Here is a 115,343-nt window from a genome sequence, read left to right as displayed (position 1 = left end):
TAAAAATAGATAATAAGACAGCCAAGTTTATAAATTACACAAAAGTAACGCCACCTGTGGGGACTGTTTTTGCCACGTATGGTAAAAGCCCAGGATTAAACAGACATGTGCCTGCAATTCATTTATCGAACTCTAAAGACAACTTTTTAAATGATGTTACTGTTTTACAAACAGGAGGAATGGGATTAATTGCTGAACGATGTGAAAACATTTCATTAGACAAATTTATAGTTACTTCTAGAGTAGGTAGAACAATTGCTACTAGAGCAGATGCTACACACTTTTTAGGTTGTAAAGGATCCATTACCTTAGAAAATTGTTTGTTTGAACATATGCTAGATGATGGTATAAATGTGCATGGAGCTTATGTAAAAGTAGAAAAATATGTAGGAAATAATACTTTTTTATGTGAAACAAGCCACCCACAACAATGGGGCTTTACTTTTGGCGAAAAAGGAGATGAAATTATGATAATTTCTAGAGAAACCATTCTCCCTATTTTTAAAACTGAAATTACAGAAGTAAAGGTTTTAAATGAAAGAAGAACATTAATTACGGTTGCAGAATTGCCAACGGTAATGCCAGAAGGGAAATTATCTTTAGAGAACCTTACTTGGTATCCTGATGTATACATGAATAAAAATATTATCAGAGAAAATAGAGCAAGAAGTGCACTGATTACCACAAAAGGAAAAGTACTTGTAGAAAATAACTATTTTTCTTCTCAAATGCACGGTATTCTTATTGAAGGAGATAATAACAAATGGTATGAATCTGGTGGGGTACAAGATATTACCATCAGAAATAATACTTTTGAAAATATAGGTTACGGAAGTGGTGATTCTTACCCGTTATTGGCTTCACCTCTATTTACTTCAGAACAAAAATTTGGGAATCAAAAATTTCATCAGAATATTAATTTCATTAATAATGTTATTAAAAGTTTTAATGGTCAATTGGTACACGCAATGTCTGTAAAAGGATTAAATGTTTCTGGAAATAGCATTGAAATAAGTACAGATTATCCTACAGGGGCAAAATTACCAGCTATAGATTTAGAGTATTGTGAAGATGTAATTATCGAAAAAAATCAATTTAAAAAGTTTGATTTCCCTATAAAAGCAACAGTGAAAGACAATAATAGCAAGGTTAAGATTAAAAAGAATAAAGGATTGTTGAAATAAATGAATCAATAATAAAAATAAATATGTGCTCATGAAAGTATCAAAAAACAGCTTTTTATTTTGGTTTTACCTCTTTTTTGCAAGTGTTGTGTTTGCACAAAACCCTATGGACAGAGTACTTCCTGCGGATAGTTATTTTTACACTCCAACCATCAATACAGCAAATCAAATGAGTTTTCCCGATGGAGATAATTCTTCATCTGCTTTACAAAGTATGATACATAGTTTGGCTAGTTCTGGAGGTGGTGTTTTAAACATAAAAGCAGGGACGTATACCATAGACAAACTTATTCATATAAAATCTAATGTTCATATTCGTGTGAATCCTGGAGTGGTTTTTAAAACTACAGTGGCTAGAGGCGCTATTTTTCAAGCAGGATATGAGGCAAATTATACATTGGCAGAAAATTGGAGTATTCAAAGTACAACTGGAGAGAAATTTACCTTTGATTTTGAAGGATTATTACCAGGTGATAACATTAGAGCAGTACAATTAGGATACGCTACTAATTTTAAAATTGCAGATTTTGTTGTTTTAGATAATTATACAAAATTTAATGCAATTTCTTCTGGAGCTGTTGGTGATGACGTTACTCAAGGATCCGCAAAATTTAGTTCATTCGGCATTATTGAAAACCTAGATATAAAGAAAGCACATTATGGATATGGCTTAATTCAATGTCAGGTTGGGCAAGATTTATTGTTTAGAAATTTATCTGGTGAAGGTGGTGTTACTCTTAGGTTTGAGTCAGGTTTTAGTGGTTTGGCAGATAGGTATGTTACAGACAAAACGCCCATTATAAACAATGTGTATGGTAGAAATATTTCTTGTATAGATGGTGCACATGCAGTGATGTTGTCTCCACATACCATTACACAAGGTATTGCAGATGTTAGAGATATTACAGGCATTAGTTGTGAAGCAGTAGTGTCTATAAATTTTGGATTTATGTCTGCAAGCAAAGGGCAAGAAGCACCAAATCATAGTTCAGGAACTTTTTCAGAAGCCTCAGTTATTGCAAACGTATCTGCAACGTATGGTGTAAATGCACAAGTAAGAGCAGCACGTTTAAGGCACGTGCCTTGTGCTTTAAGAAATTACATCAGTTTAGATGAAATAAACCCAGATGATGAATCCTATAAAGGACCTTCGTTAGCACCTGTTTATTATTTAGCATTAGAAGATTATGAATCTTTTGAAAGTCCGGATGGAAGGTATAAAATTGTTTTAGAAAATGTAACTCATACTGGTTTTTCATCAGAAATAAGAGCAGACGGTTTAATTACTGATGGGGGAGAAAATGATTTTGAAGGTTGTGATATTGATCGTGCTCCTATTTGGATTAAAGGCGAAGACAAAAACACTCCAAATCCGTTGCAAACCTCTACAGTAGCAATAGTTTTAGACGTTAATGATTTTATAAAAGACTCGAATATTGTTATTTATCAACAAGAAAATGTAAGAAATTTAATAATTAAGAGCCCTTTTCATGGAGGTCTTAAAATTTACAATGTATTGGGAGAATTGGTAAATGAAGTGCCTTTTTTTAAGAACAATACTACTGTAGATGTTTCTAAAATGACCAAAGGTGTGTACATCATTCTTATGGAATCTGACAAGAAAATAATCACCAAGAAAATAATCATCAAATAATTTTATAATGCATAGATTCAATAATCAAAAAAGTATATTCTTTTTGCTCCTTTTTATAATAACAGCTTTTTCTTGTAAAAGTAAAGTGGTTAAAAAAGATTCATTAACAACAACACATAAAAAGCCAAACATTGTTTTATTATTTGTTGATGATTGGGGTTGGGCGGATGTTGGTTTTAGAAATCCTCTTTTTGAAACGCCAAACATAGATCAATTAAAAAAAGAAAGTTTAAATTTTAATAGAGCCTATATTCCAACGCCTACTTGTAGCCCAAGTAGAGCTTCTATTTTAACTGGTAAAGAAGCGGTTCGTTTAGAAATGGTGCGTCATATTTCTGGAGATCCAGAGAAAGAAAAATATAGTTATTGGCCATCAGATCCAGTACAAATGCCTTCTATTAATTATTTACCTTTAGAAGAAGTTACTTATGCAGAAAGACTAAAAGAATATGGCTATTACAATGCATTTATAGGGAAATGGCACTTAGGACACACGGCACATTATCCAGAAAAACAGGGGTTTGATGAAGTGTATGGAACTACCAATGCTGGACATCCAAAAAATTATTATTTTCCGTTTTTTAAGCCAGAAGAAGATCCTAAAGGATTTTTACAGTCTGGTGTAAAAAAAGGAGATTATTTAACGGAAGTTTTAACCAAGCATGCCACTGATTTTATTCATAATTACGATAAAAAGGATCCTTTTATGTTGTCTTTTTCGTATTACACAGTACATGGACCTTCTATTGGTAGAAAAGATTTATTAAAAAAATACGAAGCCAAAGGAATGAAAGGAAAATATGCCCAACATGGCGCAATGGTAGAAGTTTTAGACAATTCTGTAGGACAAGTAAGAAAGGCTTTAAAAGAGAAAGGAATTGCAGACAATACAATTATTATTTTAATTTCCGATCAAGGAGGTGCTTACACAAACGCTCCTTTAAGTGGTGGTAAAAAAGGAGGAAATACTTTAGGAGAAGGAGGTTCTAGAGTTTTGTTAACCATAGATTATCCTGGAGTTACAAAACCAGGTACAGAAACATCAATCCCTGTACAATCCATAGATTTATACCCAACAATACTTGAAATTGCTTCTGGCAAAAAAGGAGAAGACAATTGGATTCAAGGAAAAAGTTTAATGCCTATACTACAAGGAAAAGAATTTGCAAAAAGACAATTGTATTTCTTTAGAAGTTACGAAGATCAATATGCGTCTGTAATTGATGGCGATTGGAAACTAGTAAAATATCACTCAGGAAAATTTCAATTATTTAATGTTACTAAAGATATTAGTGAACAGAATGATTTAATAGGAACTGGATTAGAAATTGAAGCAACTTTAAAAAAGAATCTCGAAAACTGGGAGAAAGAAGCTGTTCCTGCTTTTTAGAAACGGTTTTCTATTATTCAGAATATAAGGAAGGTAGTAACTTTAGGTTGCTACCTTTTGTTGTTTTAGAGCTTTTCTCTATTCAATACTCCTTATAAAAGTGTCGTTTTAAGGAATTAACATAAATTTAAATGAAAAAATTAGTTTTATTTAGTTTGTTGTTTATCAGCTTGTTATATGTGATTTGTGTTTGAATTTACTATGAGACACATTTAATTTACTAAAATCTACAAAGAAACTTAACAAAAACATCAACTTTATAGTAGTCAAAATAAAAGGGCTCATAAATTCACAATTCAAAAAAAAATACAGCTTAAAATTATGAATACAGAATACATTTAAAGTACCCAAAATCCCAAAACTTAATTTGAATATAAACGAATAAAAATCAACCAATGAAATTAAAATTTTTATTAAAAAACAAGATTTTAGCATACAGCCTACTAAGTTTACTTGCTGTGTTGTTCTGTAGTTTTGATGCTAATGCACAAAGAATTACAGTAAAAGGAATTGTTACAGACGGCATAGATAACTCTCCTATACCAGGAGTTTCTGTTGTTGTAAAAGGAACAAAAAGAGGAACAACTTCTGATTTTGATGGTAATTATGCTATTAAAGCAGAAATAGGAGAAACACTTGTATTTGCATATTTAGGTATGAAAAATAGAAATGTTAAAGTTGCAAGAGCAAAGCACAATGTAAAAATGACTTCTAGCACAGAAGAATTAGAAGAAATTGTGGTAATTGGTTATGGAGCTGTTAAAAAGAAAGAAATAACAGGTTCTGTATCTCAAGTAAAATCAGAAGATATTAAACAATTTGTAACACCAGATATTGCTTCTGCAATGCAAGGTCAAGTTGCCGGTGTAAATATTACTTCTAATTCTGGAGAACCAGGAGAACAATCTAATATTCAAATTAGAGGGATTACTTCTTTATCGGGTAGTAATACGCCATTATTTGTCGTTGATGGTATTCCGCAAGAAGGAGATCCTAGATTGGCAAGTAATGAAATAGAAACTATTGATGTACTTAAAGATGCAGCATCAGCAGCAATTTATGGTACACGTGGAGCAGCAGGAGTTATCTTAATTACAACAAAGAGAGGTAAAGAAGGTAAAATGGTAGTTGGTTTCGATTACTCTTCTGGGATACAATCTCTTGGTAGTGGAACTCCTTTAATGAATACAGAAGAGCAACTTTATTTTGAGACAGCAAAAGCAGACTATAAATATTCATTAGGTTTAGGGTATTATACGCCTGGGCCTAATAGAGCAGCTTGGTTAGAAAACGACAATGTGTTTTCTGATTTAGTATTAGTAGATGCTGCCAAAAGCAATTCTTACAGTATAAGAGTTTCTGGTGGTCAAAAAGGCTTTACGTATAGTGTAACAGGTGGTTACCAAGATATTGATGGTGCACTTTTGGGTTCTAGTTTTAAAAGATATAATGGTAGAGCATCTACTACGTATGATACTAAAAACTGGAAAATAAACACGAGTATTGGTTTTACTTTAGAAGATAGAGATCGTTCTACGAGTCAGTTAATTACACTAGCAACACGTTACAAACCTTATTATCCATTAATTGATTTATCTTCTGATAGATTTATATCAGAATCTGGTAATTCTGGGTTAACAACTCCATTAAATGGTCTTGCACAAGCACTAAAAAGAACAGATAATCAAAGAAACGATAAGTTAAATTTAAGTTTAAGTGCAACAAGAAAGTTGACAAAAGATTTAGATTTTACAACAAGAATAGGAACAAATGTAGATAATGGTACTCGTAATATCTTTAGATCTAAGTTTGAGTTATTTGATGAAGAAACCGGTATTGCAGAATCTGATCCATTATTTAGTGGGGCTTCAGCATTTGCATCTCGTTTAAATGTTTTTAGTGTTGATGGATTTTTTACCTACAAGAAAAAAATAGGTCAGCATAGTTTTAATCTTTTAGGTAGTGTTTCTGCAGATGAGCGTACTTATCAATCTTTTACAGCCTCTAGAAATGGTGTTTTAGACAATTCAATTACTGTATTAAATGGTTCTAGTCAAGATCCTTTAGCAGATTCCGGAGTTAATTATGTGAGAAAAAATGTTGGTTTCTTAGCGAGAGCGCAATACAATTATAAAGGGAAATATTTACTTTCTGCTTTTGTAAGAAGAGATGGGTCTAGTAAATTTGGTGAAAATTCTAAATGGGGAACTTTTCCTTCTGTTTCTTTAGCATGGAATGTTTCTAGCGAGAAATTTTGGAAACCATTAAAAGGAACCATTAATAACTTTAAACTTAGATTAAGTAGAGGTACTGCAGGTAATGATAGTTTTAATGATTATCAATTTGCATCAACAATTACAAGAGAATTAGATTATATTTTTAGTGAAACAGATCAATCACAAACATTGGGTTCTGCAGTAACGTCTTTTGCAAACCCTCTTGTAAAATGGGAAACTTCTGTTTCTAGTAATGTTGGAGTAGATTTAAGTTTTTTAAGAAATAAATTTAGTGTGACGGCAGATTATTATTTAACAGAAAAGTCAGATATGCTTTTTCCTGTTAGATTACCAGGTTCTGCAGGTGTTATTAGAAATAGTGGTTCTCAAAATCAAATTAGAAATATTGGGGATATGACTAATAAAGGTTTGGAAGTTGCTTTAAACTATAGAGGAAGCATTGGAGAGGGGAAAATCAATTTAGGTTTAAACTTTACAAAAAACGAAAACGAGATTACTAAAATGGCCAATGGAATAGATATTATTTACAATTCTAATTCACAAGTTTTAGGCTCTCCAGTAACTGTCTTTAAAGTGGGGAGAGAAGCTGGGGCTTTTTGGTTAAAACCAACGGATGGAATATTATCTAACCATACGCCAGAAAAAGCAGCAGAATTGTTAGAATACCAAAATAATGTAGATAGCAACGCAAATGCTGGAGATTTAAAATATATAGACAAATTAACGGTAGATACAGATAATGATGGTATACCAGATGCTGGTGATGGTGTTATTAATGATGAAGATAGAGAGTATGGAGGTAGTGGACTACCTGATTTTGAAATCGGTTTTAATACCAATTTTTCATATAAAAACTTCGATTTAACAATGAACTGGTATGGTTCTGTTGGAGCAGAAATTATTAACGTTACAAAGGCAGATGCTTTTTCTAGAACAAGGCATAAAGATTTAGTGAATATGTGGACGCCACAAAATCCAACTTCTCAAATTCCTTTTTGGGTAGAAAGAGATGGTAGACACCCAAATTATAATGGTGATTCTGATTTGTGGGTAGAAAACGGAGATTACTTAAGACTTAAATTAGTGTCTTTAGGATATACCTTACCAAAAGAGGTTGCAGAAAAAATAGGAGCGTCTAAATTTAGGTTATTCTTATCTGCTCAAAACCCTATTACAATTACTGGGTACGATGGTTTTGATCCAGAAGTTGGTGGTAATGTTACAAGAAGAGGTATCGATTCTGCAAGATTCCCTATCACATCTTTATATTCATTAGGGTTTAATTTAGAATTTTAAAACATAGAAATTATGAAAAAATATATATACACATTTGCCGCAGTATTCTTATTAGGAATCATGCAATCTTGTTCAAGCTATTTAGAAGAATCGAATCCTAATGAATTATCAACAGATACTTATTGGAAAAATTTAGAAGATTCAGAATCTAACTTAACATCAGTATATTCTGCAATGTTACATACGTATGTACTTTCTATTGCAGAAGAATTTAACAGAACAGACTTGGCGTATCCAGGTAGAAGAACCAGACCTACTGGTCAATATTTAGCATGGTATCAACAAAGAGTAACTTCTGATAATAGAGAGTTAGGTGATGCTTGGGATGCAAAATACCAAGTTATTTGGAGAGCAAACCAAGTAATAGAAGGTTTAGAAAGTATGGATGCAGAATTTAAAGCAGATCCTATTTGGACGAGACAAATGGCAGAAGCAAGATTTTTTAGAGGCTTAATGCATTTTTATTTACATGCTAATTTTAATGAAGGTAAAATAGTTATTAGAGATGCTGTACCTGTTGCCCCAGAAGATTTTACAAAACCAACCTCTTCTTCAGAAGAAGTTATCAAATTCTTTAGAGAAGACTTAGAATTTGCGTATGCAAATTTACCAGCACAAGGAAAAACGATTGCTAGAGTAGATGCTGCAGTAGCTGCAACCATTTTAGGAACCAGTTATTTATATGAAGGTAAACCAACAGAGGCAATTCCTTATTTTAAAGATGTGATTACAAACAGTGCATACGGCCTTTCTTTAGAGCAAGATCCTGGAAAAGTATTTCCTAGTGGAGGAGATTTTAGTTCAGAGTCTATTTTTGAAATTAATTATGCAGATAATTTTAGACCAGAAGATACTTTCTTTAATGAAGCTTCTTTTCAAAACAGATTGGCTAGAAGAACAGGACCTACTGGTAAGAATACAGAAGCTAATATAAATTTTGGGGGAGCTGCATGGGTGGTACCTTCTGCTTGGTTAACTTACCAATATATGCAAGAGCATTTAGAGATGGATCCTTCTGATGCTAGAAATTATGTAGACAACGACATAACAAAACCTTTGAAAAATAATTCTTTAAGGGCTTCTCATAGTATAGCCTTAGTAAATGATGAAACTTCTGTTTATTATGGATACACAGCACCTCAATCTTTTGCGTTTGGAGGCACATTATTTTCATTATTCAAAAAATATACCAATCATTTAAATGGTAATACAGCGGAAGATGATACCAATACTTCTGGTTGGAAATCGGGTAGAAATGTTGTAGTAAACAGATTAAGTGGTGTGTATTTAATGTATGCAGAATGTTTAGCAAGTACAGATATCCCAAAAGCGGTAGGTTTGGTAAATGAAATTAGAAAACGTTGGGGATTAATTCCTTTAGATGCAGGTACTTTTAACGAAACTACTTTTATGGATCAGTTAATGTATCATGAATATCCTTTAGAATTATCTTTAGAAGGTTTCTCTACAAGATCTATCGATTTAAGAAGATGGGGAGTTGCACAACAAAGATTTCAAGATTTAAGCACTCAGGTATATGGTCTTGCAGATTATACATACACAAGAACCAACGGAAAAACAGCAAAACGTAAAAAGAGTTTGTTAGAATTAGGTTCTGGAGCTACTCCTTTTTCTGAGTATACAGAAGCTGCTGATGCTTGGGCAAGTGGTTATAATGGGTATTTACCATTACCTCAAAGTGAAACTTTAAACAATCAAAACGCTAATTAAAAAATAGAATTATGAAAAATAGATATAAATTATTTGCATTGTTCTTTATTGTAGCAATGATATTTACTGGTTGCGAAGATGAAAATGATTATGTACCTCCCTTTAATGATGTTTCTTCGTTAACTTGGTGGACATCTCCAGGGTTAAGAACAGATATTACTTCTGATGAACCACTTCATTCTATCGCAGAAAAAACAATTGATCTAGATAAGTATATTGCATTTTTAGATCTTTCTCGTGGTGTGGTTTCTCATGAATGGAAAATACCTGTTAGTGCAAAATTATTGGAGCAAAACATTCCAGAAACAGATACTATTTATGCAAAATATATTTTGCCAAATGCGGGTTTAGTAACTACAGAGAAACAAGCAAATGTGCTATTTACAGAAGTAGGAGTACATGAAGTGTTTTTAGTTAATACCTTTAAAGATTCTGTCGCAGAATCTGTGAACGACAATGGCCTTTGGAAAGTAAATAAAAAGTTTACAATAACAGTAGAGTAATAAAAAAACATTCTCACCATTATTAGGTGAGAATGTTTTCTGATTTTAAGATGTTTATATAACTAGAAAACAATTAAATTTAATATAGGATAATGAAAATAGTTAATTTAAAAATTTTATTAGCTTTTACGCTAGTTTTTGCAATTGGATGTAAGAATACTCCAAAAAAAATAGTAGCAAAAAAGACCGAACAGAAACCTAATATTGTTGTTATTTATTTAGATGATTTAGGATATGGAGACATCAGTTCTTACGGGGCAACAGAATTACAAACACCCAATATTGATGCTTTAGCAAATGGTGGAATTAAATTCACAAACGGTTATGCTTCATCGGCAACGTGTACACCAAGTAGATATGCTTTATTAACAGGGGTGTATCCTTGGCGTAATAAAGATGCAAAAATATTACCAGGAACAGCACCTTTATTAATTAGTACCACACAACAAACATTACCAAAGGTTTTAAAGAAACAAGGATATCAAACTTCTATTGTAGGGAAATGGCATTTAGGTTTAGGAACCGGACATGTAAATTGGAATGAAAAAATTACACCAGGACCCAACGAAGTCGGTTTTGACGAATCTTACATTTTTGCTGCTACGCAGGATAGAGTTCCTACAGTATACATAGATAATGGTACTGTGGTAGGTTTAGACAAAAACGATCCTATAAAAGTAGATTATAAAACTAATTTTGAAGGAGAGCCAACAGCAATTACAAATCCAGAGATGACAACAATGAAATGGCATCATGGGCATAACAACAGTATTGTAAACGGTATCCCTAGAATAGGATTTATGAAAGGTGGAGATGCTGCTAAATGGAGTGATATAGATATTGCTGATAATTTCTTGGTAAGAGCTCAAAATTATGTAAAAACGCATAAGCAAAAACCATTCTTTTTATATTATGCAATGAATCAACCCCACGTGCCAAGAACTCCACATCCTAGATTTGTAGGTAAATCTGGAATGGGACCAAGAGGGGATGTTATTTTAGAAGCAGATTGGTGTATTGGTGAATTTATGAAAACACTAAAAGAAGAAGGGATTTTAGAAAACACATTAGTTGTTTTTTCTAGTGATAATGGCCCTGTTTTAAATGATGGTTATTATGATGATGCCGTAGAAAAATTAGGTAACCACGATCCTAAAGGAGGATTAAGAGGAGGTAAATACAGTATTTTTGAAGCAGGTACAAGAGTTCCTTTTATCACGTATTGGAAAGGAACCATTAAACCAGCGGTGTCAGATGCAATTGTTTGTCAGATGGATTTATTAGCGTCGTTAGCTACTTTAACAGGAACAACAGATACAACTACAGATAGTAAAGATTTATTAAATACCTTGTTAGGTAAATCAGACAAAGGTAGAGACAATTTAGTTCTTGAGGCTACTGGTAAAACAGCTTTAAGAAGTGGAGATTTTGTATACATCCCAGCGTATAAAGGAAAAAACTTAAGAGAAAAAGTAGGTATTGAAGTGGGTAACTTCCCTTATGAGCAATTGTATAATGTAAAAGAAGATAAGAAGCAACAAAATAACTTGGCTGAATCTAATCCTAAAAAACTTTTAGAAATGAAAACTATTTTCGGAAAGTTAAGAGGTGTAGATTATACAACAGGAGTGAAAGAAGTTCAATTTAGATAAAAGTAAAATTTCTAATAAATTTAAGTCATGAAGAATAAATTAATGCTACTTGTTGCTTTCGTTTCTACGATACTCATTTCTTGTGCACAAGAGAAAGCCAAAAAGGAAACTGTAGTAGCTAAAAAGAAACCTAATATCATATACATTTTAGCAGATGATATGGGTATTGGAGATTTAGGTGTCTATGGACAAACAAAAATTCATACACCTAATTTAGATGCTTTGGCAGCAAGGGGAATGACATTTTCGCAACATTATAGTGGATCTGCAGTTTGTGCACCATCTCGTTCTACTTTAATGACTGGGCAACACACAGGGCACACGCCAATTAGAGGAAATAGGCAATTGGTAGAAGACCAAGAAGGTCAGGTCCCATTGCCTAAAAATTCAGTAACTATTGCAGAGATTTTAAAAGCAGATGGTTATGCCACAGGTATGTTTGGTAAATGGGGTTTAGGTTTTGGCGAAGGAGATCCTAATAACCAAGGTTTTGATGAGTTTTATGGGTATAATGATCAAAAATTAGCACATAGATATTATCCACCTTATTTAAATCACAACCAAACACTAGACTCTTTAGAAGGGAATGATTATACAAATAAAGTTACCTATTCTCCGGATAAAATTAGAGATCATAGACTAAAATTTATAGAAGATAACAAAGACAAACCATTCTTTGCCTACATTCCTTTGGTATTGCCACATGCAGAAATAATTTCTCCGAATGATTCTATTTTTAAAATGTATGATGGTAAATTTAAGGAAACACCTTTTACGGCAGAGAATAAATATACGTCTGATTATGGACCAAATATTGTGCCTCATGAGTACGCACCTTGCGATAAACCATTGGCAACTTATGCTTCTATGATTACAAGAATTGATGCCTATGTTGGTGAAGTGGTGGCTAAAATTGAAGAATTAGGCCTTACAGAAAACACAATTATTATGTTTGCGAGTGATAATGGTCCTTCTCCTGAAGGAGGAACAAATCCTGATTTTTTTGACAGCAATAGTAAATTTAGAGGCTACAAAAGAGATTTATATGAAGGCGGAATTAGAGCGCCATTTATAGCGGTTTGGCCAAATAAAATTGCAGAAGGTAGCGTAACTGATCATGTTTCTACTTTTTGGGATGTATTACCAACTATAACAGAAATAACAAGTACAAAAAATCCTGAGAATATTGATGGTATTTCTTTTTTACCCACTTTATTAAATAAAGAAGGTCAAGGAAATCACGAGCATTTATATTGGGAATTTAATATAAGAGGTGGAAGAAAAGCCGTTAGAAAAGGAAACTGGAAAGCTGTTTGGAATAAAATGAATTTGAAGGGTGATAAACAAGGGACTCTTGAATTGTATGATTTATCTAAGGATGTTGGAGAAACAAACAATGTTGCTAATGTACACCCAGAAATTGCATCAGAATTAAAAGTATTGATGACAAGCTCTAGAGTTGAATCAGAATTTTTTCCATTTAAATAATTTTTATTGTTCTTTTTAAAAAAGAATCACTTAAACCCTAAAAATGATGTTTGCAAAAAAAATGGTTTTTTTAGTTTTATTTTTAGGGTTTTTTCAAACTTCGTTTGGACAACTAGAACAAACAGCCTTCACTAAAATTAATGAATTAAAACAACGAATTGCCCAAGCAGAAGATGCCAATTTAGATGTTTTAAAAGAAAAAATGACGGTGCGTACTGCAGAAGTGTTTCTAGAATTTGCAAATTGGGATGAAAACAATATTGCAGAAAACACAAGTTATTACGAACTCGTTTCTATTTATAAAGACAATGCCGCTCAAATGGCTGCAGATCTTCCAAATTATGAAAGAAACGAGGTTATTATTATGTTGGATGAAGCTATTGCAACTATCAACAAAGTAATTGATGGAAGCATCATTCGTAAACCATCACCAAGAATAGATTGGACCAATATTTCTGTCCGTGATAATGAGGTTTTACACAATAATAAACCGGTATTCTTATCAGATTATACTTGGAGACCTTCTACAGCCAACTTAAATGAATTTTATGGTAATAAAGATGGTTTTTATTTAACGTCTTCTTACGTTGTAGATGCACAAGGTACTATTAAATCAAACATATTAAACGAGTTACAAACTAAACCTAGTGGTACTTTTGGAAGCATTTTTTTAAATCATAAAAACCCTCCACAATGGGCTAAAGAGACCTATGATAATTTTACAACAGGCGGAACTTTATACACAGAATATGATATAGATAACCCTGGTGCTAGAGAGATGCAAGGCTTTTTGTTAGACGTCACTGTTCCTTTAATGGCAGGTAAAAATTATTCTAAAATGGGGTATTTGTTAACAAATGAACCACATTGGAATTCAATAGAAAATACTTGGCAAGCACATGCTGTATCAGCGTATACAAAAGCAAAATTTAGAACTTGGTTATCTCAGAAGCATACTTCAATTGCTGATTTAAACGCTTTATGGAATACCAATTTTGCAAGTTTCGATACTGTTACAATTCAATTACCGATTCATCAAAATTTACAAGGAACGCCTATTTGGTATGATTGGATGACCTTTAATATGTTTAGAGTAACAGATTGGTTTACTTTTTTGAAGATTAAAATTCAAGAAAATGACCCATCAGCAAAAACACATATTAAAATAATGCCACATTTGTGGTCAGACAATAAAAAAGATAGTGGTATCGATTTAGAAGCGCTTACCAGACTGACAGAAATTATTGGGAATGATGCTAAAAGTTGGAATTCTTATCTGTTTGGCAATACAGAAGATTGGGAAGAAAAATATTCTTTTCATTGGCGAGAGTTAAGCATGTCTTATGATTTTATGAAATCTGTGAGTCCTAATAAAATTATTTATAACTCAGAATCTCATTATTTATCAACAGGTAAATTTAGAGATTTGTACTTAAAACCAGCCTATGCTAGAGCAACTTATTGGTTGGCATATGTATCTGGAATGAATATTTCTCAGACTTGGTTTTGGGCAAGAGAAGCAGATGGTTCTATCAGAAATAATGCAGGAAAAGGATATGCAGGTTCTAATAACCAACAAACAGCCAAGAATTATAAACGAAGTAGAAGCAACCGTATTAGATTTAAATGCAAATGCAGATGATATGTATGCTTTTCAGAAATTAAAAAAACCAATTCGTATTTTTTATTCTAAGACTTCTGCAATCAATAAAACAAATCATTTAGATGACGTTTTTAATTTATATGAAGCCATGTATTTTGATGGAACTCCTATTGGCTTTGCCACAAAAGGGATTATAGAAGAACAAGATAATAATGATTGGAGTGCAGTTTTAGTGTATCAAACGGAGTTTGTAACAACGGATGAATTAAATACGCTACAAACGTATTTAGACAATGGTGGAACTGTTATTTTAGATGCAACAAGTCTAAAGAAAAATGAATATGGTGTAAACCATACAATCTCTTTAAATACTAGTAACGGAACAATAATAGCCGCAGCATCAATTGCAAGTTTTAAAGATAAAGCATTTAGTTTATTGTCTGATAACAATGAATTACCAGCGTTAAAATTAGAAGAAACAAATCCTCTAAATATAAAAGGTTGTTTCTCTAGAACCATTTCTAAACAAAACGGAACAGAAGTGATGACCATTGTAAATATGGGAAAATCGGACACAGAAGTTCAGTTATCTTATAGAAATGGTAAAACAATCAGTTCTATTACAAATTTATTAACAGGGCAAAATGTACCTGCTACTTTTACAATGACACGAGATGCTGTTTTATTGTTAGAGGTAAAACAAAGTACGCTTTCTGTTGAAGAAGTTATAGATGATGTATTTAATTACTATCCAAATCCAACCACAGGGTTTGTCAATTTTAAAGCGAATAAAATAATAGAGAATATCAGTATTCACAATGTTTTAGGTCAAGAAGTACTAAACTTAAAAACACAAGAAAAGATTTTAAAAATAGATTTTAAAGAGTTTTCAAAAGGGGTTTATTTAGTAAAAATGATGATGGAAGGAGAAACAAAAGTAGTATCAGTAATAAAAAAATAAATAGAACCCAAGAACGTATTTAAAATTAAACTGAAACTATAATAAATACCTTTATGTTCTTAAAATTAAACCTTTTCAATTTTGAGTAGTCTAAAAAATATGTTTTCAACCAAAATTAATGTCAAAATAGTAGTTTTTTCATTGCTACTGTATTGTTTTTCTATAAGTATTTACGGGCAATCATCAGGTATAAAAGGTGTTATTACAGACGAAACAAACGTTCCTTTAGAAATGGTTTCTGTAGCGCTGTTAAGTGTTAAAGACAATGCTTTTTTAAGTTATACAACCACAGATGAAAAAGGAATGTTTCTATTAAATGATGTACCAAAAGATACCATTATTTTACAATTAGATTTGTTGGGTTTTAAAACATTCTCTCAGAAAATAATTTATAAAAAAGAGCTAATTGATTTAAATACGATTGTTTTAAAAGAAGATATTGGTCAGTTAGATGAAGTTGTGATTACTGCAGTGGTTCCTGTTCAGATAAAAAAAGATACAGTTAGTTTTAATGCAAATTCCTTTAAAGTAAATTTTGATGATAATATTGAAGGTTTACTAAACAAGCTTCCGGGTATTGAAATGGAAGAAGGGAAAATTGTAGCGCAAGGAACTACGGTTACAAAGATATTTGTAGACGGAAAAGAGTTTTTTGGAGGAGATCCATCTATCGTTTTAAAAAATATTTCTGCAGATGCAATTGCAAAAATTGAGGTAATTGATAAAAATAGTGATGAAGCAGAGTTAACGGGAGTTAATGATGGTAACAAAGAAGTTGTTATTAATTTTACCTTAAAAAAATCGAAAAAGAACAGAGGTTTTGGTAAGGTTGCTGGTGGTGTAGGTTTAGATAACCGATATTTTAGTAACCTGAATTACAATCAATTTAATTCTAAATCGCAATTGTCTGTGATTGGTAAATTTAATAATATTAATATTACCGGTTCTAATATTCAAGGGTTTTTAAAAAATGCAGATGGTATTGCAGATGATTCAGATGATGATGCTGATGAGGGAGATTTTTCTAAGCCTCAAAAAAGTTTAAGTGGTTTTTTAAAAACAGGTGTTGCAGGGATTAATTACGGAAGAGAAATTAAGAAAAAAGAATCTTTTAATATGGATTATTTTTACAATCTTTCAGAAAACAGTGGTGTTTCAGATACCAAAAGAGTGTTTTTTTCTAATAAGAATAATTTTAATTATAAGTCTAACAACGAGTATTTAAACACTTCTGATAATCATAATTTAAATTTTAATTATGAAAACAAATCAAGTAAAACTAGTAGTTTAAGAGTTAAGGGACGTTTTTATGCTGATGATAGAAAATCGGACTTAACTAGAGAAGGTTTGTTTTTTGATACAAGTGATGTTTTGGTCACTAAAAACACCAATAAATCATCAAACTCAAATTTAAAGAAATACGGAAATATCAACGTAAACTATTATCATAAATTACCAAAAGAGGGAAGAAGCTTTAGCACTAGTTTTAATGCGATTGTTAATAATTATCAGAAATATAACAACCAGAATACTTTTATAGAAAGAAACTTAGATAAAAACCCTTCTACAACTAATTTAGAGATACTTAGAGATGAAGACTTAAATTCGGCTAAGTTATCAGTAAGGTTTAAGTACACGGAACCACTTGGTGGAAATCATTATTTTAATACAGAAGCATCTTCAGATATTTTATCGGGTACAGAAAATACAAATCAGAATAGAAAAACAATAAAAAATACCATTGTAGAAGATTTTATAGACTATAATTATAAATATTTAGAGAATAGTTTTAAAACGAAGTTTTCTCATAGTTATAGTATAGCTACTTTAAATGTTTCTACAGGGGTAGAACTACAAACATTAAATAGAAGCTTTGGTGAGGTAGATGAGTCTCAATTTAATAGAGAAGAGCAGTATTTAAATCCGTATTTATTTTTTCAGTACAAACCTAAAAGAGGGCAGAAGTTTAGATTTACGTATAAAAAACAGATAAAAGCACCAAGAGCCAATCAAACAAATCCTTTTTATAATGATATAAATCCGTACGCAATTTCTACAGGGAATCCAGATTTAAAAACAGAGAAAATAAATTCCTTTTTATTGATGGCCAATGTGTATGATTTTAACTCATCCGTAAGTTTTAATGGTAAGTTGCAATATTCTAATGCTGCAGATGCTATTATTAGAAATGTAACCGTAGATGATGATTTTATTAGAACTATAAGTTATCAAAATAGCGGAACTAAAACGCGTTTTAATGCGTTGACAAATATTACCAAAAAAGTGAATAGTTGGGGAGTACGATTTAGTTTAAAAAACAGGTTTTCTTACAATGCTGCAAATTCAATTGTAGATTTCGAACTAAACAATGTTGCTTCTAAAGATTATTTAACCAGTTTATTAATTCAGAATAATAGTAAGCGGAAAGTAGATTTAAAAGCTGGGGCAACCTACATTATAAATAACACTAGTTTTTCTATTGAAAATAATTTAGATAGAAAGTTTACTACTCAAAAGTATTTTGGAATGGTAGATTTTGATATTTCTAAGCGATTAAATTTCAATACTCAATTTGATTATCTAGTATATACAGATAATAAGTTTTTAATAAGACAAGAAATTCCTATTTGGAATGCAGCCATGTCTTATTCGTTATCCCAAAATAACAGCATTGTTAAATTGGTGTTTATAGATTTGTTAGATAAAAACGTTGATGTTTATAGAAGAAGTACTTTAAATTATTTTGAAGAAACAAACTTACAAAGTTTAGGACGCTATGTGGTTTTAAGTTACACCTATAAACTGAATACAGGTAACAAAAAGCCTAAGAAGCGAAAAAGTTAGTTTACTTCACTTTAATTTACTCATAAATACATTTTCTGCATCTGTAAAAACATATGTTACGGTCTTTTTATTCAATTTTACTTAAAATTAAAAGAGATTACTTCAACATATAAAAACAGGTTTATGAAATTATCAAATGGCATTCTACTAGTACTTTTAAGTTTACTTGCATTTACAAGCTGTAATAAATCAGCAAGTGAAAATAAAGCGATTGTTCACAAAGAAATTTACAAAGGAAAAAAACCAAATATTGTTTTTCTTTTAGCGGATGATATGGGCTATGGAGAATTAGGTTCTTTCGGTCAAAAAGAAATTAGAACTCCTTTTTTAGATTCTTTAGCTTCTGTAGGAAAACGTTTTACAGATTTTTATGCGGGTACTTCAGTTTGTTCCCCATCTAGAGCCGTTTTAATGACTGGTTTACATACAGGTCATGTTAATATTCGAGGAAATAAAGGAGATGTTAACGGAAAATGGGATAGAGTAGCTTTAAAAAAATCAGAAAAAACAATCGGAGAAATGTTGCAAGGTGCAGGTTACCAAACAGCCATGATTGGTAAATGGCATTTAGGTGTACCAGAAGACACTTCTACTTGGGCAAAGGGACGTGGTTTTGATTATGCAGTGCAAGAACAATGGGGAAAAGACGTAAACGGTAAAGAAATTGATGAGCGTGTACATTGGGTAAATAACAATCAAGATTCTGTTTTTTACAATTACAATAAACACAAGTGTTTAGATGAATTTAGAACCAATTTTGCATTAGATTATTTAGATACTAAATCTAATGACAAACCGTTTTTTCTATACATGTCTTATAGAACACCACATGCACACGAATTTTTCTTAAGTCATACAGATTTATATGCAGACAGAATAGAAGAATGGCCAGAAATAGAAAGAAGACATGCGGCAAGAATTACCATGTTAGATGCTCAAATTAAAAGGTTGTTTCAGAAACTAAAAGCTTCTGGTGAATTAGAAAACACCTTAATTGTTTTTACAAGTGATAATGGCCCAACAAATGAAAATCATCATAGTTATCAATTTTTTAATAGTTCTGGAGATTTAAAAGGATTTAAAAGAGATGTGTATGAAGGTGGTGTAAGAGTACCAATGATTAGTTACTGGAAAAATAAAATAGCGGAAGGAACCACAACAAATCATCCAGCTACTTTTTATGATGTAATGCCAACGTTGGCGGAAGTAGCAGGTACAGAATCGGCTAATAAAACAGACGGAATTTCATTTTTACCAGAGTTATTGAGTAAAGGAAATCAACAAAAACATGATTTTCTGTATTTCGAAATTCAGGAAGGAAGAAGTGTAAAAGGATTTAAACAAGCAACCCGTTTTGGAAATTGGAAAGCGGTTAGAATGAAAGATAATTATCACACAGAATTGTATGATTTATCTGTAGATTTATATGAACAAAATGATGTTTCTAAACAACACCCAGAATTGGTTAAAAAGGCGGATGAAATATTAAAAAGAGAAAGCGTAAAAAACATACATTTTCCGTATTCGGGAGGTGTTTTTAAATAATTTTAAAACATAAAAAAATCACATTAAATAATATACTATGAAATTAGTAAAATATATCGCTTTTAGTTTGGGTATCATACTTACCTTATTATCTTGTAAAAAGGCACCTGAAAAAGTGGCTAAAATTGAAGTCAAAAAAGAACGACCAAATATTATTTGGATCATGGCAGAAGACATGAGTACCGATTTGGAAGTTTATGGAATGCCAGATGTAAAAACACCTAATTTAAATAAAATGGCTTCTCAAGGAATCCGTTTTAACAATGCTTTTGTAACCAACCCAATTTGTTCTCCCAGTAGATCTGCTATGATGATTGGTACGCATCAGGTTAAAACAAACTCACACAATCATAGAAGTAATAGAGATGTTCCTTTAGATACACAATTTAAACCCTTTACAAAATTATTAAGAGATGCAGGTTATACCACCATTTTAGGAAACCATGCTGTAATGAAAAAAGGTAGAAAAACGGATGTGAATTTTAAAAGTAAACCAATTGGAAATTGGGATGGAAAAACCGAGTTTGGGTTGTTTGATAAATACGATACGTTTACAAAAGAAGACGAACCTTTTTTTGCGCAGATTCAATTAGTAGTTACACATAGAGGAGATTGGTGGAACGAAGTAAGAGAAAAATCAGCACATCCTGTAGATCCTAAAACGGTAACCTTGCCACCATATATGGCGGATGATGCAGCAATCCGTTTAGATTGGGCTAAGTATTTAGACCAAATTGAATATATGGACAATGAAGTTGGAATGATTTTTAAAGAATTGGAAGATAAAGGGATGGCAGATAATACTGTTGTTATTTTTATAGGTGATAATGGTCGTTGTAATATTAGAGGAAAAGGATATTTACAAGATACAGGATTAAGAATTCCGTTTATTATCTATTATCCGAAACAATTTAAGGGCGGTGAGGTAAGAAAAGATGTAGTAAGTGCCACAGATATTACGGCTTCTATTATAGATTTTGCAGGAATTGAAGTGCCAGAATATATGACAGGAAAACCAATTTTCAATAAAAATTTTAATAGAGAATTTGCGTATGGAGCAAGAGATTTATGGGATGAAATTGAAGAAAAATCAAGAGCTGTAACTTCAGGAGATTGGGCGTATATTAGAAATGATAAACCAGAAATTCCTTATGATGCACAGCAAGCATATTTAGAATTTTATAGACCTGCGGTACAAGTCATGAGAAGGTTGTATAAAGAAGGGAAGTTAAATGAGCAGCAAAAGCCATTTTTTGAACCTACAAAACCAAAAGAGGAATTGTACAACTTAAAAGAAGATCCAAACGAACTACATAATTTAGCTACCAATGAAAAGTACAAAGATGTTTTAGAAAAATTACGTGCCAAAACATTGGAGTTTGATAAAGAAATGACTCCTGTTAGCAATACATATCATCCGGTTGCAGTTCCTGGTCAGCCTTTTGTAAAATGGTTTCAAAAAGAACATACTAAAGCATATCAACAAATGAAAGCAGGTGTAGAGGTTGGATACAAAAAATATAGTAGTGAATATAAAAAATATATGAAAGGTAAATAATTTGGCAGCAATCAGTCTACCATCATTAATCAAAATTTAAAACCCAAAAACTCATGAAAATAAATTTTAAAATTTTAATAAAGTATTTCTTTTTACTTTTAATAACCTTTAGTTTAACTTCTTGTAAAGAAGAAGCCTACGAAGCAAAAATAAATTTTAATAACGGATGGAAGTTTACAAAACTGAAAGAAACAGCATCTTCTGATGAAGCTTTTAGTAAAACTGTTTTTGACACTTCGTCTTGGGAGTCTGTGCGATTGCCTCACACCACAAATATAGAGCCTCAAACGGTAAATGATCAATGGCAAGGAGTTGCGTGGTACAGAAAAAGTTTTGAGGTTGCTGTAAATCCATCACCAAAAAAGGTGTTTTTGGAATTAGAAGCAGCCATGAATTTTTCTAAAATTTGGATTAATGGCATGTTAGTTTCAGAACATCATGGAGGATATTTACCTGTAAAAGTAGATATTTCTAAATATGTAAATAAAGGAAATAATGTTGTGGCTATTCGACTTGATAATACAGATAATAAAATTACGGGTCCTAAACCATTAAAGAGATTAGACTTTAATATGTATGGTGGTTTGTACAGAAATGCTTGGTTGCATATTTCTAATAAAGTATATATTTCTGATGCAGTTTTAGCAAAAGAAGTAGCTGGTGGAGGTATTTTTATTACCTATCCAAAAGTTTCTAAAGCTGTTTCTGAAGTGGCTGTAAAAGCCAATATTGTTAATGAAGAAAAAACCGATAAAGAGATTAAAGTGTTACAAAGTGTTTTTTATGATGGAAAACTTATTAAAGAGCAATCATCAACAAAAAAACTAGCTGCACAAAGTACTATTGATGTTAAAGAATTATTCTCTTTAAATGAGGCTAATTTGTGGTCTCCAAAACATCCTAATTTATACCATTTAGAAACGAAGGTTTTTATTGGAGAAAATGAAGTAGATGCTAAAACGACTCGTTTCGGAATTAGAGAATTTACTTTTGATAAGGAACATCAATTATATGTTAATGGAGAAAAAACATTTTTAAGAGGTGTAAACCGTCATCAAGACTACCCTTTTATAGGGTATGATTTGTCTGATAATGCGCAATTTAGAGATGCTAAAAAGATAAAAGATGCAGGTTTTAATTATATCAGGTTGTCACATTACCCTCAATCTCCAGCGTTTTTAGATGCATGTGATGAGTTAGGTATTGTAGTGATTGATGCCATTATGGGATGGCAATTTTATAACGATACAGATGCTTTTAGAGCTTATTGTTACCGTTCTGCAACAGAATTAATTAGAAGAGATAGAAACAGACCGTCTGTTTTAGCTTGGGAAGTTTCTTTAAATGAAACAAAAATGCCAATCTTTTTTATGGAAGAATTAAATAGAATTGTACACGCAGAATATCCTGGTAAGAATGTATATTCTTGTGGTTGGATGAATGATGTGTATGATATTTATCTGCAAGCACGTCAGCATAGAATTTTACATCCACATGATAATGATGGAACAAAACCGTATTCTGTTTCTGAATATGGAGATTGGGAGTATCATTCTAAAAACGGAGGTTTAAATCAAGATAACTTACCAAATGATTTACGTGCAGAGTTAAGTAGTAGACAATTAAGAGCTAATGGAGAAGAAAGATTATTAAACCAAGCGTTTAATTTACAAGAATCTCATAATGACAATTTAAATACAGTTGCGTATTCAGATAGTTACTGGGTAATGTATGATTATAATAGGGGATATCACCCAGATATTGAGTCTTCTGGAATAATGGATATTTTTAGATTGCCAAAATTTGGATATTATTTTTACCAAAGTCAAAGAGATGTTAGTGCTGGAAATGTATTAGAAATTGCAAGTTATTGGAATGAAAAATCTCCATTAGATATAAAGGTATTCTCTAATGCAGATGAGGTTCAATTATTTTTGAATGATCAATTAATTGGAAATCAAAAACCAGATACAGATAAAAACTCTAACAAATTAAAACATCCTCCTTTTACGTTTAAAATTCCTTCTTTTGAAGCAGGAACACTAAAAGCAGTTGGTTTTATCGACGGAAAACAAGTTGCTGAAACGGTTGTAAAAACACCTAATAAACCAACAAAATTAAAAGTTTGGATTGATGAAAGTGGTAAGAAACCAACAACAGGTGTAAATGATGTGATTTTTTGTTACATAGCCGCAGTAGATGAAAACGGAACTATAAACCCAGAGTATTCTGAAGAAATAAATGTAACTGTTGCTGGTGATATAGAAATTATGAATCCGGATGTAATAAAAGCAGAAGCAGGTATTGCAACGGTTCTAATAAGAGTTGGAGATTCTTTAAACGGAAGTGTTTCTGCGGAAGCTAAAAACTTAGCATCAGGCAAGTTTACTTTTTAAAGGAATAAGTTTATACGTATAAAAAAAGCATCCTAAATTTAGGATGCTTTTTACTTTATAGAATTTAAGTAAACTCACTTTATCTGTTAAGATTTAATGAGTACTTAAAGCAACTGTGTTGCTTATTTTGCTGCTGCGTAACGTTTTTCAACTTCGTTCCAGTTAATTACATTAAAAAATGCATTAATATAATCTGGTCTTCTGTTTTGGTAGTTTAAGTAGTAAGCATGTTCCCAAACATCTAACCCTAAAATAGGAGTTCCTTCACAAGTTACACCTGGCATTAATGGATTGTCTTGGTTTGGAGTAGAACAAACTTCTACTTTACCTCCAGGTAAAACACATAACCAAGCCCAACCAGAACCAAATTGAGTAGCTGCTGCTTTAGAAAAAGCGGCAATAAAATCATCTTTAGTACCAAAAGCCGCTTCTATAGCATCTTTTAATTCACCAGATAAATATCCTCTATCATTTGGGTTTAAAACTGTCCAGAATAATGAATGATTGTAAAAACCACCACCATTATTTCTAACAGCTCCATTGCTCATATCTAAATTAGCAAGAATATCTTCAATAGATTTTCCTTCTAAATCTGTACCTGCAATTGCGTTGTTTAAGTTGTTTGTATATCCTTGATGATGTTTTGTATGGTGAATTTCCATAGTTCTTGCATCGATATTAGGTTCTAATGCATCGTAAGCATATCCTAATTCTGGTAATTGAAAAGCCATTTTTTTTATATTTTTAAAAGTTAGTATATTATATTGAACCGTAAAATTAACTATAAAAATATAGTTTTACAAGAAGATTACGGTGTGATAATTTATTACAGTATAAAGAAGATTTATTCTCCGTGAATCTGCATAAACTCTTCTAGTTGGTTTACCATGTTTTTGCTTCCACAAATAAAAGGGACTCTTTGATGTAACTCCGTAGGTTCTACATCCATAGTTCTTGTATAACCGTCAGAAGATTTACCGTTTGCTTGTTCTGCTATAAACGCCATTGGGTTACATTCATACAATAAACGTAATTTACCATTTGGGTTTCTAGAACCTTTTGGGTACATGTAAATTCCTCCTTTAATCATATTTCTATGAAAATCAGAAACTAAAGAACCAATATATCTACTCGTATAAGGTCTGTCTCCTTCTTCTTCCTGACAGTATTTTATGTATTTTTTTACACCTAAAGGAAAATCTAAATAATTTCCTTCATTTACAGAATACATGGTTCCGTCTTCTGGAAACTGCATGTTTGGGTGTGATAAATAAAACGAACCAATTGCTGGGTTTAATGTAAAACCATTAACACCATTTCCGGTTGTATAAACAAGCATTGTAGAGGTTCCGTAAACAACGTAACCTGCAGCCACTTGAGCACTACCTTTTTGTAAAAAATCTTCTAATTGAACCGGAGTACCTGTTGGTGTAACACGTCTATAAATAGAAAAAATGGTTCCTACAGAAACATTTACGTCAATATTAGACGAACCATCTAAAGGGTCAATTAAAACTACATATTTGTTTTGGTGGTTTTCATCGATACTGTTAATCGAAATAAAACTATCTTCTTCTTCACTGGCAATTCCACAAACGATGTTTCTTCTAGTTAGCGTCTGAATAAACTTATCATTAGCATACACATCTAATTTTTGTTGATCTTCACCTTGAATATTTGTATCTCCAGCTGCACCAATAATATCTACTAAACCAGCTTTGTTTACTTCGTGGTTTACCACTTTTGCTGCTAATCTAATTGAATTTAAAAGACTTGAAAGCTCTCCAGAGCTATATTTAAAAGCATGTTGATTCTCAATAATAAATTCACCTAAAGTTTGTTTTTTTACTGCCATGTTGCTAATAATGTTATTTTTTAACAAATATCTATTTTTTTTAACAAATATCTGCTCTTTTATATCTGTTTTTAGATAATACCCCATTTTTATTTGAAATTTTTAAACAAATCAAAAAAAGTTGTGTAAAATATTTAAATATTTTTGACGGGTATGAAAAAAACTATCTTTGATTAAAATTTGTAAAAAATGGATTTTATTATAAGACTTGGAGTAGAAAATGATATGGAGTCTGTACTTGGTTTAATTACAGAGTTAGCCGTTTTTGAAAAAGAACCAGATGCCGTAGAAATTACTGTAGAAGATTTAAAAAAAGATGGTTTTTCTGAGAATCCTAAGTTTAAAATTTTTGTTGCAGAACAAGAAAATAAAATTATTGGTATTGCTTTGTTTTATGAACGTTATTCTACATGGAAAGGTAGATCTATTCATTTAGAAGATTTAATAGTTACAAAAAGTAAGCAGAAAATAGGGGCAGGTAAAGCATTATATACTGCTGTTTTAAAATATGCGTACGACAATAATTTTAATAGAGTTGCTTGGGAGGTTATCGATTGGAATACCAATGCAGTAGAATTTTATAAAAGTACAGGAGCCACTTACTTAAATGATTGGTCTGTGGTACAAATGAACAAAGAAAACTTATCAAAATTTATTCAAAATAATTAAAATGAAAATTTTTAAATTTGGTGGAGCGTCAGTAAAAGATGCAGCTAGTGTAAAAAATGTAACTGAAATTTTACAAAGCGAAGGAACAGAAAGTACATTAGTTGTAATTTCTGCAATGGGTAAAATAACCAATGCTTTTGAAGAGGTTATAGACGCATATTATAATAAGACGGATAAATTATCTGAAAACTTAGGTGTTATAGAAGATTTTCATAAAAACTTAATGAATGAATTATTTGATAAAAATGATGAAATTTATAAAGAAATAGATATCCTTTTAGGGGAGTTAAGTTGGTTTTTAGCAAGAAATACTTCACAAAGATATAATTATGTATATGATCAAATTATTTGTTTTGGAGAGCTTTTATCAACCAAAATAGTAAGTGCTTATTTAACAAAAATTGGTGTAGAAAATAACTGGTTTGATGTTAGAAATTACATAAAAACAGATAGTAATTATAGAGATGCTAAAGTAGATTGGGATTTAACCCAAGGTATTATTAGTAATAAATTAGATGCCTCTAAATTAAATATTACACAAGGTTTTATTGCTGCCAATGATACAGAGAATACCACCACTTTGGGTAGGGAAGGGTCTGACTATACCGCAGGTATTTTTGCCTACTGTTTAGATGCAGAAAATGTAACTATTTGGAAAGACGTTCCGGGTGTTTTAAATGCAGATCCAAGAGTATTTACAGATACTACTTTATTAGAACAGATTTCTTATGAAGAAGCAATAGAGATGGCATTTTACGGAGCCTCTGTAATTCATCCTAAAACTTTACAACCCTTAGAAAGAAAAGACATTCCGTTGTTGGTTCGATCTTTTATCAACCCAAAAGAAAAAGGAACAAGAGTTTCTAAAGGAACTAGGTTAGTACCATATATACCGTGTTTTATTGTAAAGAAAGATCAAATTTTAGTATCTATTTCTGCGGTAGATTTCTCTTTTATGGTAGAAGATAATATTAGTTATATTTTTAAAAAATTACACGAATATCAATTAAAAGTAAACTTAATTCAGAATTCGGCTATTAGTTTTTCTGTTTGTATCGATAATAAGTTTAATAAGTTCGATGCTTTTTATGAAGAGTTAAAAACTCAGTTTAAAATTGATGTTCAAAAAGGAGTAGATTTATTTACGGTTCGTCATTTTGATGATAAAGCAATTACAAGTATTGAAGAAAAAGGAGTATCTTTATTGACGCAAGTGAATAAGGAAACAATTCAAATTGTTTTAGCTGCAAATTAATAATGTAATAATTCTTTTTTAGTATGTTTGCAGTTCCGTCTAATTATAATTTATGGCATTAGTAACATCTAAAGAAATTGCACAAGTAATTGGTTTACATAAACTTGGGTTTTTGGGAACTTTTATTGGGTGGATTCTGTTAAGAATACTCCGCATCTCTGCGATCAATAGAATATACGAAAAAAACAAAAATAAGACTGATTTAGATTTTTTAAACGGTATTTTAGATGATTGCAATATCAATTTTGAAATTCCTGAAGAAGATTTAAAAAGAATTCCTAAAGAAGGACCTTTTATTACCGTCTCTAATCACCCTTTGGGTGGTATAGACGGTGTTTTACTGTTAAAATTACTGATAGAAAAAAGAGATGACTATAAAATAATAGCCAACTTTTTATTGCATAGAGTAGCGCCTTTAAAGCCTTATGTAATGCCTGTAAACCCTTTTGAAAATAGAAAAGATGTAAAGTCTAGTGTTTCGGGAATTAAAAGTGCATTGTTACATTTAAGAGAAGGAAATCCTTTAGGTATTTTTCCTGCAGGAGAAGTTTCTACCTATAAAGACGGAAAGTTAAATGTAGACAAACCTTGGGAGGAAGGCGCTGTAAAATTTATTAAAAATGCAAATGTACCTGTAATTCCTATTTACTTTCACGCAAAAAATAGCCGTCTTTTTTACTTTTTGTCAAAAATATCAGACACGTTAAGAACCGCAAAATTACCATCAGAAGTTATCTCGCAAGGAGGTAGAGTTATTAAAGTAAGAATAGGAAAACCAATTTCTGTAAAAGACCAAGAAGAGTATAAAGATATTTCTGCTTACTCTGAGTTTTTAAGAAAGAAAACCTACATGTTGGCAAATCCTTTTGAGAAAGCCAGTAAATTAATTTCTACGCAAAACATCAAAATAAAAAAATCAGCTAAAAAAATTACACCCCAAAAAAGTACAGATCTATTTGTAAAAGAAGTAGCTGCTTTAAGAGAAGGAGATGGTAGGCTGTTAGAAAGTAAAAACTACGAAGTGTTTTTTGCAAGTGCAAAAGAAATTCCTAATTTATTACATGAAATTGGTAGGTTAAGAGAAATTACTTTTAGAGATGTAGGCGAAGGAACAAATAAAGCAATAGATTTAGATAAATTCGATAAATATTATCACCATTTATTATTATGGGACCGAGAAGCAAAATGTTTAGCTGGTGCTTATAGAATGGGTCTTGGTAAAGATATTTATAAGAAATTTGGTATTAATGGTTTCTATATTCAAACCTTGTTTAGAATAGAACCAGAGCTTTTTCAGATGATGGAAAACACCATAGAAATGGGGCGTGCATTTATTATAGGCGAATATCAACAGAAACCAATGCCATTATTTTTATTATGGAAAGGAATTGTACATGTTACATTGCGTTATCCAGAATATAAATTTTTAATGGGTGGTGTATCTATTAGTAACCAGTTTTCAGATTTTTCTAAATCGTTAATGATAGAGTTTATGAAATCTCATTATTACGACCCATATATTGCCCAATATATTTATCCGAAGAAAGAATTTAAGGTAAAATTAAAAGATGCCGATAAAGATTTTGTGTTCGATTCTACAAAAGCAGACATGCAAAAGTTCGATAAAATTATCGACGAAATAGAACCAGGAGCATTAAGAATTCCGGTGTTAATTAAAAAATACGTAAAACAAAATGCACGCTTGGTGGCCTTTAATGTAGACCCTAAATTTAATAACGCAGTAGATGGCCTAATGTATATTAAAGTGGCCGACATACCAGATAGCACTGTAAAACCTGTTATGGAAGAATTTCAGGCAGAGTTAGAGCGCAAGGCTACAGAAATGCAGAACAAGTAATAAAACTAATTTTTATTTGGGCGTTCCCCAAAAAGGGTCGGGCTTTACGTTACAAGTCCTCGGTCGTTCCTCCCTGTGGGCTTTTCACTGCAATCCCTAACGCGAGCTTGTTTATATAAATAAGTTTTCTAATTATTTTTATAAACTTCTGATTTCCCTTTTATTAAATAGGGAAATCAAAAGTGAACATAGTTCATAAAATATCTTATACACGTACGTTACCATCTCCAATAATATAATATTTATTGGTCACTAATTTTTTTAACCCTAACGGACCTCTGTGATGCAACTTGTCTGTACTAATAGCTAATTCTGCGCCAACACCTAACTGACCTCCATCTGTAAACCTTGTAGATGAATTTTTATACACAGCAGCACAATCTACTTGTTCCATAAAACTTTCTGCACTTTCATCATTTGTGGTCATTATGGCTGCAGAATGTCCTCCGGAATATTTATTAATCTTTTCGGTAGCTTCGTCTAAATTTTCTACAGCACCAATACAGCATTTTAAAGCTAAAAATTCTTCTTTCCAAACACTCTCTTCAGAAATAATAGCTTCGTCTTTTAATATTTCTTTTACGCTTTTATCAACCAAAATAGTTACATTTTTTTCTTTTAAAACAGCTTCCAACTCTTTTAATTTTTTAGTGTAATCTTCTATGTTTTTGTTGATGAGAATTTTATCTAAAGCATTGCATGCAGAGATTTTAGCTGTTTTTGCATTAATAATAACGGCTAAAGTTTTGTTCCATTCTGCACTTTTATCAATATATATAAAGTTATTTCCTCTGCCGCTAATTAAAACTGCACAAGTTGCATGTTCTTTTACAAAACTAATTAAGCGTTCGCCACCTCTAGGTACAATTAAATCTAATTGTTCTGTTGGGTTTTTTAAAAACGCTTGTGTTTCTGTTCTGTCCATTTGTAAGAACTTTATATAATCTTCACTTAGCTTATTTTCGGTTAATGCCTTGTGCCAAAGAGCTACTAAGAACTTGTTACTATGTATGGCTTCTTTACCACCTTTTAGTAAAATTCTATTATTAGATTTAAAAGCTAAAACGGCAGCTTCTACGGTAACATCGGGTCTAGATTCGTAAATAATCATAATGGTGCCAAACGGAGCCGTTTTATTAGTAACTTTTAATCCGTTTTCTAAGGTTTTATGACTAATAATTTGATTTACTGGGTCTTCTTGCGCTTTTACTTCATTGATGGCTTTTATCATTCCATCAATTTTTTGATCGTTTAAAATCAAACGTTCAAACATTGCTTGATCTTCTTTGTTAAAAGCGTCTAAATCTCTTTTATTGGCTTTTAACAAAGCTTCTCGATTTTCATCAAGAATTCTGGTCATGCTTGTTAATACGTTATTTTTAATGGTTGTATGTAATAATTTCATCTTATAGGTTTTAAAGTGCCACTTTTGTACCGACAGACTTTCCGTCAATAATATCAATAATCGTGTTATCCCTTTTTCCATTTGCTATATAAGTAGGTATGTTGTTAGAGGCTGCTTCTTGTGCATAATCTAATTTAGAGCCCATTCCGCCTCTTCCTTCACCGGGTTTCTTATTACTGTCTTTTATATATCTATCTAAATCTTCATCTGGATTTACATTGGTAATTAAATTACTACTTTCTGCTTCTGGATGTCCTGTGTAGAGTCCGTCAATATCTGTTAGAATAATTAATTTATCAGCATTTATTAACTGAGCAATTAAACTCGCTAACTCATCATTGTCAGAAAACATAGACATGGTAACAGAGACTGCGTCATCTTCATTGGCAATGGGGATTACTCCTTCGGCCAATAAACCTTCACAACAATTAATCATGTTTTGTCTGTGTACACCCGGAGTAAAATCTCTCTTTGTTGGTAAAACTTGTGCACATTTCATTCCATAATCATTAAAAATATTGTAATAATGACGCATCATTCTTGGTTGCCCAATAGCAGAATACACTTGTCTTCTTTGTGTCTCGTTTTCAATATTAGATTCCCCTAAAACCTCTTTACCAGCAATTACAGATCCAGAAGAAACTAAAACACAAATAATTCCACGTTCATATAATTCTGCAACCTGTTTTACTAAACGTCTTAAAACAGGTCGAACAATTCTGTTATCCCTATTTGTCATTACGTTGGTTCCTACTTTAATTACTATTCTTTCTTTGTACATTTTAATGTTCTTTACCCATTTCTACAGCTCTATTAAAAGCGGCAAAAGCGGCGTCTTTAATTAATTCGTTTACATTATTATCTTCCATAGAATCTAACGCAGCACGTGTTGTACCGCCTTTAGAAGCTACTTTTTCCATCCAAGAATTTGGCGATAAATTAGATTGGTTAAATAATTCTATAGCGCCTGTAAAAGTCTGACTGACCAATACAGAAGAATCATTTTTAGAAAACCCCATTTTTAAGGCGGCTTCCATCATACTTTGCATAAAGTAAAATACATAAGCAGGCCCACTACCAGAAATTCCTGTTGAGGCGTCAATCAATTTTTCGCTGGTAACTTCCATAGATTTACCAGTGGTATCTAATAGACTTTCTACGGTTAATTTTTCTATTCTAGAGACTTCTGCAGAAGTTACATAAGAGGTTAAGCCTTTACCAATTTGAGCGGGTAGGTTTGGCATTGCTCTTACTATTTTGTTTAGGCCAGAATATTTTTTAATGTTTTCTATATTAACACCCGCCATAATAGATACAATAACTTGCCCAGGTTTTGTAAATGGTTTTAGTGCTTTAAATAGATTTTCTGCATGATATGGTTTTACTGCAATAAAGATAATGTCTGCTTTGGGTACACAGTCTTCTAGTTCCTTAAAGGCGTCAAAGTGAGATATTTTGTTTAATTCTTCTAGCTTTTCTGCAGATTTGTCTAAAACCATGATGTTTTTTTTCTTTAACAATCTAGATTTAGACATTCCCTGGGCATATGTTAAGCCCATATTACCTGCTCCAATTACTAATATTTTCATTTTGTTTATTTTAAGTATTACTATTTTTAGCTTTTTATTTTGTAAACTATTTGTGCAATGTCATTTGAATTTTTTTTGATTCAAATCCGTTTTTCTCAAACAATTCAATGGCATTATGATTCTTATGTATGTTTAGCGATAAGTTACCGTTGCAATAATTGGTAGCTTTTTTTATTAATTTTGTTGCAATTTTTTGTTTTCTAAAATCTCTGTGAACAGCGAGATAGGTAATCAAGTTTTCTGCTTGATACTCATTCATGCCTGTTTTATTGATAATAATTGCGCCAATTATTTTGTCTTTTTCTTCTATAATAAAAGCATAACCACCTAGACTAGAAGTTTCTTTTGCAGCATATAAAAGAGATTTACGAATAGCGCTTTTTTCATTTTTACAACCTTCTAAATGTTCGTGTAAAAATTTTAAAATTTTATTGATATTTAAGTATGACATCCTTGTAAAGGAGTCAAAAGTTTTGATAATCATTATATGTATTGATTTAATTTATCTAAAACGATAAATAATGAAAAGCCGAAAAAGCTATGTAAAAAGGTGTTAAACGAACTGTTTGTTTAACTAAAAAAAGAAGGTGTAAGTTTTTAGACTGATTTCTAAAAACCTCTTACTAAAAATTGAATATTCTAAAATTATTCAGTTTTTGTATCCTTGCTTAGAAGTACGCAAAGGTACAAAAATCATATGCCACAGTCAAATTATATAGGGTCTAATAAAGAGAAGTGGTTATTTTTACATTTTTAGATGTAGCTGAAATTGTGATAATTAAGTTGTTAAAAACGTTTAATTATCACTTGTATTTGAAGGTAATCTTGTTGGTTTTAAGTATTGCATTCATCCGAAGAAAGAATAGGTGTTTTGATCTTTTATAAGGTGATGTGATAAACTTAGAGTTTAAGTAAAACTAATAGAAATAAATTATGTTTACTGGCTAGTAAAGCTTTTTGAATTAGGTTTTTTATTAAAAAGGCTCCTTAGGCAATGCTTTTAAGTTGTTAATATATCGAACTTCGTTAAACGGTTTTTTACGCTCTAAAACATCTAATAATTCTATAGCCATACATTGGCTCATAAATTGTTTCGACTCTGTTTTATTGTAACCTAGATCCATTAACCTCTTATAAGTTATGCTTGCTTCTTTTGGATTGTTCTCTCTAATTTGATTTTCAATAATTTCAAATATCTGATTTTTTAAAGGATCGTTTGTGTTCATTTTTTTAACTGTTTAGTTGATAAATTTAATTTAATACGTGTAGCTAAGGTATCTGTTTTAAGTTTAAAAACAAACCAATTATTTACAAAGCATGACAAAAATGCAGACTTTTTCCTTTGGTATAGTTTTCGCATTTAATGTTGTAAATTAAAAGAGTATGAAAACATTTTTAAAAATTTTATTAACCGCTGTAGCAGTTATTGTTTTGGCTAATATTTTACCAGGCATCTCTGTAGCAGGCTATACATCTGCAATTATTGTAGCAATTGTAATTTCGTTATTAAATATGTTTGTGCGTCCGCTTTTAGTCTTTTTTACGTTACCAGCAACCATTGTTACTTTAGGTTTATTCTTGTTTGTAATTAATGCTTGTATAATTTTATTGGCAGATAAATTAGTAGATGGTTTTGCGGTATCAGGATTCTTTACTGCTTTATTATTCAGTATTTTGCTATCTATTTTTAGATCAGCATTATTTTCATTACTAAAAGAGGATCGTAGATCAATAGAAAACTAAATAACATTACTGAAATAGAAGTATTTAACATTTGTGCAATCAATTAAAATGATTAATTTTGCACTCGATTTTTTTAAGATAAAAGACAAGAAATGAATATTACAAAAGAAAACATTGATGCGTTAAACGCAGTTGTAAAAGTAGATATTGTTGCTGATGATTATCAAGCAAAAGTAACAGGTTTATTAGAAGATTATCGTAAAAAGGCAGATGTTCCTGGTTTTAGAAAAGGACATGTACCAATGGGGATGATTAAAAAGCAGTACGGTAAATCTATTATGATAGATGAAGTAAATAAGCTTTTACAAGAATCTTTAAATAAATTTATAGCAGAAGAAAAATTAGAAATGTTAGGTAATCCTTTACCTAGAATGACTGAAGATTTTAATTGGGATGCTGATGTTTTTTCTTTTGAATTTGAATTAGGTTTAGCACCTGTTTTTGATGTAGATTTAAAATCTAAAGACAAAGTAACACAATATAATATTATAGCAACAGATGAATTACTTGACGAAGAAGTTAAGAACATTCAAATACGTTACGGTAAAGTAACTGCTATAGATGAAGCTACAGAACAATCTAATGTTACAGGAACTTTTGTTAATGAAGAAAACGGAATTAACAAAAAATCTACTTTTTTAGTAAACGATCTTAAAGGAAAGAAGAACGAAAAGAAAGTAATTGGCGCTAAGGTTGGTGACGTAATTGAGTTAGAAACTAAAAAGTTATTTGAAGACGATCATAAATTACAACACATTTTAGGTGTAGAGCATGATGTAATTCATGATTTAGATGTAACTGTAACTTTAACGATAGAAGAAATTACAAAAACAGAACCAGCAGAGTTAGACCAAGAGTTGTTTGATAAATTATTTGCAGACGGAAGTGTAACTTCTGTAACTGAATTAAGAGAAAAAATTAAAGAAGACGCAGAAAAGCAATTTCAACAACAAGGAGATCAACAATTATTAAACGCCGTAACAGAGCATTTAGTAGAAAATACAAAGTTTGATTTACCTTCTGAATTCTTAAAAAAATGGTTAAGAACAGCAGGTGAAAAACCTTTAACAGAAGAAGAAGCTACTGCAGAATATGATAAATCAGAAAAAGGTTTACGTTATCAATTAATCGAAGGAAAAGTGATGAAAGATAATGACATCAAAATCGATTATGCAGAATTGGTAGACTATGCAAAAGGATTTATCCGCACGCAAATGGCTCAATTTGGTAACATGAATCCAGAAGAAAAAGAATTGGATGATATTGCTGGTAGAATTTTACAAAATCAAGAAGAAGCTCAAAAATTACAATCTCAATTAATTAGTAATAAATTATTAACTTTTTATAAAGAGAACATGAATTTTAAATCGAAAGAGCTTTCTTACGAAGACTTTATTAAAGAAGTATATAAATAAGACATTGTTTTTTAATGTCACCTCAAGCTCAGTCGAGAGGTTTTTAAATAATAAAAGATAAAAAAACCTGAGTTGTTAGATTCAGGTTTTTTTAGCGACAAACTCAAACAAAATAGTAAGAAATAGTTCTTATATTTACAGTATTAAACTTAAAACAGCATCACGAAAATGGATTACGGAAAAGAGTTCGAAAAATACGCAACAAAACATCACGGAATTAACAGCAACTATTACGGTAAGATTACAAGTAGTGTAACGCCATATATTATGGAAGAACGCCAGATGAACATTACGCAAATGGATGTTTTTTCTCGTTTAATGATGGATAGAATTATCTTTTTAGGAACAGGAATTAATGACCAAGTAGCAAATATTATTCAGGCTCAGTTATTGTTTTTAGAAAGTGTAGATGCTAACAAAGATATTTCAATTTATATTAATTCTCCAGGAGGAGGCGTTTATGCAGGTTTAGGTATTTATGATACTATGCAGTTTATAAAACCAGATGTAGCAACAATTTGTACAGGTATGGCAGCTTCTATGGGAGCCGTTTTAATGTGTGCAGGAGCATCAGGTAAACGTTCTGCATTGCCACACTCTAGAGTGATGATTCACCAACCTTTAGGAGGTGCACAAGGGCAAGCTTCGGATATCGAAATTACTGCAAGAGAAATTATAAAGTTAAAAGGAGAATTGTATGATATTATTGCACATCACTCTGGTCAAACTGTAGAAAAAGTACACAACGATTCTGATAGAGATTATTGGATGAAAGCAGATGAAGCAAAAGCTTACGGAATGATTGATGAAGTTTTAGCAAGAAAGAAGTAATTATTTAGCAATAAGCAATAGGCTTTATGCAGTAAGCGCTGCGTAAGGCATAAGGCATAAAGCCTAAAGCCATTTAGAATGTCAAAAGAAGAAAACTTAGAATGTTCGTTTTGCGGACGAAAAAAAGCAGAAACAGACTTGCTAATTGCAGGAATGGATGCTCATATTTGCGATAAATGTATAGAACAAGCGCATGGTATTGTACAAGAAGAAATTTCTGATGCAAAATCGAGCGATTTGTCTAAAGATTTAATGCTAAAAAAGCCAAAAGAAATAAAAGAATTCTTAGATCAATATATTATTGGTCAGTTAGAAACCAAAAGAGCAATGTCTGTAGCTGTTTATAATCATTACAAAAGATTATTACAGAAAAAAGAAGATGAAGATGATGTAGAGATTGAAAAATCAAATATTGTTTTAGTTGGAGAAACAGGTACAGGGAAAACTTTAGTAGCAAAAACAATTGCAAGAATGCTAAACATTCCTTTTGCAATTGTAGATGCAACCGTTTTAACACAAGCAGGTTATGTTGGTGAAGATGTAGAAAGTATTTTAAGTAAATTATTGCAAGCTGCAGACTACGATGTAGAAAAAGCGCAAAGAGGGATTATCTTTATTGATGAAATAGATAAAATTGCCAGAAAAGGTGATAATCCATCAATAACTAGAGATGTTTCTGGAGAAGGAGTACAGCAAGCTTTATTAAAATTATTAGAAGGTACAGTTGTAAATGTTGCACCTAAAGGTGGAAGAAAGCATCCTGAGCAAAAATTTATAGAAGTAGATACTAAAGAGATTTTATTTATTGCTGGTGGTGCATTTGCAGGAATCGAAAGATTTATAAGCAAGCGTTTAAACATGCAGGCTGTAGGTTTTGGAGCCTCTTTAGATGAAGATAAGGTAGATGAAGAAAACTTGTTGCAATACATTATTCCTTCAGATTTAAAAGCATTTGGTTTAATTCCAGAAATTATTGGGCGTTTACCTGTTTTAAGCTATATGAATCCTTTAGATGCTAAAACGTTAAGAGCTATTTTAACAGAGCCTAAAAACGCTATTATTAAGCAATATTCTAAGTTATTTACAATGGATGATGTTGCCTTTACGATAGAAGAGGAAGCTTTAAATTATATTGTAGAAAAAGCAGTAGAATATAAATTAGGAGCAAGAGGATTACGTTCTTTATGTGAAGCAATTTTTACAGACGCTATGTTTGATTTACCAAGTTCTAATGAAAAAGAATTTAATGTAACCAAAGAATATGCAGAAGCAAAATTGACAAATTCAGCTTTAAAAAAGTTAAAAGCAGCTTCTTAAAATTTAAGAAAAATAATGATAAAGCCTCACTATTAATTTAGTGAGGTTTTTTAGTTTTATAAATTATATGAAATAAGATAATTCTTATCTTTGTAATCCCTTTCCAATAAATTAAATTCATGATATTAAGAAGTACCATAGACCGCATTTTTGAAACTGCAAGAGTAGAAGAGGTTATTGGTGAATTTGTTCAGCTTAAAAAAGCAGGAAGTAACTTTAAAGGGTTAAGCCCCTTTACAGACGAAAAATCGCCTTCTTTTATGGTGTCTCCAGTAAAACAAATTTGGAAAGATTTTTCTACAGGTAAAGGAGGTAATTCTGTTTCCTTTTTAATGGAACATGAACATTATACGTATCCAGAAGCTCTAAGGTGGTTGGCAAAAAAGTACAATATAGAAATAGAAGAAACAGAGCAAACTTCTGAAGAGAAGGAGCATATGAATGAACGCGAAAGCATGTTCTTGGTTTCTACTTTTGCCAAAGATTATTTTAATGATGTAATGTTAAATACCAATAAAGGAAAAGCAATAGGGTTGTCTTACTTTAAAGAGCGTGGTTTTACGGATGAAACTATTAAAAAGTTCGAATTAGGGTATTGTATTGATGAATGGGATAATTTTACAAAAGCAGCTTTAGCAAAAGGATACGACTTAAAGTTTTTGGCATCAACAGGATTAACCATTGTAAAAGAAAACAAGCAGTTCGACCGTTTTAAAGGACGGGTAATGTTTCCGATTCACTCTATGTCTGGTAGAATTTTAGGTTTTGGAGGACGTATTTTAACTGCGGATAAAAAAGCAGCCAAATATTTAAATTCACCAGAAAGTGATATTTACCATAAGAGTAAAATTTTATATGGATTATACCAAGCAAAAAAAGAAATAGCCAAACAAGACAATTGTTTTTTGGTAGAAGGATATACAGATGTAATTTCTTTTAATCAATCTGGTGTAGAAAATGTGGTGGCCTCTTCTGGTACCGCTTTAACTCCAGATCAAATTAGATTGATAAACAGACTAACCAAAAATATTACGGTACTTTTTGATGGAGATGCAGCAGGTATTAGAGCTTCTATTCGTGGTATCGATTTAATTTTAGAGCAAGGAATGAACGTAAAAGTAGTTCAGTTTCCTGATGGAGAAGATCCAGATAGTTTTGCTAAAGCAAACTCAAATGCAGAATTAAAGAAATATTTAGAAGATTCAGCACAAGATTTTATCAATTTTAAAGTATCTCTTTTATTAAAAGATTCTAACAACGATCCTATTAAAAAGGCAGGCGTTATTAGAGATATTGTAACCAGTATTTCTAAAATTCCAGATGGCATTCAACGAGAAGTTTATGTGCAAGAATGTTCTAGAATTATGGATATTTCTGAACGTGTTTTGTTTAGTGAATTGGCACAGTTATTAAAAAAAGGAGCGCAAGAAAAAAGTAAAGTTAACAGACAGCAAAATAATACTCAAGAAGACCCAAATCAGCCACCTCCTGGATATTTTATGGAGCAAGGTAAAGGTAAAATGGGATTGGTAAAAGGAGGAGCTGCTACTTCTCAAAAAATTGATCAACTTTCAATTTTAGAAAATGAAATTATTAAAATTTTACTTTTATACGGTAACGAAGAGGTAGAGTTTGTAGAAGAAGTTATTCATGTTGATGAAGAAGGAAGAGAAGAGATTGGTACAAGAAAATATGAAAATACAGTTTCAGCAGAAATTTATGTGCATTTGCATGAAGATGAAATAGAATTTTCTAATCCGCTTTTTCAAGAAATTTATACAGAGATAATTCATCAATTAAATCAATTAGAAAAATTAGATATTGATGGTTTAATTAATCATAAGAATTCAGAGATCTCTACCATTGTAACTTCTATTTTAATGGAGAAAGAAAATCCAAATAGACAGTTAAGTGATTGGGAAGGTCAAAACATAGAAGTTAAATCTGCCTTAGAAGTTTTAGCAAAAGATGTAAACGATGTTGTTTATAATTTAAGAAGAGTGTTAATTGGTGAAAAGATAGAGGAGTTGATGGATGACGCTGTTAAAAACCAAGGTGCTACTATAGATTTAGAAGTTATAAAAAACTATACAAATCTGAAAATGAGGCTTTTTGAGAAATTAAATAGAGTTGTGTAGTATTAACAAATTGTAAAATAGGGTGTTTAACCTTATAGCTATAATCTATAATTAGATAGAATTATTGTATATTGCAATCGCTAAAAGAAAAATCATTGTTACTATGAAAACATTATTACAACTACTAAAGATTATTCAGTTATTCATTTTGTTACCATTTGAAATCTCTAAAGGCTCAAAAAAAAGAGCCTATATGAAGATTAAAAAAATGATGGTTGCAGCAAATATTCTGTAATAAAAAACTTTAAAAAAACCTTAATTTTAACCAGATTAAGGTTTTTTTATATAAGAATATTTATTTTATTTCTTTTGGTATTTCACAAATAGGAATTGGTAACATTTTATGTTGGTTAATTCTATTTAATCTTGAGTAAATTTTAAAAACTTCTAGTTTTCTTCCTTCAAAATTTTCTTCAGATTTTCCTTGCTCTTGCATATTCATAGCCCACTCCAGTTCATCGTAAGAAGCGCCTATTTGGTCTTCATCTGTTCTACTATCTCCAAATAAACCATCTGTTGGTTGTGCTTTTTGTATAGAACTTGGTACTCTTAAATAAGCAGCTAATTCATAAACTTCAGATTTCATTAAATCTGCAATCGGACTTAAATCTACACCTCCATCACCATATTTTGTGTAAAAACCAACACCAAAATCTTCTACTTTATTACCCGTACCAGCCACTAAATAACCGTGTAAACCTGCTAAATAATATAAGGTACTCATTCTAAGTCTTGCTCTAGTGTTTGCAAGTGATAAATCTACCGTTGCAGAAGGAGCTACGTTTGGTACTACGTTTTTAAAATCTTCAAAAGTAGATGTTAAATCAACTTTTACATCAGACACATTTTTAAAATTACTTTTTAACTGGGTAATGTGTTCTTGCGCTCTAGTAACCTGACTAGGTGCTTGGTGAATGGGCATTTCTACACATAGAGTAGGAAACCCAGTTTTTGCACACAAGGTAGATGTTAAAGCAGAGTCAATTCCGCCAGAAATTCCAATTACAAATCCTTTTACTTTTGCATTTTCAGCATATTCTTTTAACCATTTTATGATATATTCGGCAACTTTTTCCGTCTTCATTGATAAACTATTTTAGTATTTTTAGCGTTCTTAAATATAAAGACTAAGATACAAAGAATATGAGATTTTATTTTATGAATTTAATGGTTTTATGTATGTTTTTTTCATGTTCTGATAAAAAAAATAATAAAATTGATGTTTCAACTATAAATGTTGATTTTTCTGTAAAAAGATACGAAGCTGATTTTTATAATTCAACAGAAAATGACTTGCCAATTCTTAAAAAAAAGTATCCGTATTTGTTTCCAAAAGCATTTACAGATAGTTTGGCAATTGCTAAGTTAAATAATAAAGATGAACAGGAATTATTTAGTGAAACTCAAAAGTTGTATAAAGATGTTTCTAAATTAAAAATAGAGTTATTAGATCTTTTTAAGCATGTTAAATATTACAATGCCAACTTTAATGCGCCTAATGTAGTTACAATGATTTCTAATATAGACTATGCTAATAGAGTTATTTATGCAGATAGTTTGTTGTTTATTTCTTTAGATGTTTATTTAGGAAAAACACATAAATTTTATTCAGATTATCCAAAGTATATTAAAGAGAATAACACTAAAGAAAACATAATTGTTGATGTAGCTAATGCTTTAATAGAAAAGCAAGTGCAAACACTTTCTAATAGAACTTTTATAAGTAAGATGATACATGAAGGCAAAAAAATGTATTTATTAGATATGTATTTACCGGCTGTATCTGATGAATTAAAAATAGGTTATAGTAAAGAAAAGTTTGATTGGGCTATTTTAAATGAAACAGATATTTGGAAATATTTTATTGAAAAGAAATTGTTATTTAGCACAGACACAAAGTTAAATAAAAGATTTTTAGAGAATGCTCCTTTTTCTAAGTTCTACTTACAGAACGATACGCAATCTCCAGGAAGAATAGGCGTGTGGTTAGGATGGCAAATAGTGAGGTCGTATATGCAAAATAATGATGTATCTTTGCAAGAATTATTAATAATTGATTCTGAAGAGTTATTCAAAAAATCAAAATATAAGCCTAAAAAATAATGTCAGTAAAACATAATTCACAAATTAATTTCGAAATTGGTTTAGACGAAAACAAAGTTCCTGAAGAAATTTCTTGGACAGCAGAAGATGGAGATATACTTAACGAAGCATCAAAAGCTATTATGATTTCCGTATGGGATCATAAGAAAAAAGATACTTTACGTATGGATTTATGGACAAAAGATATGCCTGTAGATGAAATGAAACAGTTTTATCATCAAACATTAGTTTCTATGGCAAATTCTTTTGAGCGTGCAACAGATGACCAAAAAATGAGTGCTACTATGCGAGATTTTTGTGATTATTTTGCAGAGAAATTAGAATTGAAATAAGTAAAATTTTTATTCTTATTAGATAAGGTTGTTCAATTAATTTGAACAACCTTATTTTTTTGTGCTTACAAGAGTTTCTAAATACTTTATTTAATCTTTTAAAAGCTAAAATCTCATCATAAAAAAAGGGGAGACTACATTGCAGTCTCCCCTTTTTTATAAGATAAATTAATTATTCATCAATTCTTTCTACAGGTCCAATTGCATCAATTGGTTTAATTTCAACCCTTCTGTTTAATTGTCTTCCGCCTGCATTAGCGTTAGAGAATTTTGGTCTAGATTCACCATAACCTTTTGGTTTTAATCTGTCATTAACAATTCCTTGTTTGATCATGTATTTTCTTACACTTTCTGCTCTTCTTTGAGATAAGTACAAGTTGTATTTATCACTATTTCTATCATCAGTATGACCTTCAATAACAAATTTAACATCTGGTATTTTTTTCATTAACATAATAATTTGATCAATAGTGCTGTAAGAAATTAATTTAATTTTATCACTATTGGTATCAAAATAAATACTAGTTGCTAATAATCCAATTTGTTGCGTAATATTAACAGGAGGTACAACTTCTTGTTTAGGACACCCTCTGTTTTCTACTGGACCAGGAGTATTTGGACATAAATCTTTTCCATCCATTACACCATCTCCGTCTGTATCTACATTTAAAGGACAACCTTCATTTGAGATAGGTCCGTATTCTAAAGGACATTTATCTTTATAGTCTGGTAATCCGTCTTTATCAGCATCTACTGCCTGACCATTACCGTATACCATTGCACCTTTAGGCGTATTTGGTTCTACATCTAATTGATCCATTACCCCATCATTATCTGTGTCAATAATTTTAAATTCTTCTCCAGGAGCAGGGTCTTTTACCCAAATGATGTATTCTTTTTTCTTTCCTAACTTTAAAACAACTCCTAAACTAGTAACAAAAAAGCTTTCCCAAGTCTGTTTATCGGAAACAGCTGCGTCTAAATGGTCTTCATTATTAAAGTACATTCCTGTTCTAAATTCAAGATCTACTCTTCTGCTTAGTCTTCTTTTAATACCTAATTGTGTAGATAGAAAAATTGAACTAGCTTCATTTACACTATTTCTATCAGGGTTGTAACCAAAGTCTACTAAAAGTTCATCAGGTGTTGTACCTGTTGGATCAGTTTTATAAAGAGCAGAATCGTATTGATGGTATCCAACACCAAAATATCCAGCAATGTTCCATTTACGTGTATCTCTTTTAAAAAGGTTAGAAAAGCTTACAATTAAATTTAATTCTGCACCGTAAGACCTACCTTCAAATCGTAAGTCAGAATCACTAATAATATTATTTGGTACATATCTAAGGGAATATCCGTTTGAGAAAGATTGTACACCACCAGACATTTTAGTATATGTAGCTTTAAACTCTAAACCTAAAATTGGGTTGAACATTTTATCTACATATACATACCCTCCAAAATTCCAGTAATTAGAATCGTCGTAAACGCCAATAGAACGTAAATCTCCGTGCATGATGAAGTTGCTAAATCCACCACCGATGGCCCAAGTGTTATTTTCTTTAATAATATCCGTGCTTTTTACATCAGTACTATCTTTGTGAATAATTTTGCCATCATTAGATTGACTAAACGATTGAGCAATAATAAAAGTGCTAAATAGAATAAATAAATAAATTCTCCTCATTTTAATTTGATTTTTTGTTTTAAACAATATAGGGGAATGATTCCCGCAAAAATATAATTTTTTTTTTTTAGAAATGCTTTATTTTGCTAACAATATTGTTATAGTCCTCTTTATTGTTCACAAAATCCATTTCTGAAACATCTACTACTAATAAATTTAGACTTTTTTCAGTTTTAATAAAACTTTTATATCCGTTATGTATTCGTTTTAGATAAGTAGGTTCTATTTTTTGTTCATAATCTCTACCTCTTTTTTTAATATTTTCTAATAGTCGATCTGTGTTTTGATATAGATAAATATAAAGATCTGGTTTTGTAATTTCTTTATACATTAAATCGAACATTTTACGGTATAAAAGGTATTCTTCCTTTTGTAATGTAACTTGTGCAAAAATTAAAGATTTAAAGATATAGTAATCCGATACAATGAAGTTTTTAAATAAGTCGAATTGTGCTAAGTCATCGGTTAGTTGTTGATATCTGTCGGCTAAAAAACTCATCTCTAAAGGGAATGCATATCGTTCTTTGTCTTCGTAAAATTTTGGTAAAAAAGGGTTGTCAGCAAAACGTTCTAAAACCATTTTAGCATTAAATTCTTCAGAAATCATTTTTGCTAAAGATGTTTTACCGGCTCCAATATTTCCTTCTATTGCTATATAATTGTATTTTTCGGAAATAGGAATTGGTCTTTGTAATTTGTCTTTTATTTTTGTGATGTCTGAAGTGTCATAGCAATTTTGTAAACAGTCATCAATTTGTTTTTTTTCTGTTGGATGAATAACGGTTGGAGCTATTTCTGCTAATGGAATCATTACAAATTTTCGTTGCAACATTTTAGAGTGTGGAACGATGAGTGTTTTAGAAAAGAGTATGTCATTATCGTATAACAAGATATCTATATCTATGTTTCTATTTTGGTATCCTTCTTTAGAAGAGCGCTGTCTTCCTAAATCATTTTCTATTTTTAATAGAGAACTCATTAAGGTTTCAGGTTGTAGATTGGTAGAAATTTTGATGCAAATATTAAAGAAATCATCTCCAGCAAAACCCCAAGAAGGAGTTTTATATATTGATGATATTTTTTGAATTACACCAATGCCATCATCTATTAAATTAATAGCATTTTGTAGATTTTCTATTTTATTACCTTGGTTTGTTCCTAAAGATAAATATGTTGTTCGATGTATTTTCATAAAGCGATACAAAGAAAATAAAAGCATTTAGATAATTAGCTATAAACAAAAAAAATCGCCAAAATTAATTGGCGATTTTTAAAATTATGAATAAGATACTGAAACTAGTTCAGGATGATATTTATTCTTCTTTTCTTGGTGCTCTTGGTTTTCTGTCATCACGTCCGCGATTATCTCTGCTTCTGTTATCACGTCCACCAGAACGTTTGTCATCTCTAGGTGGTCTTGCTACATAACCTTCTGGTTTTGGTAACAATGCTTTTCTAGAAACTTTTTCTTTACGAGTTCTTGGGTCAAGTCCAAAGTACTTCACATCAAAAACATCACCCATGTTTACTACATCGGTTACGTTTTCTGTACGTTCCCAAGCTAATTCACTTACGTGTAATAAAACTTCGTTTCCTGGAGCCTCAACATATTCTACTACAGCTCCAAAGTCTAACATTTTAATTACTTTAACTTCATATGCGCTACCAACTTGTGGTTTGAATAGCATTGATTCTATACGAGCAATTACTTGTTCTATTCCTGCTGGATCGGTTCCTAAAATTTCAATAATTCCTTCTTCGGTTACAGCGTCTTCAGTTATTACAATTGTAGTTCCTGTTTCTTTCTGTAATTCTTGAATATGTTTACCAGATGGTCCAATAAATGCACCAATCATATCGTTAGGGATACGTCTGTTTATCATTTTCGGAGCATGGTCTTTTACTTCTCCGTTTGCAGTTGCAATAGTATCAGTAATTTTTCCTAAAATATGGAAACGTCCATCTCTTGCTTGTTTTAGTGCATTTACTAAAATTTCGTAAGAAAGACCTTTTACTTTAATGTCCATTTGACAAGCAGTGATTCCTTCTGTAGTACCAGTTACTTTAAAGTCCATATCTCCTAAGTGATCTTCATCACCTAAAATATCAGATAAAACTGCATAACGGTCTCCGTCAGAAATTAATCCCATTGCTATACCAGATACAGGTCTAATCATTTTTACACCAGCATCCATTAATGCCATTGTACCAGCACAAACAGTTGCCATAGAAGAAGAACCGTTAGACTCTAAAACTTCAGAAACTACTCTTACTGTATAAGGACAATCTGCAGGAATCATTCCTTTTAAACCACGTTGTGCTAAGTTACCGTGCCCAACTTCTCTACGAGATGTTCCTCTTAAAGGTCTTGCTTCACCTGTACAAAAAGGAGGAAAGTTATAGTGTAAATAGAAATTTTCTTCACCTTCATAAGATGGCATATCTATTTTCATTGCATCTCTTGATGTTCCTAAAGTTACGGTTGCTAATGCTTGCGTTTCTCCACGAGTAAAGATTGATGAACCATGTACAGATGGTAAATAATCTACTTCACACCAAATTGGTCTAATGTCTGTAGTTTTACGTCCGTCTAAACGTAAACCTTCAGATAAAGTTAATTCTCTAACAGCTGCTTTTTGAGATTTATTAAAATATTTACTCACTAAATCTCCGTAATCTTCTAATTCTTCTTCTGTAAAAGAAGCTATTACTTCTTCTTTTATTTCAGCAAATGCGTTTGTACGCTCTACTTTAGAAGTTCCTTTTTTAGCAATTGCATAACACTTATCGTAAGTAAGTTCATTTATTTTAGCTGCTAATTCTTCATCTTCTCTTTCTCCTTGGTATACTCTTGTTTCTTTTTTACCAAAAGCTTCTGCTAATTTAACTTGAACAGCACATTGTACTTTAATAGCTTCATGGGCAAATTTAATTGCATCTGCCATTTCTTCTTCAGAAATTTCATCCATTTCTCCTTCCACCATCATTACAGAATCTGCAGAGGCTCCAATCATCATATCGATGTCAGATTCTGCTAATTGTGCTCTGTTAGGGTTGATAACAAATTCTCCGTTAATACGACCAACTCTTGCTTCAGAGATAGGGCATTCGAATGGGAAATCTGATAATTGTATAGCTGCAGAAGCTGCTAAACCTGCTAATGCATCTGGCATAACATCTTCATCATGAGACATTAACTGAATCATAACTTGTACTTCTGCGTGGTAATCCTTTGGGAATAATGGACGTAAAACACGGTCTACAAGACGCATTGTTAATACTTCTCCATCACTTGGTCTTGCTTCTCTTTTAAAGAAACCTCCAGGATATCTACCTGCGGCAGCAAACTTTTCTCTATAATCTACTGTAAGTGGTAAAAAATCAACGTCTGATTGTTTGTAATTAGAAACAACTGTACATAATAACATTGCTTTTCCCATTTGAACAACAACAGAACCGTGCGCTTGTTTCGCTAATTTACCGGTTTCTAACGAGATGGTTCTTCCATCTCCAAGGTCTATAACCTCTCTAAATACTTTTGGAATCATAAATTTTAATTCTAATTTTTTTAATTTGTTTGTTGTTGTGTTGTTGTATGTTGTTACAATGGAAATTCAAAAATGCTGTTACTATTTTTGATTTTTTTTTCTGCTTTTTACAGAAATAGTGGTTAATAAATTTAACCTTTTTTATATAAATTCTGTTTGTTAGTCAGAATTTATTATTTTTTTAATTCCTTTTAATAGGGAATACAAATTTACTATTTTGTAGCAAGCTACAAGGATTTATTGTAAAAAAAAAGAGGCACGTTTATAGAGCCTCTTTTTGTAAGAATTATTTTCTAATTCCTAATTCTTTAATTATTTCACGATATCTTACAATATCAGTTTTCTTTAGATAATCTAATAAACTTCTACGTTTACCAACCAACATTACTAATGAACGCTCTGTATTATAATCTTTACGATTGTTTTTTAAGTGTTCTGTTAAATGGTTAATTCTGTAAGTGAATAATGCAATTTGACCTTCTGAAGAACCAGTATCGTTTTTTCCTTTACCGTGTTTTTCGAAGATGCTTTCTTTTACTTCTTTAGTTAAATACATTCCAATATTATTTAAATGATTATTATGTATATCAATGATAGATTTCATTGAAGCTGCAAATATATAATTATTTTTTTAAATAGAAATGCTACCGAAGTTGTTCTTTTAATTGTTTTGCTGTAAAATAGAAAAAGCTAGCAAATGCTAGCTTTTTGTTTTATGATCTAACAGGTATGTTTTGTATTAAATCGATATACAAATTAACTTGTTTTTTTAAGTTTTTACGTTCGTAAATTGCATCTAGAAACCCATGTTCTAAAACAAATTCTGATTTTTGAAATCCTTCTGGTAAATCTTTACCTGTGGTGTCTTTTACTACTCTTGGTCCTGCAAAAGCAATTAATGCATTTGGTTCTGCAATGTTAATATCGCCTAACATGGCATAAGATGCTGTAGTACCTCCTGTTGTTGGGTCTGTACATAATGAAATGTAAGGGATGTTAACTTCTGCTAATTGTGCTAATTTTGCAGATGTTTTAACTAATTGCATTAATGATAATGAAGCTTCCATCATTCTTGCCCCACCTGATTTTGAAATCATTAAAAAAGGAATTTTATTTTTTATTGAATAATCGATAGCTCTTGCTATTTTTTCTCCAACAACAGACCCCATTGATCCTCCAATAAAAGCAAAATCCATGGCTGCAATTACAATCTCTTTTCCTAAGGATAAACCTACCGCAGTTCTAACGGCATCTTTTAATTTTGTTTTTTCTTGGGCTGCTTTTAATCTGTCTGGATATTTTTTAGTGTCTTCAAACTTTAAAGGGTCTTTAGATGTAAGGTTTGCATCTAATTCTTTAAACTTGTTTTCGTCAAAAAACAATTCGAAATATTCTTTACTACCGATTCTTACATGGTATCCGTCTTCTGGACTTACATATAAGTTTCTTTTTAATTCTTCTGTATCTATTATTTTTCCGCTAGGTGTTTTATACCATAACCCTTTTGGAGTGTCTTTTTTGTCTTCTGTAGAAGTCTGTATTCCTTTATCCGTTCTTTTAAACCAAGCCATACTTGTTGTTTTATTTTAGGTTGTTTCTAAATTATCAAAAATAAATTAGAACCGCAAATGTAAAAGTTTTTTATTAAAAGTATCCTTTTTGATCTCTAAAGTCATAAAAAAAGCACTTTGATTTTAACCAAAGTGCTTTTAATAGTGTTTTAAAGATATTTTTTATAAAGTATCTACATTGTTTAAATCAGAAAATGCTTGTTTTAAACGTGTAATAAAAGTAGCTTCACCTTCACGTAACCATTTTCTTGGGTCGTAGTATTTTTTGTTTGGAGACTCAGGTCCATCAGGACTTCCAATTTGAGATTTTAAATAATCTGCTTTTTTTCCCATGTAATCTCTAATTCCACTCATAAAAGCATATTGCATATCAGTATCAATGTTCATTTTAATAACACCGTAACCAATAGCTTCTCTAATTTCTTCTAATGTAGAACCAGATCCTCCGTGAAATACAAAATCGATATGATTTTCTTCAACACCATATTTTTTTGTGATAAATTCTTGAGAATTTTTTAAGATTTTTGGAGTTAATTTTACGTTTCCTGGTTTATATACACCGTGTACGTTTCCAAAAGCAGCAGCAATTGTAAATTGATCACTTACTTTAGAAAGTTCTTCATAAGCATAAGCAACTTCTTCTGGTTGTGTGTATAATTTAGATTCATCAACATCACTATTGTCAACACCATCTTCTTCACCACCTGTAATTCCTAATTCAATTTCTAAAGTCATACCCATTTTACTCATACGAGCTAAATATGTTTTACAAATTTCAATGTTTTCTTCTAAAGGCTCTTCAGATAAATCTATCATGTGAGAGCTATATAAAGGTTTACCAGTTTCTTCAAAATGTTTTTCTGAAGCATCTAATAATCCGTCTATCCAAGGTAATAATTTTTTCGCACAGTGGTCTGTATGTAAGATAACAGGTACTCCATAAGCAACTGCTAATTCGTGTACATGTTTAGCTCCAGCAATACCACCAGCAATGGCTGCTTTTTCGCCTTCATTAGATAAGCCTTTTCCTGCATTAAATTGTGCACCACCATTAGAAAACTGAATAATTACAGGCGCATTTAAATCTCTTGCTGTTTCTAAAACACCGTTAATCGTGTTAGACCCAATAACATTTACTGCTGGTAAAGCAAATCCTTTTTCTTTTGCAAAATTAAAAATATCTTGAACTTCTGATCCAGTTGCAACACCTGGCTTTATATTATGACTCATGTTTGTTTATTTTAATCGTTAATTACCCATCAAAAGTACTAAAAATACAGATGAATCTAAACATAAAATAACGAAAACGTTATAGGCTTTGTTGTTTATTTTAGAAGGGATAGTTTATACCTATGTTGTAAACGGCGTTGGCAAAGTTGTAGTTTTTAAGCCATTTACTTCCAGTTAAATAAGGTTCGTATGTTTTAAAACCAACATCTAAACGTAGAATTAAAAAATTAAAATCTAACCTTGCTCCAAAACCAGAACCAATAGCTATATCTTTTAAAGAGGATAAATTATTAAATTTCGATTTTTCATCAACAAAACTCGAACCCGTTATATCCCAAATGTTTCCTGCATCAATAAACAATGCACCTTTTAATTTACTAATCACATCAAATCGGTATTCAGCACTGGTTAATATTTTAAGGCTACCTACGTTGTATTCTAACCCTGTATTAGTGCTTCCTGGGCCTAACTCGTATGTTTGCCATGCTCTAATGTCATTAGAGCCTCCTGCAAAGTAGCTTTTTGTAAAAGGGATTGCGGAGTTGTCATAAGGTATAATTGCTCCTAAGAATGTTCTAAAACCTAAAACAGAGTTGTCACCAACATCCCAAAATTGTTTGTACTCAAAGTCTGTTTTAAAGTATTGTGCCAAGGGGATATTTGCAAACGTTTTTTTATCATTTGCGTTTGTTTCTTTTGATAGTAGCCCTAATATATTTCCAGAATTTGCAACCCTAATTTTAAAAAATGAAAAATTATTATCGTTAAAGTTTGTTTGACTGTTAAATGTATAGGAATAGGCAAGAACAGGTATTAAGAAATCTGATGTTATAATATTATATCTGTTTAAGATATTTAAAGCAGTATTGTATTCGTCTGGATTTGTAGTTTTAAAACCTGTTGTGTTGTCGGCTACTTTACCCATAAAAGAAAGCGCCTCTGTTACTTGGTTGCTTAAATCGGACGAAAGTGGGTAATTTGTTGTAGTGTTATTAGCAATATCGTAAGCTTCTGCTACTTTGTTAAGGTTAGTAAACTCAGAACTGTAAATGTCAAAATAACTACCAATGTTTAAATTCTGAATGTACTGTGTGTTAAAAATTTCTAATTGAATTGTTTTTTTTGCATTAAACTGCCATTTATAATCGGTTAAAAATGTAAATGTTTGTCGATCTAGCCCTATGTTTTTTTGAAAGCTAGATCCAATTGAAAATAAGGTTCTTGGAGACATTTCTTTAGGTACCAATTTATTTAAACCAAAAGGAGCAATAAATCTTGGTATTTCTAAAGAAGCATCTACTCCGGCTTCCCAACCTGGGCCACTGTTAGAATTAAAATAAGAACCTAAAAAAGAAAGTTTTAATAATTCGGCTCCTCTAAAGGCATTTCTATTGGTTATAGAAAACTTAGCAGAAGAACCAATGTTTCTAATATTAGAATGTGTTATTTCTGTTTCGAAACCTAAAGTATATTTTTCTATTGGAGTTAAAAAAACATCCATTTTTAATTCGTCGTCCGTTCCTGAAATTGGACTGAACTTGATGTTTGTAGATTTAAAGTTTTTAAGAGATTTTAAATGGTTTCTTGTTAAATTTCTTAATGTATCTTTATAGATGTTTCCTGGTTTTAAGAAAATAGATTGTGCTAAATATTTAGGATTGTATTTTAGCTTACGATATGCTGAAAAATTGATTCCTTTATAATTAATGGTATTAGATGGTGTTTCTCCTTTTTTTACAAAAGAATAATCTGTAATAACATTTACCTTGGTTACTTTTTGTACTTTATATGGAGTGTTAATATAAGTCCCCTCTATTTCCTTTAATCTATTGCCTGATATTAAAAAATCTACATTTGTTTTATAATCCGTCCTTGTAGAGTCTACATAAAAACCAATAGCAGATTCTGTAAAATTATAAATACCATTATTTCTAAAAAGTTTTAAAACTCTACCAGCCTCGTTTCTAAATATTTTATCGTTGTATTGGTTGCCTGTTTTTAACAAAGAAGATGTGCTAGAATTGGTGTAAATAGAATCTAATACAGGCGATTCTATTTTAAAGTTTATACTGTCTAGTAGAGTAGGTCTGCCTCTTTTTATATTATAGGTTACAGTTGCTTTTTTATGAAGAGAATCTTTATTTATTTTAGAGGTAACTTTAGATTTAAAATAACCTTGATTTTTGTAATACGTTAATAAATTATTTTCGGTATTTTTTATTTTTCTCTCGCTAATAATTGCGGGGCCCTGGTAATTTAAAAACCATTTATTTAAGCCGATAAAAGATTTTGCGTATGCAATACTTTGTTTTTCTGAAAAAACATTTTTAATAATATTATAAGAACGAGGGTTTTTTTTACCCCATTCAGAGGGAGTTTTTGGCTTATTCGGGTTTCCTATATTATGAAAGTACAATCCTACAGGTAAATTTAGAAACTTCGGATTCGGTTTTTGAAGGATATATTTTTGAATATCGCTGCTTTTATTTCTAATGCTATCAACATAAATATAATTTTGAGTAAGCATGTGTTCATCTTCAGCTACATGCTTTGTAGAATTGCATGAAACTAAAATGAGTAAGAATAAAAATGATAAAGAAAGTTTTTTCATTAATTTAGCAGTGCTATCAATTTCAAAAATAGTATTTTTCGCCGGTTTATTTCCAATTACAATCAATTAATGACTATATCTAAAAATCAACTTAAGTTAATAACAAGTTTATCTCAAAAAAAGTATAGACTAAAGCATAAATTATTTATTGCTGAAGGGGTAAAAGTTGTTCAGGAAATTTTAAATTCTTCATTTGAACTTGAAACACTTTTTTGTACTGATGATTTTACTTTTGATGTTTCAGATGATAAGGTAGTACGGGTATCTGAAACTGATTTAAAGAAAATAAGTAATTTAAAAACGCCTAACAAGGTTCTAGGGGTATTTAAAATTCCTGATGATAAGCCTCTTGCAGATATGGGATTAATAATAGCTTTGGATGCTATTAATGATCCAGGAAATCTGGGTACTATTATTCGTTTGTGCGATTGGTTTGGTGTTGATGAATTAATTTGTTCTAAAGATACGGTAGATTGTTACAATCAGAAAGTAGTGCAAGCAAGTATGGGGTCTTTAACGAGGGTTTCTATTCGCTATGTAGATTTAGCAGACTATTTGTCTGAAACGAATTTAGCTACTTTTATAGCGGATATGGATGGAGAAAATGTATATAAAGCAAATTTACCAAAAGATGGTATCTTAATTATGGGGAACGAAGCAAACGGTGTTTCTGAAGAAATAAAAACCTTAATTTCTCATAAAATATCTATTCCTAGATTTGGTAAAACTCAAGAAACAGAAAGTCTAAATGTTGCTACTGCAACGGCAATTTTATTGAGTGAGTTTAAACGTGGAGTATAGTAAGTGGGGGGACTTAGTATGTCGTTTTTAGTAAAAAACCTTCCAGATTTCTAACTCCTTTTACTCAAAAGCAAGGGTTAGAAATACGCCACGAGTTCCCATGTAATTTATGGGTGCTGTCCAAGCACTGTTAGCGTTGTTATCGTATTTTATTTCGTTTGGTAATGCAAAAATTCCACGAATAGAAGGTGAGAATTTAAAGTAATATAGATAAATATCTATTCCTACACCCACCTCATACATAAAGTTATGGGTCTTCATTCTAAATTGACTAGCAGAATTGTCGTCTGAATTGTTCTCGTTACTAGAAAAATTATAGTTGTAAGAAACTCCTCCTAGTACATAGGGTCTAACATTTTTATATCTATCGGTACTAAATTTAAATATTAAAGGAACATGTAAATAAGTAGAACTTACATCTCTAACGCTATCTAAAGGGTTAGCGCTATAGTTTTTCATATGATGAAAATAAATCTTCTTAGAATTGGTCATCAAACCTGGTTCTAAACGTAAATTTAAATTTTTATGCAAACGTAAATCGGCAATTAAACCAACATTAAAACCGGTAGATGGTTCTACGGATATTTCTGCATCGGGTATTGCTGGATTATTACTATAGCTAAATTTAAAATCATTTTGGTTTAAACCTAGATAAAAACCGTAATGCAATGTTCTTTTATCAAAAGTGGGTAGGTATTCAACTTTTTCTCTTTGCGCATAAAAAGCAATAGAAGTCAAAAGGAAAAAACCGAATATTATAAATTTCTTACTCATCATTATTTACTTGCTTGCTGTATAAATTGTAGCTACCCCAAAAGTTACTGGTGTATCTTCTGTATGTGTAAACCCATTTTTTTGTAAAATATTGTTGAAAGCTTCGCCAAAAGGAAAAGAATTTGCAGTTTCTGATAAATATGAATACGCAACTTTATCTTTAGAAAACAATTTACCAACAACAGGTAAAAATAAATTAGTATATAATTTGTAGCCTTGTTTAAAAGGAAACTTGGTTGGGTTAGAGGTTTCTAAAATAACCAAAACACCTGTTGGTTTTAAAACTCTGGCTATTTCTTTAATCCCTTTCTCTAGATTTGCAAAATTACGAACGCCAAAAGAAACTGTAATAGCATCAAAAGTGTCGTTTGCAAACGGCATTTCTTCAGAATCGCCAACAATCATTTCTATTTTATCAGAAAGATTTTCTTTGGTAATTTTTTGTTTACCAACCTCTAGCATTCCTTCAGAAATATCTAAACCTACAATTCTGTCTGGATTTAAAGCGGCCATCATAATCGCTAAATCTCCAGTACCTGTAGCAATATCTAAAATTTGTTTTGGGTTGTTTTGTCCAACAATTTTTACTACTTTTTTACGCCATTTAACATCAATCCCTAAAGAAATAACTCTGTTTAAACCATCGTAGTTTTCAGAAATATTATCAAACATTTGAGCGACTTGCTCTTTTTTTCCTAATGCTGAATTTTTATAAGGCTTGATTGTTTTCGACATATTTTTTATCCGTTAATTGCTACTACTTCGTTAATTTGATTTGGTAACATTTCTTTTAATAAACTTTCTATTCCGTTTTTTAAGGTAGCTGTAGATGATGGGCAACCGCTGCAAGCTCCTTGTAAAACTACACGTACCACCTTGTTTTCTTCGTCGTAAGAACGGAAAGCAATATTACCTCCGTCACTAGCAACAGCAGGCTTAATGTATTCATCTAAAATGTCAGAAATTTGTGCAGAGATACCTTCTAGTTTTACTTCTGGTACTTCAACTTTATTTTCTGAACTTGGTTTTTCTTCTGATGGTAGTTCTTTAATAATGGTTTTTCCTGAAACTAAATATTCACGGATAAAAGTTCTTACTTCTGTAAAAACCTCATTCCATTCTACCATATCATATTTGGTAACAGAAATGTAGTTATCAGAAATAAATACTTCTTTTACAAAAGGAAAGTTAAAAATAGCTTGCGCTAAAGGAGACGATTTGCTTGCTTCGTCTATATTTTTATATTCAACATCGGTTTGTGTTAAAGACTTATTACTTCCAAATTTCATAACTGAAGGATTTGGAGTAACCTCTGCATACACTTCAATTGCTTCTTTTTTAGAAGTTGGTGCTTCATTTACCACAACACCTTTATCGTTTAAATAAGCTTCTATTTGTTCTTTTACTTCTTCCTGAACATCTATCCACTCTAAAATATCGTAACGTTGTATCGCAATAAAATTAGCGGTAATAAAAATTTTCTTTACAAAAGGTAAATAAAATAATTGTTGTGCTAAAGGAGAGTTTTTAGCGTCGTCTATGTTGTTATACTCGTAACTACCTCCATTAATTAAAATTTGATTGGTATTAAATTTTATAATGGTATTGTTTGTAGTTTCTTGAATGGTAATTTTTATATCTTGTGTCATACTAAAAATTGAATTGCAAAATTAAGGGAAAAAAGGGAAATAGAATTGGTTTTGATATGATAAATAAAAATTCCGCTAAAAGAGTTGTTTTTTCTCTTTTAACGGAATAAAAATTTATAGGTAAAGCTTACAAGTTTAAAGTAACAGTAGCTGTAATTGTTTTATTGTCTATTTTTAATGATGCTGGGTCTACTGAGTCAAATCCAGAGTAAAAATTGTATAAGTTAGTCCTATTGTTATCACTAAAAGCAAAATCTAATTTAAAGCCACCAAAATTATAACCAGCCCCTAAAGAATAACCTTTTAGGTTGTTTTTACCTTCAGTGAATTTGCTTGGGTCTTGCTCGTATTTATAACCAGCTCTAACACTAGCTCTATCAAAACGCCATTCTGTACCTAAATTAAAAGAGTGTGTGTTTCTTAAATCATTTTCAAAAAATTGATTTTCATCAGTAAAATTGCTACCTTTCAATTTCATGTTTTGATAGCTTCTATTAATGTAATCTAAACTGATTAAACCATCTTTTCCAAAAATAAAAGCGGCACTTGCGGTTAATTTACTTGGTGTTTTTAATTTGTATAATAATTCTTGGGTTGGAAAGTATCCTCCAGAAGTGTTATCGTAAACGTCATTACTATTACTAACCGCTATTTCTGTATCTCCAAAAAAGGGGATTTCATTTATTCTATTACCCTCATTTTCTGTAATGTTTGTGCTTTCAATTATTTCTGAGAACCAAGTAGGAGTTTGGTAGGCAAGTCCAAATCTAAAATTTGAATTTACTTTGTAAATAAATCCTGCGTTAGCAGAAAAACCAGTTCCTATTGTTCTGTTTTCTTGATAATAATTTGCGTCTAAATCATTACCGTTGCCATCATTATTAAATTCTGTTAATAGTGATTGTTGACTAAAATCTAGGTCGTAAAAATTTAAGCCTAAACCTAGGTACAATCTATTTTGATGCACAGAAGAAAAAGCAATATTAAATTCGGATATTTCTCCACCATAATTATTTGCAAAACGTTGTTCATCAGCAATATCATAAGATAGGGTAGGTGTGTTGTTATCTAAAGGAAAATCTCTAAATGTAGCGGTACCACTATTTCCTTGCGCTATAAAACTGTTTTCAAAATCTTTTGTAATTCTGTAGTTAAAACCAATGGCAAATTTACTCCAATCAGATTTGTAAGCACTATCAAAAACTAATACGGCTCCAGCATGAGAAAGATTAAAAAATTGATCTTTTGTTTTTAATGAATTTCCGTAATAGTTAGTATTTATATTTGTATTTCTAGAGTTAAACGTTCCAGAAAATGTGCTGTTTTGAAAAACGGCTATACCAGCAGGGTTTATGTTTATAGAAGATACATCGCCACCTAATGCACCAAAGGCACCACTCATAGATGTAAAACGCGCAGATCCATTATCATCATTTTGAGAAAATAAAACACCTAAATCTTGGTATCCTAAAGATTGGGCATAAGATGTAATAGAGGCTATAAATAAGGTTGCTATTGTTATAATTTTTTTCATACTACTATTTGTTTGTAATTCTTTAAAGAGAAATAAGTGTTTTATTAACCTCTTCTTCTAGATGATGTTGAAGAACTTCTAGAACTACTTCTGCTAGGGGTACTTCTTGTTGATGAACTTCTTGTAGAAGATGATCTTGTAGAAGATGAACTTCTTGATGAAGGTGTGTAAGTACTGTTTCTGCTAGAGGAAGTGGTCGTGCTTCTTCTTGGAGAAGTACTTCTTGTTGTGCTTCTTGTAGAACTAGAATTTCTATTTGCTGTAGATCTATTTGTGCTTCTTGTAGAAGTGTTGGTGCTTCTTCTGTTTGTAGATGAATTAGCACTTCTAGAAGTAGAAGGTGTTGATGATCTTCTAACTACTACAACTTGTCTATTGTTTTTAGTACTTGTATTGCTGTTTACACTAGCGCTATTTCTTCTTGTAGAAGAGCTATTTCTGGTACTTCTTGTAGGGTAGGTACTTCTTCTAGTAGTATTAGAGCTTCTACTTGGTTTAGTGGTGCTGCTTCTCCTTCTAGATGTACTTGTAGGTTGTTTGCTTGTAGTTGTACTTCTTCTACTATTAGTTGTTGTACTACTTCTTCTACTTGTTGTACTTCTATTTCTTGAGTTAATAGTACTGTTTCTTCTATATGAGCTATTACTTGTATTTCTTCTTCCGTAGTTATTATTTCTGTAAGTATAATTAGCATATCTATTATTGTACCTGTAAGCATTTCTATAGCCATAATAATAAGGTTGATAATAATATGGTGTATAAAAACCTACATTCCAAGCATAATAATTATGGTAAGGGTGCCAATAAGGATTGTAATTCCAAGCGTAACCTCTGTAGTTCCAATTTCTGTATCCCCAAGTATCAAAAGTATTATAACCGTAGTAATTATTCCAATACGGACTATCAATCACATTAACATTTACAACTACGTCATTGTTGTCATTTTGTCCCCAAGGTTGGTTTTGCTTATAGTTTAATGTTTCATCAATATCATCTTCATCAATATAAATAGTATCTACAGAATTGTATTCATCAACATCTGTAAAAACATCATTTGTACCTGAGTTCTCTAAACTATTTAGTTTGTTTAAAAAATAATTATCATTGTAGTCATCATATCCATCTTCGTCAACAACAATTACTTTTTTAGATTCTCTATGTACCGTTTCATCCCCATAGATACCATCATCATTAAATGTACTTTGATAAGTTCCGCAAGAAACCATTACTAAACTTGTAGTTAGTAAAATTAATAGTTGACTTAGGCTGAGATTTATATATGGTAGTTTCATGATGAATATATTTAGATGAATACTTATTTTATTACTTAAATGTAGTTAAAACTCTTTTAATTATAGTAGTTTTGTACTGTTTTTGTAAAATATAACTAATTTTTAACGAACATTTACACAATAAAGGTAACAATATTTGTGCCAAACTTTTGATTATGAGTAAACATTTAACGAAAAGAGCCGACGATTATTCTAAGTGGTATAACGAGTTAGTAGTAAAAGCAGATTTAGCTGAAAACTCTGCAGTTAGGGGGTGTATGGTTATTAAACCCTATGGTTTTGCCATTTGGGAAAAAATGCAAGCAGAACTAGATAGAATGTTTAAGGAAACAGGGCATGAGAATGCTTATTTTCCATTGTTTGTTCCTAAAAGTTTGTTTGAGGCGGAAGAAAAAAATGCCGAAGGTTTTGCTAAAGAATGTGCTGTTGTAACACATTACCGTTTGCAAAACGATCCTGACAATCCTGGTAAATTAAGAGTAGATCCAGAAGCTAAATTAGAAGAAGAATTGGTGGTAAGACCAACATCTGAAGCGATTATTTGGAATACTTATAAAGGATGGATTCAATCTTATAGAGATTTACCTTTATTAATTAACCAATGGGCAAATGTTGTACGTTGGGAAATGCGTACACGTTTATTTTTACGTACAGCAGAATTTTTATGGCAAGAAGGGCATACAGCGCATGCAACAAAAGCAGAAGCAGTAAAAGAATCTAGACAAATGCAAGATGTCTATGCTACGTTTGCAGAAAATTTTATGGCAATGCCAGTAATTAAAGGAGTAAAATCTGATAGCGAGCGTTTTGCAGGTGCAGAAGATACTTATACTATAGAGGCTTTAATGCAAGATGGTAAGGCTTTACAAGCAGGAACTAGTCATTTTTTAGGACAAAATTTCGCAAAAGCTTTTGATGTAAAGTTTACCTCTAAAGAAGGGAAACAAGAGTATGTTTGGGCAACTTCTTGGGGAGTGTCTACTCGTTTGATAGGTGGTTTAATTATGACACATTCAGACGATTTAGGTTTGGTTTTACCTCCTAAGTTAGCGCCTATTCAAGTAGTAATTGTTCCTATTTATAAAGGAGAAGATCAATTAGAGGCTATATCAGAGAAAATGAATGTAATTGTAAAAGAATTGCGTTTAAAAGGAATTTCTGTAAAGTTTGATACTAGAGATACTTATAGACCTGGAGCAAAATTTGCAGAGTATGAATTAAAAGGGGTACCTGTTAGAATAGCTATTGGTAACAGAGATTTAGAAAACGGAACTTTAGAAATTGCAAGAAGAGATACTTTAGAGAAGCAAACCGTTGCGCAAGATGATGCCGTTTCTTATATTGAAAATCTTTTAGAGGAAATTCAAGAGAACTTATTTAAAAAAGCAATCGATTTTAGAAAAGAACACACAACAGAGGTTGATACGTTTGACGAGTTTAAAAAAGCAATAAAAAATACAGGTGGTTTTGTTTCTGCCCATTGGGATGGTACAGAAGAAACTGAAGATAGAATAAAAGAATATACAAAAGCTACCATTAGATGTATACCTAATGATGCTAAAGAAGAAAAAGGTGTTTGTGTTTTAACAGGAAAACCGTCTTCTAAAAGGGTGCTTTTTGCAAAAGCGTATTAATTTTGAAAAAAAAATGTTTTTTTTTCAAAAACTATTGCAAGATATAAAAAACATTGTATATTTGCACCCGCAATTGAGTTATGCTTAATTGTTATGGTCCGTTCGTCTAGGGGTTAGGACGCATGGTTTTCATCCATGTAACACGGGTTCGATTCCCGTACGGACTACAAAGTTTTAATATAAAAAACTAAATAAATTAAGAATTATGGCAAATCATCAGTCAGCATTAAAGAGAATTAGAAGTAACGAAACTAAAAGGTTGCGTAACAAGTATCAGCACAAGACTACTCGTAATGCTGTTAGAGACTTACGTTCTTCTGAAGATAAGAAAGATGCAGAAACTAAATTAGGAAAAGTTATTTCTATGTTAGATAAGTTAGCTAAGAATAATATTATCCATAAAAACAAAGCAGCTAATTTAAAATCTAAATTAACAAAGCACGTTGCTGCAATGTAAGATTTTATTAGTTTAAGATTTAAAACTCTGAATATTTATATTCAGAGTTTTTTTTTGCTCTTATTTTATATTTTTGAGTAAAATTATAAAAATTATTTTCAGACAACTTTTTTTGTATCTTTCACTCCTTAGAAATTAGTAATTATGGAAGAAAAGAATTTAATTGATGAAACAGCAGATCAATCTAAGCAAGATGTAAAAGATGGTGCTATAGGATTATTTTCTAGTATCAAAAAATATTTAAAAGAACTTTTAGATTTTAGACATGATACAGATCATGAAGCAACCATAGAAGCTATTAAGGCAGATATTCCTTTTAAAGGAGCTACAGCTTGGATTCTTATTTTTGCTGTATTTGTGGCTTCTATTGGGTTGAATGCAGATTCTACTGCAGTTGTAATTGGTGCCATGTTAATATCGCCATTAATGGGGCCTATTCTTGGTATTGGTAGTGCTTTTGCAATAAATGATATTGATGTTTTTAAAAAATCGTTAGTAAGTCTTGCTACAATGATTGTTTTAAGTTTATTAGCGTCATTTGTCTTTTTCTATTTTTTTCCATTAAGCGAAGACACCTCAGAGTTGTTAGGTAGAACAAAACCAGATATTAGAGATGTATTAATTGCCTTTTTTGGTGGTTTGGCATTAATGGTTGCAAGAACAAAAAAGGGTACCGTTGCTTCTGTAATTTTTGGGGTTGCAATTGCTACAGCATTAATGCCACCTTTATGTACTGCTGGTTATGGATTGGCAAAAGGGTTTTCTGGAGATTCAGTAGGGTTTACGTATGCTTTTGGAGCAATGTATTTATTTACTATTAATACTATCTTTATTGCTTTGGCAACATTTTTAGTGTTAAAACTGTTGAGTTTTCCAATGCATAAATATGCAAATGCAGCCAGAAGAAAACGATATGCAACTGTTGCAACAGTTGTGGGTATTGCAGTAATGATACCTGCTTTTTATACATTTATACATGCTTTAAATGAAAGCAGAATGACTTCTGAACTAAAGAAATTTGTAAATTCTGAAATTAAAACAATTACCGAATTACAATTAATAGAGCAAGAGCCTTTAATATCTGATAAAGTACTAAAGCTTAACTTTTTTAATGAAGTGCCAGAAAGTACAGTAAACGTATTGTACAATCAGCTAAGAAATAATGATCAGTATAAAAATATAAAAGATTTTAAGTTAGATATTAAAGGAAGTGATACAAAGAGTTTCGATTTAATTACAACGGCATATAATGATAAAAGGCAAGAGTTAGCGGAAAGTAAAAATATAATTGCCGGACTTCAAAAAGAAATTGAAGATTTAAGAGGAACCGTTTCTAATTTAAACTATAGATTAGAGCAAGGTGTGTTAGGTGAGAGTAACAAAGCAATCGCTTTTAGTACTGTTGTAAAGGATGCTAAAATTAGATATCAAGATATTAGAGAAATTGGTTTTGCTAGAGTTTTGTCATCCAAAGATTTTATCGAAATAGATACGATACCAATGGCAATTATAAAATGGAATACAAGTGTGCCAGATAGTCTTATTCAGTTTAAAGAAAAGGAATTAAGAACTTGGTTGCAAAAAGAAATGAGTTTAGATACGTTGTTTATTAAACGAGAATATTAAATAAAAAAAGCTTCCAAATAGGAAGCTTTTTTTATTGTTTTAAAAATTAGAAAAAATAGTTGGTTTACGTATTTTTATAGAATTCTATTTCTACGTTTTGATTAAATAAGTATACCTTTTTATTACTCATATTTAAGCATTCAAATCGTGTTCTGCGTTTATTACCTCTTTTGTAAATAGTATTTTTAAAGACAAACAAACTTCCAAAAGGTATTTCGAAAATAAAATGCTTGCCAGTTTCAGCAACGTTCCCTCTTAAAGCTAAAGATAAATCTACATCAGCATCTGTACTTGCTTTTGGGTTTTTAAAATACTTGGCTAAATAAGGAAGCATTTCCATTGGGTAAATTTCTGGACGTAAAAATGGCAACATTAAATGCTGAAAGATCATTTTCCATTCTTTACCATGTGGTTGTACTCTTCCAAATTTTTGATGTGTTACGTGATGCGCAATTTCATGCACTAAGGTTAACAAAAATTGATATTTGTTTAGGTTGTTGTTAACGGTTATTTGAAATTGTCCGTTTGGTAGTTTTCTGAAATCTCCGTGTTTTGTTTCTCTCTGATTTACAATTTTTAAGGTAAAATTATGATCGTTGATCAGGAATTCTATAAAAGGAATTGCTTTTGGCGGAACGAAATTTTGATAATTAGAACTCAATTGATACGCTTTTTACGGATTTGTAGATGAAACTTGTAATACTTTTCCGTTATAATACTTATTACCTGTTAAAGAAAAATCAAAGATATAGTTTGCCATTTCTGTAGCTGATATTGGTGCAACGTATCCAGGAAAAGCTTCTTCTAACATTTCTGTTTGTACAGCACCTAAAGCCAAAACATTAAAAGCTATTTGTTGTTCTTTGTATTCTTCTGCTAGTAATTCTGATAAAGTAATTACAGCGCCTTTGGCGGATGAATAAGCAGCTAAACCAGAAAATTTTAAGCTTCCTTGAATTCCTCCCATCGAGCTAATTGTAACAACGTGACTTCCTTTTTGTAAAAACGGAATCATTAATTTGGTAATCTCTGCAACAGCAAAAACATTTACTTTATACACTTCTAAAAAATCATCCGAAGACAATTCTGTAAAAGGTTTGTTTATTAATTTTCCGGCATTATTGATTAAGATGTCAACTTGCTTCCAGTTATTTTTGATGAAATTTATTACTTTTTCTAAATCTGAATTTACGGATAAATCGACAGAAATTACTGTAATGTTTTTATGATTAAATTCTGAAAGTGGTTTTGTATTTCTAGATAAAGCTAAAACTTGATAGCCTTTTTCTGCAAATTTTTTAGCAAGTTCAAAGCCAATTCCTCGGCTTGTTCCTGTGATAACTACATTTTTCATTTGTAAAAATTTAAATAAGTAATTTACTTAAAGTTATTAAGATAGAAATTAGAGTATAAAAGTTACTCTTCTTTCTCAAAAACAATATGTTGGTATGAGCCAATATCAGTATTTGTAGTTCTGTCTACACCTAAAATATCAGTTGTAATAGTGGTCGATTTTGCTTTGTTAATAGCATCTGACTCTTCACCAATAATAAAATCATTTTTTTGAGTATTTCTAAAATCAGCATTTCCATTTAAAATAATGTCTTGGTAAGAAGAATTTGTAAAGTCTAAGGCTTCATTGTCTTTATAAGAATCATTAGTATCAATAAATTTAATCATAGAATTGCTAATATTGTAATTAAATATACCGCCTCCATCTACTTTATCTAACACAAATTCTATGTTGTTATTTCCTTCAAAAATACAATTGATAAAGTTGGCAGCGTGCAAATTTCTAGTTTCAATAATTTCTTGTCCAGAAGCATCTGTATACGTAAAAAAATTATTTACCAAAACAGCTGGTAATTGACGTAAGCCATTGTTCCAATAGTTGGCAAATGTAGCATGTGTAAAATTATAGGTTCCACCAATAGTTGCCGCTAAAGAAACCTGACCTGCAGAACCAACAACCACGTTGTTTGCTTCTATATTGGTTTCTCTACCTAGAATTCCATAGCTAGAATGATTGTAAATTTCTGTATTTTGTAGTTTTAAAGTTGGGGTAGAAGGTGTACCAATACTATCAACCAAAACACCAATAATTCCGTTTTTAATAATAGCGTGGTTTATTTCATTGTTTTTGCTTCCTGCACGCATCCAAATAGTTCCCCATTGTCCTGCAGTTTCACTAAAAGAATGTTCTAACCTATCACCTTCAAAAATTACTTTATTAGAAAGTGTTCCGTTTACTTTTAAAGTTGCTTTGTCGTCTACAATTAAACCAGAATTATCATGAAAATAAACTTTTGCTCCGGCTTCTATGGTTAATGTTTTGTTAGCTGGTACTGCGGCAAAACCATAAATAACGGTTGGTTTTGCATTTGTAAAAGTTAATTCGGTATTGGTTAAAAAATGCCCTTTTAAAGTTGTAGGCTCTCCGTTTAAAGTTAAACTATCTATTTTCATAGAGATTGCATCTTTACCAGGATAAATAAAGTTTGCATCTTGTACTAAAGTTACTAAATCTACCTTTTGTTGGTTGGTGCCGTTATCAAACAAAATTTGGTCTGTATATAATGGATTTACAACATTGTTAGCATCAATAGTGGTTTCTACAAAAATAAAAATACTGTCTTTAGCAAGAATATCAATGTTTTTAAAATCTTTACCTGGTATTCCGTCTACATTTAATCTGTAGTTAGAATTTGTGCCGTTTTCTAATTTAATTTCTGGAATTGTAATAGCATTGCTTCCACGATTATAAACCTTTAAATTGTATGTTGATGAACCAATATTTGTAAATACTGTGTCTAAAAAAACGGTGTCTTTAGAAAATTGTAGGCTACCAAAACTAGGTACGGTATTAAAATCTTTTCTACAAGAACTTACAGAGATAAAGGCAATACAAATAATAAAAGAAATAAAGTAACGCATATATTTAGTTTCTGTTTGCTCGAGTGCAGTTAAGAGATTGTATTAAGGTCTCAATTACGCTCAATCTAATGTTATTATGTAATGATATCAACAATAGAACTTTTAATTAATTCAATTATTGCTTTTTAATTAATTCAATTTCAAATAATTTACCCCAATGTTTACCAGTTACAAAAAGGCGGTTGTTTTCTTCATCAAAAGCAATTCCGTTTAAAACTTCGTCTTGCGGAACTAACTTCTGTGTTTTTTCCATTTCTGTTTTTAAAGATTTTAAATTTGCAATACCTTCTACAACACCCGTTTTTGGGTCTATAATAACAATGGCGTTTTGCTGATATTTGTTTGCGTAGATCTTTCCGTTTATCAATTCTAACTCATTTAAGTTATCTACCGCGTATTTATTGGTGTAAACCTGAATCGATTTTTGCTCTTTTAAAGTCTCAGGATCTAAAAACCAAATTTTAGACGTACCATCAGATTTAATTAGTTCTTTTCCATCATGTGTTAATCCCCAACCTTCTGCACTATTATTATAGGTAAACTCTTTTTCTTGTTTAAAGGTTTCTAAATTATATACAAACCCTTTTTTAGCCTGCCATGTTAACCAATATATTTTGTTATTAAAAATGGTCATTCCTTCTCCAAAATATTTTTTATCTAAATCTACGGATTGTACAACTTTACCTGTTTTAATTTCAACCTTTCTTAAAGTAGATTGTCCTCTACGACCTGTAGTTTCATATAAAAAACCATCATGATATTCTAAACCTTGTGTATACGCAGTTTTATCATGCGGATATTCATTTACAATATTGTATCCATATACTACAGGCGCTTTATCCGCTAAAACTTCAAAAAAGCTATTTTCTTTTTTTGTTTTTTCAGGATAAAAAACCAATGCAGAAATTTGATGCTTACCAACACCTAAATCAGTGGTATTTATAGAAAGGGTATTTCCTTGAGAAGAAATTTCATTACCGTTTACAAAAAATTGCACACTGTTTATCGGTTTATCTTCTTTTTCCTTTAAGGTAATTTCAATATTAGAGTTTAAAGCAACTTGTTTTTTATGATTTAAACTGAATTTATATACATCAGAACAAGAAGTTAACAGTAAAAAACACGCCAAAAATGTAACAAGTACAGTACTATTTTTCATTTTGTAATTAATTTTATTAATTTTTAATCTTTTTACTTTTTATAAAAAGTGATGTAAAGTCACTATTTATGGGTAAAAGCAAGTGTAAAAGTAACTATTGTGATGGTTAGACCAAATAAAAACAAAATATTTATTTGTTAATTAAAAAATATAGTTAAATTTGCATCCTCAAAATAGTAAAAAACAACTATTTAGAGAACAGAGTAAGCCTTACCAACTTTACTCATGCAAACATAACATTAAAGTATTAAAATATAATAAAATGAGAAAAGGAATTCATCCAGAAAATTATAGAATGGTAGCATTTAAAGACATGTCTAACGAAGATGTATTTTTAACACGTTCTACTGTAGACACTAAAGAAACATTAGAAGTTGATGGTGTTGAGTATCCTTTAGTAAAATTAGAGATTTCAAGAACATCTCACCCATTTTACACTGGTAAATCTAAACTTATTGATGCTGCAGGACGTATCGATAAATTTAAAACGAAATACGCAAAATTCAAAAAATAATCTTTTTAGAATTTTCAACATATTTAAAACTCCAACATTTATTTGTTGGAGTTTTTTTTGCCATGTACATAATGCTTTATTTCATTAATTTAAGAACTCAGTTTGTCTCTATATGGGCGTTCCCTAAAGGTCAGGCTTTTCGCTATATCTTTTTGCTGAAAAAGCAAAAAGGATGCCGCTGCAATCCTTAACGCAAACTATTTGTAAGGCTAGTGCAAAATATCGTACTAAATGACTATTTTTAAAGTCTTTTTTAAATAACCATTATATAATGAGAAATACCATACTTTCTGTTTTTATAGGAATCACTATTTTATTCGGAGTTTTAGTTTACTTTATACCCCAAACAGGAACCATCATTTTAGTCTCCATTTCTGGATTACTTACCTTACTTGCAATTTACGATAGTTTACAAACTACGCACTCATTATTAAGAGCGTTTCCAGTAATTGCAAGATTACGTTGGTTTTTTGAAGATGAAAGAGATAAAATTCAACAATATTTTATAGAAGATAATTTAAACGGTACACCCATTAATAGAGAAAAAAGGAGTATTGTGTATCAGCGATCTAAATTATCTAAAGAAACAGTTCCTTTTGGGACGCAACATAATGTGTATGCAAAGGGCTATGAGTTTGTAAAACACTCTTTGTTTCCAAAAGATCATCATAAAGTAGCAGGAGAAAGAATTGTTTTTGGTTCTGATAAATGTACTCAAAAATACGAAGGTTCTATTATTAATATTTCTGCCATGTCTTTTGGTTCTTTAAGTAAAAATGCAATTATGGCATTAAACCAAGGAGCAAAAATGGGTGGTTTTGCTCATAATACAGGAGAAGGAGGAATATCTCCTTACCATTTGCAAGGTGGAGACGTTATTTTTCAAGTTGGTACAGGGTATTTTGGTGCAGGAAAATCAGTAGATGGAAAACGTGTTTTTGATGACGAAGTTTTTAAATCGAATGCAACTCGTACAGAAGTAAAAATGATAGAAATTAAGTTTTCTCAAGGTGCAAAACCAGGTCATGGAGGGATTTTACCTGCCGTAAAAAACACAGAAGAAATTGCGAAAATTCGTTCTGTAGAGCCTGGGACACAAGTAGATTCGCCTCCAGGTCATTCTGCTTTTTCTAACTATGAAGAAATGATTGTTTTTATACAGAAAGTACGAGATTTATCTGGCGGTAAACCCGTAGGAATTAAATTTTGTGTGGGTAATAATGAAGAAATAGAAACCATGATGCAAGCATTTGCAGACGCTAATAATTACCCAGATTTTATTTCTGTAGATGGAGGAGAAGGTGGTACTGGTGCTGCGCCAATGGAATTTACAAATTATATTGGTACGCCACTTATAGAAGGATTGGTTTTTGTTAATAAACTTTTAATAAAGCATCAATTAAAAGATCAAATTAAAATTATTGCTTCTGGTAAAGCTATAGATGCTTTCGATATTATAAAATACTTGTCTTTAGGAGCAGATGCAGTGGCAATGGCAAGAAGTTTTATGCTAAGTTTAGGCTGTATACAGGCAAGAGAATGTAATTTAGATACTTGCCCTGTTGGTGTTGCTACGCAAGATGATGATTTGGTAAAAGCATTGGTGGTAGAAAAGAAAAATGTACGTGTTAAAAATTACCACCATAAAACTATTGAAGCTGTAAAAGAAGTTGTTGCAGCTATGGGAGTGGCTTCTATTGCAGACATAAAAGCAAACCAAGTTTTTAGACGTAGAAAAGACGAAGAAGTGGTAAGTTTAGAAGATATTTTTTATAAAAATTAAGAGAGTATTTATTCCTATGAAATATTTTGATATTGTTATTATTGGTGGTGGACCCATTGGCATTGCTTGTGGTTTAGAGGCTCAAAAAAAAGGATTGTCTTATGTAATTATAGAAAAAGGACCTATTGTTAATTCGGTATATAATTATCCTGTAAACATGCAGTTTTTTTCTTCTTCAGAAAAATTAGAAATAGATGAAATTCCGTTTATTAGTAAAGAAGCAAAACCCAGAAGGAGCGAAGCTTTAGAGTATTATAGGCGAATTGCTACATCAAATAAATTGAATATTCATTTATTTGAAAAAGTAACTTCAGTTTCTAAAACAGCAAATGAGTTTACTGTTGTTTCTGATAAAAATTCATACAAATCGGCCAATTTAATTATAGCAACAGGTTTTTATGATATTCCGAATACATTAAATGTACCGGGAGAAAATTTATCAAAAGTGTCTCATTATTATAATGATCCACATTTTTATGCAGGACAAAAATTAGCGGTTATTGGTGCAAGTAATTCGTCTGTAGATGCGGCTTTAGAATGCTACAGAAAAGGAGCAGAGGTTACTATGGTTATTAGAGGTGCAGAAGTAGGGCAACGTGTAAAATATTGGGTGAGACCAGATATCATCAACAGAATAGAAGAAGGTAGTATTAAAGTTTATTATAATACTACAGTTAAAGAAATAACTAAAGATACTATTGTTATAAATACAAAAGAAGGTGTAGAAACTTTGCAAAACGACTTTATTTTGGCGTTAACGGGGTACAAGCCAAACTTTACACTTTTAGATGAAATAGGAGTTTCTTTTTCTAAGGATGAAAAGAAAATTCCGACCTATAATGATAAGACTATGGAAACCAACGTGAAAGGTGTTTATTTAGCCGGTGTTATTTGTGGCGGAATGGAAACGCACAAATGGTTTATAGAAAACTCTCGCATTCATGCAAAAATGATTATTGCAAATGTTTTAAAGCAGAGCGTATAAGTAAAGTGATATAAATTAAAAAAAAGCCCAAACAGTTAATTGTTTGGGCTTTTTTTAATTAATCTTTGTCGACTTGAGTTTAAGTTTTTCTAAAACAATTTTTTATAATAATCATCAGCCATTCTTTGGGTTGTAAACTCAGGAATAACATCATCCATAGCCTTAAAAACTATTTTTTGCCATGTTTTAGGAGCGTCGTAATACGTAGGTAAAACTTTGTTTTCTAAAATATTGTATAAATTATCGGTGTCTATTTTATCTTGCTCGTATGTTGGTAAAAGATGATCTAGTGCAGGCAATACAAAACAATTTTCTTCATCTTTTTTAAATTCAGGAATCCAACCATCATCCGTAGATACGTTTACAGAACCATTCATGGCTGCTGTCATTCCACTTGTACCAGAAGCTTCACGTGTAATTCTTGGCGTGTTTAACCAAACATCAGAACCGCATTTTAATTTTCTAGACAAGCCTATTTCATACCCTATTAGCACTGCTAAATTAGGTTCTTGTTTAGATTGATATACTAAATGGTTAAAGGTGTCTATGGCACCATAATCAAACGGATAAGGTTTTCCTGCCCAAATAATTTGTACAGGGTATTTTTGGTTATGAATTAACCTTTTAAAACGATCGTAATCATGTAAAAGTAAATCAGCTCTTTTATACCCTGCAAAACGTCTAGCCCAAACTATGGTTAACACATTAGGGTCTAGTTTTTTTCCAGTTTGTTTGTAAACTTCTTCAAAAAGTTCGCTTTTTAACTGCAATTTTTTATTTTTATAGGCAGTAGCATTTCCTTTTTTCCAAGACTTTTTAATGGTTTCATCTTGCCAAAATTTTTGATTTTGAGCATTTGTAATCGGAATGATTTCACAAATACCTTCGTAATCTTTCCACATATCGTTGGCAACTATGGCGTGAAGTTTAGATACTCCATTTGCTTTTCTAGCCATTCGTAACGCAGAAATGGTGTAGTTAATCATGCCACCATTAACCATTTCTTTGTGTAATTCTTCTTCAGAAAGTGTTCTTCCAAAGAAACCACATCTGTTTAAATGACGTGCATCTCGTTCTTCATTTCCTGCTTTTTCTGGCGTATGTGTTGTAAATACCATTTGCTCTTTGGTAACGCCTTTGTCTCTTAAATAATAAAAAGCAGGTAAGGCATGTCCTTCATTTAAATGATAGGTGTCAGCGCCTCCTAAAGCTTCAACTACTTTTGCACCTGCAATTCCTAAAACAATACTTTGAGATATTCTTGTTACTTGGTTTTGGTCATATAGGTGGTTGGTAATAGTTCTAGATAAATGGTCGTTCCCTTCTACGTCTGTACTTAAAAAATACATAGGTACAGTGCCGAAAACTTCTGGTTTTAAAACGTAGGCTCTTACCTTTACATTTGGGTTGTCGTGTAGTTTTATTTCTACTTCAATCCCTGTATATTCTAAAAAGTCGAAATGTTTTTCATTAAACTCTGTTTTTAAAGTTTGGTCTTCGTTTCTTGCTTGGTCGTAATAGCCGTATTTCCAGAGCATACCAATGCCAATCATATTTTGTTTTAATTCTAATCCAGAACGCATATGTGAACCTGCTAAAAAACCTAAGCCACCAGAGTAAATATTAAATGCTTGATCGATACCAAATTCCATGCTAAAATAAGCTACTTTCTTTTTATATTTTGCAGCAGGTTTGTATGGATGATACCATTTACTATATATATGTTCCATAATTTTTTTATGATTTTAAGAATTAAAAGTAAGGAAAATACACTAGTAATTATATGATGATAACAATAATTTTATGTAAAATTTTTAATTTATAATGTGTATAAATTTGTTGTAATTTGTTTGTTTTTAGTTTTTTATGATAAAAATCATTGCAAGTTTAAGTTTGCTAAAGATGTCTTTTTTAGTGTTTTTTGGAGTTACAATTATAGTTGTTCTAATTTTGTAAAAACCATCTCAAGCAATGCTTTGGTTGCTTTTATTCCTTCGGGTTCAGAAAGAGAATTACCTTCATATTCAATACCTATATATCCTTTAAATCCAGATTTTTTTACGATTTTCATCATTCTAAGAAAATCAATTTTTGTTTCATGACCTGTTTTATCAAAATCGTACGATTTTGCACTAATCCCTTTTGCAAAAGGAATTAGTTCGCTAATCCCTTTATATCTGTCATATTCAGATAGACAATTCTTCTCAGAATCGCGACTTAAGCAGAAATTACCGAAATCGGGAAGCGTTCCTACATTTTGCATTGCAACTTGTTTTATAATACTCGCAAGCCATGTGCCATTAGAAGAGTTTCCTCCGTGATTTTCTACAAGTATATTAATGCCTTTTTCTGATGCGTATTTCCCTAGTTTAGAAAGACCGTCAATAACATTTAGAGCTACTTCATCTGCACTACCTTTACCAGCCGCATTTACACGAATAGAATGAGCTCCTAAGTATTTGGCAATGTCTATCCAGGCATAATGGTTTTCTACCGTTTGCATTCGTTCCTTTATGTTTGGATTTCCAAGATTTCCTAATCGGTCACACATAATTAAACCAACGCTTACTTTATTCTCATCGCATTTTTGCTTAAAGTTTTTCCAATATGTCTTGTCATTTACTTTAGCTCTATAAAAGCTATTTACAAGTTCAATGGAATAAATACCATAGGAGGCTGCTATTTTAGGAAAGTCCATAGGGTCTAAGCTACAATCTTTAAAAGTTCTGTGCAAAGACCATTGGGCAAGTGATATTTTAAAATTTGATGTAGGTTCTTGTGCCGTATTTAATGTTTGGCTAACTTTTTTTGATGATTGAGGTTTAGAATTACAAGATATTAATAGAGAATTTGCAAATAATATTGATATAAAATATACACATAAAATTGTAAGCTTTCTTTTCATTGCTTTTTAATTAAGATTTTTAATTTTTATTTCTCTAAATTCAATTCCTTGTCCTTCTGCTTGTAGCGCAATGAAACCTTCCTTTAGAGGTTTACCGTCAATTTTTATGCGCTTGTCGTAACCTTTTACTATTTTCCCACCAATTTGTGGCTTCGTATATTCTAATACTTTTTTGTTCTCTACAATGTGTGTAATTAATGAATCTTTATAAACAATTACTTCTCCAGACAACCATTGATTCCATTTATAGGTTTTAGAACTTGAAGGTATACAGTGTTTCGGTTCCATTTCTCCTTTAAAAAACACTTCTGTTCCCGGAGAGCACATATTACCTGTGGGTCTAGATTCATTTTCTGCTCTCTCTGCTAAAATTTGGTATTCAACAGAAATTGGCCAGTTTTGATCTTTTAATATGCTATTAGGATTTTGAGAATGAATCATTACACCACTATTTCTATAAGTGCCACGAGGAGCATCTTCCATCCATTGGTCTGTAAATCGGTATTCAAATTTTAAGTGGTAAGAAGAAAAAGGTTTTTTATAATAAAGGTGTCCAAAGCGTTCTCCAAATTCAGAATACTCATTATAATTGACCTGAATTGCACCATCTACGACTCTAAATGTGTTGGCATAATTATCACCAACTTCATGATGGTTAATTTTTGTAACCCAACCATTTAAATCTTTACCATTAAAAAGGTAGACCCAATCACTATCTGTTTTGGAGGTGTTAGAATTACATGAGTTTAACGTTATTATTGCAATTAGTAATAGAATTCCTTTTAGCTTATGCATATCTTGTATTCAGTTTATAATGAAAATTGTTAATGACGAATTTATTTTAAATACTTTGTTTTAATGTTAATGAGGGTATATGAAATGTGTCTGAGAGTTCATTTAGTATTCTTAAAAACTGAAATATAATTATTTTCAGAATGCATATAATACTGCATTATATATTAATCTTTTTCGTTAGGTTTTATATTAAGTTTAGTATGTTAGTTGAATTCTTTTTTTGAATCAAAACAACAATATTGCAAACAACTATTTTTTAAAACAAAAAAAACCGCTTCATAAAGAAACGGTTTTAAATATTTATGTGCAGACATTGTCTGCTAGATATAATCTTCAATTGGGATACAAGAGCAAATTAAATTTCTATCTCCAAAAGCATCATCAACTCTTCTTACAGTAGGCCAAAATTTATTTTCAGCAATATAGTCTAAAGGAAAAGCTGCATGTTTTCTAGTGTATGGTAAGTCCCATTCATCTGCCGTTAACATTTCTTGTGTATGTGGCGCATTTTTTAAAGGATTGTTATCATCACCTTTGGTAGCATTTTTAATCTCTTCACGTATAGAAATCATGGCATCGCAAAAACGATCTAATTCTGCCATAGATTCAGATTCTGTAGGTTCAATCATCATAGTTCCTGCAACAGGGAAAGAAACAGTTGGAGCATGAAAACCATAATCCATTAAACGTTTTGCAATATCTACCACTTCAATTCCGTTTTGTTTAAAATCACGACAATCAATAATCATTTCGTGGGCAGCTCTATTCATTTCACCAGAATACAACGTGTTGTAGTTTCCGTGCAAACGCTCTTTAATATAGTTGGCATTTAAAATAGCGTTTTTAGTAGAATCTGTTAATCCTTTTGCGCCTAACATTGTAATATATCCGTAAGAAATTAAACACACTAAGGCAGAACCCCAAGGAGCTGCAGAAACGGCAGTAATCGCATTTTCTCCTCCAGTAGCAACTACTGGGTTTGTTGGTAAAAACGGCACTAATTGTGGCGCAACACAGATTGGTCCTACACCAGGTCCTCCACCACCATGTGGAATTGCAAATGTTTTATGTAAGTTTAAGTGACAAACATCTGCACCAATGGTTGCCGGATTTGTCAACCCAACTTGTGCATTCATATTTGCACCATCCATATAAACTTGTCCGCCGTTATTATGAATAATCTGCGTAACTTCTTTAATCGCTTTTTCGTAAACTCCGTGAGTAGAAGGATAGGTAACCATTAAAGCAGCCAAATTATCTTTATGTAAAATAGCTTTAGCTCTTAGGTCTTCTACATCAATATTACCTTTTTCATCGGTTTTGGTAACGACTACTTTCATACCAGCCATTACTGCAGAAGCAGGATTTGTACCGTGTGCAGAAGCAGGAATTAAACAGATGTTTCTGTGAGAATCTCCATTTGCTTGATGAAAAGCTCTAATTGTCATTAAGCCTGTAAATTCTCCTTGTGCACCCGAGTTTGGTTGTAAAGAAGTGCCAGCAAAACCCGTAATAACATTTAATTGATGTTCTAATCTTTTTAAAACTTGTTGATATCCTTCTGCTTGATTTAATGGTACAAAAGGATGAATATTTCCCCATTGAGGGTTGCTTAAAGGCAGCATTTCTGAAGCTGCATTTAGCTTCATAGTACAAGATCCTAAAGAAATCATAGAATGATTTAATGATAAATCTTTACGCTCTAATTTTTTAATATAACGCATCATATCTGTTTCAGATTGATACGTGTTAAATACATCGTTTTCTAAAAACGGTGTGTTTCTAATTAAGCTTTCTGGTATAACTTCAAAATCTGCATTAAAAGATTCTTGAGTTAAAATTTGATGAAAGTCGCCTACACTTTCTGCTTCCGAAGAAACAGGTTTCTTTTTAAGTTGACCAAAAATAGTAAACAACGTCATTAAGTCTTTTTGTGTAGTTGCTTCATTTATAGAGATAGAAATGTGTTTTTCATCTACATAATTAAAGTTTACTTTAAAAGATTCTGCAATCGATTTTAATTTAATACAATCGATTTCTACTAATAAGGTGTCAAAATAAGAGGTGTTTAATTGGTTAAAACCTGCTTTTTCTAAATAATCTGCAACTAATTTTGTTTTGTTGTGTACAGAATCCGCAATAAATTGCAATCCTTTTTGACCATGATATACAGCATACATACCAGCCATAACAGCTAATAAAACCTGGGCAGTACAAATATTAGAAGTCGCTTTTTCTCTTTTAATATGTTGCTCTCTTGTTTGCAATGCCATACGCAAAGCACGCTCTCCGTTTTTGTCTTTAGAAACCCCTATAATACGTCCAGGAATACTTCTTTTATAACAGTCTTTTGTAGCAAAATAACCAGCATGAGGACCTCCGTAACCTAACGGAATACCAAAACGTTGTGTAGTTCCTACAACAACATCAACACCAAATGCTGCAGGTGCTTTTAATTTTATAAGTGATAAAATATCAGCAGCAACCGCTACTTTAATATTGTTTTCATTTGCTTTGGCAACAAACTGTTCATAATCATAAACCTGACCATGTTTTCCTGGGTATTGTAAAATTGCTCCGAAAAATTCATCAGAAAAATCAAACTCTTCATGGTTACCAATTACTAATTCAATACCAATAGGAGTAGAACGAGTTTGTAAAACAGAGATGGTTTGTGGTAAAATTTCTTCAGAAACAAAAAATTTGTTTACACCCTCTTTCTTTTGTGCTCTTTCTCTAATATCATATAATAAAGCCATTGCTTCTGCAGCAGCTGTACTTTCATCTAATAAAGATGCGTTAGCTAATTCCATTCCGGTTAAATCACAAACCATTGTTTGAAAATTTAACAATGCTTCTAATCTACCTTGTGCAATTTCTGCTTGGTAAGGAGTATACGCAGTATACCAACCTGGGTTTTCTAAAATATTACGCTGAATTACACTTGGCACAATCGCTTCATGATATCCTAAACCAATGTAACTTTTAAAAACTTTATTCTTTTCAGATAATTCTTTAATATGTGCTAAATATTCATATTCGCTCTTTGCAGGCGCTAAATCTAACTCATTTTCTAAACGAATATCATCAGGCACAGTTTCGTAAATTAATTGATCTAAACTGTCTGCTTTTATCGTTGATAACATTTTTTCTTGTTCCTTTTTATTAGGTCCAATATGTCTATTTTGAAACAAATTTGTATTCATTAACTTAAGTTTTATTTATACATATTCCAATCGTTTTAGTTATTTGTTATAAATACATAAAAAAGATTGATTTTTTCTGCGACAAAAATAAGAATTTTACAAGGTTTTAAGATTACTTATAATTGATAAAAGTGAGTTAATTATCAACCAAATTTAAATGTTATGAACATAAAAGCTATTTTTGTGGAATGAGATTCTTAAAAACGCTGTTCAATTTTTATTTAAATGCAAGTATACATGTTGCATTGTCGGTTTATGCGTTTCTAAGGATTACCGAAATTTATTTAGATCTTCCTTATAATGGTAATCTTAATTATTTTATTTTTTTTGGTACCATTACAGGGTATAATTTTGTAAAATATGCAGGAGTTGCAAAACTGCATCATAGAAGTTTGGCAAAAGGCTTACAGAATATTCAAGTTTTTTCGTTTGTCTGTTTTATAGCGCTGTGTTATTTTACTTTTCAAGTGCCGCTGTATACGCTATACTATACCATTCCTTTTTGTTTACTAACCGTATTATATGCGGTTCCTTTTTTAAGTGGTTTTGATAAAAATCTAAGAGAAATCAGTTATTTAAAAATTATTGTTGTGGCTTTAGTTTGGGCAGGATTTACAGTGTTAATTCCTGTTGTTGATGCCGAAAAAGAAATTACTTTAAATGTACTTTTATTAATGTTGCAACGATTTTTAATTGTTGTAGTTTTAATATTGCCTTTTGATATTAGAGACGTTATGTACGATGCAATTTCTTTACAAACAATTCCTAAAAAAGTTGGAGTTGAAAAGACGCGAAAATTGGGACTTATGTTGCTTGTTTTTGCTTTAGTGTTAGAGTATCTAGTTGCTACGGTTACAGAGGTAAAAACCCCTTTTATGCTTTTCTTTTTTCTGTTGGTTATTTTCTTAATGAGAGCTAAAACTACACAGTCTAAGTACTATAGTTCTTTTTGGGTAGAATTGTTACCAGTTGTTTGGTGGGTGTTTCTTTTAGGATATGATAATTTTTAAGGATGAAAAGGTCTTATTGTACAAAAATTTTTAAATTATCAGAATAAATAAAATAGATATCATAAAACTTTAAAATAGCTTCTTATTTCCCTACTATATTTGTAGATTTACTCACTTAAATTCAACCAAGATTCTTAAGTAATGATTAGCACAAAAAGAAATTATATTTTCGATTTTGACAGTACCTTAACTAAGGTAGAAGCATTAGATGTTTTAGCAGAAATAACATTAGAAAACAATCCTAAAAAAGATGCTATTATTCAAGAAATAATAGACATTACCAATTTAGGAATTGATGGTGAAATATCCTTTACAGAATCTTTAGAAAGAAGAATAAAGTTATTAAAAGCAAATAAAGCAGATTTATCTAATTTAATTGCAGCTTTAAAAAAACAAGTATCAAAATCTATAGAAAGCAATAAAGAGTTTTTTGAAAACTATGCAGATGATATTTATGTGATTTCTTGTGGTTTTAAAGAATTTATAGATCCTATTGTAGCAGAATACAATATACCTTCAGATAGAGTGTATGCAAATACTTTTGAGTTTGCAAAAGATGGTGAAATTATTGGTTTCGATGCCAATAATCCATTGTCTCAGCACAACGGAAAAATAAAGTGTTTAAAAGACATGAATCTCGAAGGAGAAATACAAGTTATTGGTGATGGGTATAGTGATTATGTTACTAGAGAAGCTGGTGTAGCAGATAAGTTTTTTGCTTACACAGAAAATGTTTCTAGAATTAAAACAACAGAAAACGCAGACCACATTGCCCCAAGTTTAGATGAATTTTTATACGTTAACAAGTTGCCAAGAAAAATATCGTACCCAAAGAATAGAATTAAAATATTATTATTAGAAAATGTACATCCAGATGCTTTTAAAAAGTTATCTACAGATGGATTTTCTGTAGAAACAGTTTCTAAAAGTTTGTCTGAAGATGAGTTGATAGAAAAAATAAAAGACGTACACGTTTTAGGTATTCGTTCTAAAACAAACGTTACGCAAAAAGTAGTAGATGCTGCAGATAAATTAATGGTAGTTAGTGCATTTTGTATTGGTACCAAACAAATAGATTTAGAAGCGTGTAAAGAAAAAGGAATCGTTGTTTTTAACGCTCCTTATAGTAATACACGTTCTGTTGTAGAATTAGCTATCGGAGAAATCATTATGTTAATGCGTAGTGTTTTTCAAAGAAGTACAGAAATTCACAATGGTCAATGGAATAAAACAGCAGAAGGTTCTAGAGAAGTTCGTGGTAAAAAATTAGGGATTGTTGGTTATGGTAATATTGGTAAGCAATTATCAATTTTAGCAGAAGCTTTAGGTATGGATGTCTACTATTATGATGTAGAAGATACATTAGGCTTAGGTAATGCCACTAAAGTAGATCAATTGTCAGATTTATTAGCACTTTCCGATGTGGTTACTCTACACATAGATGACAATGCTGCAAACAAAAACTTTATAGGAGAAACAGAAATTTCTCAAATGAAAGATGGCGCAATTTTAGTCAACTTAGCAAGAGGTTTTGTGGTAGATATTCCTGCTTTGGTTGCTGCTTTAAAAAGCGGAAAATTAGCGGGTGCAGCAGTAGATGTGTATCCTTCTGAGCCAAGAAAAAATGGTGAGTTTTTTACAGAGTTACAAGGATTGCTAAATGTAATTTTAACACCACATGTTGGGGGTAGTACGGAGGAAGCACAAAGAGATATTGCAGATTTTGTACCAAGTAAAATTATGGCGTATATTAATTCTGGTAATACAGTAGATGCTGTAAACTTTCCAAATATTCGTTTACCTAGACAAACAAATGCACACCGTTTTTTACATATTCATAAAAATGTGCCAGGTGTTATGGCTAAAATCAATAAAGTTTTAGCAGAATACGAGCTAAACATCAATGGTCAGTATTTATCTACAGATCCAAAAGTTGGGTATGTAATTACAGATTTAGATAAAGAATACAACAAAGAAGTTTTAGAGGCCTTAAGAGAAATTGAAGGAACCATAAAATTTAGAGTTTTGTATTAATGTAACAAATGAATAAATATTTATATATTTTTATTTTATTGATTTCTTGTAATTCCTTTTCTCAAATAGATTTTAAAACCTATTTTAAAAAAGCAGAGAATGGGTTCGAGTTTCTAGCAGATAATAATGAGTTTTGTCCGGTTTCTGTAGAAGTAGAATTAGAGTTGGTAAACTTATCTACATCAAACGGAAACTTTAAAACTTATGTAATTCCTGCAAGAACAAAAGGCTTTGTAATTACTACGTTAAAAGCAATAAAAGCAGGTAGATATAAATATAATTCAAAAACCAGATATAATTACGGAGACCTTGTTACAAAAGACACGGTTGCAGCAGGAGAGTACATTTACAATCTTCCCTTTAAAAAAGGAAAAAAGTTTAAAGTATCTCAAGGCTATAATGGTATAGAAACGCATCAGAAAGTAAATGCAATAGATTTTACCATGCCAATTGGCACAGATATTTATGCCGCAAGAGAAGGCGTTGTAATTAAAGTGGTAGATTACAACACAAAAACATGCGTTACAAAAGGATGTTTAGAGTATAATAACGTAATTTTAATCTATCATAACGATGGTACAATTGCAGATTACTCTCACATTAACACCAATTCAGCAGTCGTTAAAAAAGGCGATAAAGTAACAAAAGGTCAGTTAATAGCAAAAAGTGGAAATATTGGTTGGTCATCTGGCCCACATTTACATTTTGAAGTTTTTAAGCAAGAAATTCTCAAGCGAGAAACGCTTAAAACCAAGTTTAAAATTAACGACGGAACGGAAGCGCCTATTTACTTAGAAGAAAAAGTAAAATACCTTAGAAAGTATTAATTCACTTTATAAAAGAATAACACCCTTCAGGTTTTTAAATTTGAAGGGTGTTTTTTTTTGAAGCTATTTCCTGCTTTCACTACTCGCTTTTTTTATCCTAAAAAGGAATAAAAAAGAGCTCAAACAAACCGTTCAATCAGGGCTAGACTAGTTTGAGAAATGTTGTCATTGCGAGGAACGAAGCAATCTTTCTATAAAAGAACAAATCTTTTTTCACTTTAATTGGGTAAGAAACACAAAATGTAAAAAAGAAGATTAAGTGATTATTTTGTGCGTTATTGACAACAAACAACTTTTACACTTTATTCATTCTCATAATCATGCACAAATTTAATATGCGGACTGCTAGCCATCAAATTAGGATTTGTACCTTCAATACCCTCAGGAATTGGTTGGTTGCGTGTTTTGTAATAAGCTTTCCAACTAGGCATTGGTTTTCCGGTACTGTCGTTAAACGTCATTGGATGCGTAAGAAAAGGAATAGCATCTTTTGGTAAATCTTGAGAAGAAAACATTTTATAAACCAATTCAGAGCAATAATAAGAATTGTCATCCCATAAAAAAATCTCATCATAAGGCGTATTTATTCTTTCAACTCCATATGCTATTGCTTTAGCTATGTAGGGTTGATAATAGTTATCTAGTCTTGCAACCGTGGTGGTAGATTTGTTAAATTTATTTTTATTTCTGTTCAGAAACTTTGTTAAAGGAGTTTGGCAAACTCCCTCTTCAGGAATCGCCTCTATTACAAACCATTTTCCATCCTTTTTCATTGCCATACCAACATGCGAATAGTTTTTAGCTAATGAAGTTGCCGTTACATCTTTAATGGCATTATCAATATCGCCAGTTCCTGTATTTTGAAACAGTAAATCACCTTGTTTTAATTCAAAATTATTTTTGTTTTTATTGCTCTGACAACTGAACAAAACAATAGATAGTAAAATAGGGATGCAAGTTTGCTTTAATGTTTTATGCATGGTTGTTTTGTGATTTTATAAATGGTATTCGCTTTAGTCTTTACTTGATTAGTCTATTTATTTTGTATTCATTTTTCTTTTCATTGTAAAAATTGATATCAATTAAATTATTATTCAATAACCAATTTATTTGTTCGATAAAAGTTTCTTCAGGAATATCAAAATCTACTCTAGAATATTTTTCAACTAAACTCTTTTTTGATTTTTCAATTAAAACTGAAGCAAATTTTTCAACCTCACTTCTTGAAGGGGAATCTAAGTAAAAAATTAGATTTCCATGAGTTGTGCTAATAGTTAAAGTATTATTCATAGGGGCTTTTAAAGCAATAATTCCTAAAAAGAGCATGAAAATTCCTCCCCAAATAATTACGTCTTTTTCTCCATTAGGATTTCCCTCAATAAATACTCCAACCCAAGATAAAGTTGCAATTAAAATAAATGCAATTCCAATAATATTGACTCCTTTTTTTGAATGTGTTTCAATTGTTTTATGATGAGCAATATTCTCAATATTAACAGACCATTCTTTTGCACTTAAAAAACTTTTTTCTTTGATAAATAATTCATTACCAATTAATTCAAATTCTTTAGTTTTTTCTCCTCGTTTTTGTATTAATTTCATTGTTAAACATATTAAAACTAACGGATAGCTCTTAAAGTTTTATCGCATCTTTCAAGTCAACAATCATTTTGTCATCAACATTAAGATAACGCTTACTACCTAAATACCTGTTTTTATTAAATGCATCATAATTAGGTTCTTTAGAATCCATAGAGCTTACATGTACATTTCCAGAAGAATGGATAAATTCCATTTTGTCGTTTCCTAACCAAATACCAACATGCACAACACGTTGTTTTTTAGTTGCTGTAGCTTTGGTACCAAAGAACAATAAATCACCTTTTTCTAAATCTTTAAAATTTAAATCAGTGTCAACAATTTTACCAGCGTTAATTTGTTGAGAAGCATCTCTAGGAATGATAAAACCATTCATTAAATACACCATTTTAGTAAAACCACTACAATCCACTCCTTTGCTAGAAGTTCCACCCCACAAATAAGGCAAGCCCATCATTGTTTTTGCAGTAGTCTCAATATTTTCTTGAGAAACTGTTAAGTTTTTAATCCAATAATTATAAAGAATAGCTTCATCTTTTTTAAGAAACCCAATTCTATTATCAGGATATTTTACTTCATAAAAATGATCATCTTCAGAAATATATTGCAACAATCCGCCTATGGTAATATCAGAAACAATTTCAGACTTAATTGATTTATCAGCATACACAAATCCAAAATTTTTGGTAAAAATTACTTTTTTAGAAGCGTTCCAAGTATCAAAATCTTTTTTATTCATTCTTGTAATTCCGCCTTTATCTACCCAAGAAATATAATTATCCGGAGTTTGAACTCTGTAAAAATCACCTTTTTTATCCAACACTTTTAAAGACATTCCTAACAAACCTTGCGTACCTAATTCAGCAGAATGTTTTGGGTTAGAACGAATGTTAATGACCGAATTTCTAGCAACTGCAAATTGTAGGTTTCCTACAGCAGTATCAGGTAAAATACGCACATTATTTGTAAAAGTTAACTGTCTGTTTTTTAAACTATCTAAAAGTATAGAAAAAGCTTTTTTACTTGTTGTTTCTCCTTCTAAAATAAGTTGATTATCTGCTATTTCAAAATTAATATCAAACAGTTCCACTCTTTTGTCTGGAGCAAATTCTGTCTTTAAATGGGTGTGCATATTTTGAATTTCGGTAATTGATTTTGCTTCATTTTTACAAGACATAAAAAGAATTAAAATTAGTAGCGTAAAAGGTTTTATAATTTTCATTAATAAAATATTTTCAGCTAAAGTACAAAAAATCAAAACTCAAAAAATTGAATTCTCAATAGGATTGTTTTATATTTGGAGACACTCATTTATAAGCTGATGAAATATCAAAATAATTTAGAATTTGCCAAACAGCAAGATAAAGTAGATTCACTTGCTTCTTTAAGAAATCAATTTCATATTCCTAAAGATAAAAACGGAAACGATTGGTTGTATTTTACAGGAAACTCTTTAGGATTACAACCCAAAGCTACCAAAGAATATATCAATCAAGAATTAGAAGATTGGGCAAATTTAGGAGTAGAAGGTCATTTCGAAGCAAAAAATCCGTGGTTAAATTACCATGAATTATTAACTGATAAGATGGCAAAAGTAGTGGGCGCAAAACCTGTTGAGGTTGTTGTTATGAATACACTTACAACCAACCTTCATTTGCTAATGGTTTCATTTTACAGACCTACCAAAACAAAATATAAAATTATTATAGAATCGGATGCTTTTCCTTCGGATAGATATGCAGTACAATCTCAATTAAAATTTCATGGTTTTGATGATGAAACCGATTTAATAGAATGGAAACCAAGAGAAGGAGAAACCTTATTAAACATAGAAGATTTAGAAACCATTTTAGAGTTTGAAGGCGATGAAGTTGCGTTGCTTTTAATAGGTGGCGTAAATTACTATACTGGTCAGTTTTTAGATTTAGAGCGAATCGCTCAGATGGGGCATGCTAAAGATTGCATAGTAGGTATAGATTTAGCACATGGAGCGGGAAACATTCAGCCAAATTTACACGATTCTGGAGTAGATTTTGCAGCTTGGTGTACCTACAAATATTTAAATGCAGGACCAGGAAGTTTAGCAGGATTGTTTGTACATGAAAAACATGCCAAGAATAAAAAATTACCGCGTTTTGCAGGTTGGTGGAATCATAACAAAGAAACACGTTTTAATATGCGAAAACCTTTTGATGTGATGGAAGGAGCAGAAGGTTGGCAGTTATCTAACCCACCAATATTATCTATGGCAGCAATTTTAGCATCTCTAGATTTATTTGATAAAGTGGGTATGGACGCTTTGCGTCAGAAATCAGAAAAACTTACGGGTTATTTCGAGTTTTTAATTAATGAAATTGACTCTAATGATATAAAAATTATTACGCCTTCAAACTCAAAAGAAAGAGGTTGTCAGTTATCTATTCAAGTTAAAAAAGCTGATAAAAGTCTGCATAAAAAACTAACAGAAAAACACATTATAACAGATTGGAGAGAGCCCGATGTTATCCGTTGTGCACCAACTCCTTTATATAATACTTTTGAAGATGTGTACAGAATGGTTTCAATTTTAAAAGGATTGTTATAATAATTAAAAATGTCTTCTCGAGCGCAGTCGAGAGATTATTATTAGTTCTCGACTGCGCTCGAACTGACAATTGAAAAAATGAACAGAAAAGATAAAATAGTAATCATCGGAGCAGGTTTATGTGGTTCTTTACTAGCATTAAGACTAGCACAAAGAGGTTTTAAAGTTGAGGTTTATGAAAGCAGACCAGATTTAAGAACCGTAGATATTTCTGCAGGCAGATCTATCAATTTAGCTTTGTCAGATAGAGGTTTTAAAGCGTTGCGTTTGTGTGGAGTAGAAGAGCAAGCAAGAGAAATTTGCATCCCCATGTATGGGCGTTTAATGCATGACAGAGCAGGAAATACGTTTGCGTCTAATTATTCAGGTAGAGAAAATGAATATATCAATTCTATTTCTCGTGGCGATTTAAATGCACTGTTATTAACAGAAGCAGAAAAGCATACAAACGTTACTATTCATTTTAATAAAAAATGTAAAAATGTCGATTTAGAAAACAACATAGCACATTTTAAAGATTATAAAACCAAAGAAGAATTTAAGGTAAATGCAGATGTTATTTTCGGAGCAGATGGCGCAGGTTCTTCACTTAGAAAAAGCTATTATTTAGAACGTAAATTCTTATTTAGTTATTCTCAAAACTACCTAAATCACGGATATAAAGAGTTAGAAATTCCTGCAGATAAAAGCGGAAATCATCAAATAAGTAACCAGCATTTACATATTTGGCCTCGTGGCGATTTTATGTTAATTGCCTTACCAAATTTAGACGGTAGTTTTACCGTTACACTCTTTTTAAGTTATAATGAAGGCGAGTTTAATTTCACAAACTTAACATCCGAAGAAAAAATAACGGCCTTTTTCGAAAAAGAATTTCCAGATGCTTTGGCAATCATTCCAAATATAAAAGAGGAATTTTTAAACAATCCAACAGGAGCCTTAGGAACCATAAAATGTTCACCTTGGAGTTATCAAAATAAAACGGTGTTAATGGGCGATGCAGCACACGCAATTGTGCCATTTTACGGACAAGGAATGAACGCTTCTTTTGAAGATGTTACCGTATTTGATGCGGTTTTAAATGAAAATTTAGAAGATTGGGAAACCGTTTTTAAAACCTATCAAAAAGCAAGAAAACAAGACACAGATGCTATTGCAGATCTAGCAATCGATAATTTTCATGAAATGAGAGATCATGTGGCAAACCCTATTTTTAAAGAGAAAAGAAAGATAGAAATGGATTTAGAAAAGACGTTTCCAACCGAGTATTTTTCTAAATATTCTATGGTTACCTTCAATGAAAATATGGGTTATGACAACGCCATGAAAAAGGGGAGAGCACAAGACAAAGCCTTGTTGAATTTAATTGCTGGCAATGAAGTGCACACGCATTTAAACATGACAAAAAACGAGTTGAAAGTCATTTTACAGAAAGTAATTATAGAAACAAATGCCATTTTAGAGGAAGATAAAATTGCAGGGTTATAATTTTTTTTGAAGCGATTTCCTGCTTTACGCACTCGCTTTTTTGTGAAAAACAAAAAGAGCTCAAACAAATGCTTCAATCAGGGCTAAACATTCTAATAAAAGTAATTGCTTAACGTAAAATAATAGCAAGTTTAGAAAAGAGAAGGTTATTAAATCAATTAAAAATGTCTCCTCGAGCGCAGTCGAGAGGTAATTATGAAAACGTACTTTGTATATATATTAAAATGTTCAGATAATCTATTTTATGTAGGTGTCACAAATAATATTGAGAGACGTTTTAAAGAACATCAAAAAGGATTGAACAAAAGTTGCTTTACATTTAAAAGAAGACCTTTAGAATTAATTTTTCATCAAGTTTTTAATGATGTTGAACAAGCCATTTGTTTTGAAAAGAAAATAAAAAAATGGAGTTCAAAGAAAAAGTTAGCTTTAGCAAATGATAATTTTGATATGTTACAAATTCTGTCTGAATGCAGAAATGCTACACATCATAAATATAAACCAGATAATAAATAGTTCTCGACTGCGCTCGAACTGACAAGAAAATAATGAAAAAATATATAGTTTTATTAAGAGGAATTAATGTGTCGGGAAAAAATAAACTCCCAATGGCAGAACTACGTGATTTATTAAACGATTTAGGTTTTAAAAACGTACAAACATACATTCAGAGTGGCAACATTATTTTAAAATCAGATGAAGGTAAATCTGTAATTTGTAATAAAATTAATGAAGGAATTAAAAACAAATTTGGTTTTGATGTTCCCGTAATTGCAAGGACAATTCCTCAATTTAAAAAAGCAATTGCTAGTTATCCTTTTCCAACAGAAAACACCAAAATAGTTGCTTTTGTTTTCTTAAACAAAAAAGTATATGAATCAAAAATTAATGTAAAAGATATAGATAAAGATCAATATTTAATAGATAATGATATGGTATACATTTATTGCGAAACAGGTTTTGCAAAAACAAAACTTACTAATAATTTATTTGAAAGAAAGTTGATTGTGAGTGCAACAACTAGAAATTACAATACCACGTTAAAGTTGTTAGAGTTGGCTGAAAGCAATTAATTTGATATGAAATATACAATTATTGGTGCAGGAATTGGAGGATTGACAACAGCATTAGCTTTTGAAAAAGCAGGAATTGAATATAAAATTTTTGAAAAAGCACCCTCATTAAATGAGGTAGGAGCAGGAATTTGGTTAGCTCCAAATGCCTTACAAGTTTTAGATAGTTTAGGTGTGTTAGAAGAAGTAATAGCTAACGGTAATTCTATAGACAGAATAACGATTGGTAAACAAGATTTATCGCCAATTTCTGATAGCTTACAAGGTTTTATAAAAGATAAATTTGGTTTTACAACCATAGCAATTCATAGAGCTGCACTTCAAAAAATATTGTTTAGTAAAATTCCGAAAGAGAAACTGTTTTTAAATAAAGGTTTTAAATTTTTTAAAGAATTAGAATCAGAGATTATAGAAGTTTTTTTTGATGATAATTCTAAAATTAAAACTAATTTTTTAATTGCTGCAGATGGAATAAACTCTAAAGTTAGAAATCAACTTTTTCCTGAAAGTACCAAGCGATATTCTGGGCAAACTTGCTGGCGTGGAATAACAGATTTAACTTTAAAAGAAGATTTTTTACACAGAGGTTTCGAGCTTTGGGGAGACAAAATTAGATTCGGTATTTCTAAAGTATCAAAAGACAAAGTGTATTGGTTTGCAGTGGCTTTATCTAAAGAAAATGGTAAGGATGATGTTGATTTGGTAAAAGAAAAACTCTTAAAAATGTTTGCAGATTTTAATCCATTAATAACAGATTTAATTGAAGCAACAAATGTTAATCAGATTATTAGAAATGATATTCACGATTTAAAACCGCTTAAAAAGTGGCACAAAAATAATATTTGTTTAATTGGTGATGCAGGGCACGCGACAACACCAAATATGGGACAAGGAGGCGCACAGGCAATAGAAGATGCTTTTTATTTAAGCAAATTAATTGCAACCCATAAAGATGAAAACGTGTTTGAATTGTTTCAACAAAAAAGACAAAAGAAAGTCAGTTTAGTTGTAAACCAATCTTGGACAACAGGAAAAATGGCACATTGTAAATATGGTCAAACTTTTAGAAACTTCATCTTAAAAAGTGTTCCTAATAAAATAATAGATAAGAAAATGATTGCATTGTATCAAATAGAAAAATAACAAATGAATACAGAGATAAAAGAGAAAATTATAGCAGTTTGTGATGAGAAAATTGCTAAAAAAGGAACCAATGTTGGTTTGTCTTTTTATGCCTTTTTTAAGAATAAAAATGACAATCCGGTTTTGTTAATGGAAGTGGCAACATGGTGGATTGAAACACACAAATTAGATCACTTTGAAAAAGCAGTGAAGATTAAACAAATGATTTTGGAAAACAAATAAGAATCAAGAAGATAGAGCTAAGAGAAAAGACACAGTTGTCTTAATTCTTGTTTCTTAATTCTTACATCTATTTTATATATGAATTTAAACATACAAAACAAGAATGCAATTGTTTGTGGTAGTACACAAGGAATAGGAAAAGCATCTGCAATAGCTTTGGCAAATGAAGGCGTAAATGTTACTTTAATAGCAAGAAATAAAGAGAAGTTAAAAGCTGTTTTAGGGGAATTACCAAATAATAATCAACAGCATGCTTATTTGGTGGCAGATTTTTCTAAACCAGAAGAATTAAAAAAAGTACTAGAAACTACAGATTTAAAGTTTCATATTTTAGTTAATAATACTGGCGGTCCAAAAAGTGGCGATTTAATTTCTGCAACTCCATCAGAATTAATAAATGCATTTCAGATGCATATTGTTTGTAATCAAATTTTGGTGCAAGCAGTGGTTCCTTTTATGAAAGAAGTAAAGTTTGGTAGAATTATCAACGTAATTTCTACCTCTGTAAAAGAGCCTATTCCTGGTTTAGGTGTTTCTAATACTATAAGAAATGCAGTTGGTAATTGGGCTAAAACATTGGCTACAGAACTTGGCGAATTTCAAATTACAGTTAATAATGTATTGCCAGGTTTTACAGATACCGCACGTTTAGATCAAATTATTAAGATAAAAGCAAAAATATCGAACACAACTGAACCAGAAATGGAACAAATTATGAAAAGTTATGTGCCAGCAAAACGTTTTGCAAAACCAGAAGAAACCGCAGCTGCTATTACCTTTTTGTCTAGTGCACAAGCAAGTTATATCAACGGAATTAACCTTCCGGTAGATGGAGGAAGAACGAAAAGTTTATAGTAGTTCACAAACTTAAAAATTAATGTATTAACTTTAGTACCTAAATTAACCAAACTAAAAAAACTAAATATGAATCGTAGAAAATTTCTTTTATCATCAATAATGACAACAGGAGCATTAGCTTTATTACCAACATCAACGTTAGCCAATTCAAGCGTAAAAACGTTGCCTTGCTTAAATAATCTTATAAATCTTTCTAGAAGTTTCTCTTTAACTAGTTTGCCTCTTGGTTTCTCCAAGGCAAGTGAAAGCTTACTGACCACTTTAAAAGAGGAAGGCTATCTTTTTAATGCGAATTCTGTAGTGAAATTAAATAATAACTGTTATGCAATTTCTGTACAGAGAAATCCTTTATTAGGTTTTAAAAGTAATGAGTTGGCTTTATTAGTAAAAGAAGGTGTAACGAGTAAACACTATATTTTAGAAGAAGAAATGGCAATTGAGTTTAACGCATTAATAGATAATTATAGCTATAATATGAATGCCTTAGGGTGTAAGGATAATGTAGCAGATTTTGCTTTTCCTATTAAAGTTAAAGAAGAGAAAAAAGGCAGAAACAGTATTTTTTCTTATCAGAACAATTTAGACAATACAATAGTTTTAAAGAGAAATAAAAAAGGAGTAAGAGCAATAATTTGTTAGATTAAAGTAATTTTTTTGTAAAATAATTAAAGTATGAGCAATTTAGTACAGCCTTTAAATTTTAAAAAATGGATTGATGAACATCGTCATTTATTAAAACCACCCGTTGGAAACAAACAAGTTTGGGATAATGGCGAGTATATTGTAATGGTTGTTGGTGGACCTAATAATCGAAAAGATTATCATTATAACGAAACTCCAGAGTTTTTCTATCAAGTAGAAGGAGATATGATTTTAAAAATCATAGATGATAAAGGGGAACCAATTGATGTGGAAATTAATGAAGGTGATATTTATTTATTACCAGCAAAAGTGCCGCATTCTCCCCAAAGAAAAGCAAACACTGTTGGTTTAGTTATAGAGTATCCTCGTTCTGAAGGTATGTTAGATGCATTAGAATGGTATTGTGAAAACTGTGGAAACCAGTTATATAGAGAAGAATTTGCATTGGAAAATATTGAAACAGATATGCCTGTGATTTTTGATAGGTATTATTCTGATAAAAAGAAATGTACGTGTGACAATTGTAAAACAGTGATGCAGCCACCAAATAAAGTGGGCCGTTAATCAGTTGCAGTAAGTAGTAAAAAACAAAGAGTTCGTCATTATAAATGAGGAACAAATAAAGTAATCTGTTGATTTAAAAAGAGATAGATTCGTGAATTCGCAATGGCAAAAGCATGACAAAAAGAAAATTACGCATTAACGGTCATTCACACTTATTACCTTATCCAGAAGAAATTCCTCAATTTATGAAGGAAAAAGAGATTTTTTGGGTAGATGATGAGCGTAAACACATGTTGCAAAAAGGGTGGAAAAGACCTGTAACCCATTCTAGTTTTTTCTTAGATGAAAAATTGCTTTGGATGGAAAAAAACAAGCTAGATCATGCCGTTGTTTTAAATCTATCTCAGTTATATGGAAATGGTTTGCGTTTAGAAGAAATGAAAAAAGCGTTGCGTTTTCAAAATGATTTTAATGCTAAAGTACAAAGAGAACATCCAAGTAAATTTACCTGTGGTTTTGTAGTGCATCCTGGTTTTATTTATGGTGCTTTAGATGAAATAAAACGTTGTGTAGAGGAATTAGGTTTAAAAGTGTTGTGTTTGCCAACGCATTTTATGGATTCTATTGGACAATGGCGTTGTGTTTTTGATGAAGAAAATGCTCGGATTTTTGAATTGGCAGATCAATATAAATTGGCCATTGAAATTCATCCGTATGATGGCGATAAAATGATAAAATTAGAAAATACCAATTGGCGTTTTCATTTAATTTGGATGTTGGCACAATGTGGTGATGCGTATCATTTTTATACGTTAAACGGAATGCAAGAGCGTTTTAAAAACATTAGAACTTGTTTTGCACACGGAGGTCAATTGGCACAAATGAATTTGGGGAGAAGAATTCAGGGTTTTGATGGAAGACCCGATTTGTTTGAAGGCAAAATACATCCTAGAAAAGCAGTTGGACATAAAAATATCTTTTTTGATACGCTCGTTCACGATACAGATTCTTTAAAATTAATGTTTAAAAGACAAGGTGTAAGTCAGGTTTTAATGGGCTTAGACGATCCGTATCCGTTGGGCGAAATGGAAAGTGATAAACAATCTTCTTATCCTGGTAAAATTTTAGATTTAGCTATTGATGAAAAAATTATTACCGAAACAGAAAAAGGACAAATTTGGGAAGATAATGTGTTGCAATGGTTGTTTGGTGATGATGAGGTTGCTAAACAAGAGTTGATTACTAAAATACTTTCTTAAAATTTTTCAGTATACAGTCTCAGTATTCAGTTGCAGTTTCCAATAAGATGATTGCTGGGAACTGCTACTGAAAACTGAAAACTATTTTTCACATTGTTTTAAAACTTCCTCAGCTCTTTTTATCATAAATTTCGGATAAAACTCCATCTCAATTTTTTCTTCTTTACTAAGTGCAATAGCACGTTTAATTTCTGCACAATAAGGTTTTGTAGACTTTCCGAAGAATTTAGCAGCACCCATATTCCATTCTGCTTGTGCTAATACTACCCTTGGGTTTTTGGGAGCAATTTGTAACGCTTTAGCATAAAGTTGATTGTTTTCTCCAGATAATGTCATTCCGTATTTTTGTCCGTCAAAGGCAATATATCCTAGATTTAAAAATGCTTGAGTAACTAAAATTTCTGGGTTGTTTTCTGAATTTGATTTTGCAGTATTTAAAAATCCTTGTGCTTTTGTTAGTTTTGCTTTAAGCATCGTTTCATCTTTTAAACCAAAACTTCCAATAATTTCTATTGTTGCTACGTAGTAAGAAGGCAACCATTTTGTAGGTGCTGCTTTTGAGATTCTTTCAAAGAGTTGAGATGCTTCTGTTAGTTTCCCTTTTTCCCATAAATCAAATGCTTTTTGCATTCCTTTTTGATATTTTGTTTGCGCAGAAATTCCTGTCGCAATGAAAATTGCGATGATTAAAAATAGTTTTTTCATGATATTGGTTTTTAAATTAAGTAAGTATAAAGAAGGGTTTAATTTACTTTAATAGAAATTGTTTTATTAGTTTCTAAATTAAATTTAGAATCTTTATATTTTGGAGGTCCCATAAAGCCTTTAGCGTTGTTAGACATGCCTATTGGTTCTTTTGGAATTCCTATAAAGTTAGTATCCATTTTTTTGTTATCATTTATATCATGAAAAGAGGAAATAGCATACACTCCTTTTGGTAAGTTTTTAAAAATAACTACTGTTTTTTTATTTTTTATTTCAGCCATTTCTCCCTTGTAAGCTTTTTTTAAAAAGGTTGCTTCTGTATTGTACAATGCTACAAAAAGGTTTCCTTTATCAGATTTCATTCCAGAAAATGAGACCGTTAAACTCGCTGTATTTTCTTGGGCGTTTGAAGTGTTTGTAAAAGAGAAAATTAAGGTTGCTATTAAAAGTAATTTTTTCATGGTTGTTGTTTTATGATGCTTCAAATATCTGATGTTTTAACGTAAATTATACAAGAATAATACCGAATTGTTATTTTTTGATTCTGAATTGTAAATAAGTAATAATTATTTACAATATTGAATTTCTAAGATCTGTTTAAAACACAAAAAAAAGGTGATAATTTAAAATTACCACCTTTTTTCTGTTTTGTTTAAGTTAAAATTAATGATTCATTGCAAATGTAGCTGCTTTACTTATCTTTTTTAACTCCTTTAATACTAGTATAATTATTTTTTTAAGATCGAATTTACTTGTTGTAGCTGTCATATTTAGTTGTTTTTATAAAGGATAATATTATCTATTGCTGTTTGTGCGTTTGTTTGAATAATAACTAATTTATAAGAGCCTTTTTTTATAGGTACAGTGACTTCTTTATTAAAAGAGGTCCAACCATTTTTATTTATCGTAGGAGAAAAAGTAGTGATAGGTGTTGAAGAGTACGTGTAGTCGTTTTCATAAATTCTAACCTCTAAATTATAATCTCCCCAATTAGAAAAGTCTCCTGGCATGTAGTAGAGAAACTGAGTGCTTAATTGATTTGCAGCAAAGTCTTCAGAAAAAGTAATTTCTTTTTCAATAGCAGAAGTAAAGTAACCTAGACAAGTACCCATATTAGTTGCCACAAATGATGAGTTATTACCAGTATAAGAGTAGGTAAGCCAATCTGTAAAATCTTCTTTTTTACCTCTAAAAACAGTACCACAATGGTTTGTTTCTTCAGATAGGTTTAGTAATTTTTTTCCGGTTGGGTAGTTCCCCAAAAGACTTGTTTTAAATTCTTCATTCGTATTTTCAAAATTTAGATTATAAAGTATTTGTGCATTACTCACACTAAAAGTTACAGCTTCATCTGAGCTTAGGTTTTTACTATCTGTTACTGTTAGGGTAAAACGATAGTCACCTGCCTCTAAATTAGTAATGATAATATCTTTTTTATCATTTTCAAAATCGGCAGATCCTCCTTCTGTTTTTTTCCAAAGAATGCTTTGTATTTGTTTGCCATTATCTGTAATTGTTGCCTTTATTTCTACACTATTGTTTGGTAGAAAAATAGTATTGACAACATCAATAGCAATTGTTGGGGGTTTAAGTGTTTCGTTTTCTTCTGTATTTGTGCAAGAATATGTTAATAATACAGAGAGTAATAATAGTGTTAGTTTTTTCATGATAATAAAAAATTTAAAAATTGTTATTTGTAACTACTTTTGCTGACTTTACTATTGAACGCTTTGGTTTCAAAAAACCCTCCTTTTATTTTTTTGTAGGGTTTTATCAAATTGAAACGTTTAATTAATAAGAATATATAATATGAAAGAATTGAAGTCTGTTTGTGATTCTAAAGTTTTTGAACTACTCTATAATAAATACGCAGAGGATGTTTACGGATTTATGTTTTATAAATGTGGTGATAAGTCCATGGCAGAAGATTTTGTACAAGAATCTTTTGTTAAAATGTGGTCTAATTGTAAAAAAGTGATATTCGAAAAATCAAAATCCTACTTATTTATGGTGGCTAATAATTTATTTATAAGTAATTATAGGCATCAAAAGGTAGTTTTAGAACATCAGAAAATAATACCAAATGCAGTTACTTCAGAAACACCAGAATATGTGTTAGAAGAGCAAGAGTTTTTAAAAAAATTACAAACGGTTATTGGTAATTTATCAGAAAAACAAAGAGAAGTTTTTTTGATGAATAGAATTGATAAGAAGAAGTATAAAGAAATTGCTTTAGAATTAAATATTTCTATAAAAACAGTAGAAAAAAGAATGAGTGCAGCGTTAAAAGAAATAAGAACATATATAAAAGGAATTTAATATGGAAGCTATTGAAAAGTCTGAAACATTGTTGGCTAAATGGGTTTCTGGAGAAATGACTAAAGAAGAACTTAGTGCCTTTGAGAAGTCTGAAGATTATAAATTATATGCTAAAATTGTAGAAGAGTCTTCTTTATTTAAAAGACCAAAATTTAATAAAGAAGAAGTATTCTCTAAAATAGTAAGTGAAATTACCGAAAACAAAGAGGTAATTTCTTTGAAAGATCATAAAAAGAAGAACATCTTTAGTTTTAAGAATATAATAAGTGTTGCTGCTAGTTTATTATTATTGGTAAGTACGTTTTACTTGTTTAATCTTAAGACAGAAATCAATGCTGGTTTTGGAGAAACAAAAACTATTATTTTACCAGATAACTCTACTGTTATTTTAAATGCAAAATCTAGTTTAGCTTATAATAAGAAAAATTGGAAAAAACATAGAATGCTTGAGTTAGAAGGAGAAGCTTACTTTAAAGTTGCAAAAGGAAGTAGATTTCAGGTAAAAACTACAGAAGGTTTGGTAAGTGTATTAGGTACTCAGTTTTCGGTTTTTGAAGAAGAAAATTTTTTAAAAGTTACTTGTTTTGAAGGAACTGTAAAAGTAGAGCGTAAGGATGCCGTTGTTATACTGACCAAAGGTAAAACGTTTTTACAGTATAAAGATTCTATTCCTTTAAATTTAATCACTAAAAAAGTGAATCCAGATTGGTTAAAACAAGAGAGTTCTTTTGTAAGTACCCCTTTGTTAGTCGTTTTAAAATCGATAGAAAAACAATACAATATTAAAATAATTAATATAGAATTAAAGAAGCATCAATTGTATACAGGAAGCTTTGTACACGATAATTTAGTGAATGCTTTAGAAGCGGTGTTATTACCAATGAATATAGATTATGCTGTTTCTGAAGATAAAAAAACAGTTACCTTAAAATAGAAATTTTGCAAAAAAACATCGTATTCTTTTTTTTAATTTTATCCTTTAATATTTTTTCTCAAGAGATTAAACAAAAGGAGGTTTCTCTAAAAGAAGTATTAGCAAGCATTGAAAAAAAGTTCGATGTAAAATTTGCATATGCAAATCATTTAATCAAAGGAAAGAATGTTTTTTTTAGTTTTGAAAACAAAAAAATAGCAGATGTAATTTTAGAATTAAAGAGAGCTATTCATTTAGATATTAAAGAAGTAAGCGATAAAAGGTTTTTAATTGTTTTACCTTCAAAAACACTTACTATTTGTGGCAAATTACAAAATATAAATAAGGTTTCAGAAATATTAAAAGGAGCCACTATAAAAATAAAAGGGACAAATATTGGGGTACTTTCAAATAGTAAAGGTGCATTCAGTTTTAAAAATATTCCTACTTCCTCAGTTTTAGAAATATCGTTTATTGGTTTTAAAACAATAGACATTAGTGTCGAACAATTTCTTTTTGAAGATTGTTTGTTAATTTCTATGAGCGAAGAATCTACTTTTTTAAATGAAGTTATTATTACCAAGTATTTAACAAATTCAATTTCTAAAACAATTGATGGAGCTATTGTATTTAGACCCAAAAATCAGAATGTACTTCCAGGGCTTACAGAACCAGATATCTTACAAAGTGTACAACAATTACCCGGAGTTTTAAATGTAGATGAAACCGCTTCTGGTTTGCATGTTCGTGGTGGTACACCAGATCAAAACTTAATACTTTTTGATGGAATTAAATTGTTTAATACCGGTCATTTTTTTGGTGCTATTTCTGCTTTAAATCCATATATTATAGATAAAGTTACCGTCTATAGAACAGCTTCAAATAGTAAATACGGAAACCATATTGCAGGTGTTGTAGATGTAGAAACTTCTTCTGAAATTGCCACTAAAATGTCTGGGTCTGCAGGTTTTAATTTTACCCATGTAGATGCAAATGTTAAAATACCTATTGATAAAAAAATAAGCGCAGTGGTTTCTATAAGAAGGTCTATTGCAGATATTGTAAGAACGCCTACCATAGATAAATTGTCTAACAAAGCCTTTCAGCATTCTTCGGTTACAGAAGACTCTAAAGATGCAGAAGCGTATAATGTTGTTAGTGATAATGATTTTAAATTTATAGATTATAATCTTAAAGTAAATTACAAACCAACAGCTAAAGACTTTCTTTCTGTTAGTCATATCGGTATTTTAAATAATTTTGATTATAATTTTCTAAACTTAGATTTAAAAGAAAAAAGGTCGGATAATTTAAAGTTAAAGAACTTTGGCTATAGTACTAATTGGAGAAGAAAATGGACGGATAAATTTTCTCAGAACTTAAATGTTAGTTATTCTAGATACAATTTAAATTACGATAATTTAAAGACTTCTGATTATGAAGAATATGCTAAAATTGAAAAGAGAAATAATGTTAACAATTTTGAAGTGAAATTAGATTTTCTGCAAAAATTAGAAGAGTTTCAACAAATAAAATATGGATATCAATACGGGTATCAAGATATTTCTTACTTTTTAGAACGAGAAAATAACAATCAGTTTTCTGGAACAAAGTTAACGTTAGATACTAATAGCAATAATATTCACACATTATTTAGTGAATATTCTTACAATTTTAAGAAAAAATATACCTTAAAAGTTGGTGTTCGTGGTAATTATTTTTCTTCTATAAATACTTTTACTATAGAGCCAAGAGTCTTTCTGCAAATAAAAGTTTTGCCTAAATTTTGGTTAAATAGCTCGTTTGAAGTAAAACAACAAAACACTAGTAAATTATTAGAGTTTGACACCATAGATTTTGGTTTAGAAAATCAACTTTGGGCATTGTCAAATAATAAAGAAATACCTTTGTTAGAAAGTAATCAGGTAACCTTTGGTGCTTTGTATTCCGAAAATAATTTAACGGTTGATGTAGATGTGTATCAAAGAAAAATAAAAGGACTAACAACATTAACTACTGGTTTTGATAGTTTTATTCAAGAAATTTATACGGGTGAAGCGGTTACTGTTGGTTTAGATGTGTTGATAAAAAAAACGTGGCATAATTTTGATACTTGGGTAAGTTACAATACTGGTAGCTCTAATTTTACATTTAATGATTTGAACGACGGAAAGGAGTTTAGTGGTAATTTTGATGTTTCACATTCTTTTTATTGGGCAAATAACTTAAAATATAAAAAGTTTACTTTTTCTACAGGTTTCACTTACAGAGTTGGTGTGCCGTTTTCATCTATAGGAGGGCAAAATGATAATTTTGGAATTATTAGAAACGGAATTAATGATGAAAGACTACCTAATTACCATCGATTAGACTTTTCTAGTACTTATGATTTTAAGTTGAGTAAAAAAGTAAAGGCAAAGGTTGGTGTCTCGTTATTAAATATATACAATCAAGGAAACATTTTAAAAAGAGAATACGAGAATAAAATAACACCAGATAATAATTTTGTTTTGGTAAAAAACGATACAAAGTCTCAAGGTTTTACTCCGAATTTCTTTTTTAGAGTTTCATTTTAAAATGATTATTCGTTTACAAATTATTTAACTGATTTGTTTTTTTATTATCACTAATTGTCCAGAAGAAACCTACAAAAAAGAATCTGTCTGCATTGGGTATAATGGCTTGTCTATTAAAATTCCCATTAGGTTCTGCTGTGTTTTTGTAGTTGTAGCCAAATATATTCTGAGTACCTAAAACGTTGTTTATAGAGAAATATAAAATCTTTTGTTGATCTATTAAATACGCACAATTTAAGCTTAATGAATTGTAGTTTTTTGTTTGATTATTTAAAAATCCAGCTTCATTTGGGTTGGTGTAATTTCTTCCAGAAGCAAAGTTGTAACTAAAACCAATTTGACTTTTCCAATCTGCTACCCAATGTTTTGCAACCAAAGATAGATTGTGTGTTGAGGCGAAACTTGGTCTTGCAGCAGTTGGGTAATTTTTATAATCCCTTTCAGTGTCTAGGTAAGAATAGGAAACCCAATAATCTGTGTTTTTTATTTTGCCATTTTGTCTCCAGAAAACATCAATTCCTTTTGCATAACCAGTTCCGTTGTTGTTAAAGTTACTTGTAAATATTGGTAGATTATCATTATATTTAACCAAACTATTATAGTCTTTATAATATCCTTCAACTCTAAAAATTTGACCTTGTTTTGTTGCTTGATAATTGGCAATAAAGTGCGATGTGTTTTCTGCTTTAAAATCTTGACTAAATTTTAAATACTCGTTTTTTGGATTCTGATAAAACTGTCCGTAAGCCAAAGAAAACTGAGAATTTTTATTTATTTTGTAAGCTAAAGAAACTCTCGGAGAAATGGTAAACTCGTTTAACAATTCTGAATGTTCTGCACGAATTCCGATTTTAGTGGCTAAATTTTTAGAGAAGAAAATATCAGTTTCTGCAAAGGATGCAAAAATGTTATTATTAAAACCATATTGTAGTTTGTTGCTATTATAAGCGGTGTAATCTTCATCAAAATCGGTCATAAAATACTCTGAACCAAAACTAATTTTAAAGCGATTAGAAAACTGTTTTTTTAATTTTACTTTAAAGTGCATAGAATTCTCATTGTCGTTTACTGTATCATCAATAATTTTAATGTTAGCATGGTCGTTTGTAAAACTAAAACCAGTTTCTATTCTCCAATTATTACCAAATTTATTTTTGTAAGACGTATTAAAATAAAGGTTTCTGTTTTTTAACCCGAAGCGTAAACCATCTTCGTAATTAATATCATCTTGTATAACATCAAAATCTGTGTAACTAAAAGCGCCATATAATTTTAGTAAAGACTCATTTTTAAATTGATGTCTGTACACCATTTCTCCGCTTAAAGACTGTACAGGTTTTTGCCAAGTATTTCTATCAGGAAAAGCTTCTTGGTAAGGAGCTAAATTAATGTAAGACGTATTTATGCTAAAAGAATTGTTGCCCCAAATTTGGGTGTTTCCTAAGCCCAAACCTAAAGTCATAAAAGATAAATCTGTTTTTTCTTCAAGAGGTTTATCAATAGTGTTTAACTGTAAAACGCCGGATAATGCTTGTCCGTATTCTGCAGAATAACCGCCAGTAGAAAAAGAGATTCCTTTGAATAAAAAAGGAGAAAAACGACCACGACTTGGAATATTTCTAGCGGATGGAGTATAAGGCGTAAAAACACGAATTCCATCAATAAAAATTTGAGTTTCTTCTGCTTCTCCACCACGCACAAAAAGGCGTCCATCTTCATCTACTGTGGCAGTTCCTGGTAATGTTTGTAAAGCGCCCATAACATCGCCCAAAGCACTTGCCGTTGTAACAATGTCTAAAGGCTTTAAAACAGTTACTTTTGCTTTTTCTCCTGCTTCAAAAGTTCCTGCATTTATCACTACGGCGTCTAAAGAATTTACATCGTCTTTTAATTTTATTTTTAAATTTTTAAGTGATGAAACTTCAGCTGTTTTAAAATACGTTTCAAAAGAAACAAAAGAAATTACTAACGTTAAAGTTCCTGTTTCTGATGTAGTAAAAGAAAATTCACCTTGGTCGTTGGTCGATGTTCCATCGTACGTGCCATCTAAATAAACATTTGCTGCCTCAATAGGATTGTTTTTAGTATCTGTAACTTTACCTGAGACGGTAGTTTGTGCAATTATTGAAAATTGAGAAAAAAGTAAAATTAAAAGTAGAATTTGTTTCATCTTGGTTGTTTTGATGATACAAATATGTGGAGTTACACACTCTAAAAATAAAAACAAATACCGAGTTGTAATTTTTGATAGATGAATTGTAATTTACAAAATAGGAATACACAAATCAACAATAAATTTGTTCTCTGGATGTTCTGCAGCGTTGTTATAATAGATTTCAAAAGGGTCAATTTCTGATTTTTTGTAACCATTTTCTACCATAAAAGCAAACGAAGATTCCCAAGCTTGTTGAAATTGAAAAGGAGTAATTTCTAATCGAGAAACAATACATTTTGTAGAACTTAGAACTCTTAAATTTATTTCTCCATCAATTTCAATAGGATCATTTAGAACAATACAAGCACTCATTCTTAAATTATTTGGGTCTGTAATTTTGGGGCTATCATGATAAATGGTTACCATTCTAGTTTGCGCGTTAATTAAACCTTTTGGTGCAGCCCATTTAACTAATTTATTATAGACACTACCAATTGCTTCTATTTTTCCTTTATGAGAAATGGTTGCTAAATCTAGTCTCGGAATTTTTTTAATCTCTGTTTTTGCATTCATTTTTAACCAATTTAAAGCATTATTGATGTTACAAAGGTACTGCTCAAAAGAAACAGTTACTTTGCCTATCTTGCTTTCTATTTTGCTAATCTTGCTAAAATGATTGGGGCTTGCCTCTTTAAATTGATTAGGAGACATTCCGTAATATTTTTTAAAGGTTTTAGAAAAAGAAGATAAATTGCTAAAACCTATTTTTTCTGATATTTCTGTTATGCTTTTTTCTTTCTGATGTAATAAATAAGAAGCTGCTTTTTCAATTTTTTTTCTGTTGATGAAATTATGAACCGTTTCACCAACAACAATTTTAAATAAACGATGAAAATGATAAGGAGAAAAATGAGCTTTTTCTGCAACAATTTCTAAGGATAATTTATCTGACAAATGATTTTCTATGTAGGTAATTGCAGTGTTTAAACGAACAATATTTTCTTTTGCAATTTTAGTAGAAATCATTTTTTAGTTTTTTGTAAGTAATAGAATAAAAATCCGCTTGCAAAATATAAAATAACATCTACAAAGTCTTTGGTATATCTTGCTAAATATTTAGGAAAAAAATACTCGAATAATAAACTATATAAAAAACATAAGTATAAAATAATAGATAGATTTAATGTGTAATGAACGTTGTTTTTAGACCATTTTAAAAACTGTAAACAGATAAAAAGAATGATTGGAATGATTAAAAAGTCATTTAAATAAAAACGAATAACTCTTGGTAAAGGCACCGAAAAATATTGAAGAACATAGATGCTAGTACCTGTAAATAAAGAAAATATAAAATAGTAAAAGAGTGTTTTATTCATATTAACCAGCAGCAACCATTGCAATAAACCAAGCCAAACCAGTACCTATAATACTAACTACCATAATTGCAGAGTATAAAAGCCAACCAACAATTTTGTATAACCAAAAATGATGATTTTTTAACCTCTCAGCTAAATTGGGGTTTTCTTTTTCAAAAATAGCTTTATCTACTTGTTGTTGTTTTACAGCTTTAGCTTTTATGGCTACTTTTTTTTGATGCGAAATTAAGGTGTTGCAATTGGTGCAATATTCTTTATTGGTATTAAAAACACCACAATTCGGACATTTTATAATCCTTTTATTAGCCATATATTAATCTTTAAAAGAAAACTTATTTTTCTTTTTATAGGGTCTAATAATTAAACGAGTTTCTCTATCAAAACGAATGTAATTATACACCCAATTTAGAAAAACAATGGCTTTGTTTCTAAAACCAATTAAAGAAAAAAGATGTACAAACATCCAAACATACCAAGCAAAAATTCCTTGAAACTTCCATTTAGGCAAATCTACAACTGCTTTATTACGCCCAATAGTTGCCATAGAACCTTTATCATCATAAACAAATGCCTTTTGTTCTTTGTTAAAAAACTTTGCTAAAATATTTTTTGCAACTAATTTTCCTTGTTGAATAGCAGGTTGCGCCATCATTGGATGTCCATAAGGATTTTTTTCTGAAGTCATACAAGCAACATCACCAATAGCATATACATTAGGGTGATTTAAAACTTGATTAAACTCATTTACTTTTATTCTTGCAGCTCTTTCTATAACACATTCTGTGTTTAAACCATCAATCATTTGCCCTTTAACTCCTGCTGCCCAAATTACGGTTTCTGCATTAAAATGATCCTCGCCATTTGTAGTAACCGTTTTTCCGTCATAATCTAAAACACGCAGGTTTTTCCATACATGAACGCCTAATTTTATTAAAAAGTCTTCTGCTTTTTCAGAAGCTTTTGCGCTCATCCCTTTTAACAAACATTCAGAACTTTGAATTAAGTTTATCTGCATTTGTCTAATATCTAAATCCGGATAATCTTTTGGTAGAATTCCTTTTTTCATTTCTGCTAAGGCACCAGCTAATTCTACACCTGTTGGTCCGCCACCTACAATTACAAAATTCATTAAGGCATTTCTTTCTTCTATGTTAGAAGTTAATAAAGCCTCTTCAAAATTTTCTAAAATTAAACTTCTAATGTTTAAAGATTGCGGAATGGATTTCATTTCCATCGTATGTTTTTTGATATTGGTATTACCAAAAAAGTTGGTTGTAGAACCTGTAGCTATAATTAATTCGTCATACTCTAAGTTTCCAATGGAAGTTTCAATGGTGTTGTTTTCTGTGTTTATTTTTTCTACTTCTGTTAATCTAAAATAGAAATTATCAACATCATTAAAACGTTTTCTTAGTGGAAAAGCAATAGAATCTGGCTCTAAACCACCTGTTGCAACTTGGTATAATAAAGGTTGAAAAGTGTGATAATTGTGTTTGTCAATTAAAACAACTTGTAGTTCTTGTTTTTCTAATCCTTTTGCAGCCGCTAAACCCGCAAAACCGCCACCAATAATTACAACTCTTGGAAAACTAGTCTGAGGAATGTTCATATAGTATGTTTTGAGCAAAAATACAATATGTTTATTAAAATAAAGAGAACAGTTTAAGACTAATTTTAAACTGTTCTCCTTTTTATTAAACCTTGATTGTAGGCGTTCTCTCATTAATTTTGCAGCACTAACTAAATTTTCTAAAGCCAATATTGTTTCTGGCCAATCTCTCGTTTTTAAACCGCAATCTGGGTTCACCCAAATATTTTCTTGAGGTAATAAATTTGTTGCTTTTATGAGTAAACTTTTTATTTCATGTACGTTTGGTACCCTCGGAGAATGAATGTCATAAACTCCAGGGCCAATTTCATTAGGATATTTAAAATCTACAAAAATGTCTAGTAATTCCATTTCCGAACGAGACGTTTCTATGGTAATTACATCGGCATCCATGTCTGCAATATTTGCAATAATATCGTTAAATTCAGAATAACACATGTGTGTATGAATTTGAGTATCATCTTTCACCACACTTGCCGATATTTTAAAAGCATTTACCGCCCATTTTAAATAGGCTGCCCAATTATTTTTTCTTAATGGCAAACCTTCTCTTATGGCAGGTTCATCAATCTGAATAATTTTTATTCCTGCTTTTTCTAAATCGGCAACTTCATCTCTTATGGCTAAAGCAATTTGATTACAGGTTTGGGCTCTCGATTGGTCATCTCTCACAAAAGACCATTGTAAAATAGTTACAGGGCCAGTAAGCATTCCTTTTACATATTTTTTAGATAGACTCTGCGCATATTCTGTCCATTTTACAGTCATCGGATTTTCTCTAGAAACATCACCAAAAAGAATAGGCGGTTTTACACATCTAGAACCATAGCTTTGTACCCATCCAAAATTAGAAAAGGCAAAACCTGCCAATCTTTCTCCAAAATATTCTACCATGTCATTTCGTTCAAACTCACCATGTACCAATACATCTAAACCAATATTTTCTTGAAATTTGATAGCACTGGTTATTTCTTCTTCTAAAAATGCGTTGTATTGTTCTTCTGATAATTGCTTCTTTTTGTATTTTAATCGTAAAGATCTAACTTCTTTTGTTTGAGGAAAAGAACCAATAGTTGTGGTTGGAAAAAGAGGTAATTGTAATTCTTGTTGCTGTTTTTTCTGTCTTTCTGCAAAAATACTTTTCCTTAAACTATCTGCTTCCGTTAATGCATGTATACGTTGTTTAACCTCGTTATTATGTATAAGTGCAGATCTTTTTTTGTTGATAAAAGCGAGTCTGTTAGCTTCTATTCCTTTAATATCTGATGCTTGCAAATTACTTTCAGATATTTTTTTAAGCAATACAATTTCCTGCAATTTTTGTTTCGCAAAAGCCAACCATTGCGTTACTTCTTCTGGTATAGAACCGTCTTTTTCATTTGCTAAATCATACGGACTGTGTAATAAAGAACAAGAAGAAGAAATCCAAATATTATCGCCTTTAATAACCTTTGCTTTGTTGATGATTTCTGTAGATGTATCAAAATTGTTTTTCCAAATATTTCGTCCATCAACAATGCCCAAAGAAAGTGTTTGCTCTTTCTTTTGATGCTTTAAAATAGTATCTAATTCATCTAAACCTCTTACTAAATCTACGTGTAAAACATCAACAGGTAAAGAAAGTGTTAGGTTTAAATTATCATGTAAGGTTCCGAAATAATTAGCTAAAATGAATTGAATCTCCGGAAACTTATCTTTCAAAATAGTGTAAGTTTCTAAATAAATCTTTTGTTCTTTATTGGTTAAATCTAAGGATAAATAAGGCTCATCAAACTGAATATACGTAACACCTTCATTTTTTAATTCTTCAATTAAATCAATATAAGCAGGTAACAAACGGTCTATTAAATCTAATCTATGAAATCCATTTTCTTTTTCCTTTCCTATTAAAAGGTAGGTTAAAGGTCCAATTAATACGGGTTTAGTATTGATGCCTATTTGTAAAGCTTCGCGATATTCGCTAATAATTTTACAAGAATTTAATTGGAATTGTTGCTCTTTTTCAAACTCAGGAACCAAATAATGGTAATTGGTATCAAACCATTTGGTCATTTCCATCGCTACGATATCAAACTTATCTTTTTGAAAACCACGAGCCATAGAGAAATATAAATCGACAAATGAAACCTTGTTTTTTAATTCTCTAAATCGTTTAGGAATACAATTTAATGTTAACGACATGTCTAAAACTTGATCGTATAAAGAAAAATCATTAGAAGGAATCAAATCAATTCCTATTTCTTTTTGATTCAACCAGTTTTTCTTTTTAATGTCGCTAGCAATTTCTAACAATTCTTTTTCACTGATGTTTGCTTTCCAATAGCTTTCAATTGCTTTTTTTAGTTCTCTTTTTTCTCCAATTCTTGGATGCCCTAAAATAGTAGTTTTCATAGATGTAAGTTTTAATTTCTGTGCAAACCTATAAATTATAAATAAAAATAATGTGTTTTGATGTGTATTCAGAATATAAAACTATTTTAGCGACGGATACAGTGTAAAACACTTTTAAGTGCTGTATTTAAACTTGAAAAAGAAAAATATTCTATGTACCAAATTGATGAAATTGATTTACAATTACTTCGTTTATTGCAAAAAGACGCAGATATTACTACAAAAGAACTTGCTCAGCGAGTAAATCTTACCAATACACCTGTTTTTGATCGCGTAAAACGATTAAAAAAAGAAGGATATATAAAAAAAACAACAGCTGTTTTATGTAGCGAAAAGTTAGATGTTTCTTTAATTGTATTCTGTAATATTACGTTGAAGGAACACACCAAAGAAATAGGAAATCAATTTGTAAAAGATATTATGTTTCTAAAAGAAGTAACAGAATGTTATAATGTATCTGGTGATTTTGATTTTTTATTAAAAGTGATGGTCAAAGACATGAAACATTATCAATCGTTTGTATTACAAAGTTTGGGTTCTGTTAAAGGTATTGGAAGTGCGCACAGTACTTTTGTAATGGGAGAAATTAAAAACAACCACGGAATTCCTTTATAGCTCTCTTTTAATTTCTTGTAACGTTTTATTTGTATTGATGAATTCTGTAATCACTTTAAAACGAAGGATTTCTATATCATCATCAAAATAGTTGGCCCATTTTGTTTCTTTAAATAAAATTGCTATTTGTTTTACTTTTTGTTGCGCTTCATTTAATGTAAAAAGAAGGTTGTTAGTTTCTTCTTTTTTAGGTTGAATGTTGGCTGTTTTTTCTTCAAAATTTACAGCAATAAAAAATATTTTCTCTTTTGAATTGATAGGGTAGAAGTTGTTCCATTTTGCAAAACCAATTACTGTTTGTTGATTTTTATAATCTTCATTAGCAATTAACTTCCACCTACAATTGGCAACGCGTCCCCAATGATTCGATTTTCTATAGACACCTTCATCAGTATAAAAATACATGCTTTCAGACTTACTTTTGTAATTGGTTTCTTCAGGGAAATCAAAGTCATCAACTTGTTTGAATTCGCAGAAAGTATGTTTAAAGAAGTTGGTTTTGTTATAGGTTTTCAAGTTGCTTATTTATAATTGATGCAAATTTAGCAAAGCATTCTTAATAATCAACTAGAGATTGGTTTGTTGTGGTAAAACTAAAAAAAACGCAACCAAATGAATGATTGCGTTTAAAGTTACTTAGAAAATTTGGGGGTTATTTTTTTATAATCTTTTTCATTGCAATTTTCCCACTTTTAGTTTCTATTTTTAAAATATATATTCCAGGTGAAATACTATGAATATCAATTTTATTTTTCTGAAATATTTTAATTTCTTTTCCTGTTAGGTCTAAAATTTTTCCAATTATTATTTTTTCATCCAATTGAATGGTAACAAGATTACTTGTAGGATTTGGAAAGACTGAAACATGAATTTGATTGACATCTTTAATGCTTGCTGTTGCATTACAGTTTGTACTATAACTAGCGGTAACATCTTTGTTCCATACTGGTGAAGCCGGAGTAAAACCAGCATCTATTTGAATACAAGTTAAATCTGGGTTTCCATCTGTACCCATATAAGTGAAATTTGAATTATTACCATTGGCTACATTTAAATTGATTAATTTACTATTTCTAATAAATAAATAAGATAAAGCAGGGTTTTGAGATACATCTAAACTAGTAATTAATGTTTTATAAAGTCGAAGAGTTGTTAATGATGAATTATTAGAAACATCAATAGCAGTAAGATCATTTTCATTACAAACCAATTCTTTTAAATTTGTATTTGTAGAAAGGTCTAAACTTGTTATTTTATTTATTTGAGCATCTAATTTTGTTAGTTTTGTTAAACCAGTAGTATTTAAAGATGCTATTTGATTTATTCGGCAATTTACTTCAGTTAAATTAGGGTTGTTAGATAAATCTAGCGCAGTTAATTTATTATTAAAACAAACTAACTTGGTTAAGGTTGTAGTTTGTGGTAATATTAATGTTGTTAAACTTGCGGCTTGTTGCGAGCAATCTATTTCTACTAAAGCGGTGTTATTAGATAAATCTATAGAAGTTAATTTGTTTCTGTCTACTGTAAATTTGGTCATTTTTGTAAATGCCTCTATTCCTGTTAAATCTGTAATATTCTTATAAGTTATAGTTAAAGCTCCACTAAAAGCATTTGCTTCTGTACATTGTATTTGACCATCATTATTTAAATCAATATTTGTAGCATTATTTAATAATGCATTTTTAAAATTATTATCAGGTGTATTTAAAATACAGATTGTACTAAAGTTAGCTGTTATATTTTTAACGGCATCCATAGTTACAGTAATCGAATTTGTGTAACCACTTGCATCTCCAGACCAACCATCAAATTGATATCCAGCATTTGGTGTTGCTGTTAAGGTAACCACAGTGTTATGAATATAAGTGCCATTTATTGGAAATGGGTTACTTGTTACTACTCCGTTTGTAGATGTAACAGTTAATGTATGTTTTAGTTGACTAAAATTTGCTGTAACTATTTTATCTTCATCCAAAGTAACATTAATTGGGTTTGTAGTTCCTGTAGCATTTCCAGACCAACCATCAAATTGATATCCAGCATTTGGTATTGCTGTTAAGGCTACAACATCTCCATTATTATAAGCTCCGTTTGCAGGGTTTGGCTTTGGATTACTAGTTACCGATCCATTTACAGCATTTATTTTTAATATTTTTGAAGTAGAAACAGGAGAACCATATTCATAAGCACCTATATCTATAGTTGTGTTAAATATTCTATCGTTTCTTAAAATGTCTGTATTTCCGAAAAAATAATTGTTATTTCCTGCATTTATTGCAGGTGATGTTGCTTGTAATGAAAAATCTGTTGCACTTACAAATAACGGATCTGCTGTAGTTGTTGCAACTTTACTACTGATACTATCATCATTAAAATTGTAGGAATCAATAGAATTATTAACAACTAACGAATTTAAAGGGTTTTTGTATAAATCTGTAATAGATCTTGTTTTTGCACCACCAACAGTAGTATTATCCCAAAAAATGCAGTTATTAACAGTTGCTTTAAATGTACTATTAATTCCTGGTTGTTTACTTATAGCTACTGTAGCTCTGCTAAAATTGTTTAATGATTGATCTGTACCTAAATCTAAATTGTTTACATAGGTGTTATTTGTTAATTTTAGTGAAACGTTAGATGTATTGTCAATAACTCTAATCCAAGAAGCGCTTCCTCCTAGTCCTTTTACTGTTGCACTTAAATCTCCTGCTAAATTACCATTAAACAAAGAGTTTGCTACAGTGATATCAACATTTGTATTGGCCCTTACAAAACTATAAACACCACTTGCCCAACGAGACATATTGTTAATAAATTGAGAATTTTCAATAATTAAAGTCCCTCTATCTCCTGATGTGTTATTTAATTCGAATTCTGCTATTAAACCTGCATTATCATTTCTAGAAACATTGTTTTTAATGATACAGTTTTTTATACTTAATTTAGCTACTGTTTTTTCTTTAACTATTGCACCTCCTCTTTCTGTAGCACTTAAATTATTATGAGCATCACTAATAATTAAACCATCTAATAATAAATTATTTCCTGTAGCAGTAACATTAATAATATGATGGCTATTATCTGCATTTCTAGAAGTATTTGCATAATTATTAGCATAATCAGTAACGTTAACATCATTTGCTTGTAAATCACCAGATAAAATAGTTTTGTTTGCTATAAAATCTCTTTGATTACGTGTTGTTTCTGTACCTATAAAACCACCATAAATTCTTAAATCTTTTTTATTTATTGTATAGTAAACAGTTCTATTAGATGTATGAGGTTTGTAAATACCAGCTGCAATCCAAATTTCTTCACCTGCAAGTGTATTTGTAATTGCGTTGTCTAAATTTGTATAAGCATTTGCCCAGTTACTACCATCGTTATTACCTGTAGCATCAGATTTTACAAAAGTAGGTAGTCCTAAATTTTTAAATACAACTGGATAAGACCATGTAGAAAAGCTACCTGTTCCACAATTTTTTCTAATATATACATTATAAGTTTCTGCTACTGTATTAGAAATAGAAATAGTAGATCCGCCAGAAACACCTGTAGTAATAGTTGCATTTGAAAAAGGTTCTGAGGCTTTATGGTATGCAATATCTACAGTTTGTGTGCCAGAAATTTTTACATCCATATTTGTATTTGTAATGTTAGTCGCAGATAAGTATGAGTTACTTATTTCTTTACAGAAATTATTGTAGTCTCCAATACTATTAATTTCTGCGTCTGTAAGTAATCTTTTATAGACAAGTACGTCATCAATAACATCTTCATATCTGCTATTACTTGGAGCTGCACCGTTTCTTAAATTTCCAAGTACAAAAAGGTTTCCATTTGCATGCCCGTTGGTTACTTTAAGTTGTCTGTTTTGAAAAGTTCTTGGACGATTATTTTTTGTGTCGTTGCTTTCTATAGCACCGTCTACATAAATTTTTATAACATTATTTACACCTTTACTAGTACCAAGATTATCTGATCTATTATAAATTGAAACAACGATATGATGCCAATCACCATCGCTAATTACTGCATTAGAAAGAATACTATGCTTTACTACTGATGTTGCACCATTATAATACGTAAATTGATAACCAGCTTCTACTCTAATTTTACCTTCTTCTAGTCTTATAGAGAGTCCGCCCCAACCAACAGCAGTAACACTTGCTCTTGCACTTTTCTCTAAAATAATTTTTGAGTCGTTAGAGTTTGTTGTTGTTTTTACCCAAAAACTAAGGCTAGTATCTGTTGTAGTATTCGGAAAAGAGAAGTTACTGCTAAAGTTGCTTCCGTTAAGCTGTAATGCACTTGTTGGAGCATTTCCAAAACGATCATTAACTTCTGTAAAAGAAGTGCCTGTATACGTTAAATTATTTCCGTTTACCCCGTCTGTTACTAAATTTCCATTATCAAACCCATATTGAACCATAATATCGGAGGTAGGAAACTGAGCATTCATAAAACCACTAATTAATAGCGATAGCATAAGTATTTTTTTCTTCATAACATTTTTTTAGATTAATGTAAAGTAAAAAAAAGCTATTTGCTTGTAAAGAATATTAAATAGGTTCCGAGTGATTTGTTTTAGTTTCCGAATGTGTTTTTAAGTGAAGAAAATAGCTTCAAATTCTTCTTTGTAACTTTTGCTTACTGGGATTTTGATATCATTTTTAAGTTGAATACATTTTTCTTTTTTAGAATACATTTTAATGGCATTACTGTTTATAATCCAAGATCTATGTATTCTTAAAAACTCATTTTCTTCACAAAGTAAATTTTCATAATAACTTAGTTTTTTTGCGGCAACATATTTTTTGCCTTTTTCGGTATAAAGTATAGCATACATTCTATCTGCTTCAATGCAAAAAATGTTTTTAAGGTCTAAAATTACATAATCACTTTTATAAGGAATTGCAATTTTTTTTACTTTTTTTCTATTATTTTTTAATAAGTTGAATCGATTATTAACTCCACCACTAGCTATTAAATTAGATGCTTTTTCTACTGCATTTTGCAACCTTTCTATGTCTATTGGTTTTAACAAGTAGTCTAGGGCCGCAACTTGAAAGGCTTTTATAGCATATTGATCATAGGCAGTGACAAAAATTATTTGAAAGTCAATTTCATCAAAAGCTTCCAATAGATGGAATCCATTTTTTTGAGGCATTTCTATATCTAAAAAAACAAGTTGAGGTTGATGTTCTTTTATAAGAAGAACTCCCTCGTCAACATTTTTTGCTTCAGAAATAATAGATATATTTTTACAAAATTCTGTTATTAAATAGCGCAAGTTTTCTCGAGCATTAACTTCATCATCAATTATAATTGCGTTTAATGTGTTCATATTCTTTTGTAAATGGAATTTTTTAATAAGGTTAGTTTATCTATAATTACTTTGGTAAAAAGTTTAATGCCTATACCTCTTTTTTAGATTCTTTTAGGGATTGTTTTGGTGAACACTAATATTTTTAATACTACTAAATAATAGTCTAAGGGTTTTACTATTCTTTACTGTAAGGTATTTTTAAAATAACTTTTGTTCCTTCTGTAATATTTTCATACTCAAAACCAATATCTGAATTGTAATATGTTTTTAGTAATGCTAATCTTTCTTTTATTGCCTTGGTAGAGAAAGAAACTTCTTTGTTGTGGTTTTTTTTATTTATTTCTTCAGAAACTTTTATACCAACACCATTGTCTGTAATTATACATTTAAAAACGGTATTTAGAGAAAATTCAATTTTCACTTTTTTGATACCTTCTGTTTTGTGTAATAGCCCATGTTTTAAAGCGTTTTCTATGAATGGTTGAATAATCATTGATGGTATTTTTATATCTTCAATAGAATTTTCTCCTATAATTATATATTCGAAATCTTCTCTAAAACGTAGTTTTTCTAATTCTAAATATTTTTTTAAAAGAGATAATTCTTCATCGAATTCAATAAAACTTTTCTCACTCATGTTTAAATTTTCTCTAATTAATGAGGCAAATTTAGTTAAGTAATTATAGGCTTCATGTTTGTCGCCTTTTAAAACTAAGCTCTGTATAGAATTCATTGCATTAAACATAAAATGCGGATTCATTTGTGCTTTTAATGATTTTAGTTGCAGATGTGCCAACTCACTTTTTTTGCGTTCTTCTAACTCTAGATAAGCCAATTCTAATTCTTGTTTGCTTTTTAGTAACCTTTCTTCACTTTTTTTGTTTAAAACTTTAGAGTAATTGAGGATAACATAGGTACCTGTAAAAACGGCGAGAATTAATCCAGGATTCATCATTTTTTCTGGATACAGATTTGTATCTAATGTAAAAGGAACGTAATAAAGTAGCCAACAAATAAACATAATAGATATGGTAATCCATTTTTTATCAATAAAAACAAGAGCTATCAAAGGAAAAACAAAATAGAAATTTTCCATGAGACGAAGAGGTTCTATAAAGTTTGCAAAAATAAATGTTACAGAAATTAGTGCCAAAATGTAAATTACTCTTGCTAAGGTATAAAGTTGTTTTTTTTGTAAAAAGAATACTAGTATTATAGCTAAGAAAGAAAAAAGATGAACTTTTAAACTGTTTAGAAAATTTTGACTAAAAAAAGGATCTAAACTGATAAATAATACAATAGAAAATCCCCATGTTAAACAGAATGCATTTAATAAACGAATTTTTTTATGTTCTTTTTTGGCATCATTGTAAATACCAATATTTACTATTTTTGAGTAAGTTTTTTTAATTATATTCATCAATAAAAATTTCAATACTTTAAAAGTAATATAAACTTGTTAGAAGTAAGTTTTAATGTTTGTTATTAATATTAAGACTTACTCTTAAAACTTTCCAAAAGGTAATTAAAACTTTCCGAAATAATTTATTGTGGTAATTTTATGTCATAAAAAAACGCAATCAAATGAATGATTGCGTTTTAGTTATTTATAGAAAAGATGTTTTTTCTTTTTAGTATAAATCTCAATTCAAGTTTAGAAAACTTTTATGAGATCCCAATGAATAATCGCGGATTTCTTTATGAAGATCCCTCTTTCATCGGGATAAGCGATTCATACAATTTTGTTTTACAAAATTGGTTCTCTGCTTATTTTACTTCTTCGAAATCTACATCTTCAACATTGTCTCCTTGAGCATCTGCTTCTGGTTGCGCTTGTTGAGCACCAGCATCAGCTCCTGCAGCTCCTTGTTCAGCAGCATACATTTCTTCTGAGGCAACTTTCCAAGCTTCATTAATCTTTTCCATAGCAGCATCAATTTGTGCTAAATCTTTAGATTCATGAGCAGCTTTTAATTCTACTAAAGCAGCTTCAATTGGTCCTTTTTTATCCGCAGATAATTTGTCTCCAAATTCTTTTAATTGTTTTTCCGTTTGGAAAATCATAGAATCTGCTCCGTTTACTTTTTCTGCAGTTTCTTTAGCAACTTTATCTGCATCAGCATTTGCTTCTGCATCTTTTCTCATTTTTTCAATTTCTTCTTCAGATAAACCAGAAGAAGCTTCAATTCTAATTTCATGAGATTTGTTAGTTCCTTTGTCTAAAGCAGAAACTTTAATAATACCATTTGCATCAATATCAAAAGTTACTTCAATTTGAGGAATTCCTCTTTGTGCTGGTGGTAAACCATCTAAATGGAAACGACCAATAGTATTATTATCTGCCGCCATTGCTCTTTCACCTTGTAAAACGTGAATTTCTACAGATGGTTGATTGTCTACTGCTGTAGAGAATACTTGAGATTTTTTTGTAGGAATGGTTGTGTTTGCATCAATTAATTTTGTGAAAACATTACCCATTGTTTCAATACCTAAAGATAAAGGTGTAACGTCTAATAACAATACATCTTTAACATCTCCAGATAAAACTCCACCTTGAATTGCAGCTCCTAAAGCAACAACTTCATCAGGGTTTACTCCTTTACTTGGCGCTTTTCCAAAGAATTTCTCAACAGCTTCTTGTACAGCAGGTATTCTTGTAGAACCACCAACTAATACAATTTCATCGATATCAGAAATAGTTAAATCAGCATTTTTTAAAGCAGTTTGACAAGGCTCAATAGTTCTTTTTATTAAATCGTCAATTAATTGCTCAAATTTAGATCTAGATAATGTTCTTACTAAGTGTTTTGGTCCACTAGCAGTAGCAGTAACATAAGGTAAGTTAATTTCTGTAGATGCAGA

Annotated in this window: 91 protein-coding genes, 1 tRNA gene and 1 pseudogene (2 of these 93 cut by a window edge); 49 read left to right on the top strand and 44 right to left on the bottom strand. The window is 30.8% G+C overall.

Going from position 1 to position 115,343, the window contains the following annotated elements; all coding sequences use genetic code 11:
• The 14 genes from WHD07_RS07760 to WHD07_RS07695 all read left to right on the top strand — a co-directional run.
• On the top strand, nucleotides 1-1,184 hold the 3' portion of the coding sequence (locus WHD07_RS07760; protein ID WP_343330711.1) for a right-handed parallel beta-helix repeat-containing protein. 637 nt of this gene lie to the left of the window's left edge; the window shows 1,184 of its 1,821 coding nt (coding positions 638-1,821); its start codon lies off the left edge, out of view; its stop codon occupies nucleotides 1,182-1,184.
• Nucleotides 1,185-1,215: 31 nt separating this feature from the next.
• Nucleotides 1,216-2,838 carry a T9SS type A sorting domain-containing protein gene (locus tag WHD07_RS07755; protein ID WP_343330710.1) on the top strand — a complete coding sequence of 541 codons (1,623 nt, stop codon included), beginning with the start codon at nucleotides 1,216-1,218 and terminating at the stop codon, nucleotides 2,836-2,838.
• 43 nt (nucleotides 2,839-2,881) lie between these two features.
• Nucleotides 2,882-4,228, top strand: coding sequence for a sulfatase (locus tag WHD07_RS07750; RefSeq protein ID WP_343330709.1), 1,347 nt, complete (start codon nucleotides 2,882-2,884; stop codon nucleotides 4,226-4,228).
• Between the two features lie 395 nt (nucleotides 4,229-4,623).
• Nucleotides 4,624-7,761: a TonB-dependent receptor gene (locus WHD07_RS07745; RefSeq protein ID WP_343330708.1), complete on the top strand. Its 3,138-nt coding sequence runs from the start codon at nucleotides 4,624-4,626 to the stop codon at nucleotides 7,759-7,761.
• A gap of 12 nt (nucleotides 7,762-7,773) precedes the next feature.
• Complete coding sequence (locus WHD07_RS07740; protein WP_343330707.1) at nucleotides 7,774-9,492, top strand: RagB/SusD family nutrient uptake outer membrane protein; 1,719 nt, start codon at nucleotides 7,774-7,776, stop codon at nucleotides 9,490-9,492.
• Between the two features lie 11 nt (nucleotides 9,493-9,503).
• Nucleotides 9,504-9,995: a hypothetical protein gene (locus WHD07_RS07735; protein WP_343330706.1), complete on the top strand. Its 492-nt coding sequence runs from the start codon at nucleotides 9,504-9,506 to the stop codon at nucleotides 9,993-9,995.
• 92 nt (nucleotides 9,996-10,087) lie between these two features.
• A complete protein-coding gene (locus tag WHD07_RS07730) occupies nucleotides 10,088-11,647 on the top strand; it encodes an arylsulfatase (RefSeq protein WP_343330705.1) in 1,560 nt (519 codons plus the stop codon).
• A gap of 27 nt (nucleotides 11,648-11,674) precedes the next feature.
• A complete protein-coding gene (locus WHD07_RS07725) occupies nucleotides 11,675-13,135 on the top strand; it encodes an arylsulfatase (RefSeq protein WP_343330704.1) in 1,461 nt (486 codons plus the stop codon).
• 43 nt (nucleotides 13,136-13,178) lie between these two features.
• Nucleotides 13,179-14,777 carry a beta-galactosidase gene (locus WHD07_RS07720; RefSeq protein ID WP_343330703.1) on the top strand — a complete coding sequence of 533 codons (1,599 nt, stop codon included), beginning with the start codon at nucleotides 13,179-13,181 and terminating at the stop codon, nucleotides 14,775-14,777.
• Nucleotides 14,692-15,699 carry a T9SS type A sorting domain-containing protein gene (locus WHD07_RS07715; protein ID WP_343330702.1) on the top strand — a complete coding sequence of 336 codons (1,008 nt, stop codon included), beginning with the start codon at nucleotides 14,692-14,694 and terminating at the stop codon, nucleotides 15,697-15,699. The genes WHD07_RS07720 and WHD07_RS07715 overlap by 86 nt, the downstream gene beginning before the upstream one ends.
• A 99-nt stretch (nucleotides 15,700-15,798) precedes the next feature.
• The gene (locus tag WHD07_RS07710) at nucleotides 15,799-18,543 is read left to right on the top strand and encodes an outer membrane beta-barrel protein (RefSeq protein ID WP_343330701.1); all 2,745 of its coding nucleotides are present in this window, start codon (nucleotides 15,799-15,801) and stop codon (nucleotides 18,541-18,543) included.
• Between the two features lie 123 nt (nucleotides 18,544-18,666).
• Complete coding sequence (locus WHD07_RS07705) at nucleotides 18,667-20,088, top strand: sulfatase-like hydrolase/transferase (RefSeq protein ID WP_343330700.1); 1,422 nt, start codon at nucleotides 18,667-18,669, stop codon at nucleotides 20,086-20,088.
• 37 nt (nucleotides 20,089-20,125) lie between these two features.
• Nucleotides 20,126-21,646, top strand: coding sequence for a sulfatase (locus WHD07_RS07700; RefSeq protein ID WP_343330699.1), 1,521 nt, complete (start codon nucleotides 20,126-20,128; stop codon nucleotides 21,644-21,646).
• Nucleotides 21,647-21,699: 53 nt separating this feature from the next.
• Nucleotides 21,700-24,042 (top strand): glycoside hydrolase family 2 protein, encoded by a 2,343-nt coding sequence (locus tag WHD07_RS07695; protein ID WP_343330698.1) that lies wholly within the window; start codon nucleotides 21,700-21,702, stop codon nucleotides 24,040-24,042.
• 122 nt (nucleotides 24,043-24,164) lie between these two features.
• Here WHD07_RS07695 and WHD07_RS07690 read toward each other — a convergent pair whose 3' ends face one another.
• Nucleotides 24,165-24,773: a superoxide dismutase gene (locus WHD07_RS07690; RefSeq protein WP_105050233.1), complete on the bottom strand. Its 609-nt coding sequence runs from the start codon at nucleotides 24,771-24,773 to the stop codon at nucleotides 24,165-24,167.
• A gap of 113 nt (nucleotides 24,774-24,886) precedes the next feature.
• Nucleotides 24,887-25,897 carry a class 1 fructose-bisphosphatase gene (fbp, locus tag WHD07_RS07685; RefSeq protein ID WP_343330697.1) on the bottom strand — a complete coding sequence of 337 codons (1,011 nt, stop codon included), beginning with the start codon at nucleotides 25,895-25,897 and terminating at the stop codon, nucleotides 24,887-24,889.
• Nucleotides 25,898-26,086: 189 nt separating this feature from the next.
• Here fbp and WHD07_RS07680 point away from each other — a divergent pair, with 189 nt between their 5' ends.
• From WHD07_RS07680 to WHD07_RS07670, 3 genes are read left to right on the top strand one after another with little or no spacing between them, the layout of a single operon-like run.
• Nucleotides 26,087-26,566 (top strand): GNAT family N-acetyltransferase, encoded by a 480-nt coding sequence (locus WHD07_RS07680; protein ID WP_343330696.1) that lies wholly within the window; start codon nucleotides 26,087-26,089, stop codon nucleotides 26,564-26,566.
• 1 nt (nucleotide 26,567) lies between these two features.
• Entirely contained in the window at nucleotides 26,568-27,821 is a 1,254-nt protein-coding gene (locus tag WHD07_RS07675; protein ID WP_343330695.1) for an aspartate kinase, read from the top strand.
• Between the two features lie 52 nt (nucleotides 27,822-27,873).
• A complete protein-coding gene (locus tag WHD07_RS07670) occupies nucleotides 27,874-29,679 on the top strand; it encodes a lysophospholipid acyltransferase family protein (protein WP_343330694.1) in 1,806 nt (601 codons plus the stop codon).
• A gap of 205 nt (nucleotides 29,680-29,884) precedes the next feature.
• On the opposite strand, the gene WHD07_RS07665 is transcribed toward WHD07_RS07670, so the two are convergent.
• The 5 genes from WHD07_RS07665 to WHD07_RS07645 form a co-directional block, all read right to left on the bottom strand.
• On the bottom strand, nucleotides 29,885-31,084 hold the full coding sequence (locus WHD07_RS07665) for a glutamate-5-semialdehyde dehydrogenase (RefSeq protein WP_343330693.1): 1,200 nt from the start codon (nucleotides 31,082-31,084) through the stop codon (nucleotides 29,885-29,887).
• 10 nt (nucleotides 31,085-31,094) lie between these two features.
• Nucleotides 31,095-31,865: a glutamate 5-kinase gene (proB, locus tag WHD07_RS07660; protein ID WP_343330692.1), complete on the bottom strand. Its 771-nt coding sequence runs from the start codon at nucleotides 31,863-31,865 to the stop codon at nucleotides 31,095-31,097.
• A gap of 1 nt (nucleotide 31,866) precedes the next feature.
• The gene (gene proC, locus WHD07_RS07655) at nucleotides 31,867-32,673 is read right to left on the bottom strand and encodes a pyrroline-5-carboxylate reductase (RefSeq protein WP_343330691.1); all 807 of its coding nucleotides are present in this window, start codon (nucleotides 32,671-32,673) and stop codon (nucleotides 31,867-31,869) included.
• A gap of 46 nt (nucleotides 32,674-32,719) precedes the next feature.
• Complete coding sequence (locus WHD07_RS07650) at nucleotides 32,720-33,124, bottom strand: GNAT family N-acetyltransferase (RefSeq protein WP_343330690.1); 405 nt, start codon at nucleotides 33,122-33,124, stop codon at nucleotides 32,720-32,722.
• 523 nt (nucleotides 33,125-33,647) lie between these two features.
• The gene (locus tag WHD07_RS07645; protein WP_105050242.1) at nucleotides 33,648-33,899 is read right to left on the bottom strand and encodes a hypothetical protein; all 252 of its coding nucleotides are present in this window, start codon (nucleotides 33,897-33,899) and stop codon (nucleotides 33,648-33,650) included.
• A gap of 157 nt (nucleotides 33,900-34,056) precedes the next feature.
• Here WHD07_RS07645 and WHD07_RS07640 point away from each other — a divergent pair, with 157 nt between their 5' ends.
• From WHD07_RS07640 to dnaG, 5 genes are all read left to right on the top strand, one after another.
• Nucleotides 34,057-34,416, top strand: coding sequence for a phage holin family protein (locus tag WHD07_RS07640; RefSeq protein ID WP_105050243.1), 360 nt, complete (start codon nucleotides 34,057-34,059; stop codon nucleotides 34,414-34,416).
• 92 nt (nucleotides 34,417-34,508) lie between these two features.
• Complete coding sequence (gene tig / locus WHD07_RS07635) at nucleotides 34,509-35,831, top strand: trigger factor (protein ID WP_105050244.1); 1,323 nt, start codon at nucleotides 34,509-34,511, stop codon at nucleotides 35,829-35,831.
• A gap of 168 nt (nucleotides 35,832-35,999) precedes the next feature.
• On the top strand, nucleotides 36,000-36,662 hold the full coding sequence (gene clpP, locus WHD07_RS07630) for an ATP-dependent Clp endopeptidase proteolytic subunit ClpP (protein ID WP_343330689.1): 663 nt from the start codon (nucleotides 36,000-36,002) through the stop codon (nucleotides 36,660-36,662).
• Nucleotides 36,663-36,740: 78 nt separating this feature from the next.
• Nucleotides 36,741-37,979, top strand: coding sequence for an ATP-dependent Clp protease ATP-binding subunit ClpX (gene clpX / locus WHD07_RS07625; protein WP_105050246.1), 1,239 nt, complete (start codon nucleotides 36,741-36,743; stop codon nucleotides 37,977-37,979).
• Between the two features lie 119 nt (nucleotides 37,980-38,098).
• Nucleotides 38,099-40,117: a DNA primase gene (gene dnaG / locus WHD07_RS07620; protein WP_343330688.1), complete on the top strand. Its 2,019-nt coding sequence runs from the start codon at nucleotides 38,099-38,101 to the stop codon at nucleotides 40,115-40,117.
• A gap of 295 nt (nucleotides 40,118-40,412) precedes the next feature.
• Here the strand turns inward: dnaG and nadE are convergent, their stop codons facing one another.
• Nucleotides 40,413-41,201, bottom strand: a complete 789-nt coding sequence (nadE, locus tag WHD07_RS07615) for an NAD(+) synthase (protein WP_343330687.1) — start codon at nucleotides 41,199-41,201, stop codon at nucleotides 40,413-40,415.
• A 59-nt stretch (nucleotides 41,202-41,260) separates the two neighbouring features.
• On the opposite strand from nadE, the gene gldB reads away from it, so the two are divergent.
• Entirely contained in the window at nucleotides 41,261-42,220 is a 960-nt protein-coding gene (gene gldB, locus WHD07_RS07610; RefSeq protein WP_343330686.1) for a gliding motility lipoprotein GldB, read from the top strand.
• Nucleotides 42,220-42,552, top strand: a complete 333-nt coding sequence (gene gldC, locus WHD07_RS07605) for a gliding motility protein GldC (protein ID WP_343330685.1) — start codon at nucleotides 42,220-42,222, stop codon at nucleotides 42,550-42,552. The genes gldB and gldC overlap by 1 nt, the downstream gene beginning before the upstream one ends.
• Before the next feature lie 172 nt (nucleotides 42,553-42,724).
• Here gldC and WHD07_RS07600 read toward each other — a convergent pair whose 3' ends face one another.
• The 7 genes from WHD07_RS07600 to WHD07_RS07570 all read right to left on the bottom strand — a co-directional run bounded on the left by WHD07_RS07600 (nucleotide 42,725) and on the right by WHD07_RS07570 (nucleotide 53,199).
• Nucleotides 42,725-44,239 (bottom strand): OmpA family protein, encoded by a 1,515-nt coding sequence (locus WHD07_RS07600; RefSeq protein ID WP_343330684.1) that lies wholly within the window; start codon nucleotides 44,237-44,239, stop codon nucleotides 42,725-42,727.
• Between the two features lie 67 nt (nucleotides 44,240-44,306).
• Nucleotides 44,307-45,431 carry a 2-amino-4-hydroxy-6-hydroxymethyldihydropteridine diphosphokinase gene (folK, locus tag WHD07_RS07595; RefSeq protein ID WP_343330683.1) on the bottom strand — a complete coding sequence of 375 codons (1,125 nt, stop codon included), beginning with the start codon at nucleotides 45,429-45,431 and terminating at the stop codon, nucleotides 44,307-44,309.
• Nucleotides 45,432-45,552: 121 nt separating this feature from the next.
• Nucleotides 45,553-47,787 carry a polyribonucleotide nucleotidyltransferase gene (locus WHD07_RS07590; RefSeq protein ID WP_343330682.1) on the bottom strand — a complete coding sequence of 745 codons (2,235 nt, stop codon included), beginning with the start codon at nucleotides 47,785-47,787 and terminating at the stop codon, nucleotides 45,553-45,555.
• 286 nt (nucleotides 47,788-48,073) lie between these two features.
• Entirely contained in the window at nucleotides 48,074-48,343 is a 270-nt protein-coding gene (gene rpsO, locus WHD07_RS07585; protein WP_105050635.1) for a 30S ribosomal protein S15, read from the bottom strand.
• Nucleotides 48,344-48,500: 157 nt separating this feature from the next.
• Nucleotides 48,501-49,358 carry an acetyl-CoA carboxylase, carboxyltransferase subunit beta gene (accD, locus tag WHD07_RS07580; protein ID WP_105050253.1) on the bottom strand — a complete coding sequence of 286 codons (858 nt, stop codon included), beginning with the start codon at nucleotides 49,356-49,358 and terminating at the stop codon, nucleotides 48,501-48,503.
• 162 nt (nucleotides 49,359-49,520) lie between these two features.
• A complete protein-coding gene (gene fbaA / locus WHD07_RS07575) occupies nucleotides 49,521-50,588 on the bottom strand; it encodes a class II fructose-bisphosphate aldolase (protein ID WP_343330681.1) in 1,068 nt (355 codons plus the stop codon).
• 100 nt (nucleotides 50,589-50,688) lie between these two features.
• The gene (locus WHD07_RS07570; RefSeq protein WP_343330680.1) at nucleotides 50,689-53,199 is read right to left on the bottom strand and encodes a BamA/TamA family outer membrane protein; all 2,511 of its coding nucleotides are present in this window, start codon (nucleotides 53,197-53,199) and stop codon (nucleotides 50,689-50,691) included.
• A 69-nt stretch (nucleotides 53,200-53,268) separates the two neighbouring features.
• On the opposite strand from WHD07_RS07570, the gene WHD07_RS07565 reads away from it, so the two are divergent.
• Nucleotides 53,269-54,000 carry an RNA methyltransferase gene (locus tag WHD07_RS07565; protein WP_343330679.1) on the top strand — a complete coding sequence of 244 codons (732 nt, stop codon included), beginning with the start codon at nucleotides 53,269-53,271 and terminating at the stop codon, nucleotides 53,998-54,000.
• A gap of 60 nt (nucleotides 54,001-54,060) precedes the next feature.
• Here WHD07_RS07565 and WHD07_RS07560 read toward each other — a convergent pair whose 3' ends face one another.
• The 5 genes from WHD07_RS07560 to WHD07_RS07540 all read right to left on the bottom strand — a co-directional run bounded on the left by WHD07_RS07560 (nucleotide 54,061) and on the right by WHD07_RS07540 (nucleotide 59,249).
• Nucleotides 54,061-54,777, bottom strand: a complete 717-nt coding sequence (locus WHD07_RS07560; RefSeq protein WP_343330678.1) for a porin family protein — start codon at nucleotides 54,775-54,777, stop codon at nucleotides 54,061-54,063.
• Between the two features lie 3 nt (nucleotides 54,778-54,780).
• Nucleotides 54,781-55,509: a bifunctional demethylmenaquinone methyltransferase/2-methoxy-6-polyprenyl-1,4-benzoquinol methylase UbiE gene (gene ubiE, locus WHD07_RS07555; RefSeq protein ID WP_343330677.1), complete on the bottom strand. Its 729-nt coding sequence runs from the start codon at nucleotides 55,507-55,509 to the stop codon at nucleotides 54,781-54,783.
• Nucleotides 55,510-55,514: 5 nt separating this feature from the next.
• Complete coding sequence (locus WHD07_RS07550) at nucleotides 55,515-56,423, bottom strand: NifU family protein (protein WP_105050258.1); 909 nt, start codon at nucleotides 56,421-56,423, stop codon at nucleotides 55,515-55,517.
• Nucleotides 56,424-56,550: 127 nt separating this feature from the next.
• Nucleotides 56,551-57,957, bottom strand: a complete 1,407-nt coding sequence (locus WHD07_RS07545; protein WP_343330676.1) for an OmpP1/FadL family transporter — start codon at nucleotides 57,955-57,957, stop codon at nucleotides 56,551-56,553.
• A 44-nt stretch (nucleotides 57,958-58,001) separates the two neighbouring features.
• On the bottom strand, nucleotides 58,002-59,249 hold the full coding sequence (locus WHD07_RS07540) for a hypothetical protein (protein ID WP_343330675.1): 1,248 nt from the start codon (nucleotides 59,247-59,249) through the stop codon (nucleotides 58,002-58,004).
• Nucleotides 59,250-59,404: 155 nt separating this feature from the next.
• Between WHD07_RS07540 and proS the strand changes: the two genes are divergently transcribed.
• The 4 genes from proS (at nucleotide 59,405) to WHD07_RS07520 (ending at nucleotide 62,966) form a co-directional block, all read left to right on the top strand.
• On the top strand, nucleotides 59,405-60,883 hold the full coding sequence (gene proS, locus WHD07_RS07535; RefSeq protein WP_343330674.1) for a proline--tRNA ligase: 1,479 nt from the start codon (nucleotides 59,405-59,407) through the stop codon (nucleotides 60,881-60,883).
• A 95-nt stretch (nucleotides 60,884-60,978) separates the two neighbouring features.
• Nucleotides 60,979-61,050, top strand: a tRNA-Glu gene (locus WHD07_RS07530).
• A gap of 38 nt (nucleotides 61,051-61,088) precedes the next feature.
• Nucleotides 61,089-61,340 (top strand): 30S ribosomal protein S20, encoded by a 252-nt coding sequence (gene rpsT / locus WHD07_RS07525; protein WP_343329010.1) that lies wholly within the window; start codon nucleotides 61,089-61,091, stop codon nucleotides 61,338-61,340.
• Nucleotides 61,341-61,484: 144 nt separating this feature from the next.
• Nucleotides 61,485-62,966, top strand: a complete 1,482-nt coding sequence (locus WHD07_RS07520; RefSeq protein WP_343330673.1) for a DUF389 domain-containing protein — start codon at nucleotides 61,485-61,487, stop codon at nucleotides 62,964-62,966.
• Nucleotides 62,967-63,030: 64 nt separating this feature from the next.
• Here WHD07_RS07520 and WHD07_RS07515 read toward each other — a convergent pair whose 3' ends face one another.
• The 4 genes from WHD07_RS07515 to WHD07_RS07500 form a co-directional block, all read right to left on the bottom strand.
• Nucleotides 63,031-63,627, bottom strand: coding sequence for a SprT-like domain-containing protein (locus tag WHD07_RS07515; protein ID WP_343330672.1), 597 nt, complete (start codon nucleotides 63,625-63,627; stop codon nucleotides 63,031-63,033).
• Between the two features lie 12 nt (nucleotides 63,628-63,639).
• On the bottom strand, nucleotides 63,640-64,320 hold the full coding sequence (locus tag WHD07_RS07510; RefSeq protein ID WP_343330671.1) for an SDR family oxidoreductase: 681 nt from the start codon (nucleotides 64,318-64,320) through the stop codon (nucleotides 63,640-63,642).
• Between the two features lie 62 nt (nucleotides 64,321-64,382).
• Complete coding sequence (locus WHD07_RS07505) at nucleotides 64,383-65,900, bottom strand: hypothetical protein (RefSeq protein WP_343330670.1); 1,518 nt, start codon at nucleotides 65,898-65,900, stop codon at nucleotides 64,383-64,385.
• 115 nt (nucleotides 65,901-66,015) lie between these two features.
• Nucleotides 66,016-67,059 (bottom strand): glutaminyl-peptide cyclotransferase, encoded by a 1,044-nt coding sequence (locus WHD07_RS07500; RefSeq protein WP_343330669.1) that lies wholly within the window; start codon nucleotides 67,057-67,059, stop codon nucleotides 66,016-66,018.
• Between the two features lie 262 nt (nucleotides 67,060-67,321).
• Between WHD07_RS07500 and WHD07_RS07495 the strand changes: the two genes are divergently transcribed.
• From WHD07_RS07495 to WHD07_RS07485, 3 genes are all read left to right on the top strand, one after another.
• Nucleotides 67,322-67,573, top strand: coding sequence for a type B 50S ribosomal protein L31 (locus tag WHD07_RS07495; RefSeq protein ID WP_036822520.1), 252 nt, complete (start codon nucleotides 67,322-67,324; stop codon nucleotides 67,571-67,573).
• Between the two features lie 271 nt (nucleotides 67,574-67,844).
• Nucleotides 67,845-69,356, top strand: coding sequence for an FMN-binding glutamate synthase family protein (locus tag WHD07_RS07490; protein WP_343330668.1), 1,512 nt, complete (start codon nucleotides 67,845-67,847; stop codon nucleotides 69,354-69,356).
• A 16-nt stretch (nucleotides 69,357-69,372) separates the two neighbouring features.
• Nucleotides 69,373-70,341 carry a YpdA family putative bacillithiol disulfide reductase gene (locus WHD07_RS07485; RefSeq protein ID WP_343330667.1) on the top strand — a complete coding sequence of 323 codons (969 nt, stop codon included), beginning with the start codon at nucleotides 69,373-69,375 and terminating at the stop codon, nucleotides 70,339-70,341.
• Between the two features lie 89 nt (nucleotides 70,342-70,430).
• Here WHD07_RS07485 and glgP read toward each other — a convergent pair whose 3' ends face one another.
• The 4 genes from glgP to gcvP form a co-directional block, all read right to left on the bottom strand.
• Nucleotides 70,431-72,071: an alpha-glucan family phosphorylase gene (glgP, locus tag WHD07_RS07480; protein WP_343330666.1), complete on the bottom strand. Its 1,641-nt coding sequence runs from the start codon at nucleotides 72,069-72,071 to the stop codon at nucleotides 70,431-70,433.
• Between the two features lie 203 nt (nucleotides 72,072-72,274).
• Nucleotides 72,275-73,246 (bottom strand): sugar phosphate isomerase/epimerase family protein, encoded by a 972-nt coding sequence (locus WHD07_RS07475; RefSeq protein ID WP_343330665.1) that lies wholly within the window; start codon nucleotides 73,244-73,246, stop codon nucleotides 72,275-72,277.
• A gap of 6 nt (nucleotides 73,247-73,252) precedes the next feature.
• Nucleotides 73,253-74,041: a DUF1080 domain-containing protein gene (locus WHD07_RS07470; protein WP_343330664.1), complete on the bottom strand. Its 789-nt coding sequence runs from the start codon at nucleotides 74,039-74,041 to the stop codon at nucleotides 73,253-73,255.
• A 320-nt stretch (nucleotides 74,042-74,361) separates the two neighbouring features.
• The gene (gene gcvP / locus WHD07_RS07465; RefSeq protein ID WP_343330663.1) at nucleotides 74,362-77,247 is read right to left on the bottom strand and encodes an aminomethyl-transferring glycine dehydrogenase; all 2,886 of its coding nucleotides are present in this window, start codon (nucleotides 77,245-77,247) and stop codon (nucleotides 74,362-74,364) included.
• 188 nt (nucleotides 77,248-77,435) lie between these two features.
• Between gcvP and WHD07_RS07460 the strand changes: the two genes are divergently transcribed.
• The 3 genes from WHD07_RS07460 to WHD07_RS07450 all read left to right on the top strand — a co-directional run bounded on the left by WHD07_RS07460 (nucleotide 77,436) and on the right by WHD07_RS07450 (nucleotide 81,118).
• Complete coding sequence (locus tag WHD07_RS07460) at nucleotides 77,436-78,257, top strand: hypothetical protein (RefSeq protein WP_343330662.1); 822 nt, start codon at nucleotides 77,436-77,438, stop codon at nucleotides 78,255-78,257.
• Between the two features lie 141 nt (nucleotides 78,258-78,398).
• On the top strand, nucleotides 78,399-80,291 hold the full coding sequence (serA, locus tag WHD07_RS07455) for a phosphoglycerate dehydrogenase (protein ID WP_343330661.1): 1,893 nt from the start codon (nucleotides 78,399-78,401) through the stop codon (nucleotides 80,289-80,291).
• An 8-nt stretch (nucleotides 80,292-80,299) separates the two neighbouring features.
• On the top strand, nucleotides 80,300-81,118 hold the full coding sequence (locus WHD07_RS07450) for a M23 family metallopeptidase (RefSeq protein ID WP_343330660.1): 819 nt from the start codon (nucleotides 80,300-80,302) through the stop codon (nucleotides 81,116-81,118).
• Between the two features lie 302 nt (nucleotides 81,119-81,420).
• Here WHD07_RS07450 and WHD07_RS07445 read toward each other — a convergent pair whose 3' ends face one another.
• The 3 genes from WHD07_RS07445 to WHD07_RS07435 are packed head-to-tail and all read right to left on the bottom strand — an operon-like array spanning nucleotide 81,421 to nucleotide 83,939.
• Nucleotides 81,421-82,098 carry a YiiX/YebB-like N1pC/P60 family cysteine hydrolase gene (locus WHD07_RS07445; RefSeq protein ID WP_343330659.1) on the bottom strand — a complete coding sequence of 226 codons (678 nt, stop codon included), beginning with the start codon at nucleotides 82,096-82,098 and terminating at the stop codon, nucleotides 81,421-81,423.
• Nucleotides 82,099-82,138: 40 nt separating this feature from the next.
• Complete coding sequence (locus tag WHD07_RS07440; RefSeq protein WP_343330658.1) at nucleotides 82,139-82,720, bottom strand: hypothetical protein; 582 nt, start codon at nucleotides 82,718-82,720, stop codon at nucleotides 82,139-82,141.
• A 31-nt stretch (nucleotides 82,721-82,751) separates the two neighbouring features.
• Nucleotides 82,752-83,939: a C40 family peptidase gene (locus tag WHD07_RS07435; protein WP_343330657.1), complete on the bottom strand. Its 1,188-nt coding sequence runs from the start codon at nucleotides 83,937-83,939 to the stop codon at nucleotides 82,752-82,754.
• 99 nt (nucleotides 83,940-84,038) lie between these two features.
• Between WHD07_RS07435 and kynU the strand changes: the two genes are divergently transcribed.
• The 10 genes from kynU (at nucleotide 84,039) to WHD07_RS07385 (ending at nucleotide 92,490) form a co-directional block, all read left to right on the top strand.
• Nucleotides 84,039-85,301, top strand: a complete 1,263-nt coding sequence (gene kynU / locus WHD07_RS07430; RefSeq protein ID WP_343330656.1) for a kynureninase — start codon at nucleotides 84,039-84,041, stop codon at nucleotides 85,299-85,301.
• Between the two features lie 78 nt (nucleotides 85,302-85,379).
• A complete protein-coding gene (locus tag WHD07_RS07425) occupies nucleotides 85,380-86,789 on the top strand; it encodes an NAD(P)/FAD-dependent oxidoreductase (RefSeq protein WP_343330655.1) in 1,410 nt (469 codons plus the stop codon).
• Nucleotides 86,790-86,984: 195 nt separating this feature from the next.
• Entirely contained in the window at nucleotides 86,985-87,305 is a 321-nt protein-coding gene (locus WHD07_RS07420) for a GIY-YIG nuclease family protein (protein ID WP_343330654.1), read from the top strand.
• A 32-nt stretch (nucleotides 87,306-87,337) separates the two neighbouring features.
• Nucleotides 87,338-87,862: a DUF1697 domain-containing protein gene (locus tag WHD07_RS07415; protein WP_343330653.1), complete on the top strand. Its 525-nt coding sequence runs from the start codon at nucleotides 87,338-87,340 to the stop codon at nucleotides 87,860-87,862.
• Nucleotides 87,863-87,868: 6 nt separating this feature from the next.
• Nucleotides 87,869-89,005 (top strand): FAD-dependent monooxygenase, encoded by a 1,137-nt coding sequence (locus tag WHD07_RS07410; protein ID WP_343330652.1) that lies wholly within the window; start codon nucleotides 87,869-87,871, stop codon nucleotides 89,003-89,005.
• 3 nt (nucleotides 89,006-89,008) lie between these two features.
• Nucleotides 89,009-89,227 (top strand): DUF6500 family protein, encoded by a 219-nt coding sequence (locus tag WHD07_RS07405; RefSeq protein ID WP_343330651.1) that lies wholly within the window; start codon nucleotides 89,009-89,011, stop codon nucleotides 89,225-89,227.
• A 78-nt stretch (nucleotides 89,228-89,305) separates the two neighbouring features.
• Nucleotides 89,306-90,082, top strand: a complete 777-nt coding sequence (locus tag WHD07_RS07400) for an SDR family oxidoreductase (protein WP_343330650.1) — start codon at nucleotides 89,306-89,308, stop codon at nucleotides 90,080-90,082.
• Nucleotides 90,083-90,151: 69 nt separating this feature from the next.
• Nucleotides 90,152-90,724: a hypothetical protein gene (locus WHD07_RS07395; protein ID WP_343330649.1), complete on the top strand. Its 573-nt coding sequence runs from the start codon at nucleotides 90,152-90,154 to the stop codon at nucleotides 90,722-90,724.
• A gap of 33 nt (nucleotides 90,725-90,757) precedes the next feature.
• A complete protein-coding gene (locus WHD07_RS07390; RefSeq protein ID WP_343330648.1) occupies nucleotides 90,758-91,291 on the top strand; it encodes a 3-hydroxyanthranilate 3,4-dioxygenase in 534 nt (177 codons plus the stop codon).
• Nucleotides 91,292-91,404: 113 nt separating this feature from the next.
• Nucleotides 91,405-92,490 carry an amidohydrolase family protein gene (locus tag WHD07_RS07385; RefSeq protein ID WP_343330647.1) on the top strand — a complete coding sequence of 362 codons (1,086 nt, stop codon included), beginning with the start codon at nucleotides 91,405-91,407 and terminating at the stop codon, nucleotides 92,488-92,490.
• Nucleotides 92,491-92,571: 81 nt separating this feature from the next.
• Here WHD07_RS07385 and WHD07_RS07380 read toward each other — a convergent pair whose 3' ends face one another.
• The 3 genes from WHD07_RS07380 to WHD07_RS07370 all read right to left on the bottom strand — a co-directional run bounded on the left by WHD07_RS07380 (nucleotide 92,572) and on the right by WHD07_RS07370 (nucleotide 94,862).
• Nucleotides 92,572-93,195, bottom strand: a complete 624-nt coding sequence (locus WHD07_RS07380) for a hypothetical protein (protein WP_343330646.1) — start codon at nucleotides 93,193-93,195, stop codon at nucleotides 92,572-92,574.
• 38 nt (nucleotides 93,196-93,233) lie between these two features.
• Complete coding sequence (locus tag WHD07_RS07375; protein ID WP_343330645.1) at nucleotides 93,234-93,656, bottom strand: DUF2141 domain-containing protein; 423 nt, start codon at nucleotides 93,654-93,656, stop codon at nucleotides 93,234-93,236.
• A gap of 309 nt (nucleotides 93,657-93,965) precedes the next feature.
• Nucleotides 93,966-94,862, bottom strand: coding sequence for a PKD domain-containing protein (locus WHD07_RS07370; protein ID WP_343330644.1), 897 nt, complete (start codon nucleotides 94,860-94,862; stop codon nucleotides 93,966-93,968).
• Between the two features lie 142 nt (nucleotides 94,863-95,004).
• On the opposite strand from WHD07_RS07370, the gene WHD07_RS07365 reads away from it, so the two are divergent.
• From WHD07_RS07365 to WHD07_RS07355, 3 genes are read left to right on the top strand one after another with little or no spacing between them, the layout of a single operon-like run.
• Complete coding sequence (locus WHD07_RS07365; protein WP_343330643.1) at nucleotides 95,005-95,514, top strand: RNA polymerase sigma factor; 510 nt, start codon at nucleotides 95,005-95,007, stop codon at nucleotides 95,512-95,514.
• 1 nt (nucleotide 95,515) lies between these two features.
• The gene (locus WHD07_RS07360) at nucleotides 95,516-96,448 is read left to right on the top strand and encodes a FecR family protein (RefSeq protein WP_343330642.1); all 933 of its coding nucleotides are present in this window, start codon (nucleotides 95,516-95,518) and stop codon (nucleotides 96,446-96,448) included.
• Nucleotides 96,449-96,453: 5 nt separating this feature from the next.
• Nucleotides 96,454-99,003 carry a TonB-dependent receptor gene (locus tag WHD07_RS07355; protein ID WP_343330641.1) on the top strand — a complete coding sequence of 850 codons (2,550 nt, stop codon included), beginning with the start codon at nucleotides 96,454-96,456 and terminating at the stop codon, nucleotides 99,001-99,003.
• 13 nt (nucleotides 99,004-99,016) lie between these two features.
• Here the strand turns inward: WHD07_RS07355 and WHD07_RS07350 are convergent, their stop codons facing one another.
• The 5 genes and pseudogenes from WHD07_RS07350 to metE form a co-directional block, all read right to left on the bottom strand.
• On the bottom strand, nucleotides 99,017-101,173 hold the full coding sequence (locus WHD07_RS07350) for a TonB-dependent receptor (protein ID WP_343330640.1): 2,157 nt from the start codon (nucleotides 101,171-101,173) through the stop codon (nucleotides 99,017-99,019).
• Between the two features lie 93 nt (nucleotides 101,174-101,266).
• Nucleotides 101,267-102,184, bottom strand: a complete 918-nt coding sequence (locus tag WHD07_RS07345; protein ID WP_343330639.1) for an AraC family transcriptional regulator — start codon at nucleotides 102,182-102,184, stop codon at nucleotides 101,267-101,269.
• A gap of 351 nt (nucleotides 102,185-102,535) precedes the next feature.
• Nucleotides 102,536-102,844: a hypothetical protein gene (locus WHD07_RS07340; protein WP_105047664.1), complete on the bottom strand. Its 309-nt coding sequence runs from the start codon at nucleotides 102,842-102,844 to the stop codon at nucleotides 102,536-102,538.
• 3 nt (nucleotides 102,845-102,847) lie between these two features.
• Nucleotides 102,848-104,143: an NAD(P)/FAD-dependent oxidoreductase gene (locus WHD07_RS07335; protein ID WP_343330989.1), complete on the bottom strand. Its 1,296-nt coding sequence runs from the start codon at nucleotides 104,141-104,143 to the stop codon at nucleotides 102,848-102,850.
• Between the two features lie 99 nt (nucleotides 104,144-104,242).
• Nucleotides 104,243-106,534: pseudogene (gene metE / locus WHD07_RS07330) on the bottom strand (5-methyltetrahydropteroyltriglutamate--homocysteine S-methyltransferase); the annotation flags it as partial.
• A gap of 153 nt (nucleotides 106,535-106,687) precedes the next feature.
• Between metE and WHD07_RS07325 the strand changes: the two are divergent.
• A complete protein-coding gene (locus WHD07_RS07325; protein ID WP_343330638.1) occupies nucleotides 106,688-107,149 on the top strand; it encodes an Lrp/AsnC family transcriptional regulator in 462 nt (153 codons plus the stop codon).
• Here WHD07_RS07325 and WHD07_RS07320 read toward each other — a convergent pair.
• From WHD07_RS07320 to dnaK, 5 genes are all read right to left on the bottom strand, one after another.
• Complete coding sequence (locus WHD07_RS07320) at nucleotides 107,144-107,665, bottom strand: hypothetical protein (protein ID WP_343330637.1); 522 nt, start codon at nucleotides 107,663-107,665, stop codon at nucleotides 107,144-107,146. The genes WHD07_RS07325 and WHD07_RS07320 overlap by 6 nt on opposite strands.
• A 136-nt stretch (nucleotides 107,666-107,801) precedes the next feature.
• Entirely contained in the window at nucleotides 107,802-111,659 is a 3,858-nt protein-coding gene (locus WHD07_RS07315) for an InlB B-repeat-containing protein (RefSeq protein ID WP_343330636.1), read from the bottom strand.
• 99 nt (nucleotides 111,660-111,758) lie between these two features.
• Complete coding sequence (locus tag WHD07_RS07310; protein WP_343330635.1) at nucleotides 111,759-112,499, bottom strand: LytTR family DNA-binding domain-containing protein; 741 nt, start codon at nucleotides 112,497-112,499, stop codon at nucleotides 111,759-111,761.
• A 157-nt stretch (nucleotides 112,500-112,656) separates the two neighbouring features.
• Nucleotides 112,657-113,901, bottom strand: a complete 1,245-nt coding sequence (locus WHD07_RS07305) for a sensor histidine kinase (RefSeq protein ID WP_343330634.1) — start codon at nucleotides 113,899-113,901, stop codon at nucleotides 112,657-112,659.
• A 347-nt stretch (nucleotides 113,902-114,248) separates the two neighbouring features.
• Nucleotides 114,249-115,343 carry the 3' portion of a molecular chaperone DnaK gene (gene dnaK, locus WHD07_RS07300; protein ID WP_105047670.1) on the bottom strand. Its footprint extends 807 nt past the window's final position, so only the last 1,095 of its 1,902 coding nucleotides appear in the window; its start codon lies off the right edge, out of view — the gene reads right to left on this strand; it ends in the stop codon at nucleotides 114,249-114,251.

It is taken from the genome of Polaribacter staleyi (genome assembly GCF_038024045.1).
GTDB classification, from domain to species: Bacteria; Bacteroidota; Bacteroidia; order Flavobacteriales; family Flavobacteriaceae; genus Polaribacter; species Polaribacter butkevichii.
The sequence above is the reverse complement of the archived record's forward strand: the minus strand, read 5'-3'. Positions and strand labels throughout refer to the sequence as shown.

What these genes read in the sequence shown, in the direction of transcription:
- WHD07_RS07755 (WP_343330710.1), top strand. Translation starts at nt 1,216, where the DNA reads ATGAAAGTATCAAAAAACAGCTTTTTATTTTGGTTTTACCTCTTTTTT.
- WHD07_RS07745 (WP_343330708.1), top strand. Translation starts at nt 4,624, where the DNA reads ATGAAATTAAAATTTTTATTAAAAAACAAGATTTTAGCATACAGCCTA.
- WHD07_RS07740 (WP_343330707.1), top strand. Translation starts at nt 7,774, where the DNA reads ATGAAAAAATATATATACACATTTGCCGCAGTATTCTTATTAGGAATC.
- WHD07_RS07735 (WP_343330706.1), top strand. Translation starts at nt 9,504, where the DNA reads ATGAAAAATAGATATAAATTATTTGCATTGTTCTTTATTGTAGCAATG.
- WHD07_RS07730 (WP_343330705.1), top strand. Translation starts at nt 10,088, where the DNA reads ATGAAAATAGTTAATTTAAAAATTTTATTAGCTTTTACGCTAGTTTTT.
- WHD07_RS07725 (WP_343330704.1), top strand. Translation starts at nt 11,675, where the DNA reads ATGAAGAATAAATTAATGCTACTTGTTGCTTTCGTTTCTACGATACTC.
- WHD07_RS07720 (WP_343330703.1), top strand. Translation starts at nt 13,179, where the DNA reads ATGATGTTTGCAAAAAAAATGGTTTTTTTAGTTTTATTTTTAGGGTTT.
- WHD07_RS07715 (WP_343330702.1), top strand. Translation starts at nt 14,692, where the DNA reads ATGCAGGTTCTAATAACCAACAAACAGCCAAGAATTATAAACGAAGTA.
- WHD07_RS07710 (WP_343330701.1), top strand. Translation starts at nt 15,799, where the DNA reads ATGTTTTCAACCAAAATTAATGTCAAAATAGTAGTTTTTTCATTGCTA.
- WHD07_RS07705 (WP_343330700.1), top strand. Translation starts at nt 18,667, where the DNA reads ATGAAATTATCAAATGGCATTCTACTAGTACTTTTAAGTTTACTTGCA.
- WHD07_RS07700 (WP_343330699.1), top strand. Translation starts at nt 20,126, where the DNA reads ATGAAATTAGTAAAATATATCGCTTTTAGTTTGGGTATCATACTTACC.
- WHD07_RS07695 (WP_343330698.1), top strand. Translation starts at nt 21,700, where the DNA reads ATGAAAATAAATTTTAAAATTTTAATAAAGTATTTCTTTTTACTTTTA.
- WHD07_RS07690 (WP_105050233.1), bottom strand. Translation starts at nt 24,773, where the DNA reads ATGGCTTTTCAATTACCAGAATTAGGATATGCTTACGATGCATTAGAA.
- fbp (WP_343330697.1), bottom strand. Translation starts at nt 25,897, where the DNA reads ATGGCAGTAAAAAAACAAACTTTAGGTGAATTTATTATTGAGAATCAA.
- WHD07_RS07680 (WP_343330696.1), top strand. Translation starts at nt 26,087, where the DNA reads ATGGATTTTATTATAAGACTTGGAGTAGAAAATGATATGGAGTCTGTA.
- WHD07_RS07675 (WP_343330695.1), top strand. Translation starts at nt 26,568, where the DNA reads ATGAAAATTTTTAAATTTGGTGGAGCGTCAGTAAAAGATGCAGCTAGT.
- WHD07_RS07670 (WP_343330694.1), top strand. Translation starts at nt 27,874, where the DNA reads ATGGCATTAGTAACATCTAAAGAAATTGCACAAGTAATTGGTTTACAT.
- WHD07_RS07665 (WP_343330693.1), bottom strand. Translation starts at nt 31,084, where the DNA reads ATGAAATTATTACATACAACCATTAAAAATAACGTATTAACAAGCATG.
- proB (WP_343330692.1), bottom strand. Translation starts at nt 31,865, where the DNA reads ATGTACAAAGAAAGAATAGTAATTAAAGTAGGAACCAACGTAATGACA.
- proC (WP_343330691.1), bottom strand. Translation starts at nt 32,673, where the DNA reads ATGAAAATATTAGTAATTGGAGCAGGTAATATGGGCTTAACATATGCC.
- WHD07_RS07650 (WP_343330690.1), bottom strand. Translation starts at nt 33,124, where the DNA reads ATGTCATACTTAAATATCAATAAAATTTTAAAATTTTTACACGAACAT.
- WHD07_RS07645 (WP_105050242.1), bottom strand. Translation starts at nt 33,899, where the DNA reads ATGAACACAAACGATCCTTTAAAAAATCAGATATTTGAAATTATTGAA.
- WHD07_RS07640 (WP_105050243.1), top strand. Translation starts at nt 34,057, where the DNA reads ATGAAAACATTTTTAAAAATTTTATTAACCGCTGTAGCAGTTATTGTT.
- tig (WP_105050244.1), top strand. Translation starts at nt 34,509, where the DNA reads ATGAATATTACAAAAGAAAACATTGATGCGTTAAACGCAGTTGTAAAA.
- clpP (WP_343330689.1), top strand. Translation starts at nt 36,000, where the DNA reads ATGGATTACGGAAAAGAGTTCGAAAAATACGCAACAAAACATCACGGA.
- clpX (WP_105050246.1), top strand. Translation starts at nt 36,741, where the DNA reads ATGTCAAAAGAAGAAAACTTAGAATGTTCGTTTTGCGGACGAAAAAAA.
- dnaG (WP_343330688.1), top strand. Translation starts at nt 38,099, where the DNA reads ATGATATTAAGAAGTACCATAGACCGCATTTTTGAAACTGCAAGAGTA.
- nadE (WP_343330687.1), bottom strand. Translation starts at nt 41,201, where the DNA reads ATGAAGACGGAAAAAGTTGCCGAATATATCATAAAATGGTTAAAAGAA.
- gldB (WP_343330686.1), top strand. Translation starts at nt 41,261, where the DNA reads ATGAGATTTTATTTTATGAATTTAATGGTTTTATGTATGTTTTTTTCA.
- gldC (WP_343330685.1), top strand. Translation starts at nt 42,220, where the DNA reads ATGTCAGTAAAACATAATTCACAAATTAATTTCGAAATTGGTTTAGAC.
- WHD07_RS07600 (WP_343330684.1), bottom strand. Translation starts at nt 44,239, where the DNA reads ATGAGGAGAATTTATTTATTTATTCTATTTAGCACTTTTATTATTGCT.
- folK (WP_343330683.1), bottom strand. Translation starts at nt 45,431, where the DNA reads ATGAAAATACATCGAACAACATATTTATCTTTAGGAACAAACCAAGGT.
- WHD07_RS07590 (WP_343330682.1), bottom strand. Translation starts at nt 47,787, where the DNA reads ATGATTCCAAAAGTATTTAGAGAGGTTATAGACCTTGGAGATGGAAGA.
- rpsO (WP_105050635.1), bottom strand. Translation starts at nt 48,343, where the DNA reads ATGTATTTAACTAAAGAAGTAAAAGAAAGCATCTTCGAAAAACACGGT.
- accD (WP_105050253.1), bottom strand. Translation starts at nt 49,358, where the DNA reads ATGGCTTGGTTTAAAAGAACGGATAAAGGAATACAGACTTCTACAGAA.
- fbaA (WP_343330681.1), bottom strand. Translation starts at nt 50,588, where the DNA reads ATGAGTCATAATATAAAGCCAGGTGTTGCAACTGGATCAGAAGTTCAA.
- WHD07_RS07570 (WP_343330680.1), bottom strand. Translation starts at nt 53,199, where the DNA reads ATGAAAAAACTTTCTTTATCATTTTTATTCTTACTCATTTTAGTTTCA.
- WHD07_RS07565 (WP_343330679.1), top strand. Translation starts at nt 53,269, where the DNA reads ATGACTATATCTAAAAATCAACTTAAGTTAATAACAAGTTTATCTCAA.
- WHD07_RS07560 (WP_343330678.1), bottom strand. Translation starts at nt 54,777, where the DNA reads ATGATGAGTAAGAAATTTATAATATTCGGTTTTTTCCTTTTGACTTCT.
- ubiE (WP_343330677.1), bottom strand. Translation starts at nt 55,509, where the DNA reads ATGTCGAAAACAATCAAGCCTTATAAAAATTCAGCATTAGGAAAAAAA.
- WHD07_RS07550 (WP_105050258.1), bottom strand. Translation starts at nt 56,423, where the DNA reads ATGACACAAGATATAAAAATTACCATTCAAGAAACTACAAACAATACC.
- WHD07_RS07545 (WP_343330676.1), bottom strand. Translation starts at nt 57,957, where the DNA reads ATGAAAAAAATTATAACAATAGCAACCTTATTTATAGCCTCTATTACA.
- WHD07_RS07540 (WP_343330675.1), bottom strand. Translation starts at nt 59,249, where the DNA reads ATGAAACTACCATATATAAATCTCAGCCTAAGTCAACTATTAATTTTA.
- proS (WP_343330674.1), top strand. Translation starts at nt 59,405, where the DNA reads ATGAGTAAACATTTAACGAAAAGAGCCGACGATTATTCTAAGTGGTAT.
- rpsT (WP_343329010.1), top strand. Translation starts at nt 61,089, where the DNA reads ATGGCAAATCATCAGTCAGCATTAAAGAGAATTAGAAGTAACGAAACT.
- WHD07_RS07520 (WP_343330673.1), top strand. Translation starts at nt 61,485, where the DNA reads ATGGAAGAAAAGAATTTAATTGATGAAACAGCAGATCAATCTAAGCAA.
- WHD07_RS07510 (WP_343330671.1), bottom strand. Translation starts at nt 64,320, where the DNA reads ATGAAAAATGTAGTTATCACAGGAACAAGCCGAGGAATTGGCTTTGAA.
- WHD07_RS07505 (WP_343330670.1), bottom strand. Translation starts at nt 65,900, where the DNA reads ATGCGTTACTTTATTTCTTTTATTATTTGTATTGCCTTTATCTCTGTA.
- WHD07_RS07500 (WP_343330669.1), bottom strand. Translation starts at nt 67,059, where the DNA reads ATGAAAAATAGTACTGTACTTGTTACATTTTTGGCGTGTTTTTTACTG.
- WHD07_RS07495 (WP_036822520.1), top strand. Translation starts at nt 67,322, where the DNA reads ATGAGAAAAGGAATTCATCCAGAAAATTATAGAATGGTAGCATTTAAA.
- WHD07_RS07490 (WP_343330668.1), top strand. Translation starts at nt 67,845, where the DNA reads ATGAGAAATACCATACTTTCTGTTTTTATAGGAATCACTATTTTATTC.
- WHD07_RS07485 (WP_343330667.1), top strand. Translation starts at nt 69,373, where the DNA reads ATGAAATATTTTGATATTGTTATTATTGGTGGTGGACCCATTGGCATT.
- glgP (WP_343330666.1), bottom strand. Translation starts at nt 72,071, where the DNA reads ATGGAACATATATATAGTAAATGGTATCATCCATACAAACCTGCTGCA.
- WHD07_RS07475 (WP_343330665.1), bottom strand. Translation starts at nt 73,246, where the DNA reads ATGAAAAGAAAGCTTACAATTTTATGTGTATATTTTATATCAATATTA.
- WHD07_RS07470 (WP_343330664.1), bottom strand. Translation starts at nt 74,041, where the DNA reads ATGCATAAGCTAAAAGGAATTCTATTACTAATTGCAATAATAACGTTA.
- gcvP (WP_343330663.1), bottom strand. Translation starts at nt 77,247, where the DNA reads ATGAATACAAATTTGTTTCAAAATAGACATATTGGACCTAATAAAAAG.
- WHD07_RS07460 (WP_343330662.1), top strand. Translation starts at nt 77,436, where the DNA reads ATGAGATTCTTAAAAACGCTGTTCAATTTTTATTTAAATGCAAGTATA.
- serA (WP_343330661.1), top strand. Translation starts at nt 78,399, where the DNA reads ATGATTAGCACAAAAAGAAATTATATTTTCGATTTTGACAGTACCTTA.
- WHD07_RS07450 (WP_343330660.1), top strand. Translation starts at nt 80,300, where the DNA reads ATGAATAAATATTTATATATTTTTATTTTATTGATTTCTTGTAATTCC.
- WHD07_RS07445 (WP_343330659.1), bottom strand. Translation starts at nt 82,098, where the DNA reads ATGCATAAAACATTAAAGCAAACTTGCATCCCTATTTTACTATCTATT.
- WHD07_RS07440 (WP_343330658.1), bottom strand. Translation starts at nt 82,720, where the DNA reads ATGAAATTAATACAAAAACGAGGAGAAAAAACTAAAGAATTTGAATTA.
- WHD07_RS07435 (WP_343330657.1), bottom strand. Translation starts at nt 83,939, where the DNA reads ATGAAAATTATAAAACCTTTTACGCTACTAATTTTAATTCTTTTTATG.
- kynU (WP_343330656.1), top strand. Translation starts at nt 84,039, where the DNA reads ATGAAATATCAAAATAATTTAGAATTTGCCAAACAGCAAGATAAAGTA.
- WHD07_RS07425 (WP_343330655.1), top strand. Translation starts at nt 85,380, where the DNA reads ATGAACAGAAAAGATAAAATAGTAATCATCGGAGCAGGTTTATGTGGT.
- WHD07_RS07420 (WP_343330654.1), top strand. Translation starts at nt 86,985, where the DNA reads ATGAAAACGTACTTTGTATATATATTAAAATGTTCAGATAATCTATTT.
- WHD07_RS07415 (WP_343330653.1), top strand. Translation starts at nt 87,338, where the DNA reads ATGAAAAAATATATAGTTTTATTAAGAGGAATTAATGTGTCGGGAAAA.
- WHD07_RS07410 (WP_343330652.1), top strand. Translation starts at nt 87,869, where the DNA reads ATGAAATATACAATTATTGGTGCAGGAATTGGAGGATTGACAACAGCA.
- WHD07_RS07405 (WP_343330651.1), top strand. Translation starts at nt 89,009, where the DNA reads ATGAATACAGAGATAAAAGAGAAAATTATAGCAGTTTGTGATGAGAAA.
- WHD07_RS07400 (WP_343330650.1), top strand. Translation starts at nt 89,306, where the DNA reads ATGAATTTAAACATACAAAACAAGAATGCAATTGTTTGTGGTAGTACA.
- WHD07_RS07395 (WP_343330649.1), top strand. Translation starts at nt 90,152, where the DNA reads ATGAATCGTAGAAAATTTCTTTTATCATCAATAATGACAACAGGAGCA.
- WHD07_RS07390 (WP_343330648.1), top strand. Translation starts at nt 90,758, where the DNA reads ATGAGCAATTTAGTACAGCCTTTAAATTTTAAAAAATGGATTGATGAA.
- WHD07_RS07385 (WP_343330647.1), top strand. Translation starts at nt 91,405, where the DNA reads ATGACAAAAAGAAAATTACGCATTAACGGTCATTCACACTTATTACCT.
- WHD07_RS07380 (WP_343330646.1), bottom strand. Translation starts at nt 93,195, where the DNA reads ATGAAAAAACTATTTTTAATCATCGCAATTTTCATTGCGACAGGAATT.
- WHD07_RS07375 (WP_343330645.1), bottom strand. Translation starts at nt 93,656, where the DNA reads ATGAAAAAATTACTTTTAATAGCAACCTTAATTTTCTCTTTTACAAAC.
- WHD07_RS07370 (WP_343330644.1), bottom strand. Translation starts at nt 94,862, where the DNA reads ATGAAAAAACTAACACTATTATTACTCTCTGTATTATTAACATATTCT.
- WHD07_RS07365 (WP_343330643.1), top strand. Translation starts at nt 95,005, where the DNA reads ATGAAAGAATTGAAGTCTGTTTGTGATTCTAAAGTTTTTGAACTACTC.
- WHD07_RS07360 (WP_343330642.1), top strand. Translation starts at nt 95,516, where the DNA reads ATGGAAGCTATTGAAAAGTCTGAAACATTGTTGGCTAAATGGGTTTCT.
- WHD07_RS07350 (WP_343330640.1), bottom strand. Translation starts at nt 101,173, where the DNA reads ATGAAACAAATTCTACTTTTAATTTTACTTTTTTCTCAATTTTCAATA.
- WHD07_RS07345 (WP_343330639.1), bottom strand. Translation starts at nt 102,184, where the DNA reads ATGATTTCTACTAAAATTGCAAAAGAAAATATTGTTCGTTTAAACACT.
- WHD07_RS07340 (WP_105047664.1), bottom strand. Translation starts at nt 102,844, where the DNA reads ATGGCTAATAAAAGGATTATAAAATGTCCGAATTGTGGTGTTTTTAAT.
- WHD07_RS07335 (WP_343330989.1), bottom strand. Translation starts at nt 104,143, where the DNA reads ATGAACATTCCTCAGACTAGTTTTCCAAGAGTTGTAATTATTGGTGGC.
- WHD07_RS07325 (WP_343330638.1), top strand. Translation starts at nt 106,688, where the DNA reads ATGTACCAAATTGATGAAATTGATTTACAATTACTTCGTTTATTGCAA.
- WHD07_RS07315 (WP_343330636.1), bottom strand. Translation starts at nt 111,659, where the DNA reads ATGAAGAAAAAAATACTTATGCTATCGCTATTAATTAGTGGTTTTATG.
- WHD07_RS07310 (WP_343330635.1), bottom strand. Translation starts at nt 112,499, where the DNA reads ATGAACACATTAAACGCAATTATAATTGATGATGAAGTTAATGCTCGA.
- WHD07_RS07305 (WP_343330634.1), bottom strand. Translation starts at nt 113,901, where the DNA reads ATGAATATAATTAAAAAAACTTACTCAAAAATAGTAAATATTGGTATT.